At 66.5% G+C, this 112,254-nt stretch carries 106 protein-coding genes and 1 tRNA gene (1 of these 107 cut by a window edge); 61 read left to right on the top strand and 46 right to left on the bottom strand.

Features of this window, described 5'->3' with window-relative positions:
- Nucleotides 1-164: 164 nt before the first annotated feature.
- Both E8M01_RS34960 and E8M01_RS03700 read left to right on the top strand, forming a co-directional pair.
- A complete protein-coding gene (locus E8M01_RS34960; protein WP_170181764.1) occupies nt 165-2,189 on the top strand; it encodes a methyl-accepting chemotaxis protein in 2,025 nt (674 codons plus the stop codon).
- A 168-nt stretch (nt 2,190-2,357) separates the two neighbouring features.
- A complete protein-coding gene (locus E8M01_RS03700) occupies nt 2,358-3,947 on the top strand; it encodes an ABC transporter substrate-binding protein (RefSeq protein ID WP_136958877.1) in 1,590 nt (529 codons plus the stop codon).
- A 415-nt stretch (nt 3,948-4,362) separates the two neighbouring features.
- On the opposite strand, the gene E8M01_RS03695 is transcribed toward E8M01_RS03700, so the two are convergent.
- Complete coding sequence (locus E8M01_RS03695) at nt 4,363-4,992, bottom strand: FMN-dependent NADH-azoreductase (protein WP_136958876.1); 630 nt, start codon at nt 4,990-4,992, stop codon at nt 4,363-4,365.
- A gap of 138 nt (nt 4,993-5,130) precedes the next feature.
- Here E8M01_RS03695 and E8M01_RS03690 point away from each other — a divergent pair, with 138 nt between their 5' ends.
- From E8M01_RS03690 to rpoD, 4 genes are all read left to right on the top strand, one after another.
- Nucleotides 5,131-6,063, top strand: a complete 933-nt coding sequence (locus E8M01_RS03690; RefSeq protein ID WP_170181763.1) for a LysR family transcriptional regulator — start codon at nt 5,131-5,133, stop codon at nt 6,061-6,063.
- A 383-nt stretch (nt 6,064-6,446) separates the two neighbouring features.
- Nucleotides 6,447-7,121, top strand: a complete 675-nt coding sequence (locus tag E8M01_RS03685; protein WP_246088585.1) for a DUF2189 domain-containing protein — start codon at nt 6,447-6,449, stop codon at nt 7,119-7,121.
- Nucleotides 7,122-7,204: 83 nt separating this feature from the next.
- Entirely contained in the window at nt 7,205-9,145 is a 1,941-nt protein-coding gene (gene dnaG / locus E8M01_RS03680; protein ID WP_136958873.1) for a DNA primase, read from the top strand.
- A gap of 221 nt (nt 9,146-9,366) precedes the next feature.
- Nucleotides 9,367-11,364: an RNA polymerase sigma factor RpoD gene (gene rpoD, locus E8M01_RS03675; protein ID WP_136958872.1), complete on the top strand. Its 1,998-nt coding sequence runs from the start codon at nt 9,367-9,369 to the stop codon at nt 11,362-11,364.
- An 87-nt stretch (nt 11,365-11,451) separates the two neighbouring features.
- On the opposite strand, the gene E8M01_RS03670 is transcribed toward rpoD, so the two are convergent.
- Both E8M01_RS03670 and E8M01_RS03665 read right to left on the bottom strand, forming a co-directional pair.
- Entirely contained in the window at nt 11,452-12,747 is a 1,296-nt protein-coding gene (locus E8M01_RS03670) for an isoprenylcysteine carboxylmethyltransferase family protein (protein ID WP_170181762.1), read from the bottom strand.
- A gap of 79 nt (nt 12,748-12,826) precedes the next feature.
- Nucleotides 12,827-13,612 (bottom strand): IclR family transcriptional regulator, encoded by a 786-nt coding sequence (locus E8M01_RS03665; RefSeq protein ID WP_136958870.1) that lies wholly within the window; start codon nt 13,610-13,612, stop codon nt 12,827-12,829.
- 126 nt (nt 13,613-13,738) lie between these two features.
- Between E8M01_RS03665 and E8M01_RS03660 the strand changes: the two genes are divergently transcribed.
- From E8M01_RS03660 to E8M01_RS03645, 4 genes are all read left to right on the top strand, one after another.
- Nucleotides 13,739-15,118 (top strand): aspartate aminotransferase family protein, encoded by a 1,380-nt coding sequence (locus E8M01_RS03660; RefSeq protein ID WP_136958869.1) that lies wholly within the window; start codon nt 13,739-13,741, stop codon nt 15,116-15,118.
- Nucleotides 15,119-15,179: 61 nt separating this feature from the next.
- Complete coding sequence (locus tag E8M01_RS03655) at nt 15,180-16,766, top strand: ABC transporter substrate-binding protein (protein ID WP_136958868.1); 1,587 nt, start codon at nt 15,180-15,182, stop codon at nt 16,764-16,766.
- Nucleotides 16,767-16,830: 64 nt separating this feature from the next.
- Complete coding sequence (locus E8M01_RS03650) at nt 16,831-18,492, top strand: amidohydrolase (protein WP_136958867.1); 1,662 nt, start codon at nt 16,831-16,833, stop codon at nt 18,490-18,492.
- Nucleotides 18,493-18,621: 129 nt separating this feature from the next.
- On the top strand, nt 18,622-19,008 hold the full coding sequence (locus tag E8M01_RS03645; RefSeq protein ID WP_246088584.1) for a ribosomal maturation YjgA family protein: 387 nt from the start codon (nt 18,622-18,624) through the stop codon (nt 19,006-19,008).
- Nucleotides 19,009-19,059: 51 nt separating this feature from the next.
- Here E8M01_RS03645 and E8M01_RS03640 read toward each other — a convergent pair whose 3' ends face one another.
- On the bottom strand, nt 19,060-19,752 hold the full coding sequence (locus tag E8M01_RS03640) for an SH3 domain-containing protein (RefSeq protein WP_170181761.1): 693 nt from the start codon (nt 19,750-19,752) through the stop codon (nt 19,060-19,062).
- 540 nt (nt 19,753-20,292) lie between these two features.
- Between E8M01_RS03640 and E8M01_RS03635 the strand changes: the two genes are divergently transcribed.
- On the top strand, nt 20,293-20,937 hold the full coding sequence (locus E8M01_RS03635) for a PilZ domain-containing protein (protein ID WP_136958864.1): 645 nt from the start codon (nt 20,293-20,295) through the stop codon (nt 20,935-20,937).
- Between the two features lie 43 nt (nt 20,938-20,980).
- Here the strand turns inward: E8M01_RS03635 and E8M01_RS03630 are convergent, their stop codons facing one another.
- From E8M01_RS03630 to E8M01_RS03590, 9 genes are all read right to left on the bottom strand, one after another.
- Nucleotides 20,981-22,822: an ABC transporter ATP-binding protein gene (locus E8M01_RS03630; RefSeq protein WP_136958863.1), complete on the bottom strand. Its 1,842-nt coding sequence runs from the start codon at nt 22,820-22,822 to the stop codon at nt 20,981-20,983.
- Nucleotides 22,823-23,340: 518 nt separating this feature from the next.
- Nucleotides 23,341-24,654, bottom strand: a complete 1,314-nt coding sequence (locus E8M01_RS03625; RefSeq protein ID WP_170181760.1) for a patatin-like phospholipase family protein — start codon at nt 24,652-24,654, stop codon at nt 23,341-23,343.
- A gap of 168 nt (nt 24,655-24,822) precedes the next feature.
- Nucleotides 24,823-25,119, bottom strand: a complete 297-nt coding sequence (locus E8M01_RS03620; RefSeq protein ID WP_136958861.1) for a putative quinol monooxygenase — start codon at nt 25,117-25,119, stop codon at nt 24,823-24,825.
- A gap of 158 nt (nt 25,120-25,277) precedes the next feature.
- Nucleotides 25,278-25,922, bottom strand: coding sequence for a hydrolase (locus tag E8M01_RS03615; RefSeq protein ID WP_136958860.1), 645 nt, complete (start codon nt 25,920-25,922; stop codon nt 25,278-25,280).
- 108 nt (nt 25,923-26,030) lie between these two features.
- Nucleotides 26,031-26,750, bottom strand: coding sequence for an ABC transporter ATP-binding protein (locus E8M01_RS03610; protein ID WP_136958859.1), 720 nt, complete (start codon nt 26,748-26,750; stop codon nt 26,031-26,033).
- A gap of 10 nt (nt 26,751-26,760) precedes the next feature.
- Nucleotides 26,761-27,552 carry an ABC transporter ATP-binding protein gene (locus E8M01_RS03605; protein ID WP_136958858.1) on the bottom strand — a complete coding sequence of 264 codons (792 nt, stop codon included), beginning with the start codon at nt 27,550-27,552 and terminating at the stop codon, nt 26,761-26,763.
- Nucleotides 27,542-28,528, bottom strand: a complete 987-nt coding sequence (locus tag E8M01_RS03600) for a branched-chain amino acid ABC transporter permease (protein WP_215908854.1) — start codon at nt 28,526-28,528, stop codon at nt 27,542-27,544. The genes E8M01_RS03605 and E8M01_RS03600 overlap by 11 nt, the downstream gene beginning before the upstream one ends.
- Nucleotide 28,529: 1 nt before the next feature.
- Entirely contained in the window at nt 28,530-29,417 is an 888-nt protein-coding gene (locus E8M01_RS03595) for a branched-chain amino acid ABC transporter permease (RefSeq protein WP_136958857.1), read from the bottom strand.
- Between the two features lie 18 nt (nt 29,418-29,435).
- Nucleotides 29,436-30,569, bottom strand: a complete 1,134-nt coding sequence (locus E8M01_RS03590; RefSeq protein ID WP_136964431.1) for an ABC transporter substrate-binding protein — start codon at nt 30,567-30,569, stop codon at nt 29,436-29,438.
- A gap of 179 nt (nt 30,570-30,748) precedes the next feature.
- Between E8M01_RS03590 and E8M01_RS03585 the strand changes: the two genes are divergently transcribed.
- The 5 genes from E8M01_RS03585 to E8M01_RS03565 all read left to right on the top strand — a co-directional run bounded on the left by E8M01_RS03585 (nt 30,749) and on the right by E8M01_RS03565 (nt 34,609).
- On the top strand, nt 30,749-31,462 hold the full coding sequence (locus tag E8M01_RS03585; protein WP_136958856.1) for an FCD domain-containing protein: 714 nt from the start codon (nt 30,749-30,751) through the stop codon (nt 31,460-31,462).
- A gap of 67 nt (nt 31,463-31,529) precedes the next feature.
- Nucleotides 31,530-32,405 carry a fumarylacetoacetate hydrolase family protein gene (locus tag E8M01_RS03580; RefSeq protein ID WP_136958855.1) on the top strand — a complete coding sequence of 292 codons (876 nt, stop codon included), beginning with the start codon at nt 31,530-31,532 and terminating at the stop codon, nt 32,403-32,405.
- Between the two features lie 69 nt (nt 32,406-32,474).
- Nucleotides 32,475-33,407 (top strand): VOC family protein, encoded by a 933-nt coding sequence (locus E8M01_RS03575; RefSeq protein WP_136958854.1) that lies wholly within the window; start codon nt 32,475-32,477, stop codon nt 33,405-33,407.
- Between the two features lie 40 nt (nt 33,408-33,447).
- Nucleotides 33,448-34,191, top strand: a complete 744-nt coding sequence (locus E8M01_RS03570) for an SDR family NAD(P)-dependent oxidoreductase (protein WP_170181759.1) — start codon at nt 33,448-33,450, stop codon at nt 34,189-34,191.
- Between the two features lie 25 nt (nt 34,192-34,216).
- Nucleotides 34,217-34,609 (top strand): nuclear transport factor 2 family protein, encoded by a 393-nt coding sequence (locus E8M01_RS03565; protein WP_136958852.1) that lies wholly within the window; start codon nt 34,217-34,219, stop codon nt 34,607-34,609.
- Nucleotides 34,610-34,627: 18 nt separating this feature from the next.
- Here E8M01_RS03565 and E8M01_RS03560 read toward each other — a convergent pair whose 3' ends face one another.
- Nucleotides 34,628-35,236, bottom strand: a complete 609-nt coding sequence (locus E8M01_RS03560) for a gamma carbonic anhydrase family protein (protein WP_136958851.1) — start codon at nt 35,234-35,236, stop codon at nt 34,628-34,630.
- 65 nt (nt 35,237-35,301) lie between these two features.
- Here E8M01_RS03560 and E8M01_RS35860 point away from each other — a divergent pair, with 65 nt between their 5' ends.
- From E8M01_RS35860 to E8M01_RS03540, 4 genes are all read left to right on the top strand, one after another.
- On the top strand, nt 35,302-35,775 hold the full coding sequence (locus E8M01_RS35860; protein WP_342778670.1) for an HlyU family transcriptional regulator: 474 nt from the start codon (nt 35,302-35,304) through the stop codon (nt 35,773-35,775).
- Nucleotides 35,776-35,975: 200 nt separating this feature from the next.
- Nucleotides 35,976-36,587, top strand: a complete 612-nt coding sequence (locus E8M01_RS03550; protein ID WP_215908853.1) for a hypothetical protein — start codon at nt 35,976-35,978, stop codon at nt 36,585-36,587.
- A 165-nt stretch (nt 36,588-36,752) separates the two neighbouring features.
- Nucleotides 36,753-37,160, top strand: coding sequence for an acyl-CoA thioesterase (locus tag E8M01_RS03545; RefSeq protein ID WP_136958850.1), 408 nt, complete (start codon nt 36,753-36,755; stop codon nt 37,158-37,160).
- Between the two features lie 5 nt (nt 37,161-37,165).
- Nucleotides 37,166-37,519: a hypothetical protein gene (locus E8M01_RS03540; RefSeq protein ID WP_136958849.1), complete on the top strand. Its 354-nt coding sequence runs from the start codon at nt 37,166-37,168 to the stop codon at nt 37,517-37,519.
- A 6-nt stretch (nt 37,520-37,525) separates the two neighbouring features.
- Here the strand turns inward: E8M01_RS03540 and E8M01_RS03535 are convergent, their stop codons facing one another.
- The gene (locus E8M01_RS03535) at nt 37,526-37,987 is read right to left on the bottom strand and encodes a GNAT family N-acetyltransferase (RefSeq protein WP_136958848.1); all 462 of its coding nucleotides are present in this window, start codon (nt 37,985-37,987) and stop codon (nt 37,526-37,528) included.
- Between the two features lie 153 nt (nt 37,988-38,140).
- Here E8M01_RS03535 and E8M01_RS03530 point away from each other — a divergent pair, with 153 nt between their 5' ends.
- Nucleotides 38,141-38,734: a TetR family transcriptional regulator C-terminal domain-containing protein gene (locus E8M01_RS03530; protein ID WP_170181758.1), complete on the top strand. Its 594-nt coding sequence runs from the start codon at nt 38,141-38,143 to the stop codon at nt 38,732-38,734.
- Nucleotides 38,735-38,762: 28 nt separating this feature from the next.
- Here the strand turns inward: E8M01_RS03530 and E8M01_RS03525 are convergent, their stop codons facing one another.
- Nucleotides 38,763-39,377 carry a TIGR02466 family protein gene (locus E8M01_RS03525; protein WP_136958846.1) on the bottom strand — a complete coding sequence of 205 codons (615 nt, stop codon included), beginning with the start codon at nt 39,375-39,377 and terminating at the stop codon, nt 38,763-38,765.
- A gap of 250 nt (nt 39,378-39,627) precedes the next feature.
- Here E8M01_RS03525 and E8M01_RS03520 point away from each other — a divergent pair, with 250 nt between their 5' ends.
- Nucleotides 39,628-41,391 (top strand): ABC transporter ATP-binding protein, encoded by a 1,764-nt coding sequence (locus E8M01_RS03520; RefSeq protein WP_136958845.1) that lies wholly within the window; start codon nt 39,628-39,630, stop codon nt 41,389-41,391.
- A gap of 22 nt (nt 41,392-41,413) precedes the next feature.
- Here the strand turns inward: E8M01_RS03520 and E8M01_RS03515 are convergent, their stop codons facing one another.
- Nucleotides 41,414-42,142 carry an SIMPL domain-containing protein gene (locus tag E8M01_RS03515; RefSeq protein ID WP_170181757.1) on the bottom strand — a complete coding sequence of 243 codons (729 nt, stop codon included), beginning with the start codon at nt 42,140-42,142 and terminating at the stop codon, nt 41,414-41,416.
- A gap of 298 nt (nt 42,143-42,440) precedes the next feature.
- Between E8M01_RS03515 and E8M01_RS03510 the strand changes: the two genes are divergently transcribed.
- Nucleotides 42,441-43,214 carry an outer membrane protein gene (locus tag E8M01_RS03510; RefSeq protein ID WP_136958843.1) on the top strand — a complete coding sequence of 258 codons (774 nt, stop codon included), beginning with the start codon at nt 42,441-42,443 and terminating at the stop codon, nt 43,212-43,214.
- Nucleotides 43,215-43,487: 273 nt separating this feature from the next.
- Nucleotides 43,488-43,563: transfer RNA gene (locus tag E8M01_RS03505), tRNA-Ile, on the top strand.
- Between the two features lie 38 nt (nt 43,564-43,601).
- Here E8M01_RS03505 and E8M01_RS03500 read toward each other — a convergent pair.
- Nucleotides 43,602-44,237 carry an alpha/beta fold hydrolase gene (locus E8M01_RS03500; protein ID WP_170181756.1) on the bottom strand — a complete coding sequence of 212 codons (636 nt, stop codon included), beginning with the start codon at nt 44,235-44,237 and terminating at the stop codon, nt 43,602-43,604.
- Nucleotides 44,238-44,400: 163 nt separating this feature from the next.
- Between E8M01_RS03500 and E8M01_RS03495 the strand changes: the two genes are divergently transcribed.
- From E8M01_RS03495 to E8M01_RS03460, 8 genes are all read left to right on the top strand, one after another.
- The gene (locus E8M01_RS03495) at nt 44,401-45,012 is read left to right on the top strand and encodes a TetR family transcriptional regulator (RefSeq protein ID WP_136958841.1); all 612 of its coding nucleotides are present in this window, start codon (nt 44,401-44,403) and stop codon (nt 45,010-45,012) included.
- 137 nt (nt 45,013-45,149) lie between these two features.
- A complete protein-coding gene (locus tag E8M01_RS03490) occupies nt 45,150-45,416 on the top strand; it encodes a hypothetical protein (protein ID WP_136958840.1) in 267 nt (88 codons plus the stop codon).
- Between the two features lie 596 nt (nt 45,417-46,012).
- Nucleotides 46,013-48,418, top strand: a complete 2,406-nt coding sequence (locus tag E8M01_RS03485) for an autotransporter outer membrane beta-barrel domain-containing protein (RefSeq protein WP_170181755.1) — start codon at nt 46,013-46,015, stop codon at nt 48,416-48,418.
- Nucleotides 48,419-48,673: 255 nt separating this feature from the next.
- On the top strand, nt 48,674-50,662 hold the full coding sequence (locus E8M01_RS03480; RefSeq protein ID WP_136958838.1) for a peroxidase family protein: 1,989 nt from the start codon (nt 48,674-48,676) through the stop codon (nt 50,660-50,662).
- 152 nt (nt 50,663-50,814) lie between these two features.
- Nucleotides 50,815-52,395, top strand: a complete 1,581-nt coding sequence (gene pehA, locus E8M01_RS03475; RefSeq protein ID WP_136958837.1) for a phosphoric/sulfuric ester hydrolase PehA — start codon at nt 50,815-50,817, stop codon at nt 52,393-52,395.
- A 61-nt stretch (nt 52,396-52,456) separates the two neighbouring features.
- The gene (locus E8M01_RS03470; RefSeq protein WP_136958836.1) at nt 52,457-54,100 is read left to right on the top strand and encodes an ABC transporter substrate-binding protein; all 1,644 of its coding nucleotides are present in this window, start codon (nt 52,457-52,459) and stop codon (nt 54,098-54,100) included.
- Nucleotides 54,101-54,650: 550 nt separating this feature from the next.
- Nucleotides 54,651-55,706, top strand: coding sequence for an HWE histidine kinase domain-containing protein (locus E8M01_RS03465; RefSeq protein ID WP_136958835.1), 1,056 nt, complete (start codon nt 54,651-54,653; stop codon nt 55,704-55,706).
- Nucleotides 55,699-56,094 carry a response regulator gene (locus E8M01_RS03460; RefSeq protein WP_136958834.1) on the top strand — a complete coding sequence of 132 codons (396 nt, stop codon included), beginning with the start codon at nt 55,699-55,701 and terminating at the stop codon, nt 56,092-56,094. Before E8M01_RS03465 ends, E8M01_RS03460 begins: the two co-directional genes overlap by 8 nt.
- Before the next feature lie 118 nt (nt 56,095-56,212).
- Here E8M01_RS03460 and E8M01_RS03455 read toward each other — a convergent pair whose 3' ends face one another.
- A complete protein-coding gene (locus E8M01_RS03455) occupies nt 56,213-57,985 on the bottom strand; it encodes an ABC transporter ATP-binding protein (RefSeq protein WP_136958833.1) in 1,773 nt (590 codons plus the stop codon).
- A 206-nt stretch (nt 57,986-58,191) separates the two neighbouring features.
- Between E8M01_RS03455 and E8M01_RS03450 the strand changes: the two genes are divergently transcribed.
- Nucleotides 58,192-59,247 (top strand): glycosyltransferase family 4 protein, encoded by a 1,056-nt coding sequence (locus tag E8M01_RS03450; protein ID WP_170182204.1) that lies wholly within the window; start codon nt 58,192-58,194, stop codon nt 59,245-59,247.
- A gap of 130 nt (nt 59,248-59,377) precedes the next feature.
- On the top strand, nt 59,378-60,394 hold the full coding sequence (locus E8M01_RS03445) for a magnesium and cobalt transport protein CorA (protein ID WP_136958831.1): 1,017 nt from the start codon (nt 59,378-59,380) through the stop codon (nt 60,392-60,394).
- A 25-nt stretch (nt 60,395-60,419) separates the two neighbouring features.
- Here the strand turns inward: E8M01_RS03445 and E8M01_RS03440 are convergent, their stop codons facing one another.
- From E8M01_RS03440 to E8M01_RS03425, 4 genes are all read right to left on the bottom strand, one after another.
- Nucleotides 60,420-61,214: an enoyl-CoA hydratase/isomerase family protein gene (locus E8M01_RS03440; protein ID WP_136958830.1), complete on the bottom strand. Its 795-nt coding sequence runs from the start codon at nt 61,212-61,214 to the stop codon at nt 60,420-60,422.
- Between the two features lie 102 nt (nt 61,215-61,316).
- Complete coding sequence (locus tag E8M01_RS03435) at nt 61,317-62,429, bottom strand: sensor histidine kinase (RefSeq protein WP_136958829.1); 1,113 nt, start codon at nt 62,427-62,429, stop codon at nt 61,317-61,319.
- A gap of 218 nt (nt 62,430-62,647) precedes the next feature.
- Entirely contained in the window at nt 62,648-62,950 is a 303-nt protein-coding gene (locus E8M01_RS03430) for a GlsB/YeaQ/YmgE family stress response membrane protein (RefSeq protein ID WP_136958828.1), read from the bottom strand.
- Nucleotides 62,951-63,103: 153 nt separating this feature from the next.
- Nucleotides 63,104-63,802 carry a Crp/Fnr family transcriptional regulator gene (locus E8M01_RS03425; protein ID WP_136958827.1) on the bottom strand — a complete coding sequence of 233 codons (699 nt, stop codon included), beginning with the start codon at nt 63,800-63,802 and terminating at the stop codon, nt 63,104-63,106.
- A gap of 251 nt (nt 63,803-64,053) precedes the next feature.
- On the opposite strand from E8M01_RS03425, the gene E8M01_RS03420 reads away from it, so the two are divergent.
- The gene (locus tag E8M01_RS03420; RefSeq protein WP_136958826.1) at nt 64,054-65,082 is read left to right on the top strand and encodes a fatty acid desaturase; all 1,029 of its coding nucleotides are present in this window, start codon (nt 64,054-64,056) and stop codon (nt 65,080-65,082) included.
- A 37-nt stretch (nt 65,083-65,119) separates the two neighbouring features.
- Here E8M01_RS03420 and E8M01_RS03415 read toward each other — a convergent pair whose 3' ends face one another.
- On the bottom strand, nt 65,120-65,707 hold the full coding sequence (locus E8M01_RS03415) for a helix-turn-helix domain-containing protein (RefSeq protein WP_342778669.1): 588 nt from the start codon (nt 65,705-65,707) through the stop codon (nt 65,120-65,122).
- 129 nt (nt 65,708-65,836) lie between these two features.
- Here E8M01_RS03415 and E8M01_RS03410 point away from each other — a divergent pair, with 129 nt between their 5' ends.
- The 6 genes from E8M01_RS03410 (at nt 65,837) to E8M01_RS03385 (ending at nt 70,302) form a co-directional block, all read left to right on the top strand.
- Nucleotides 65,837-66,595 carry an ABC transporter substrate-binding protein gene (locus E8M01_RS03410; protein ID WP_136958824.1) on the top strand — a complete coding sequence of 253 codons (759 nt, stop codon included), beginning with the start codon at nt 65,837-65,839 and terminating at the stop codon, nt 66,593-66,595.
- Nucleotides 66,596-66,713: 118 nt separating this feature from the next.
- Complete coding sequence (locus E8M01_RS03405; RefSeq protein WP_136958823.1) at nt 66,714-67,367, top strand: amino acid ABC transporter permease; 654 nt, start codon at nt 66,714-66,716, stop codon at nt 67,365-67,367.
- A gap of 10 nt (nt 67,368-67,377) precedes the next feature.
- The gene (locus E8M01_RS03400) at nt 67,378-68,109 is read left to right on the top strand and encodes an amino acid ABC transporter ATP-binding protein (RefSeq protein WP_136964428.1); all 732 of its coding nucleotides are present in this window, start codon (nt 67,378-67,380) and stop codon (nt 68,107-68,109) included.
- Between the two features lie 12 nt (nt 68,110-68,121).
- The gene (locus tag E8M01_RS03395) at nt 68,122-69,420 is read left to right on the top strand and encodes an NAD(P)/FAD-dependent oxidoreductase (protein ID WP_136958822.1); all 1,299 of its coding nucleotides are present in this window, start codon (nt 68,122-68,124) and stop codon (nt 69,418-69,420) included.
- A 158-nt stretch (nt 69,421-69,578) separates the two neighbouring features.
- On the top strand, nt 69,579-69,923 hold the full coding sequence (locus tag E8M01_RS03390; protein ID WP_136958821.1) for a hypothetical protein: 345 nt from the start codon (nt 69,579-69,581) through the stop codon (nt 69,921-69,923).
- Between the two features lie 136 nt (nt 69,924-70,059).
- Nucleotides 70,060-70,302 carry a hypothetical protein gene (locus tag E8M01_RS03385; RefSeq protein WP_136958820.1) on the top strand — a complete coding sequence of 81 codons (243 nt, stop codon included), beginning with the start codon at nt 70,060-70,062 and terminating at the stop codon, nt 70,300-70,302.
- A 15-nt stretch (nt 70,303-70,317) separates the two neighbouring features.
- Here E8M01_RS03385 and E8M01_RS03380 read toward each other — a convergent pair whose 3' ends face one another.
- From E8M01_RS03380 to groL, 4 genes are all read right to left on the bottom strand, one after another.
- On the bottom strand, nt 70,318-71,052 hold the full coding sequence (locus E8M01_RS03380; protein WP_136958819.1) for a hypothetical protein: 735 nt from the start codon (nt 71,050-71,052) through the stop codon (nt 70,318-70,320).
- 149 nt (nt 71,053-71,201) lie between these two features.
- Nucleotides 71,202-72,065, bottom strand: coding sequence for a transglutaminase-like domain-containing protein (locus tag E8M01_RS03375; protein WP_136958818.1), 864 nt, complete (start codon nt 72,063-72,065; stop codon nt 71,202-71,204).
- Nucleotides 72,066-72,116: 51 nt separating this feature from the next.
- Nucleotides 72,117-72,398 (bottom strand): hypothetical protein, encoded by a 282-nt coding sequence (locus tag E8M01_RS03370; RefSeq protein ID WP_136958817.1) that lies wholly within the window; start codon nt 72,396-72,398, stop codon nt 72,117-72,119.
- A 114-nt stretch (nt 72,399-72,512) separates the two neighbouring features.
- On the bottom strand, nt 72,513-74,135 hold the full coding sequence (gene groL, locus E8M01_RS03365) for a chaperonin GroEL (RefSeq protein WP_136958816.1): 1,623 nt from the start codon (nt 74,133-74,135) through the stop codon (nt 72,513-72,515).
- 705 nt (nt 74,136-74,840) lie between these two features.
- Here groL and E8M01_RS03360 point away from each other — a divergent pair.
- Together E8M01_RS03360 and E8M01_RS03355 are read left to right on the top strand one after the other, a co-directional pair.
- Nucleotides 74,841-75,167: a hypothetical protein gene (locus E8M01_RS03360; protein ID WP_136958815.1), complete on the top strand. Its 327-nt coding sequence runs from the start codon at nt 74,841-74,843 to the stop codon at nt 75,165-75,167.
- A 73-nt stretch (nt 75,168-75,240) separates the two neighbouring features.
- A complete protein-coding gene (locus E8M01_RS03355; protein ID WP_246088583.1) occupies nt 75,241-75,510 on the top strand; it encodes a hypothetical protein in 270 nt (89 codons plus the stop codon).
- A 54-nt stretch (nt 75,511-75,564) separates the two neighbouring features.
- On the opposite strand, the gene E8M01_RS34955 is transcribed toward E8M01_RS03355, so the two are convergent.
- From E8M01_RS34955 to E8M01_RS03305, 11 genes are all read right to left on the bottom strand, one after another.
- Nucleotides 75,565-75,702, bottom strand: a complete 138-nt coding sequence (locus tag E8M01_RS34955) for a hypothetical protein (RefSeq protein WP_170181754.1) — start codon at nt 75,700-75,702, stop codon at nt 75,565-75,567.
- Nucleotides 75,703-75,726: 24 nt separating this feature from the next.
- Entirely contained in the window at nt 75,727-75,990 is a 264-nt protein-coding gene (locus E8M01_RS03350) for a DUF1488 family protein (protein WP_136958814.1), read from the bottom strand.
- A 41-nt stretch (nt 75,991-76,031) separates the two neighbouring features.
- Nucleotides 76,032-76,298 carry a hypothetical protein gene (locus E8M01_RS03345; RefSeq protein ID WP_136958813.1) on the bottom strand — a complete coding sequence of 89 codons (267 nt, stop codon included), beginning with the start codon at nt 76,296-76,298 and terminating at the stop codon, nt 76,032-76,034.
- Between the two features lie 307 nt (nt 76,299-76,605).
- Nucleotides 76,606-78,222: a coiled-coil domain-containing protein gene (locus E8M01_RS03340; protein ID WP_136958812.1), complete on the bottom strand. Its 1,617-nt coding sequence runs from the start codon at nt 78,220-78,222 to the stop codon at nt 76,606-76,608.
- Between the two features lie 9 nt (nt 78,223-78,231).
- Nucleotides 78,232-78,609, bottom strand: coding sequence for a DUF6384 family protein (locus E8M01_RS03335; RefSeq protein ID WP_136958811.1), 378 nt, complete (start codon nt 78,607-78,609; stop codon nt 78,232-78,234).
- A 159-nt stretch (nt 78,610-78,768) separates the two neighbouring features.
- A complete protein-coding gene (locus E8M01_RS03330) occupies nt 78,769-79,470 on the bottom strand; it encodes a nitroreductase (RefSeq protein ID WP_136958810.1) in 702 nt (233 codons plus the stop codon).
- Between the two features lie 92 nt (nt 79,471-79,562).
- A complete protein-coding gene (locus tag E8M01_RS03325; protein WP_136958809.1) occupies nt 79,563-80,783 on the bottom strand; it encodes an ABC transporter substrate-binding protein in 1,221 nt (406 codons plus the stop codon).
- 77 nt (nt 80,784-80,860) lie between these two features.
- The gene (locus E8M01_RS03320; protein WP_136958808.1) at nt 80,861-82,093 is read right to left on the bottom strand and encodes an ABC transporter substrate-binding protein; all 1,233 of its coding nucleotides are present in this window, start codon (nt 82,091-82,093) and stop codon (nt 80,861-80,863) included.
- Nucleotides 82,094-82,121: 28 nt separating this feature from the next.
- Nucleotides 82,122-83,369, bottom strand: coding sequence for an ABC transporter substrate-binding protein (locus E8M01_RS03315; protein ID WP_136958807.1), 1,248 nt, complete (start codon nt 83,367-83,369; stop codon nt 82,122-82,124).
- Nucleotides 83,370-83,397: 28 nt separating this feature from the next.
- Entirely contained in the window at nt 83,398-84,639 is a 1,242-nt protein-coding gene (locus tag E8M01_RS03310) for an ABC transporter substrate-binding protein (protein WP_136958806.1), read from the bottom strand.
- A 45-nt stretch (nt 84,640-84,684) separates the two neighbouring features.
- Nucleotides 84,685-85,470: an enoyl-CoA hydratase/isomerase family protein gene (locus E8M01_RS03305; protein ID WP_136958805.1), complete on the bottom strand. Its 786-nt coding sequence runs from the start codon at nt 85,468-85,470 to the stop codon at nt 84,685-84,687.
- Between the two features lie 156 nt (nt 85,471-85,626).
- On the opposite strand from E8M01_RS03305, the gene E8M01_RS03300 reads away from it, so the two are divergent.
- The 4 genes from E8M01_RS03300 to E8M01_RS03285 all read left to right on the top strand — a co-directional run bounded on the left by E8M01_RS03300 (nt 85,627) and on the right by E8M01_RS03285 (nt 90,957).
- Nucleotides 85,627-87,183 (top strand): long-chain-fatty-acid--CoA ligase, encoded by a 1,557-nt coding sequence (locus E8M01_RS03300; RefSeq protein WP_136958804.1) that lies wholly within the window; start codon nt 85,627-85,629, stop codon nt 87,181-87,183.
- A gap of 16 nt (nt 87,184-87,199) precedes the next feature.
- The gene (locus E8M01_RS03295) at nt 87,200-88,735 is read left to right on the top strand and encodes an acyl-CoA synthetase (protein WP_136958803.1); all 1,536 of its coding nucleotides are present in this window, start codon (nt 87,200-87,202) and stop codon (nt 88,733-88,735) included.
- Nucleotides 88,736-89,167: 432 nt separating this feature from the next.
- Entirely contained in the window at nt 89,168-90,367 is a 1,200-nt protein-coding gene (locus E8M01_RS03290) for an IS4 family transposase (protein ID WP_136958598.1), read from the top strand.
- Nucleotides 90,368-90,603: 236 nt separating this feature from the next.
- Nucleotides 90,604-90,957: a DUF1428 domain-containing protein gene (locus E8M01_RS03285; protein WP_136958802.1), complete on the top strand. Its 354-nt coding sequence runs from the start codon at nt 90,604-90,606 to the stop codon at nt 90,955-90,957.
- Between the two features lie 67 nt (nt 90,958-91,024).
- On the opposite strand, the gene E8M01_RS03280 is transcribed toward E8M01_RS03285, so the two are convergent.
- Nucleotides 91,025-92,038 (bottom strand): NADP-dependent oxidoreductase, encoded by a 1,014-nt coding sequence (locus tag E8M01_RS03280; RefSeq protein WP_136958801.1) that lies wholly within the window; start codon nt 92,036-92,038, stop codon nt 91,025-91,027.
- A gap of 105 nt (nt 92,039-92,143) precedes the next feature.
- Here E8M01_RS03280 and E8M01_RS03275 point away from each other — a divergent pair, with 105 nt between their 5' ends.
- The gene (locus E8M01_RS03275) at nt 92,144-93,094 is read left to right on the top strand and encodes a LysR family transcriptional regulator (RefSeq protein WP_136958800.1); all 951 of its coding nucleotides are present in this window, start codon (nt 92,144-92,146) and stop codon (nt 93,092-93,094) included.
- A 45-nt stretch (nt 93,095-93,139) separates the two neighbouring features.
- On the opposite strand, the gene E8M01_RS03270 is transcribed toward E8M01_RS03275, so the two are convergent.
- A complete protein-coding gene (locus E8M01_RS03270; protein ID WP_215908851.1) occupies nt 93,140-94,195 on the bottom strand; it encodes an IclR family transcriptional regulator in 1,056 nt (351 codons plus the stop codon).
- A 291-nt stretch (nt 94,196-94,486) separates the two neighbouring features.
- On the opposite strand from E8M01_RS03270, the gene E8M01_RS03265 reads away from it, so the two are divergent.
- Nucleotides 94,487-95,347: a MaoC/PaaZ C-terminal domain-containing protein gene (locus E8M01_RS03265; RefSeq protein ID WP_136958799.1), complete on the top strand. Its 861-nt coding sequence runs from the start codon at nt 94,487-94,489 to the stop codon at nt 95,345-95,347.
- A gap of 157 nt (nt 95,348-95,504) precedes the next feature.
- On the opposite strand, the gene E8M01_RS03260 is transcribed toward E8M01_RS03265, so the two are convergent.
- Complete coding sequence (locus E8M01_RS03260; RefSeq protein ID WP_136958798.1) at nt 95,505-96,110, bottom strand: class I SAM-dependent DNA methyltransferase; 606 nt, start codon at nt 96,108-96,110, stop codon at nt 95,505-95,507.
- Between the two features lie 167 nt (nt 96,111-96,277).
- Here E8M01_RS03260 and E8M01_RS03255 point away from each other — a divergent pair, with 167 nt between their 5' ends.
- Nucleotides 96,278-96,781, top strand: coding sequence for a GNAT family N-acetyltransferase (locus E8M01_RS03255; protein ID WP_136958797.1), 504 nt, complete (start codon nt 96,278-96,280; stop codon nt 96,779-96,781).
- Between the two features lie 5 nt (nt 96,782-96,786).
- On the opposite strand, the gene E8M01_RS03250 is transcribed toward E8M01_RS03255, so the two are convergent.
- Complete coding sequence (locus E8M01_RS03250; RefSeq protein ID WP_136958796.1) at nt 96,787-98,193, bottom strand: hypothetical protein; 1,407 nt, start codon at nt 98,191-98,193, stop codon at nt 96,787-96,789.
- Nucleotides 98,194-98,420: 227 nt separating this feature from the next.
- On the opposite strand from E8M01_RS03250, the gene E8M01_RS03245 reads away from it, so the two are divergent.
- From E8M01_RS03245 to E8M01_RS03210, 8 genes are all read left to right on the top strand, one after another.
- On the top strand, nt 98,421-99,533 hold the full coding sequence (locus tag E8M01_RS03245; RefSeq protein WP_215908850.1) for a CaiB/BaiF CoA transferase family protein: 1,113 nt from the start codon (nt 98,421-98,423) through the stop codon (nt 99,531-99,533).
- Between the two features lie 23 nt (nt 99,534-99,556).
- A complete protein-coding gene (locus E8M01_RS03240; protein WP_136958794.1) occupies nt 99,557-100,813 on the top strand; it encodes an ABC transporter substrate-binding protein in 1,257 nt (418 codons plus the stop codon).
- 64 nt (nt 100,814-100,877) lie between these two features.
- Nucleotides 100,878-101,597, top strand: coding sequence for an ABC transporter ATP-binding protein (locus E8M01_RS03235; RefSeq protein WP_136958793.1), 720 nt, complete (start codon nt 100,878-100,880; stop codon nt 101,595-101,597).
- Nucleotides 101,590-102,294: an ABC transporter ATP-binding protein gene (locus E8M01_RS03230; RefSeq protein WP_136958792.1), complete on the top strand. Its 705-nt coding sequence runs from the start codon at nt 101,590-101,592 to the stop codon at nt 102,292-102,294. The genes E8M01_RS03235 and E8M01_RS03230 overlap by 8 nt, the downstream gene beginning before the upstream one ends.
- Before the next feature lie 14 nt (nt 102,295-102,308).
- The gene (locus E8M01_RS03225) at nt 102,309-103,175 is read left to right on the top strand and encodes a branched-chain amino acid ABC transporter permease (RefSeq protein WP_136958791.1); all 867 of its coding nucleotides are present in this window, start codon (nt 102,309-102,311) and stop codon (nt 103,173-103,175) included.
- A gap of 1 nt (nt 103,176) precedes the next feature.
- Nucleotides 103,177-104,214 carry a branched-chain amino acid ABC transporter permease gene (locus tag E8M01_RS03220; protein WP_136958790.1) on the top strand — a complete coding sequence of 346 codons (1,038 nt, stop codon included), beginning with the start codon at nt 103,177-103,179 and terminating at the stop codon, nt 104,212-104,214.
- A gap of 174 nt (nt 104,215-104,388) precedes the next feature.
- On the top strand, nt 104,389-105,075 hold the full coding sequence (locus E8M01_RS03215; RefSeq protein WP_136964425.1) for a glutathione S-transferase N-terminal domain-containing protein: 687 nt from the start codon (nt 104,389-104,391) through the stop codon (nt 105,073-105,075).
- On the top strand, nt 105,072-105,698 hold the full coding sequence (locus E8M01_RS03210; RefSeq protein ID WP_136958789.1) for a 2-hydroxychromene-2-carboxylate isomerase: 627 nt from the start codon (nt 105,072-105,074) through the stop codon (nt 105,696-105,698). Before E8M01_RS03215 ends, E8M01_RS03210 begins: the two co-directional genes overlap by 4 nt.
- 26 nt (nt 105,699-105,724) lie before the next feature.
- Here E8M01_RS03210 and E8M01_RS03205 read toward each other — a convergent pair whose 3' ends face one another.
- Nucleotides 105,725-106,321 (bottom strand): class I SAM-dependent methyltransferase, encoded by a 597-nt coding sequence (locus E8M01_RS03205; RefSeq protein ID WP_136958788.1) that lies wholly within the window; start codon nt 106,319-106,321, stop codon nt 105,725-105,727.
- A gap of 164 nt (nt 106,322-106,485) precedes the next feature.
- On the opposite strand from E8M01_RS03205, the gene E8M01_RS03200 reads away from it, so the two are divergent.
- Nucleotides 106,486-107,160, top strand: coding sequence for a TetR/AcrR family transcriptional regulator (locus E8M01_RS03200; RefSeq protein WP_136958787.1), 675 nt, complete (start codon nt 106,486-106,488; stop codon nt 107,158-107,160).
- 191 nt (nt 107,161-107,351) lie between these two features.
- Here E8M01_RS03200 and E8M01_RS03195 read toward each other — a convergent pair whose 3' ends face one another.
- Nucleotides 107,352-108,512, bottom strand: coding sequence for an acyl-CoA dehydrogenase family protein (locus tag E8M01_RS03195; RefSeq protein WP_136958786.1), 1,161 nt, complete (start codon nt 108,510-108,512; stop codon nt 107,352-107,354).
- Between the two features lie 129 nt (nt 108,513-108,641).
- Nucleotides 108,642-109,778 carry an acyl-CoA dehydrogenase family protein gene (locus E8M01_RS03190; RefSeq protein WP_136958785.1) on the bottom strand — a complete coding sequence of 379 codons (1,137 nt, stop codon included), beginning with the start codon at nt 109,776-109,778 and terminating at the stop codon, nt 108,642-108,644.
- A gap of 152 nt (nt 109,779-109,930) precedes the next feature.
- Here E8M01_RS03190 and E8M01_RS03185 point away from each other — a divergent pair, with 152 nt between their 5' ends.
- Both E8M01_RS03185 and E8M01_RS03180 read left to right on the top strand, forming a co-directional pair.
- A complete protein-coding gene (locus tag E8M01_RS03185; RefSeq protein ID WP_136958784.1) occupies nt 109,931-110,851 on the top strand; it encodes an SDR family NAD(P)-dependent oxidoreductase in 921 nt (306 codons plus the stop codon).
- Between the two features lie 10 nt (nt 110,852-110,861).
- Nucleotides 110,862-112,254, top strand: partial view of a hydroxymethylglutaryl-CoA synthase family protein gene (locus E8M01_RS03180; protein ID WP_136958783.1) — the 5' portion only. It continues 68 nt past the right edge of the window; 1,393 of the gene's 1,461 nt are visible here — the first part of the coding sequence; the start codon lies at nt 110,862-110,864; its stop codon lies beyond the right edge, outside the window.

Genomic DNA, 112,254 nt, shown 5'->3' with positions numbered 1-112,254 from the left:
GCTGCAAAAAGTCGCAATGCTGGATCCGGATACCTGCCGCGCGAGGTAATTGCGCTGCGGCGCTGCGATGTTAGCGAAATATTCACGCTGGCAACCAAGTCTGCGGTTCAAATGGCCCAGTACTCTCGCGGGCCGCCACATCCCGCCGGCCGAGATTCCCAGACATGATGAAATTCCGCATTGGTACCAAGCTGATGGCCTTGTCGGCCTTGGGCGTGCTTCTGGTCGGCGGCCTGATCCTGAACCAGCGGATCAGCGACAGTGGCACCGCGGTCATGCAGGCGGCCGCCGACAAGCAACAGTCGCTCGCCATCGCGGCGCTGGCCATCGACGGCAATATCCGGCGCTCGGCACTGGCCGAGCGGGATGTCCGGCTGAGCCGTTCGGTCGAGGAATTCGACGTCGCGGTGCAGAAACTCGAGGCCGCGCTGACCGAAAGCCAGGCCGGCATCGACACGACGCTTGCCGCCGCCGACACCGCCGAGAGCCGCGAGGCCTTCACCGGACTGAAGACCGCGTTCGGCACCTATGTCGCGGCGGTGCGCGACATGCTGGTGCTGCAAAAGGAAAATCTCGCCCAGATCGCGCTGCGCAACCAGGGCACGGCAACCTGGCAGCGGACCTATGACAGGCTCCTGGCCTCGCCCGCCTTCACCGCGATGACCGAGAGTTCGGAAGCGGAAATCGACCTGCGCGCGGCGAACGCAGCCTTCGATGCGGCGCGGGCGGCATCCTGGCGCTTCATCGCGACCGGCGAGGTGGCGCAGCAGATGGCCATGACGCGCGCTTCGCTGCGCATCGTCGCGTCGGCGCGCGAGGCCCGCAACCGGGCGAGCGTGCCCCCGGTCGTCGAAGCGGTCGACGCCCTGATCGCCGCCGCCAACCATTTCATCACCCATACCAAGGCCGCGACCACCGCGGAGGATGCCAAGACCAAGATCATCGTCGAGCGGATGGTGCCGGCCGGCATCGCGGCGACCGAGCTCGTCGCCAAGACGGTCGGGGTTCTGCAGCAATCGGCGGCGGAAGCCCAACAGCAGGCCGAGGCGCAGGTGGCCCAGGCCGCGGCGGTCGGCCTCGGCCTCGGGCTGTTCGTGGTCTTCGTGCTCGTCGGCTCCGCGGTGTTTTCGTCGCTCGGGGTGATCAAGCCGATCAACGGCATGACCGGTGCCATGGAGACGCTGGCCGAAGGCGACACCTCGGTCGAGGTGCCGGGCGTCGGCCGGGTCGACGAGATCGGCCGCATGGCCTCGGCGGTGCAGGTGTTCAAGGACAATGCGCTCGCCAAACAGGCGCTCGAGCAGGAGCAGGACGCCGCCAAGGCGCGTAGCGAAGCGGACAAGTCGGCGATGATGACCGCCATGGCCGATAGTTTCGAAGCGGCGGTGGGCGGCATCGTCACGGCGGTCTCGTCGGCGGCGACGCAGTTGCAGTCGGCGGCGCAGACCATGTCGGCCGCGGCGGAAGAAACCTCCAATCAGTCGGTGGTCGTGGCGAATGCCTCGGAAGAAGCCTCCACCAACGTTCAATCGGTGTCGGCGGCGACCGATCAATTGTCCGGCTCGGTCGAGGAGATCAGCCGGCAGGTGTCGAATTCGGCGCGCATCGCGGCGGAGGCCGAGGCGAGCGCCAGCGCGACCACCGCCAAGGTCGAGCGGCTGGCGCAGGCGGCGACCAAGATCGGCGCCATCGTCGAACTGATCAGCAGCATTGCCGGCCAGACCAATCTTCTGGCGCTGAATGCCACCATCGAGGCGGCGCGCGCGGGCGAGGCCGGCCGCGGCTTCGCGGTGGTCGCGGCCGAGGTCAAGAACCTGGCCGAGCAGACCGCCAAGGCGACCAGCGAGATCGGTGCCCAGATCACCGAGATCCAGACCTCGACCAGCGAGTCCGCCTCGGCGATCGCCGAGATCGCCGGCATCGTCCAGCGGCTGAACGCGATTGCCTCGGGCATCGCCGCGGCGGTCGAGGAACAGGGCGCGGCGACCCGGGAGATCGCCCGCAACGTCCAGCAGGCGGCCCATGGCACGCAGGAGGTCTCGTCCAACATCGCCGGCGTGACGCGGGCTGCCGAGGAGTCGAGCGCAGCGTCGACCGAGGTGCTCGGATCGGCCGGCGAACTCTCCCGGCAGAGCGAGATCCTGCGCGGCGAGGTCGACAAGTTCCTGGCCAACGTGCGCGCCGCCTGAGGCGCGGGCCCTTCTGCGAAAGGTCCGGGCCAGGTCCTGGCATTGCATGGATCACCTGCGGGGCGGCGACGGCTTGCCGCCTTTACAAGCTGGCCTTGGCCGAACCACTGTTGGCGACGTCCGTTCTTGGCGACGTCTGTCGAAACCGGTTGCGAGGGGACCGCACCCATGGCCAGCAAAGCTTTCAACCGCCGTCATTTCCTGGGGGGCGCGGCGGCCGTCCTCGCCGCCCCGTCGGTTGGTCTGGCCCAGGGCGCCAATGTCCTGAAATTCGTGCCGCAGACCGATGTCGCGGTGCTCGATCCGGTCTGGACCACGACCTATCCGACCCGCGACCACGGTTTCCTGGTGTTCGACACGCTGTTCGGCATGGACGGCCAGTATCGCATGTCGCCGCAGATGCTGGACGGGGCGCTGACCGGCGACGACGGCAAGCTGTGGACGCTGACGCTGCGCGACGGTTTGAAGTTCCATGACGGGTCGAGGGTGCTGGCGCGTGACTGCGTGGCCAGCATCAGGCGCTGGGGCGCCCGCGACGCCTTCGGCCAGGCGCTGATGGCGGCGACCGACGACCTGTCGGCGCCCGACGACAAGACCATCCGCTTCCGGCTGAAATATCCGTTTCCCCTGCTGCCCGACGCGCTCGGCAAGTCGTCGCCCAGCATGTGCGCGATCATGCCGGAGCGGCTGGCCCAGACCGCGCCGACCGAGCGCATCACCGAAATGGTCGGCTCCGGCCCGTACAAGTTCCTGGTCGCCGATCGCGTGCCCGGCGCGCTGATGGCCTATCAGCGTTTCGCCGACTACGTGCCGCGCGCCAGCGGCACGCCGGACTGGTCGGCGGGCCCGAAGGTGGCCCATTTCGAACGGGTCGAATGGCGCATCATGCCGGATGCCAACACCGTGCTCGGGGCCATCCGCAACGGCGAGATCGACTGGTGGTACACGCCGGACGCCGATCTTCTGCCGGCGGTCAGGCGGCTGCGCGACGTGACCACCAAGGTCATCGACCCGACCGGCTGGATCTCGACCATGCGGCTCAACCATCTGGTGCCGCCGTTCGACAATCCGGCGCTACGCCGGGCGGTGCTGAGCTTCGTCTCGCAATCCGAATTCATGCAGGCGCAGACCAACGAACCCGAACTCTGGAAGGACGGCGTCGGCATTTTCTGCCCTGGCACGCCGCTCGCCAATGACGCCGGCATGGAGGCGCTGACCAAGCCGCGCGACATCGGCGCCGCCAAGGAGGCCATCGCGGCCGCCGGCTACAAGGGCGAGAAAGTCGTCGTGCTCGGCGCTTCCGATATCGCGGCCTCGCGGGCGCTGTCGGATATTGGCGCGGACCTCTTGAAGAAGATGGGCTTCAACGTCGACTACCAGCTGAGCGACTGGGGCACGCTGGTCCAGCGCCGCGCCAAGACCGAGCCGGTCGAGCAGGGCGGCTGGAACGTCTATCACACGTTCTGGAGCGGCACCGACATGTTCACCCCGGCAGGCCACGCCTTCCTGCGCGCCAATGGCCGCTCGGCAGGTCCTGGCTGGCCGACCATTCCGGGCCTCGAAACGCTGCGCGACGACTGGTTCAAGGCCCCGGACCTCGCCGCGCAGAAGGAGATCGCGCGACGGATCCAGACGCTGGCCTTCCAGGACGTGCCTTATGTGCCGCTCGGCCAGCGCTTCTTCCCGACATCCTATCGCAACAATCTGACCGGCGTGCTGAACGGCAATCCGGTGTTCTGGAACGTCAGGCGCGGCTGAGGCGGTCCTGGTACCGCAGCACAGTGATTATGACCCTTTGGCTGGATAGGCGCCGCGCTGATGGAGACAACGGCGCAATGGCGGCTTGGCACCACTTCCTCATGCTGGCACCACGTCGTCTTGCCCGGGCTTGTCCCGGGCATCCACGCATTCATCCGCTCGCGGCAATCAATTCGTGGATGGCCGGGACAAGCCCGGCCAAGACGAGAATTGTCCTTGGAGCAGCGGGCGCTGCATCGACCGGGCGCAGGATCCGCGCCGTGGTCCAGCACACTGTGACGTCAACACATCGTCGTGCCCAGGCTTGTCCCGGGCATCCACGCATTCATCCGCTCGCGGCAATCAACCCGTCATAACCACTGTGCAGCGGTCCTGGGCGGCGCGGCACGAGGCCGCCCCGTCCATGGTCATCCGGTCAGGCGGCTTTCGGCAGCGCGATCGGGCGCTCGGCGATCTCGCGCTCGGCGGCGGTGATCGCCTCCTGCTTCTTCTCCGGGCTGATATTGACGCCCTCGGCGCGGACGAATTCGAGGTCGGTGACGCCGAAGAAGCCGAAGATCGTGCGCAGATAGTTCTCCTGGTGATCCAGGCCAGCGGCCGGCGAGCCGGCGCTGTAGATGCCGCCGCGCGACGAGGCGACGATGATCTTCTTGGCGCCGGCGAGGCCCTCGGGGCCCTTTTCGGTATAGCGGAAGGTCTTGCCGGAGACGGCGACGCGGTCCAGCCAGGCCTTCAATTGCGAGGGAATGGCGAAGTTGTACATGGGCGCGCCGACCACGACGATGTCGGCGGCGAGGAACTCCTCGAGCGCGCGGCCGCCGGCCGCCAGGTCCTTCTGCAGGTCGGCGCCGTGCTGGCTCGGGTCGGCGGACTGGGCCGACAGATAGGCGCCCGACAGGTGAGCGATCGGATCGGCGGCGAGATCGCGATAGGTGACCTCGAGGCCGGGATGTTCGGTCTTGAGGCGCTCGACCAGCGCCGCCGTCAGGCGGCGCGACACGGAATAGTCGCCGAGAATGCCGGAATCGATGTGCAGGAGTTTCATGGCAGGTGTCCTTGTGGCGTTGCGAGACTGGACACCCGATATAGATTGAGAACGAAAAGGCTGAAGTCGGCAAAAATCGAACTGATCGTTTCGATTTGGAAACGCTGCAAGGCGCTCGCAAGGGCAGGAGTGAAGCCGGTGCAAGACCTGAACGACCTCTATCTGTTTGCCGCGGTTGTCCAGCACAAGGGCTTTTCGCCGGCCGGCCGGGCGCTCGACATCCCCAAATCCAAATTGAGCAAACATGTCGCCAGGCTCGAGCAGCGCCTTGGCGTCAGGCTGATCGAGCGCTCGACACGGCGGTTCCGGGTGACCGATATCGGCCAGGAATTCTACCAGCAATGCCAGTCGGTGCTGGCTGGCGTCGAGGTTGCCGAGGCGCTGGTCGCCAAGGCCCGCGCCGAGCCGCGCGGCATCGTCCGGCTGGCTTGCCCGCCCGATATCGCGCAGAGCCTGATGGCGCGGATCCTGCCGGCCTTCCTGAAACGCTTTGCCGAGGTCAAGGTGCAGATGCTGGTCGCCAACCGGCCGGTCGACCTGATCGAAGAGCGCGTCGACGTCGCCTTGAGGGTCAGAACCCGGCTCGACACCGATCCGAACCTGACCATGCGGATCCTCGGCCAGAGCCGGCAGGTGCTGGTGGCAAGCCCTGATTTCATCGCCCGCCATGGCGGCCATATCGGCGTCGAGACGCTTGGCCTGGTGCCGACGCTGTCGTCCACCGAACAGTTCGTCCAGGACACCTGGCACCTGACCGATCCGGACGGGCGCAAGGTCGAGGTCGCCCATGAACCGCGGCTGAGCGGCAGCAGCTTCGCCATGTTGAAACAGGCGGCGATCGAGGGGCTGGGCGTCGCGCTGCTGCCCGAGCAGGTGGCCGATGACGCGATCGACGCCGGCGCGCTGGTCCTGGTCCTGCCCGGCTGGACCGCGCCGATGGGTACGATCCACCTGGTCTTCACCACACGGCAGGGCCTGCTGCCGGCGGTGCGGGCGCTGATCGATCACATCGTCAAGGAGTATCCGCGCATGATGAAAGAATGCACGGAGGCGCTGCGCGCGGTTCCGTGAGGTCTTGGCGAGGGGGCCTAAGACTTCGGCCCAAGACTTCGGCCCAAGACTTCGGCCCGGCCCCGCCGCATCGTGTGCTCTCCTGACGCGACAAGCCTTTCGTCCCGGTGTACAAGCGGTGATACCGAGTTCAGGCTCGACGCTGGCGGCAGCGGAAGTGAATGTCCGCATTGCCGCAGTGCAAGAACGGCCTGAACGGCCTCCAAGTCGGGTGAAACGACATGGCAAAAGCACGTGCAGCTTCTCCGAAATCCTTGCGCGCCCGCGCCGATGGTGGGCCTGCGCCGGTTGCTCCGGTCAGTGTCGCGCCGCCGACGATCCGACGGATCGTCCCGGCGGATCTGAAGGACGCTTTGGCGAAAGGCCTCGATGACTTCTGGGCCATGCCCAGCCATCTCCTGTTCCTTTGCCTGATCTATCCGATCGCCGGTCTCTATCTTGGCCGGCTCGCCGTCGGTTTCGACGTGCTGCCGATGCTGTTTCCGCTGGCCGCGGGTTTCGCCTTGATCGGGCCCTTCGCGGCGATCGGGCTCTATGAGATCAGCCGGCGGCGCGAGCAGGGGCTCGACACCTCCTGGCGCCATGCCTTCGACGTGCTGCATTCGCCCTCGCGCGCGGCCATCGCCGAACTCGGCGGCGTGCTGATGGTGCTGTTCCTGTGCTGGCTCGGGGTGGCGCTGATCCTCTATCGCAGCATGTTCGGCGACGACGTGCCGCGCGATCCGATCGATTTCTTCCGCGAGATCTTCACCAGCCGGGCCGGCTGGACGCTGATTCTCGTCGGCAATGCCATTGGCTTCGTCTTTGCCGTGGTCACCTTGATGATCGGCGTGGTCTCGTTCCCGCTGCTGCTCGACCGCAATGTCGACGCCACGACGGCGATCAAGACCTCGCTCCAGGCGGTCAAGGCCAATCCGGCCACCATGGCGTTGTGGGGCCTGATCGTCGCCGCCCTCCTGGTGCTGGGCTCGATCCCGGCGCTGGTCGGGCTTGCCATCGTCATGCCGGTGCTGGGCCACGCGACCTGGCATCTCTATCGCAAGCTGATCGAGCGTTAACCGGCTTGTGCCACCAGTGCCGAAGCGGCTGGTTTCCCACAGGCCGCTTCGTTCCCAGGCGCCGGAAGTGCTAAGACGGGTTCATGCGCTTTCCGCCGTCATTCCTGGACGAGATCCGGCAACGCCTCCCCGTGTCGGAGGTGGTGGGAAAACGCGTCAAATTGAAGAAGCAGGGCCGCGAGTGGCGCGGCCTGTCGCCGTTCAACGCCGAGAAGACGCCGTCCTTTTATGTCAATGACCAGAAGGGCTTCTATCATTGCTTCTCGTCGGGCAAGCACGGCGACCAGTTCAGTTTCGTGATCGAGACCGAGGGGCTGTCGTTCCCCGAGGCGGTTGAACAACTGGCCTCGCTTGCCGGCGTGCCGATGCCCAAGGTGACGGCGGAAGAGGTTCAGCGCGCCGAGAAGGCCAAGAGCCTCTACGAGGTGTTGGAGCTTGCGGCGAAATTCTTCGAGGCGCAGCTGCAGGATCGCCAGGGCGCGAAGGCGCGCGGCTATCTCGCCGGGCGGGCGCTGGGGCCGCAGACCCAGGTGAAGTTCCGCATTGGCTATTCACCGGCCGAGCGCTTCGCCTTGAAGGAACATCTCGGTGCCAAGGGCGTGCCGGTCGGCGACATGGTGGCGGCGGGCCTGCTGGTTCATGGCGACGGCATTCCGGTTCCTTATGACCGGTTCCGCGACCGGGTGATGTTCCCGATCACCGACCTGCGCGGCCGGGTGGTGGCCTTTGGCGGCCGCGCCCTGGAAAAGGACGTGCCGGCGAAATATCTGAACTCGCCGGAGACCGAGCTCTTCCACAAGGGTTCGCTGCTCTACAACGCCTTCGGCGCCCGCGAACCCAGCCACAAGACCAGCCGGGTCATCGCGGTCGAGGGTTATGTCGACGTCATCGCCATGGTCATGGCCGGCTTTGGCGAGACGGTGGCGCCGCTCGGCACCGCGCTGACCGAAGGCCAGCTCGAACTCTTGTGGCGCATGGCGCCGGACCCGATCCTGCTGTTCGACGGCGACAAGGCCGGCCGGCGCGCCGCCTATCGCGCCGTCGATATCGCGCTGCCGCACCTGAAGCCCGGCCGCAGCCTGATGTTCGCCAGCCTGCCCGAGGGCCAGGACCCCGACGACCTGATCCGCTCCTCCGGCCGGGAGGCCATCGATGCCGTGCTGGAACGGGCCCAGCCGCTCGCTTCCATGCTGTGGCAGCGCGAGACCGAGGCTGGTGTCTTCGGCACCCCGGAAAAGCGTGCCGCGCTGGAAGCGCGTTTTACCGAGGTGGTCGCCACCATTGGCGACGAGAACGTCCGGCGGCACTATCGCGACGACGTGTTCGGCCGGCTGTCCGATCTGTTCCGGCCGCAGCAGCGCGACCGGCGCTCAGCCGGCAAGGGCGGGCCGCAAGGCGGCTTTCGCGGGCAGGGCGGCTTTCGCGGCCAGGGCGGGTTCGGCCAGGGCGGCTTCGCGGTTCCCGATCACCGGCCGTCGCCGTCCTTGTCCAATTCCGCGCTGGTGCGCGGCCCGCGCGCCTCGATGCCGCTGCGCGAGGCGCTGATTCTCACGGCCCTGCTCAATCACCCCTGGCTGATCGATGGCGCCGAGGAAGATCTCGCGGCGCTGGATTTTCGCCATCCACAGGCGGAAAGCCTCAAAGTTGCCTTGTTGGAAGTGCATGCGCACGGCGTCGAGGGAGAGCAGGTTGCCTATGCATCGGCTCTCATGGCCCATGGGCATGGTGCGCTAATCCAGCAAATCCGCGCTATTGCGACCTCCAGCGCGGTCTGGGGGGCCATGCCGGGCGCGGCGAGAATCGACGTCGAAGTCACCTTCGGCCAACTCCTGACCTTGCATCGCAAGAAGCAAGCGCTAATTAAGGAAATCAGGGATGCCGAGCGTGCCTTCGGCGATGACCCCACGGAAGCGAATGAGCACTGGCTGATCGACGTCAAACGTCGCGAAGCGGAGCTGACTGGTACCGAAGCCCTGATCGAGGGGTTCGGTCATTCGTCCGGGCGGGGGAGTCGGTCCGGATGAGCAGGCCTGGAACGACGGACGGGCAGGACCGCGCAGCGGAGACGAGGCGGCGGGTCATGGTTCATGAGGGCTTAAGGACAGAGGCCTTAAGGGTAGCGAATCACTAGCGGTCGGGGCGCGCTCCAAGCGAGCGCCGCCCCTTTTTTGGCGTTGCGGCGGGCCTTGAACCCACCCCGACGCGCCATGCGGGGTCAGCACCCCGGCGAGCGATGGACGACGAAATGGCAACGAAGGCAACCGAGAAAACGGAAGGCGCGGATCAGGAGACCGAGGCTCCCGACAGCCCGCTCCTGGACCTCTCCGATGCCGGTGTCCGTGCGATGATCAAGCGCGCCAAGAAGCGCGGCTATGTGACCATCGACGAGATCAATGCGGTCATGCCTGCGGCCTCGTTCACCTCGGACCAGATCGAAGACATGAATGCGATGCTCAGTGAAATGGGCATCAATGTCGTCGACAATGAGGATACGGCGGAAGAAGGCGAGGGTGAGGCGCCGGCGGCCGACGAGGCCGACGAAGCCGATACCGAGATGACCGAAGCCTCGTCGCGGGCGGTGGTCAAATCCGAACGGGCATCCGAGCCGCTCGACCGCACCGACGACCCGGTGCGCATGTATCTGCGCGAAATGGGCTCGGTGGAGCTCTTGTCGCGCGAGGGCGAAATCGCCATCGCCAAGCGCATCGAGGCCGGCCGCGAGGCAATGATCGCGGGTCTCTGCGAGAGCCCGCTGACCTTCCAGGCCATCATCATCTGGCGCGACGAGCTGAACGAAGGAAAAATCTACCTTCGCGACATCATCGATCTCGAAGCGACCTATGCCGGCCCGGACGCCAAAAATGCCCCCGTGGTGACCGAGGGCGAGGCCCCGATCGCGCCGGAAGGTGACGGCGAGGGCCTGCCGCCCGGCGTCACCGAGGCGGATCTCGAAGACGAAGACGACATGGAAAATGCCGTGTCGCTGGCGGCCATGGAAGCCGAGCTGAAGCCGAAGGTCCTCGAGATCTTCGACATGATCGCCGACGAGTACAAGAAGCTGCGCCGGCTGCAGGACCAGAATGTCGAGAACCGGCTGAACGACACCAAGCTGTCGCCGAGCCAGGAACGCCGGGCCAAGAAGCTCTCGGAAGACCTGGTGCTGCACGTCAAGTCGCTGTCGCTGAACCAGGCGCGCATCGATGCGCTGGTCGAGCAGCTCTACGACATCAACAAGCGCCTCGTCGGTTATGAGGGCCGGCTCCTGCGCCTGGCCGAAAGCTATGGCGTCGACCGCCTGTCGTTCATCAAGGAATATCAGGGTTCCGAACTCGACCCGAACTGGATCCGCCGCGTCGCCTCGCTCGGCGCGCGCGGCTGGAAGGATTTCGTCGCCTCCGAAAAGGATACGGTGAAGGAGATCCGCGCCGAGATTCAGGCGTTGGCCACCGAAACCGCGCTGGAGATCGGCGAATTCCGCAAGATCGTCCAGATGGTGCAGAAGGGCGAGCGCGAGGCGCGCCAGGCCAAGAAGGAAATGGTCGAGGCCAACCTGCGCCTGGTCATCTCGATCGCCAAGAAATACACCAATCGCGGCCTGCAGTTCCTGGATCTGATCCAGGAGGGCAATATCGGCCTGATGAAGGCGGTCGATAAGTTCGAATATCGCCGCGGCTACAAGTTCTCGACCTATGCCACCTGGTGGATCCGGCAGGCGATCACCCGTTCGATCGCCGACCAGGCCCGCACCATCCGCATCCCGGTGCACATGATCGAGACGATCAACAAGATCGTCCGCACCTCGCGCCAGATGCTGCACGAGATCGGCCGCGAGCCGACCCCGGAAGAGCTGGCCGAGAAGCTCGGCATGCCCTTGGAAAAGGTGCGCAAGGTCCTGAAGATCGCCAAGGAGCCGATCAGCCTGGAAACGCCGATCGGCGACGAGGAGGATTCGCATCTCGGCGATTTCATCGAGGACAAGAATGCCATCCTGCCGATCGACGCGGCGATCCAGTCGAACCTGCGCGAGACCACCACGCGGGTTCTGGCCTCGCTGACGCCGCGCGAGGAGCGCGTGCTGCGCATGCGCTTCGGCATCGGCATGAACACCGACCACACGCTGGAAGAGGTTGGCCAGCAGTTCTCGGTGACCCGCGAGCGCATCCGTCAGATCGAGGCCAAGGCGCTCCGCAAGCTGAAGCACCCGTCGCGGTCGCGCAAGCTCCGGTCGTTCCTCGACAACTGACCGGTCCTATCGCCCGCCGGGCCTGGTCCGGCGGTTCGTCCGTTCTCACGATGCCCGGCCTCGCGCCGGGCATTTTTTTGTCTCGAGTCAAAGGGGCCGCGGCGCGGTCCAGCGCATCTGCCTGCCGAAACGCATGGCCCGGGCGACCAGGCCATGCTCGGCGATCCAGGCGGCATAAGCGACATAGGTCGGATCACGCGACAGGTGCCGCTCCTCGGTCTTGGCACGGCAATAATAGATCAGGTTGACGCCGGCGAGCAGCAGGCTGTGCCGGAGCGCCTCGGCGCCGCTGGCCTCGGTGACGAAGGGCACCGAGATCAGCCACCATGACAGGTTCTTGCTGAGATAGGCCGGGTGCTTGGTCAGGCGGTAGGGGCCGTTGGTCAGGATGCCGCGGTGGGTCAGGTTGGAAAAGCGGACGCCGAATGAAATCGTCGCCCAGGCATAGACCGCGAGCAGGGCGATGATGGCCAAGGCCCAGCACTGCTTCACCTGCGGCATGTCGGCAAGCCAGATGCCCCAGGTCGTGCCGGTCTCATAGGCGAAATAGTTGCGCGACATCATCGACCAGATCGGCGCGTAGCACAGCACGCAGACGAGCCAGCCCGCGGTCGTCGGCTCGGTCGAGCGGATATGGCTGTCGAACAGGCGAAAGGTGAGGAAATAGCCGGCCCCGGCCCAGAGAACCTCGACGAAATAGAGCGACCGGTAGGCGATCTCGTACCAGCCGAAGGCATGGGCCCGAAACGCCGCGCCGAGGTCGACTGTCAGGAACCATGTGAGGTCATGATGCGCGGCCTCGACCATGATCGGCAGGAAAAAGGCCTTGACCAGCCAGCCCAGCGCATATTGGCGGACCATGGTGCGGTCGACCTCCGGCCAGCGGCCGAGCACCGCGAGGCCGGCCATGTAGCAGCCATCGCGCGGTTCGCCCTGACGCGTGTCGGTGAGCCAGACGTAGAAGGGCGTGATCACCGCGACCGGCACGGCAAGGTGACGGACGAGCGCCAGCAGAACATCGGCCTGGCCGTCACGATAGACCGGCAGCATCCAGTAGAGCGTGGCGATGGCGGCATAGGTCGCGCCAAGGCCGGTGAGCTTGATCGCGATGCGGGCCGGCTGCTGTCCGGCATCGGCCGGCAGCGCCGGTGGGGCCTCCGGCACCCGCGTCCACCATTCGAGCGCGATGATCGGCAGGGCGATGGCTCCAACCAGCAGGAGCATGGCGGTGATGCCATCCTGCCAGGCGACGGCCTTGAGCAGGCTCAACACGCCGACGAGCACGACCAGGCCGGACAGGCTGATCCACTGCCGCGTCGCCGAGGGCGGCAGGACCGGCGCTGCAAGCGCCTTGGCCACGGGGTGCGGACCGGGGGCGAACATCGGCGAGGCGATCTCCCGAGAACGGGCTGGGTACTGATGGTTGTACGATCGCCTTGCGCCATTGGATGAGAAATGCCGGTCAGCCCGGCCTGAGGCCAATACGGGCCTGGGTTCCCGCGCCGTTGAGCCCGGCCCATTCCGCGGTGACGGCATTGGCCACCCGCAGCGCCGCGGCGGCGATCTCGGGCAATGTCTCGACCGACAGGCGTTGCGCCGGTCCGGCCACGGCGATCGATCCGGCGATGCGCTGTTTCGGGTCCAGCACGGGTGCCGCGGCGCTCAGCACGCCCTCGATATAGCTGTCCTGGGCCCAGGCGAAACCGCGCCGGCGGATCTCGTCGAGGGTCGTCCGCAACATGTCGCGTTCGGTGATCGTCCGCGCCGTGAAGCGCGTCAGGCCAGCCGCGCAATAGGCCTCGAAGGCATCATCCGCCATGTGGGCGAGCAATGCCTGGCCGCCGGCCGACCCATGCAGCGGGATGCGCTCGCCGACATCATAACCCACCCGCACGGAATGGCGGCTTTCGACCACCGCGATGCAGACGGCATCGCTTCGGTCCGGCACCAGCAGGGCCACCGTCTCGCCGGTCTCGTCGCGCAGACGATCGAGATAGGGCAGGGCGATCGGCAGGAGGCCGTGCTGGCTGATCCGGACCGCCGCCAGGTCGAGAACGCCGAGCCCGAGCCGGTAAAGCCGCGTCTGCGGATCCTGCTCGACGAAGTTCTCCGCCACCAGGGTCTGCAGAATGCGATGGACGCCCGACCGGTCCATGTCGAGGCGACGGGCAAGGTCACTGACTCCGAGGTCGGGTTCTTGCGCGGTGAACTGCCGCAACAGCCGGATCGTCTTGTGGGCGGTCTTCATGCGACGTCCTTCATTCTGGTCTATGTGTTGCTATATAAACAACACGTGAAAGTCAATTTCATATTTGACAACAGATGACCAGCGCTTCCATCCTCCTGATCAGGATGGCTCAAGCGGTGACGGTCGATGTCAGCTGATCTCAACTCTCCCTTCGCACGCGACATTGCCCATCACATCCACCCGCAGACCAATCTCCGGCGGCACGAGGCGGAAGGGCCGCTGCTGATCGAACGCGGCGACGGCGTCTATGTGGTCGACGCCGACGGCAAGCGGCTGCTCGAGGGCATGGCGGGCCTGTGGTGCGCCTCGCTCGGTTTCAGCGAAACGCGGCTGGTCGACGCGGCGACGCGGCAAATGCGCCGGCTGCCTTATATGCAGACCTTCGCTCACCGCTCGTTCGATCCGGTGGTGGAACTGTCGGCCGAACTGGTCGGCATGGCACCGGCGCCCATGTCGAAGGCCTTGTTCGCCTGTTCCGGTTCGGAAGCCAATGACACGGCGATGAAGCTCGTCTGGTATTACCACCATGCGATCGGCCGGCCGGAGAAGCGCAAGATCATCTCCCGCCGCCGCAGCTATCACGGCACGACGATCGCCTCGGCGAGCCTGACCGGACTCGCCAACATGCATCAGGACTTCAACCTGCCGCTGGCCGGCGTCGTCCACGTGACCTGTCCGCACCATTATCGCGAGGGCCTGGCCGGCGAGACCGAGGAGGATTTCGCGGCCCGGCTGGCAGCCGAACTCGAGGAGGTCATCGAGCGGGAAGGGCCGGAGACGATCGGCGCCTTCATCGCCGAGCCGGTGATGGGCACGGGCGGCGTGGTGGTGCCGCCGCGAACCTATTTCGAGCGCGTGCAGGCGGTCCTGCGACGCCACGATATCCTCATCATCGCCGACGAGGTGATCTGCGGTTTCGGCCGCACCGGCAACATGTGGGGCAGCCAGACCTATGGCATCAAGCCCGACATCGTCACTTGCGCCAAGGGGCTGTCGGCGGCCTATTTCCCCATCTCGGCCACGCTGGTGTCGCAGGCGATCTACGACGCCATGCTGGCGGAGAGCGACAAGCTGGGCAATTTCTCGCACGGCTTCACTTATGGCGGACATCCCGTCGGCGCAGCCGTCGCGCGCGAAACGCTCGCCATCTATCGCGAGCGCGACATTGTCGGCCACGTGCGCCGCGTCGCGCCGCGCCTGCAGGACGGGCTCCGCCGATTGTCGGATCATCGCCTGGTGGGCGAGGTTCGCGGCGTCGGGCTGATGGCGGCGATCGAACTGACCATGGACAAGGCGGCGCGCAAGCCATTCCCGGCCGAGCGCAAGGTCGCGGGCCATCTCGCCGGCGCGATTCACCGGCGTGGGGTTCTGCTGCGCGGGCTCGGCGACGCGCTGATGCTGTCGCCGCCTTTGATCATCGAGGACGCGGAGATCGACGTCATTCTCAGCGCGGTCGCCGAGAGCCTGGACGAGACCCAGGCCTGGGTTGCCGGCGGTTTCGGCTGAGCCAGGGACGGAGAGCCAGACGCGTCCCGTCACGATCGTGGATCAACAAGAGGGGGCTTCCATGCCGAACAGGCGACATGTCTTGCAGGGCATTGGCGGCGGACTGGCAAGCCTGGCCGCGCCCCGTCTCGGTGCGGCGCAGGCGGTCCGGACCTTGCGTTTCATTCCCAATGCCGACCTGGCGATCCTCGATCCGGTCTGGACGCTGGCCTATGTGACCCGCAACCATGCTTGCATGGTCTTCGACACGCTCTACGGGATCGACGATCAGTTCCAGCCGCAGCCGCAAATGGTGGCGGGCCATCAGGTCACCGATGACGGCACACGCTGGCAGCTGACGCTGCGCGACGGCCTGGTGTTCCATGACGGCAGCCCGGTGCTGGCGCGCGACTGCGTCGCCAGCATCCGCCGATGGGGCCAGACCGATTCCGTTGGCCGCACATTGATGGCGCTGACCGACGCGGTCTCCGCGCCATCCGACACGCTGATCGAGTTCCGGCTCAAGCGGCCGTTTCCGCTGCTGCCGATGGCGCTCGGCAAGGCCAGTCCGAACATGCTCTGCATTATGCCCGAGCGGCTCGCCGAGACGCCGCCGCAGAAGCAGGTGACAGACATGGTCGGCAGCGGACCGTTCCGGTTCCTCGCCGGCGAGCGTGTCGCCGGCTCGTCCGCGGCCTATGCCAGGTTCGACAAATATGTCCCCGCGCCGGGGCCGTCGCGGTTCCTCGCCGGCGGCAAACATGTCCATTTCGACCGTGTCGAATGGCGCACCGTCCCCGATGCGGGAACGGCGGCCGCCGCGTTGCAGGCGGGCGAGGTCGACTGGTGGGAAGCCCCGAGCTCCGATCTCCTGCCTTTGCTGGCACGCAACAGGAACATTGCGCTGGAGACCATCGATTCGACCGGTTCGATCGGGGTCATCCGCATCAACCACGCGAACCCGCCGTTCGACAATCCGGCCATCCTGCGCGCGGTTCTCGGCGCCGTCGACCAGTCGGAATATATGATGGCAGTGGCGGGCGACGATCGCGCGCTGTGGAACGACAAGGTCGGCCTGTTCACCCCCGGTACGCCCATGGCGGCCGACACCGGCATGGAGGTGCTGAGCGGGCCGCGCGATCCCGAACGGGTCAAGCGCGCGCTTGCCGCCGCCGGCTACAAGGGCGAACGCATCGTGCTGATGGGGGCGTCCGACATCCCCGCCATCAATGCGATGAGCCAAGTGGCCCAGGCCATGTTCAGCCGCATCGGCATGAATGTCGACTATATCTCCACCGACTGGGGCACGGTCATGCAGCGCCGCGCCAGCAACCAGCCGGTGGACCGCGGCGGCTGGAGCGCCTTCGTCGGCACCTGGTCGGGCTACGACATGCTGAATCCGGCGGTCAGCGTGACGCTGCGCGGCGACGGCAATGCGGCTGGTGGCTGGCTGAAGGATGCCGAGATCGAGCGGCTGCGGACCGCCTGGTTCGACGCCCCTGACCTGGCCGGCCAGCAAAGCGTCTGCCGCGCCTTGCAGGAACAGGCCTGGCGCAGCGTGCCCTATATCCCGCTCGGCCAGTTCCGCACGCGCACCGCCATCCGGCGCAACATTGTCGATCTGCCCAAGGGAATCCCGGCGTTCTGGGGTCTGCGCCGGCGCGTCTGACAGCGGCCGACGCCGGGGCCTACGCCGGTTGCCCGGCCTATCGTCCGGCAGGGATGGGGAAGCCATGACCGCTGAAATGTCGAAGGCCAGCCAGCTGCTGCATGGTGGTCGGATCCACACGCTCGATCCCGCTCACCCCGAGGTCGAGGCGATCGCCATCGGCGGCGGCCGGATCCTGGCGCTCGGCGCGCTGCCGGATGTCATGCAGTGGTCCGGGCGGGGCACGCGAATGATCGACCTGCAGGGTCGAATGGTCATGCCCGGCCTGATCGACTTCCACATCCATCTGTTCTCCGGCGCCATTGGCCGGCTGTTCGAGTTGCGGTTGCCGCCGGGCTGCCCTTTCGCCGCGATACTTGACCTGGTCGGCAGCGCCGCGGCGAAACCCGACGCGCGGCCATGGATCATTGCCGGTCCGTTCAGCCGGGTGGCCGAGGCCGGAATGCGAGATCTCACCGCCCTGCGGCAGCTCGACGGGGTGAGCAACGGCCATCCGGTCGTGCTGACCCATCTCAGCGGCCATGCGCGTTTCGCCAATTCGCGCGCACTGGAACTGGCGGGAATCGGGGCCGCTACGCCCGATCCGCCGCATGGCGAGATCGTCCGCGATGCCCGCACCGGCCAGCCGACCGGTTACCTCTTGGAGGCCGCCTCGACGCTGGTCCGGCAAGCCATTCCCGCGCTCACCGCCGATGAGGAGGTCGCCGCCGCCCGGCATGGGGTCGCGCTGCTGAACCGCTTCGGCATCACCGGTTTCCTCGACGCCATGGCCTCGCCGGAGATGATGCGGGCCTTCAAGACCCTCGACGATGCCAGCGGGCTCGACGCCTGGGCCGGCTTCTGCCTGCCGGCGGTCGCCAATATCGTCGGCAGCGCCTGGCCGGACCCACTGATCGACCGGCGCGCCGACCTTTGCGGCCGGCACATGCGCGCCGATTTCGGCAAAATCTTCCTGGACGGGGTGCCGTCGCTGCGCACCGCCGCGATGATCGATCCTTATGCGCCGGCCGGCGCCGGCGAGGCGGCGCCGGAGCGCGGCGAAACGCTGTTATGCCTCGACGAACTGACGGCCGGCATCGCCGCCTTCGACCGCCGCGGCATGAGCGTCAAGGTTCACGCCATCGGTGATCGCGCGATCCAGATGATGCTCGATGCGGTCGAGCGCGTGCGGCGGCTGAGTGGAACGCGCGGGACGGCGCACCAGCTCTCGCATGGCAATTACATCCGCGCCGAAGACATTGCCCGGCTGTCGAGGCTCAATGTCATCGCCGATCTCAATCCGCCGTTGTGGTTTCCAAGCGCGACCAATCTCGTCCACGAGCGGGCGGTCGGGCCGGCGCGCTTCGCCAGGGCCTGGCCGATCCGCGACATCGTGCGATCCGGCGCATTGGCGGCGACCGGGACGGACTGGCCGGCGGTCGCCGAGGAGCCGGACCCGTGGGTCAGCCTTTCCGGAATAGTGACGCGCCGCGATGCCTCGGGCCGGCATCCCGGCGCCTGCGGGCCCGACCAGGCGCTCGATCTCAAGGCCGCGCTGCCGCTCTATACCCGCAATCCGGCCCGCGCCATGGGGCTCGGCGCCGAGACGGGCATGCTGGCACCAGGGCATTCCGCCGATCTCGTCGTCCTCGATCGCGACCTGTTCGCCATACCGGGTGAAGAGATCGCGGCGACGCGGGTGCTGGCGACCCTGTTCGAAGGGCGGGTGGTTCACGGCGAGATATGATTGGCGAGATGTGCCGGGTGCCGGATCCAAGCCTTGCCGCTTGATCGCCGGCATTTCAATCCAAGGCATTGACGCTGACCCGGATGTCGCCCACGGGCTTCGGCCTGCTGTCGTGACCCGGAGATGTCATTGCCTCGCTCGCCGCGCGTCCTCTACGCCACGCTGGCCATCGCGACGATCGCGGCCGGGCTCGCCTGCCGGTCTCCGATGCTCGGCCTGGCGCCGTTCTATGCGAAATATGCCGGCTCGATCCTGTGGGGCGGCATGGTCTATTGGCTCGTGGCCATGCTCACGCCGAAGTCGCATCCAGCCGTCGCGGCCGGACTGGCGGCGCTCGTTGCGATCGGCAGTGAATTCAGCCAGTTGATCCAGATCGGCTGGCTCGACCAGTTTCGCGCCACCCGGATCGGTGTGCTGCTGCTCGGGCGCTATTTTGCCTGGACCGACATCGCCGCCTATCTCGTCGGCATCGCGCCGGCGGCCGCGCTGGACCGACTTGTTCTGCGACGGACCTGAGAAAAAAGCGACGGCCGGGATTTGGGTCCCGGCCGCCGCGCATCGTCAATCTTACTGCGGCCTCTGGCCGGTGAAGGCGCCCGGCCTCGGCAGGCGCTGCCCACCGCCGCCCTGCGGCGGCTGCGGCCGGACCACCGGCGGCGGTCTCACCACGGGCGGCTGGACGACCGGTGGCGGACGTCCGCCACCGCCTGGCGGGCGTTCCCAGCCCGGCGGCCTGCCACCACCTGGCGGGCGTTCCCAGCCCGGCGGTCTGCCACCACCTGGCGGGCGCTCCCAGCCGGGCGGTCTGCCACCACCTGGCGGACGTTCCCAACCCGGCGGTCGGCCTGGCGGCCGCTCCCAGCCCGGCGGCCTGTGCGGCGGGCGGTCCCAACCCGGCGGCCGGTGCGGCGGCCGGTGCCAGTGCGGCGGCCGGCCGTAACCAGGTCCCGGGATATAGACCGGCGGCGGAATATAGACCGGCGGCGGCTCATAGACCGGCGGGGCAATCTCCGGCACCCCGTCCAGGCCCTGCAGATAGCTGCCCGAGACCCAGCCGACGATGCCGCGATAGACCACCCGGCACCAGCTGCCGTCGCAGCCTTGAACATCGACGCCGGCGCCCTCCGGAAGGGTGGCGACCCGGCCGAACTGGGTGCCCGGGCCGGCCCTCATATTGACATCCGCCGTGGTGACGGCTTCCGCCGCCCTGGCGGGGACCGGGAACAACAGTGCGGCGAACAATGCGCTGGCGACAACCATTCCAAGCTGTCGACATCTTGTCAGTCGCAATCGCATGGGCATGCTTCCTTATCATTGCCCGGCGCCGAGCAAGGGGCGCCGCTGACACACCTTATCGCCAACCTCTGTGTCAAACCATTGTTCCCGACGCGGCCATGGGGCGGACCGTCTGCATCGCAGCGCCTGCGGCGGCTCACCGCAACATCCGGCCGCCCCGGCGATCGGGCGAGAGATTTCATGTCTTCAATGTACGGTTGTATCTATTGAACCAGATGTTCCGTTGCGGCAGATGGTGTAAGTGACAAGACTTAGCTGTTGGCATTCCCGTAGCATATGGCTGTCATATCGGCTGTTCTATGAATTACCGAGCTTTCGCCGGCCAACTTGGCGGGTCGTCGCGGCCGGCCACGGTAAAAGCACGCTCGCCGGACACTCATCTGCTGGCAATCCGCCGATTTGATTAAAAAGCGACGCTCTTTCTTAGCCGGAACAAAAGTGATTCCAATTAGATGCGAATGCGTCCGATTGCGTGAATGCCGGCCGTCCCCCCGAGTCCGCCCGATGCCGTCCGTGTCCATGTTGCAGCGCCGATTTGCCGAGGTGGTCGATTTCGAGCGCCGGCGCGACGTTCGGGTCATCACCAATATTGCCGGACGCTATATGCTGGGGTCGAAGCGCGACGATCACGGCAATCGCCGCGAGTTCGCCTGCCGGGCGCTCAACATGTCGGCCCAGGGCATGATGCTGGCGGCACCGGTCAGCGGCCCGGTCGGCGAGCGGGTGATCGCCTATTTCGGCCAGTTCGGCAAACTCGAGGGCACGATCGCCCGGCTGATGGAGCGCGGCTTCGTCATGACCATTTCGGGCACCCCGGCCGAACGCGCCAGGCTGGCCGCCAAGCTCGCCTGGCTCGAGGATCACAAGAACCACGATATCCCGGATTCGCGGCGATATAAGCGGATCGTGCCGCGCAGGCCCTATTCGACCCTGACGCTGGTCGACGGCACCACGTCGACCTGCCTGGTCATCGACATGTCGATCTCGGGCGTCGCGGTTTCGGCCGACATGGTGCCCGATATCGGCACGCCGATCGCGATCGGCACGGTGGTCGGACGGGTTCGGCGCCGTTTCGCCGAGGGTTTCGCCATCGAGTTCGCCGAGACCCAGGATCTCGAAACCCTGCCGCATCGTCTGATGCGGCTGTGACAGTCCGGCCGGCAACCCGAGTCGCCGGCCGGCCTGCTTCACCTCACTCCGCCGCCTCGTCCTCGGTCCGCGCCACGGTCTCGCCCGGCTCGACACCGAACAGATCGGCGCCGGACTGGCGCTCGAACAGGCGGCGGTAGATGCCCTCCTCGCCGGCCAGCAGGCCGGCGTGGGTGCCCTGTTCGACGATGCGGCCATGGTCGAAGACCATGATCCGGTCGAGCGTGCGGACCGTCGACAGCCGGTGGGCGATGACGATGGCGGTTCGTCCGCGCATCAGCCGCTCCATGGCCTCCTGGATCAGCGCCTCCGATTCCGAATCGAGGCTGGAGGTCGCCTCGTCCAGGATCAGGATCGGCGCATCGGCCAGGAAGGCGCGCGCCAGCGCCACCCGCTGCCGCTCGCCGCCCGAGAGCTTGACGCCGCGCTCGCCGACCAGCGTCTGATAGCCGGCCGGCAGGCGCTCGATGAAGCCATGGGCATTGGCGAGCCGTGCCGCCCGTTCGATCGCCTCCATCGAGGCGCCCGGCCGGGCATAGGCAATGTTCTCCGCGAGCGTGCGGTGGAACAGCACCGGTTCCTGCTGGACGATGGCGATCTGCGAGCGGAGCGAAGCCTGCGTCACGCCGGCCAGATCCTGGCCGTCAACGGCGATGCGCCCGCCCTGCACGTCGTAAAGCCGCTGGATCAGCTTGACGAAGGTGGTCTTGCCCGAACCGGAATGACCGACCAGGCCAACCCGCTCGCCCGCCGCAATGGTCACCGAGAGGTGGTCATAGAGCGGGGTCGGATGGTTGCCATAGTGGAAGGTCACGGTGTCGAACCTGACCTCGCCGGCGCCGATGCGGATCGGCACGGCATCGGCCCGGTCGGCGACGCCGAGCGGCTGGGCGTGGATCGCGACCAGTTCCTCCATCTCGTTGACCGAGCGCTGCAGGTGATTGATGTGCATGCCGATGTCGCGCAGATAGCCGTGCACGACGAAGTAGGTGGTCAGCACATAGGTCACCTCGCCGGGCGTGGCATGGCCGTTCCACCACAGCCACAGCGCGAGCGCGGTGACGGTGGTGCGAATGACCAGCAGCGCCACCAGCTGCACCGTGCCGCTCACCGTGTAGCGGGTCCAGGTGCGGGTGGTGCGGCCACGCCATTTGTCGACCGCACGCGCCAGCCGCCGGTCCTCGCGCGCCTCGGCGCCGAAGGCCTTCACCACGGCATTGCAGGCGAGCGCATCGGCCAGCACGCCGCCGAGCCTGGTGTCCATGGCGTTGGAACGCTTGGCCGCCGGCGCGATATAGCGGGTCGAGAACATGATCGTCATGGCGATATAGGCGACCGTGCCGACCGCAATGACCAGCCCCAGCACGGGCCAGTGCAGGCCGAGCAGGATCATGGTGCCGACCAGCACGACGAGCGAGGGCAGCAGCGCCAGCAGCAGCGTGTCGTTGAGCGTGTCGAGCGCCCACATGCCGCGGGTGATCTGGCGCACGACCGAGCCGGCGAAGCTGTTGGCGTGCCAATCGGTCGACAGGCGCTGGACCCGGTGGAAGCCGTTCTGCACCAGCCGCGACATGACCCTGAGCGTCAGGGGAATGACCCAGCTCCAGGCAATGTGGCGCAAGGCCACCATGACGGCGCCGAGCCCTGCCATGGTGAGGAAGGCCGAGATCGCGGCGTCGCGCGCCGCCTCGCGGCTCAAGGCGGCATTGGACAGGGCGTCGATCAGCCGGCCGGCGAACAAGGGCAGGAACACGTCGGCAAGCGTTGCCAGCGTGATCATGCCGGCAATGCCGCCGACCAGCAGTTTTTCCTGGCCCCAATGGCGAAAGACGAAGGGCAAGACGGTCCGGAGTGCGTCCGGCCGACGGTTCGAATTGGCAGACATGCGGTGTTCCGGCGTCTTCGACGCCGGCTCCATGGATGAAAGGTGCGCGGGCCGAAGCCGAGCGCGCCGTTCGATCAGGGGAGGGGAGCCACGCTATGGGCGGCTCGGTTCACGAAGACCCTTTGAGGCCAGGCCGGTCCTGCGCGGACCGGCGGGTCGCCGACCTAACGCGATCGGGCCGGGTGACCAGGGATGAAAAGCAAAGGCATTGACGGCATGCAGATCTCCCTGGTTCGACGTGAAGAGGACGCCTAAATAACAGGCAATCGGGCCGCCTGCAACCGGCCCGAGTGCATGCGATGTCGCAGTGTGGCTTTTCGGTCAGCATGGGTCGTCCGGGCGGGCGGCGCGAGTGACACCCTTCGATGCCCGGATGCCGCCGGCCGCGCCTCCGGGTGCTGGGCGATCAGGCAAGCGGCAGCACAACCGCGAGATTGAGCGCGACGACCACCGTATCGCCCTCCGGCGGCCGTCTGTCCCGGCCATTGCCCGAGCGCCGAACGTGCCGTGCGAAGATTTCACTGGGCTTTGGCTGCAAGCCTTTGCAAGGCCTCGCGCACGACACCGAGGCGACCCAAAGACTGCCGACGGGTGGTCGACCGGGGGTCCGCCAGGACCGGTGTCGTCGGGGGCCCCACCATCCATGCGCCTGAACGTCCAGCGTCATGACCGACCTCGAACAGCCGGCGCATATAGGCCCTGTCGAATTCCGATGCCGGCCGGAGATTGAAGCCCGATGGAATGGCCGTGTAGACCAGTCTTGCGCGTCCAATTCGCGCGAGACGTTCCAGCCTGCTGAGATCGGCAATGCCCTGGTATTTGGTCAAGGTATCGATCGAACGGCGCGCAACCGCCATCGTGTTTTCCTGGGTTACGTCATAGGCCGGTTGCAGCCGGCCGTTGCGGATCACGTAGAGCGTCCTCGATCTGGTTTGGCCGAACGTCGCCTGCTCGTAATCGGCCAGGCGGATCTGCGGAGGCGCGAAAAAGACCTGTGCGACAACACCGCCATCGACGTGGAGCTCGTCATATCGCCGTCCGTCATTGGCCAGGACGGTGACGCGCACGGGCGGAAAGATCGCCGGGATGGCGGCCGAAGCGAGCAGGATGTTCACGACAAGATCGCGGCGATCCGGGCGGGCGCCGGCGCAGATCGCGGAGAGGTCCCAAATGACCGGCCGCTGGGCATCGATATTGGTCGTCTGGACAAGCAGGCGGCGGCCAAGGCGATATTCGACGGCAATGCGGTCAAGCACCGTCTCGGTCATGTAATGCCGGATGAGGCCGCGAAGCGGGGCCGGGTCGTAGAGCCCATTGCCGGCCAGTCCAAGCAGCCCGCGGTCATGGAAAATATCCCGGTCGCCATAGGCTGTATAGATCTGCGCGAGTTGCGGATCGTAATCCGGGCCAAGGAATGCGAACGGTGCGGCGAGCGCCCCGGTGCTGACCCCGGTGACAACCTCAAATGCCGGACGGTTGCCGCTTCTGCTCCATCCGGTGAGGAGCCCGGCGGCAAAGGCGCCGTCCGCGCCGCCCCCCGAAATGGCAAGGAAATCGGCCTTCCCGGTGGACCCGACGCGGGTGCCCGCGCGCGCGGCGTCCCGGACTTGCCGGTACTGTTCGGCAATCGCCAGCTGGATCTCCGGGGTCACTTCGTCACCCCAGAACCTGGCGCTCCGGACGGCCTCGACGCGTGCGGACGGCAGCAATCCTTCGGGTATCACGGCGCGATGGGCGGGGGTTATGCAGCCAGCCTGGAGCGCGGCGGCCGCAAGGCCCAAGGCCGCGCAGATCGCCCGGATCGTCGAGCCTCCGCCTCGGACATCGCGCATGCCGCCCTCCCGGTCGAGAGTTACAGCACCGGGTGGCAGGAGCCTTTTGGTCGCCCTGCCGCCGCCTGCAAGGACATATGTGTGGCCTTCGCCGAACCGTCCAGCCGGATGCGGCATCATGACGTCGCCGGTGACGCGCGCCGGCGACGACACCGAAGGCACAGGCGCTCAGGCGATGCGATCCAGCTTGTAGAAGATCTCGATCTTTTCCACGTTGGCGGCGCCGTTCTCCTGGAAATGGCGGATATGGTCGGTCTCGGAGTGGTGCCTGGCCTGCGCGGCCTGGTCGGCCCAGTGTTCGAAGAACACGAACCGGCCTGGATCATCCTGGTCGACGAATACCTCGTAGCGAAGGTTGCCTTCGTCGTTGCGCGACGGTTCGACGACGGCGACCAGGTCGCGGCGCAGCTCTTGCTCGCGACCGGCCTTGGCGTTCAGAACGACAATCACGAAGAGTTCGCTCATTGGCTCGATCCTCTGGAAATGGTCCGGCGACGGCGGCGCGGTCCGCATTGGACCGGGCCGCCGTATTCCCGGGCAGCATCAGCGGCAATCTGGTGCGGCGATCCGGCTGGCCCGCCGCGGATTGAGGCGTGGCGGCGTTTGGGCGCCGCCACGTTGGCTCAGGCTTCGGTCCGGTCGTAGGAGAACTGGATGCCGGCGGTGCCGCCGGTCTCGATGAACAGGTTGATGAAGGCCGGCACCGTTTCCTGGCGTTTCCAGTCGCGCTGCAACTCGCAGAAGAGCTGCGGCACGCTGATCATCTTTCCGCCCGCCTGCTCGATGCGGCGCAGCGCGGCCTCATGGGCTGCGAGCGAGGTTCCGCCGACGGCATCGGCCACGACATAGACCTCGTAGCCTTCGGCAAGCGCGTCGAGGGCCGGGAAGGTCAAGCAGGCTTCGGTCCACAGCGCCGTCATGACCAGCTTCTTGCGGCCGGTCTTCTCGACCGCCTGGCGGAATTCGACGTCCTCCCAGGAATTGATCGTCGTGCGATCATAGGTCGGGATCTTGTCGAGCGCCTTGCGGATCTGCGGGATCGGCGGCTTGTTCAGGCCGGTCTTGACGTTCACCGTCGAGTGGACGATCGGCAGGCCGTAGGCGACGGCTGCCTTGGATGCGCCGACGATGTTGTTGATCATCAACTGCCGGTCCATCGAAGCGATCGAATTCACCTGAACCGGCTGATAGTCGATGATGATGAAAGCTGAATTCTGCGGGGTCAGCAGGCGATCCTTGACGGGGTCGCGAATGGTTTCGCTGGTCATGGTGCGTTGCCTTTCTGGTCGGGCGCTCGCGCTTGCGTGTCGGGACAGGTGTTCCCGAAATCGGCACGGCGGCGAACCTGGGCCGTGCCGGATTGATGGCGGCTCTCGTCAGCCGCCGAGATAGGCGTTCACCAGCCGCTGGTCGGTCAGGAAATCCGGCCAGTCGCCGGTCTTGACCTCATGGACGATCCGGCCGAGCGCCATGACGTAGCCGCGGTCGGCGACATCGGCGATCAGCCGCACGTTCTGTTCGGCGACGAGGATGCCCATGCCGCGGCCTTTCAGCCGGTGCAGCACCTCGATCACGTGCTTGACGATCAGCGGGGCCAGGCCGGCGGAGGGCTCGTCCATGACCAGGAGACGTGGGCGAAGGAGCAGGGCGCGGGCAATGGCGACCATCTGCTGCTGGCCGCCGCTGAGCAATTGGACCGGGGCATGGTAGCGCTCCGCGGCGACCGGAAACAGTTCTAGAATTTCGTCCTGGCTGAACATGCCGTCCGGTCGGCCGAGGCGCCGCCCCCGGCGCTCGGCGAGCGCCAGGTTCTCCTTGACGGTGAGTTCGCCGAACAGTGCCCGGTTATCGAGCACGAACGCAATGCCGGCGCCGGCGCGCCGATGGCCCGCTTCCGCCGAGATATCCCGGCCGGCGAAGGTCATCTTGCCGGCGCTCGCGCGCAGCAGGCCGGCGAGCACGCGCACCAGCGTCGTCTTGCCGGCGCCATTGGCGCCGACGAGGCCGACGACCTCGTCGGCGCCGACGCCAAGGCTGACCTCGCGCAGGATCGACAGGGGGCCATAGCGGGCGGAAATGCGGTCCACCTGGAGCATGCGGTCCTCCTCAGGTTCCAAGATAGATCTGCCGGACCTTGGGGTCGGCCTGAACCGTCCGCATGTCGCCGGAGGCGATGATCTCGCCGAAATAGAGGACATGGGCGACGTCGACGATGCGCATGAACTCCATGTCGTGGGACACCACGAACACCGTCACCGCGTCATTGCCGAGCGACTTCAGCGCCTGGCCGAGCGCGTCGGCCTCGTCGCGGGTCAAGCCGGTCGACGGTTCGTCGAGCATCAGCAGCTTCGGCGCGCCGGCAAGCGCCCGGGCGATTTCCAGATTGCGCCTTTGACCGGCGGTCAGAAGTGCGGCCGGAGCATCGGCGAGCGCGGCGAGATTGAAGCGGGTCATCAGCGCGCTGGAGCGCTCGCGGATGTCGGCCATCTCGCGGCGCGACCTGGCCGAGCCGATCAGGCTCTCGACCACGCCGGCGCCGGTCTGCTTGTAGAAACCGAGCGCCACGTTGTCGCGCGTCGACAGACTCTCGAACACTTTCGGGGTCTGGAAGGTGCGCGTGATGCCGAGGCGCGAACGCGCTTGCACGTCGAGGCGGGTGATTTCCCGCCCATCGAAAGAGAGCGAGCCGGCGCCTGGCGTCAGGAAGCCGGAAATGATGTTGAACAGGGTGGTCTTGCCGGATCCGTTCGGGCCGAGCAGGCCGACGATGCGGCCGGCGCCGACGCCGATCGAGACGTCGCGCAGCACGCTGAAACCGCCGAAGCTGTGGGCGATGCCGCCGATGGCGAGAAGCGGCGCGCCGGCCGGCGCGACGGGATTTGCCGGGTCATGCCGCATGGTTCGGCTCCTTCGTCGACGCCTCGGCGGTCCTCGGCGCCGCGATCCTGGCGCGCAGGCCCTGCCACAGTCCGGCAATACCGTCCGGGCAGATGATGACCACCGCGACCAGCGCCAGCCCGAACAGCACGTGGTGGATCTCACCGAAATGACTGAGCAGTTCAGGCACCAGGGCGATGAAGATCGCGCCGACGGCCATGCCGACGAGCGAGCGGGCGCCGCCGACGACCGGGATGAGCAGGAACTGGATGGAGCGTTCGACACCGAAGCTCTGGACGCTGACGAAGCCGACATAATGGGCGAACAGCGAGCCGGCGACGGCGCCGAGCATGGCGCTGACGACGAACATCTTGGCTTTCAGCCGGTGCATGTCGATGCCGAGCACGGCGGCGGCGTCGGGCGCATCGCGCATCGCCTGCATGGCGAGGCCGTTGCGCGAGGCGATAAGGTTGCGCGCCAGGAACAGCGCCGCCAGGAAGACCGCCCAGGCAATGTAGTAGAAAGTCTCCGGCGTGTTGAACGGCAACCCGGCCAGGCGGATCGGCGGAATGCCGCCAATTCCGAAGGTGCCGCCGGTGAGCCAATCCCACTCGAAGAACAGTTCGTGGCCGGCAATGCCGAGCGCCAGCGTCGCGAGCGCCAGGAAATAGCCGTTCAGCCGGAGCGTCGGCCAGCCGATGGCGAAGGCCAGCGCGCCCGAGACCGCGAGGCCCGCGGCGAAGCCGGCGGCCGGCGGCCAGCCGAGTTCGACCGAGGCATAGGCGGTCGCATAGGCGCCGATGCCGTAGAACAACGCCTGCGCCAGGTTGAGGATGCCGCACTGGCCGAGCAGCAGCCCGACACCGAGCCCGGCTATGCCGTATATGGCGGCGAAGACCAGGCGGTCGACCAGCGGTAGCGGCGCGACGAAGGGCAGCGCAAGGCCGACGGCGAGGCAGGCGGCAAGCGCGAGCATGCGAAGGGAAGTGTGGGTCATGTCAGCCTCCCGCGCGCTTGGCCCGGCCGATGAGGCCATTGGGCAGAAGCAGCATGACCAGGATCAGCACCGACATCGCGAAGACGTTCTTGTAGCCGGACGCGATGAAGACGATGCCGAAGGACTCGACCAGCGCGATGCACAGGCCGCCGGCAACTGCTCCGAGCGGATTGGCGAGGCCGCCGAGCACCGCCGCGGCGAAGCCCTTGAGGGTCAGGGCAAGGCCCATCTGGTAATTCACCTCGGTCAGCGGCGCGACAAGGATGCCGGCCGTCGCGCCCAGCACGCCGCCGAGCACGAAGGTCGCCTGGCGCATGCGCTCGACATCGATGCCGATGACGGTGGCGCCATCGGGCTCCAGGGCGGCCGCCATCATCGACAGGCCGAGCGGTGTCCGGCGGAAGAACAGCGCGAGCGCGCCGACCAGGACGGCGCCGAAGCCGATCAGGAACAGGGCGTGGACGCGGACGACGGCGCCGCCGATATCGACCACCGCATTGCCGCCGACCGCCGGCAGCAGATAGGAGCCGCGCCCGGCGACGAACAGGACGGCGGCCGAGGTCGCCACCGCAAGCCCGATCGAGACCAGCAGCATGCCCTCCTCGCCCGCCCGGCGGCGGATCATCGGCCGGATGAAACAGGCCTCGATCGCGCCGCCCGCCAGGCCGCCGAAGGCGAGGCCGACGAACGCCGCGGCCGGGTAGGGCAGGCCGGCGAGCTCGATCAGCCCGACCGCGACCAGAGCGCCGATGACGACGAACTCGCCTTGTACGACATTGATGGTGCGGCTGCCCTTGAACACGGTGGCGATGCCAAGGCCAACCAGGGCGTAGACGAAGCCATTGGTCAGTCCGGCGAGAACCGCCTGGATGACGAGTGCGAGCGACATAGGACTATTTCCTCGGCGTCATTGCGGACGGAAGGCGAGGCGCTCGAACCGCCCGCCGCGAACCTGCGAATAGGTGAAGCTCGTGAGCTTGATGCCGGTCATGTCGGGAGCGGAGAAGTCGTAGCGCGCCAGCACGCCTTGAAAGGGCTTGCGCAAGGCCGTGCAGATCGCCGCATTGTCGGCATTGGCGCCGGCCTCGGCCATCACCTTGGCGATCAGGTTGACCGCGTCGAAGCCCGCCGCCTCGTAGTTCTTCGGCAGCCGGCCATAGGCGGCCTGGAAGCGCCGGACGAAATCGGCCTGATGCGGCAGGGGATCTTCCGCCACCAGGAACTCGGCGAAGACGACACCCTCGGCGGCTTCGCCCATGGCACGGACATATTCATAGGACGAAGAGGCGATGCTGGCGATGACCGGCACGCCCATGCGCAGGTCATGGACGTTGCGAAACGGCGTCGCCGAGGAGGCGACGACGATCACCGCCTGCGGCCCGGCGGCCTTGACCTTGGCGGCCTGGGCGCTGACATCGGTCGCGCCGATCTCGAATTTCTCGATCTGGACCAGCTCGATGCCATATTCAGCGGCCACCGCCTTGAGGCTGTTGGCGACTGCCTGACCGTAGCCGGAATCGTGCAGAACGCCGACGCGCTTCGCCGACAAGGCGTCGCGGGCATAGGTCAGCGCCGCCCGTGCGTTCAATTCCTGCGGTGCCAGGAGGTGCATCACGCAAGTGCGCCTTGCCTCCACCGCCGGCCCGATGCCGGACAGCGCCACATGCGGCAGACGGATCGGATCGGTCAGGCCGCCGATGGCGACGGTTGCGGCGAGATTGCTCGAGCCGATCAGGGCGCGGATGCGCGACACCCGGATCAGCCCATTGGCCTTGGAAACGGCGGTATCCGGGTTGGACGCGTCGTCCTCGATCTGCACCTTGAGCGGCCGGCCGGCAATGCCGCCGGCCTCGTTGACCGCGCGCTCGGCGAGCAGGACGCCGTCGCGCTCCGGCTGGCCGACGCCGGCGACGGGCCCGGTGATCGACAGGATGGCGCCGATGGTGATCGGCTCGCCGGTGGGCGCCTGGGCCCGGGCCGGCATGACGCCCGCCGTCGCACCGATCGTCATCAAGGCCGCACCGGCCAGAAGCTTCGCCATCACTACGCGCATCATCGTCTCCCTCGGCGTTTTTTGCAGGCCGTCCGAAACCGGCCTTGTGGTGTCCAAGGCTGACAATGATATTCGGTAATGTCAATGATCTTCGATAATCACGATTTTCCACGAAAACCGGATCATGCTATAGATGAAGGGCGCCGAGAGCGCACGGAGGGCATGATTTGACCGAGGCAATCCATGGCCGGGAGCGCGGGGCGGGCCAGTTGAAGGTGACGCGGACGCGAAGTGGCGGGGTCTATGAGGAGCTCAGGCGCGACATCGTCCGCTGCCATTGGAGGCCCGGCGCGCGGCTGCGCTTCGAGGAGCTGAAGACGGCCTATGATGTCGGTCTCAGCCCCTTGCGCGAGGCTCTGATGAAGCTCCAGGCCGGGGGGCTGGTGGAGCTCGAGGAGCACAAGGGGTTTCGTGTCGCCCCGGTGTCCAGGGCGGCGCTCCTGGATATCACCAACATGCGCAAGGAATTGGAAGCAATGGCTATTCGCCAGTCGATCGCCAATGGTGACGATCGCTGGGAGGCGGGCATCGTGGGGGCGCTGCACGAGCTTGCCAAGCGCAGCAAGATCGGCGCCGACGGCCTCGTCGACGACGAATGGGAGCAGCGCCACCACGCTTTTCACGATGCCCTTGCGGCCGCCTGCCGGTCGGAATGGCTGGTCCGGTTCCGTGACCAGCTCTATGACCAGGCCGACCGCTATCGGCGGCTCGCCGTCCAATATCTGCGGGCGCCACGTGACGATCTCGGCGAGCATCGGGAATTGGCTGCCGCGGTGATCGCCCGCGACACGGAATCAGCGACCTATCTGGCCCGCCGCCATCTCGACCGGACTTGCCAGATCCTCCTTTCGGGCGAGCCCAAGATGTTCGTTGATGCCTAGGATATTCGAAAATACTGTTGATCGTCTGACGTTCTGAGGCTATGGTCTCTGCCATCAGGAGGTGGCCATGAGGCTTGTGTCATATCGTCGACGGAACCAGGACGGGACGACCGGCAGTGCCGGGTTGGCGCTCAATCGGGACGGGGAGCTCACCGATCTCGGGCCGCTCGATCTCGGCGATCTCTTGCGGGCCGGGCGCGGAGCCCTTGCTGCGGCGGTCGGCCGCGGTGGCCCGGCGCTCGATCCCGCGGCGATCAGCTACCGGCCGCTCCTGCCGCAGCCCGGCAAGGTGCTGTGCATCGGCCTGAACTATGTCGATCACGCCGCCGAAAGCCCCTATGTGACGGTGCCCGACTATCCCGCGATCTTCCCGCGTTTCTCCTCCAGCCTGATCGGTCACGGCGAGGCGATCGTCCGCCCGGTGCTGTCCGATCAATTGGATTTCGAAGGCGAAGTCGCGGTCATCATCGGCACTGCCGGTCGCCACATCGCGAAGGACCGGGCACTCGCCCATGTCGCGGGCTATTCGGTGTTCAACGACGCGTCGATCCGCGACTACCAGTTCAAGTCGGCGCAATGGACCGTCGGCAAGAACTTCGACGATACCGGCGCCTTCGGCCCGGATTTCGTCAGCGCCGACGAGCTTCCCGCCGGTGCTCGTGGCCTGAAGCTGGAGACGCGGCTCAACGGCCAGACGGTGCAAAGCGGCAATACCGCCGACATGTGCTTCGATGTCGCGACCCTGATCAGCATCGCCAGCCAAGCGATGACGCTGCAGGTCGGCGACGTCATCGTGACGGGTACGCCGGCCGGTGTCGGCTTTGCCCGCAAGCCGCCCTTGTTCATGCGTGACGGTGATGTCTGCGAGGTGGAGATCGAGGGCATCGGCACCTTAAGGAACCCGATTCGCGACGAAATCCCGGCGGAAGTCCGGGCGGCCTGACCCGCCCGCTCAGCCCCTAGCACATGACGAGCCGCTTCAGCGGTCGCGCCCATCCAAGGAGGATAACCCATGGCATTGCCGACACCGACCCCGCTGGTCACTTGCCTCGGCCATGTGACGCTTGATGTCATCGATCTCGACGCGGCGATCGCCGACGCGACCGATATCGTCGGGCTGCGCCTGGTCGAACGCACGCAGGATCATGCGCTTCTGACCTCCAACAGACGGCGCGCCGAACTGGTGCTGCGGCGGGCCGGCGAGGACGCGGTGCGTGCCATCGGACTGGAGGCACCCGATGCGACGGCGGTCGCCGAGGTTGCCGCCCGCGTCCGCCGCACGGGCCTTGCACTCCTGACCGACCGGCCGTCGCTGCCCTTCATCGCCCATGCCGTGACGCTCGAGACGCCCGAAGGCCATGTGCTGGAGGTGCATACGCCGATCCCGGAGGATCAGGCCATCCGCCATGGCGGCCCGGGCATCCACCCGCGCCGGCTCTGCCACGTCAATCTCGCCTCTCCCGACCCGATGGCCTGCCAGGCGCTCCTGTCGGACGTTCTGGGCCTGAAGCTGTCCGAGCGGACCGAGGCTTGCGACCTGGCCTGGCTGCGCGCGGCCGACGGCCGTCACCACAGTGTCGGCGTCGCCCGCAGCGCCAGTCCCGGCCTGCATCATCTGGCGTGGGAATTCGCCCAGTTCAGCGATTTCATGCGGCTCGGCGATCTGCTCGACACCCAGGACCGCCTGATGGTCTGGGGGCCGGGGCGCCATGGCTGCGGCGACAACCTGTTCGCCTATTACGTCGATCGTTCCGGTTTCCTGGTGGAATGCTCGGCCGAAATGGAGGTCATTCTCGACGACCGGCCGCCGAGTGTCATCGCCTGCCCGCCGGATCTCTCGAACATCAAGGTGGTCAATCGCTGGGGCGCGCCGCCGCCGCGCGCCTGGATCGAGCATCTCTCGCGCTTCGCCGTCTGGCGCGAAACGGTCGCGCTGGCGAGCTGAGCGGTCGCGCGCTCATGGCCGACGCTCAAGGACAAGCAGCATGAACCTCTCAGGCAAGGTCGTCGTCGTCACCGGCGCGGAATCCGGCATCGGCAAAGCCGTGGCGCTCGCCGCGAGTGCTGCCGGCGCGGATGTGGTCATTGCCGGCATCGCTACCGAAAAGCTCGAGGACACCGCGGGAGAGATCACCCGCACCGGCGGCCGGGTGGTTGCCGTTGCGACCGATATCCGTGATGCGGTTGCGATCGCCAGGCTTTTTGACGCTGCTGAGGCGCGCTTCGGCCGGATCGACGCAGCAGTTGCCAATGCCGGCATCCTTGGCGCCCGCAAGCCGATCGGCGAGGTGACGCTCGCCGACTGGCAGGAGGTGCTGGCAGTCAATCTGACCGGCACGTTCAACACGGTCATGGAAGCGGCGCGGCGGCTCATCGCCCAGGGCGGCGGCGGCTCGATCATCGCCACCGGTTCGTCCAGCGCGCTGAAGCCGGTGACCGGCCTCTTGCCCTATGTCGCCAGCAAGGGCGGCGTCCACGCTCTGATGCATGCGCTGGCGCTCGAGCTGGCGCCCTGGCGTATCAGGGTCAACACTCTGGTGCCGGGCACCACGGCGACGGAAGCGACGCGCGCCATGCCGGGCTATCTCGACCAGGTGGCGCAGGCCCTGCCGCTCGGCCAGGTCGTCGAGCCCGAGGAACTGGCACGCTATGTGGTCTTCGCCTTGAGCGATGCGGTGCCGCATCTGACCGGCGCATTGTTGAAACTCGATTCCGGTCGCACGCTGTAACCACCCCATTTTTCAGGAGCATCGCATGACCGCCGAGACCGACATCACCAAGGAGATCCGCGACCTGGAGGCGCGCCGCTACCACGCCATGCTGTCGGCCGATGTCGCGGAACTCCGGGCGCTTCTGTCCGATGCCCTGGTCTATACCCATTCCAACGCCACGGTGGACGACAAGACGAGCTATATCGACAAGGTGGCGAACAAATATTTCGACTATCGCGAGATCACCCGTCCGGAGGAGCGCGTCGTCGTCGTGGGCGCGACGGCACTGGTCGTCGGGCGGATGGTCGCGCGCGTCGTCATGGAGGGCAAGACCGAGCGTCACCTGGACAACCGGTCGCTCGCGGTCTGGGCGCGCGAAGGCGACGGCCGCTGGCGCTTCGTCGCCTACCAGCCGACACCGATCCCGAAGCCCTGACCAGCGGCCGAGCCTATCTCAGCGCGGCTTCACCTCGCTGTCGTCGGCATGGGCGCCGAGCTGGTCGGACAGGCCCTTGGTGATCTGGATCATCACGTCGGGCGTGGTGCGGTCGACACCATAGACCCAGCTTGGAAAGTCGAGCGGCGCCTGGGCCGCCCAGATCGCGTCGTGCTGGTCGGGCGGCAGGATGCGCGCAGGGTCGCCGACGGCGATCCAGCCGATCGGCACGGTCGCGCCGGCTTCGAGCCGGGTGCGGATGTGGACGGTGGCGTGAATGCGCACCTCCGTGCCGCGCGCCAGGTAGGAGCCGTGAAACACCGCGGCGCCGGTGGCGATGAACACCTGGTCTTCCAGCTGCGCGCCGGCGACATGGGCGCTGGGGCCGATCAGGCAATGGTCGCCAATGGTGCAGGGGTGGCGGTGGCTGGCGCGTATGACCGCATTCTCCATGACGATGGTGTTGCAGCCGATCCGGATGACGCCGCCGGCCTCGCCGATCAGGCGGGCGCCGTGCATGATCCGGCTGCCCGGACCGACCACCACGTCGCCGCAGACGGTGGCGTCCGGGGCGACAAAGGCCGCCGGGTCGATCTGCGGGGTCTTCCCGGCATGGGCGATCAGCATGGTCGTCGTTCTCCAGGTGCGGGTCTCGAGGTGCGGGTCTCGGCGGAACAGGACACTAGCCCGAAATGCCGGTCGACATCATTCACATGGTGTCGAAAGGACGCGAAACCGCCGCCCGGCCGGCATCGGGATCTTGCGTGCTTCCGGTTTCACTGTTTCGATTTCGCGGTTTCGATTTCGTTTGGGCACCGACCGCGCTATTTTGCGCGGCATTCGTCGCTGTCGACGCCATCATTGCGGGTGCTGCCATGTCCTTCCTCAAATCCCTGTTCGGCCGCCGCGCCGCGAGCGAAGAGGCCAAGGCGCCGGATCCCGCCCACGCGCTGGAATATAAGGGCTTCGTGATCCGCGCGACGCCGTTCAAGAACGAGGGCCAGTTCCAGACCGCCGGCTCGATCGAAAAGGAGATCGACGGGGTCCGGCAGGAACACAAGTTCCTGCGCGCCGACCGCCACGCCAGCTTCGAGGACGCGGTGACCTTCTCGCTCAGCAAGGGCCGCCAGATCATCGACGAGCAGGGCGACCGGGTGTTCCGTTGAGCGGCGAGGGGCGAGCGGCGAGTAGCGAATAGGGGCGGCGAGGGCCGCGCATGAACCCTCTCCCGCGTCTTCGTGGGAAAGGGTTGCGCGCGACACGGTCGCGGCCATGGCCACTCGCCACTCGCTCACGCGCTCGTGTCCGACGGCGGCGGCGATGTCGGGATAGGTTTCGCTCCCCGACATTCCGCGAGGTCTTGGCCATGATGCTCGACAGGCGCACTGTTCTGCTGGCCCTGACGGCCGTGGCCGCGGCGCCGGCGGCGCTCGCCCAGGCCGCGCCGCCGATGCGCATCCGCGGCAAGATCGTCGGATTCGACGGCCAGATGCTGACGGTCGCCGCGCGTGACGGCGCCCGGCTCGAGATCCGGTTTGCCGATAGCGCGACCGTCGGCGCGCTCCGCCGCATGGACCTGTCGGCGATCACGCCCGGCAGCTTCATCGGCACGGCCGCCGAGCCCGGCCCCGACGGCCAGTTGCGGGCGCTGGAAGTGCTGGTCTTCCCCGAGGCGATGCGCGGCACGGGCGAGGGGCATTACCCCTGGGACCTCGCCCCCAACAGCACCATGACCAATGCCACCGTCGAGGCGGTGGTGACCAAGACCGCCGGCCGCGAGCTCAACCTGGTGTTCCAGGGCCGTTCGGTGGCCGTCCACGTGCCGCCGGCGACCCCGATCGTCACGCCGATCCCGGCGACGCGCGCCGACCTGGTCGCCGGCGCCCAGGTGTTCCTGTCGGCGACACGCGATAGCGAAGGCAAGCTCACCGCCGCCCGCGTCACGGTCGAAAAGGACGGCGTCGCGCCGCCGATGTGAGGCCGGGGCCGGCAATGCGGCCGGGCGCGTCGAAGCCGCGTTCGATGGCCGCTTGCCCGGTCGGCGCGCGGTTCATGTGCGTGACGTCCCGGTCCGAATTGCCAAGCCGGCGATTCCCTGCCTCACTGGCGGGCCATCCTCGCGCCGCCGGAACCCCTGAAACCGATGCCCCATCCGATCCTGACCAGCGAAGGCCAGCCGCGCGGCGAACTCACGGTGCGGATCAGCACCATGCCGGCCGATACCAATGCCAATGGCGACATCTTCGGCGGCTGGGTGATGGCGCGCATGGACCAGGCCGGCGGCATGGCCGGGGTCGATCGCGCCCAGGGCCGGGTCGTCACCATCGCGGTGGAGGCGATGACCTTCATCCGGCCCATGCGGGTCGGCGACATCCTGGAGGTCTATACCGAGGTGTTCCATGTCGGCCGCACCTCGATGAAGATCCATATCGAAGCCTGGGCGCAACGCTTCCGCACCAATATCCGTGAAAAGGTGACCGAAGCGACCTTCGCTTTCGTCGCCATCGACGAAGACGGCCGGCCGCGGCCGGTGCCGCCGCTACCGGATTGAGGTCGATGTATTTCGAGCGCCGCCATCAGCCGCTGGCCCCACGCCGCGTTTTCCTGTCGCGGGTGATGCGCGCGGTGCTTGCGGCACTGGCGCTTGTCCTGGGCATGCTGCTGATCGGGATGGCCGGCTACGCCTATTTCGAGGGCATGGACACGGTCGACGCCTTCGTCAATGCCGCCATGATCCTGTCCGGCATGGGGCCGATGGACGAACTCGAGAACACCGGCGCGAAGATCTTCGCCGGCTGCTACGCGCTCACCTCGGGCCTTGTCGTGGTGACCGCGCTCGGCTTCGTGCTCTTGCCGCTCTACCATCGCTGGCTGCACGTCTTTCATATCGACGAGAGCAAGCGCAAGTGAGGCCTTTCAGGGCTTTTGCCTGAAGGCATCGGCGCCCGGGTCTCGCCGCATGTCGACGACCGCCAGGGGCCGGCCCTCGTCGTCCTGCGCCTTCCGCGTCGTTTCGACAAAGCCACAGCGGCGATAGAAGGCCAGAGCCTGGCCGTTGTCGGCATAGACGCTGACGGTCAGCGGTCCCAGTCGGGCGCCGGCATGGTCGACCAGCGCCCGGCCGAGCCCGGATCCATGCGCCTGCGGATCGACGAACAGGCCGCCGATGAAGCCGTCGAGCAGGCCGATGAAGGCTTCCACCCGTCCGTCGATCTCGGCGACCCAATTGTCCGCCAGCGGCAGATAGGTGTCGCGAACCAGCGCCTGCTGCTCGCGCAGCGTGGCCTCGCCGAGGAAGGCATGGCCGACACGCGACGCCTCGAGCCAGATGTCGAGAAGGCGGTCCCGGTCGGCGGGCTGATAGGGGCGGATCTGCAAGGCAAGTCTCCAAGAGGCGTCAGGTATCAGGCGTCAGGCGTCGGCGCGCGAAGGGAATGGTCGGGGCCGCCGGCTGCGGTCAAATTGAGCGTCAGCTCAAATTGGACATATGCTCAGAACTATGATTGGTCAAGCCGAGTTAGAGGAGGGGCCATGGCCTATCTGAGCCGTGCCGATCGGCACGCCGCGATCCTGCAGGCGGCCATCGCCGTGATGCTGCGCGACGGCTTCGCGCAACTGACCACGCGCGCGGTCGCGGCCGAGCTCGGCGCGGCCAATGGCATCATCCACCACCACTTCGCGTCCGCCCGGGCATTGCTCCGAGACGCTTTCGCGCGCTTCTATGCCACCGAATGCGCCGAGTTCGATCGCCGTTGCCAAGACCTGCCCGCGGCGGAGGCCTTGCGGCTGTTTCTCGCAGCCCCGCTCACCGATACCGAAAAGCGCATGCGCTTGTGGGTGGGCGCCTGGAACGAGGCGCAGCGCGACGCCGAGTTCGCGCTTGTCTATGCGGCGGCCTTGCGCGACAGCCACCGTCGGCTGGCCGAGCTGATCCGGACCTGGGCGGCGGCCGGCGAAGCGGCGGCTCCGGCAGACGCCGGTTCGGTGGCCTGGCGCCTGCAGGCGATCGGCCTCGGGCTTGCCTGCATTGCCGCGACGCCGGCCGGGCTGCTCACGCCGGAAGCGTGCCGCAAGCTGCTGGCCGATGCGGTGCGCAGCGAACTCGGGTTCGAACTCGCGCCGTGACCCTCGGCTCCGTCGCGCCGGGCCGCCGTCAGCCCCAGTTGTAATTGAAGCTGATGCTGATCCGCTCGTCCTCGGCGCGGTTCACCGGCACTTCGTGGCGCAGGAAGCTCTCCCACAGCAGCACCGTGCCGGGTTGCGGTTCGACCGAGACGAAGGCCTGCAATTCGCGCGGCGCCGATTTCTTGCGTGGCGGCGCGGCCATCATCATGGCGTGGCGCGGGTCTTCAAGCTTCAGGGCGGCGGCGCCCTTGGGCATGGTGACGTAATATGTCCCCGAAATGACGCTGTGCGGATGGATATGGGCGGCATGGAAGCCGCCCTCGGGCAGCACGTTCACCCACAGGCTGTCGAGCGTCAGCTTCTTGCCGGAGAGATCGAAGGCCAGATCCTTGGCAAACACCTGGACATGGCGGTCGAGCTGTTTCGCCAGCGCCTTGAACACCGGAAAGCGCCAGGGCAGGTCGTTCAGCGAGGCGTAGCTGGTGTAACCGGGATAGTCATGCTTGGCGCACCAGCGGATGCCGGCGGCATCGTCCTCGGCGAGCGACCGGCAGGCCTGTTCGAGCTCGAGGGCGAAGCCATCGGGGGCTTCGATCTCGGCGCGGTACAGTTTGGTGACGAAAAGCGTTTCGAGCGTCGGCATGGCCGGGTTGTGGCATCGAGCGCCGATTGCCGCAAGCGGGTCTGCCATGCCGGCTGACTTACAACCGCCATGACGATCACGCGGAAATGACCCGGCAAAGCCCTTTCATCGGCATTTCGCTGCTCCAGATACATTTGGAAAAGCGCGCCGACCTTGGTGTTGTCGGACAAACCTGTTATTCGCGCACAAACGTCGCCACATAGTCATAGCAAGTGAGTCCGGCCCCGCGATGAGGCTTTCAAGCCTGTTCATGAAGTCCGATGCCCAGCGCGGGGAGACGTTGAAGCGTCTCGTCGCGGAGAGCCTTCACGCCTATGCCTGGCGTTATGCCCTGGCGTTCATCGCCATGGCGGTGGTGGCGGCCTGCACGGCGCTGTCCGCCTGGATCATGCGCGACCTGATCAACGGGGTGTTCCAGAACCGCGATTTCGGCCTGGCCGTCTGGTTCGGCATCACCGTGTTCTCGGTGTTCCTGATCAAGGGCGTGGCGGCCTATGCCTCGAACGTCATCTTGTCGCGCATCGGCAATGCCATCGTCGCGGCCCAGCAGACCCGGATCTTCCGCCACCTGCTCGGCCAGGGGGTCGATTTCTACCACCAGCACGCTTCCGCCGATCTGGTCACCCGCGTCACCCACAACGCCCAGGCCGCCCGGGACGTGCTGCAGAACATCGTGACCACCGTCGGTCGCGACCTGTTGACGGTCATTGGCCTGATCGGCGTGATGCTCTGGTCCGACCCGCTGATGTTCGTCGTGTCCGGCCTGGTCATGCCGTTCGCGGTGCTCGGCGTGAACCGGCTGCGCCGGCGGGTCCGGCGGCTCGCCAATAGCGAGTTCGCCTCGCTCTCCTCGATGGTCGGCGTGGTCCAGGAGACCGTGCAGGGCGTGCGCATCGTCAAGTCTTTCGGCATGGAAGACCGGATGCAGAGCCGCATGGACGCGACCATCGACGCGGTGCGCCAGCGCGCCGACAAGATCGCCACCCTCGGCGCGCGCACCGCGCCGCTGATGGAGACGCTCGGCGGCCTCGCCATCGCCGCGGCCATCGTCTACGGCGCCTGGCGGGTGATCCATCAAGGCGTCGATGCTGGTTCCTTCTTCGCCTTCATCACCGCGCTGCTGCTGGCCTATGATCCGGCCAAGCGTCTCGCCCGCCTCGGCGTCGAGGTCGAGAAGGGGCTGGTCGGCGTCCGCCTGATGTACGAACTGCTCGATACCGAGCCGACGCTGAAGGAAAAACCCGATGCCGGCGCGCTCGACATCAAGACCGGAACGGTCGCCTTCGAGGCGGTGACCTTCGGTTACCGCGACAATGATCCGGTGCTGAAGGACCTGTCCTTCATCGCGCCCGGCGGCAAGATGACCGCGCTGGTCGGCCCGTCGGGCGGCGGCAAATCCACCATCATCGCCTTGGTGCAGCGCTTCTTCGATGTGCGCGAAGGCCGGGTCGCGGTCGACGGCCAGGACGTGCGCGACGTCACCTTTGCGTCGCTGCGCGGCCACATGGCCTTTGTCAGCCAGGACGTCTTCCTGTTCCAGGGCACGGTGCGCGAGAACATCGTGGTCGGCCGGCCGGGCGCCAGCGAAGAGGATATCGTCGCGGCGGCCAAGGCGGCGCATGCCCACGACTTCATCCTGGATCTGCCGGAAGGTTACCAGACGCTGGTCGGCGAGCACGGCCAGGGCCTGTCCGGCGGCCAGCGCCAGCGTGTCGCCATTGCCCGCGCCATCCTGAAGAACGCGCCGATCATGCTGCTCGACGAAGCCACTTCGGCGCTCGATTCGGAGAGCGAATACGAGGTCCAGCGGGCGCTCGACGAATTGATGGCCGGGCGCACCTCGCTGGTCATCGCGCACCGACTGTCGACGGTCATGCGGGCCGACAAGATCCTGGTGGTCGATGCCGGCCGGGTGGTCGAGACCGGCAGCCATGCCGAACTGATCGCCCGCAACGGGCTTTATGCCCACTACGTCTCGATCCAGTTCGGCGACCGCAGCGCCGCGGCCGAATAGGCCACGGCGCCGGTCCTCGGGCTCAGTCGACCAGTTCCCAGGTCACCGTCACCGACATCCGGAAGTTCTGGTCGCCGGTGGCGACCGGCACCGCGTCGGCGCGGGCGGCCTGGGCGGTCGCCATGCGCGGCATCGGCCGCGGCGGCGCCGCACCCTGTTCCTCGATCCGCATGACCCGGCCAATGCGGGCGCCGGCGGCGGCCGCCAGGATGGAGGCCTTGCGCTTGGCATCGGCGATCGCCGCGGCGCGGGCCTCGTCGACCTTTTTCGACCAGTCCGAGACGGTCAGCTGCAGGCCGTCGACCTGGTTGGCGCCGGCGGTGACCATGCGATCGAGCACGTCGCCGAGCTTGGCGAGGTCGCGCACGCGGATGGTCAGCTGGTGCCCGGCCGAATAGCCGACGACCCGCGGCCGGTTGGTGTTCTGCTGATATTCGATGGTCGGCTGCAGCGACAGGGCCGAGGTCGAGATGTCGCGCTCCTCGACGCCAACCTCGCGCAGCGCCTGCTGGACGGCACGCATGATGCGCGAATTGCCCTCCATGGCGTCGCGCGCGGTGCGGGCCTGAATCTGGGTGCCGCCGGTGACCACGGCAAGATCGGGATTGGCCGCCGCCTGGCCTTCACCCTGCATGGTGATCAAGCGCGGCTCGGCGACCGGCGCCGGTTGGGCGAGCGCTGGCTGGGCGAGCGTCACCAGGCCGCTCAAGGAGATCGCGAGGGCGCGGCCGGCGCGGGAGGGAAGCGACATGAAACGTGTTCCTTGTTCCTGGACGTCGTTCCTGGACGTCATGGGGTGGCGACGGCAGGCCAAAGGCCTGTCGGCGCCGGGACAGGCGATATCATCCTGCACCATGCCAGCGTCGCGGCTGATTTGCAGCGATTTCACGGCATAGGTGTGGGGTGGTGCGTTTGACGACTGTTGCGCGATTGCCACAGCTGTTGCTTCGGCTGCGCTACCGTGTCGCGCGTGCCACAATTCAGAAACATACGGGCCCTCCTGTTACGTCAGCTGGTTCAGGCCGATCAGATCTGGGGGAGAGTTCCTTATGAAGCGCATCGTTCTCGCAGCAACCGCATCACTCGTGCTCGCCTCGGCTGCCCATTCGGCCGATCTCGGCGTGCAGCGTGTCGCGGTGCCCGCCGCGATCATTGCCCAATCCTATGATTGGACCGGATTTTATATCGGCGCCCATGCCGGATATGGCTGGGGCCGGTCGAGTTACGGGTTCAATACCAACGGGCACTATAACCACCTGCCCGGCGACCGCTTCAGCCACTCGACCGGCGGGTTTGTCGGCGGCGGACAGCTCGGCTACAACTGGCAGTCGGGCAACTTCGTCTTCGGTCTCGAAGGCTCGCTGACCTGGTCCGACGTTCGCCGCGCCAATGTCATCAGCCCGTTCTTCCCGACCTCCGACACCTTCACCAGCAGCGTCGGCTGGTTCGGAACAGTGACGCCGCGCATCGGCTTCGCGGCCAGCAACTGGCTGCTCTACGCCAAGGGCGGCCTCGCCTTCGGTCAGGTCCGGACGCGCATTCAGGACACCAACGACTTCACGGCGGCCTCCTCGACCCGGCTCGGCTGGACGGTGGGTCTCGGCGCCGAATACGCGATCAATCAGAACTGGAGCGTCGGTCTGGAAGCCAATTATTACGATTTCGGCTCGCTCCGGGTGAACCAGGAATCGTCACTGCTGGTCGGCGGCGGGCCGGCTGGCGTGTTCAGCGACCACAACGTCAAGACGACCATGTGGTCGGCACTGGCCCGCGTGAACTATCGCTTCTCGACCGGCGGCGGCGCGGTTTCCGCACGCTACTGACGTCGCCACTGATCGCATGCAATGGCAGGTCGCCGAGAGGCGGCCTGTTTTGCGTCCGGCCCCGAAGGACGAGCATCGGAACGGCGACGGGCTGCAGTGGCGGCCAGGTTGTCAACAAGCGACGTCCCCGGGCGGATCGGCGGTGACAGCCTGTTGTCGGGCCTTGATGGCTCGGCTATTGCTGTGGCGCCTGCCGATCCCCGTCAATTGCCTTGGCGATCCGGGATCGGCCGGCATCCGGGAAAGGCGCAAGCTCTTCGCTGAAAACCGGAAGGGCCTGTAGCTCAATGGTTAGAGCCGACCGCTCATAACGGTCTGGTTGCAGGTTCGAGTCCTGCCGGGCCCACCAACACGCCGTCGCGCCGTCTCGACATTCCTCACCGGCCGTCACCCGGCAGACCGCGGGCCTCGCGTGCGGCGGTCACGAACCGCATCGGATCGCTGAAAATCCGCGAGAAGCGCGGCCAGTTCGACCGGCTTGTCCCTGGCGATAAGGTGTCCGGCGCCTGCGACCGAGGCGACCTGCGCCTGCGGCGCCAGTTCGAGGAACCGGTCGGCATCGCTATCCCTGATGCCTGCGCTTGCGCCGGCGCGGATGGCGAGAATGGGCAGCGAGAGCCTTCTCGTGATCTGCCTCAGCTGATCCCGCCTGCCCAGGATGTCCGCGACGAGGGGCGATGTGTCCATGCCGAGCGGCGCGAGGAAACGCAAGGTGCGCCGCGGGTCGGGATCGGGCAGGACGTCGACCAGGACAAGTCCCGCCACATTGGCCTCGGTCGCCGCATCGGCCAGCGCGAGCAGAGCCGCAAAGCCGCCCAGCGATGCGCCAACGACGACCGGCATGGTCAATCGCGCGATCATGTCGATCGTGTCCTCGCCATAGGCCGGCAATGCAAAGGCGCGTCCCTTGATGCTGTCGCCGTGTCCGCGCTGATCATAGGCGATTGCGCGGCAGCCATGCCGCGCGAGGTGCTCCATCACCGGATGCCAGACCCGCCGCCGCTCGCCGCCGGCATGCAGCAAGAGCATGTCGGGACCGGTGCCGAGCCTGTCGAAGCAAAGCCTGCCGTCTGGCCTCGCCAATGAACCGGTGATCATCCCAGTCTCCATATACCTTGAGATATCAAGGTATAATTTTCCCTTGAGATGTCAAGGTAAAGCGGGATATCCAGGTCGCGGAGGTCCGATGCCAGCCACCCCGACGAGACGGCGGCGCAGTTCCGAAATGGCCCGCGCGACAATCCTCGCCGCGGCCGAGCAATTGCTCGTCGAGGGCGGCGTGAACGCCGTTCAGGTTCGTGCGGTGGCGCGCAAGGCGAACATGACGGACGCTGGCGTGACGCATCATTTCGGCGATCTGCAGGGCTTGCTGACCGCCCTGATCGAGGCTGCCGGGCAGCGGGCCCGGGCGATGATCGACAGGGTTGTCGAAGAGTGGCTCGCCGGCGAGGTCGACGTCGAACCTCTGCTGAGAGCGCTCGCGACGCCCTATCGGAAGGGCTATGCGGAGCTTGCCGTGGCGCTGCATGCGGCCGGGTGGCGCGATCGCGGCGAGCCGGTCTTCGGAAAGGTGGTTCAGGCCATCCACGACGTCCGGGTCGCCCGCTCCAGGGGGGCGGCACCCGATCTTCTCGACACACGGCTGGCCGTGGCCGCGTTTCATCAGGCGATCGCCACCGATCCACTGTTCGGGGAAGAATTTCGTCGAAGCGCCGGCCTGAAGAGTTCAGCCGGGAAGGGGGCCGAACAACAGCTCGACTGGTGGATCCGGGCCGTCCGGAGGACGCTGGATCTGTGATGGGGGCCAGGTCGTGTACTCATCTTTCCCGACCCGCAGGAAAAAGCCGCCTCGGCTCCTGAACCTTTTTTCTGTTGGCCGCGACCCATGGAGGACCGGGGCGCTGGAGCCCCTCGCGGAACCGATGGGAGATCACCATGACCCGCTTCAAGACCCTCGCTCTCGCTGCCCTCGCCGTCTCCGCCCTGACCTTCGCCACCGCTCCCCAGGCCGAAGCCCGCGGCCGCGGCATCGGTTTCGGCCTCGGCGCTCTCGCCGCCGGTGTCGTGGTCGGTGGCGCTGCTCTCGCCATCGCCAATTCGAACGCCTATGCGGCGCCGGCCTATGGCGACTGCTACATGACCCGCCAGTGGGTCGACACGCCCTACGGCCCGGTGCGCCGCACGGTCCGCGTCTGCGACTGACCTTGAAGCCTTATCCATCGCTTCTCCTGATATGCCTGGAACCCCGGCCTCGGCCAGGGTTCTTGGCATTTTGGGCGCGAGCGTTTCGGGATCTTGACCCGGTCAACCTGCGGGTCGCGGCGAGGAGCTGGCCGCTATGCCGGATCGGGGTGGGTTGAGGGCGCTTATGCGATTAACTCATTACATTTTGATATCAATGAATTTGACACATGATCACGCGCCTTGTCATCACGGTACGGGGATTGTGAATCGCGAGCCACCAAGGCGCGCGGCTTGGCAATGACCGGAGACGGAAGCTGCCTCGCCGGATTCACGGCGACGCGGCGAGTGCAGGCAGGGGTGGAGGCGGCGGATCGCGGCCTCCGAGGGCATTGATCAGCATGACCATGAACTGGATATCGGACCGGCGGAGCGACGCGAAGCGCGCTCCGTCCACGCTGCGTTTGAAGGCCCTTACCGGCTGTTCGCTACTGGCCCTCGGCCTGATGACAAGCGGCCCGGCCGCGGCCCAGAGCGTCTCCGCCACCGGCGATGTCACTCCTCCCCCTCCGGGCGGGGCCACGACATGGACGAACCCCGGCGTAGTCAATATCGGCTTGTTCGCTACCGGCGCGCTGACCATCACCGGCGGCGGCACGGCAACCACCGGTGGCGCTCAGCTCGGCACGATGCCAGGGGGCAACGGAACGGCGACGGTCGATGGCGCCGGCTCCCGGTGGTCTACCGGGTTCCTCTATGTCGGCTCGTCAGGTATCGGCCGTCTCGATATTTCGGGCGGCGCCACCGTCGAAACCACCATCGCGAGCGCCATCGGCAGTGCTGCGGGTGGGTCTGGCACGGTGAATGTCAGTGGGCCAAGCTCGACCTGGAACAACCTCACGGGCATCACGGTCGGCTGGACCGGGAACGGCGTCCTCAACATCACCGACGGCGCGACGGTGAACAGCCTCTTCGGCCACATCTCGGACACGGCTCCATTCGGCACGGGCAAAGTGACGGTCAGCGGGCCCGGCTCGACCTGGAACACCGGCGAAATCAGGATCGGCAGCGGAGGCGCGGGCTCGCTCACCATTGCCGATGGCGGCCATGTCTCGGTTACCGCGGGTTCGTCCGTCACGGTCGGCGGTGCTCCCGGCACCGGCAGCCTGATCATCGGTTCCGAACCCTATTCCGGAATGGTCGGCGCCGGAACACTGGCAGCGGACCAGGTCGTTCTCAATGGTTCCGGAAAGCTCGTCTTCAGTCACTGGACCTGGGCGGACTACCGGTTCGAACCCGTGATCGCGGGCGCCGGCAAGATCGAGCACTATGCTGGCGCGACGATCCTGACGGCCGACAGTTCGGGCTTCACCGGCACCACGCGCGTCAATGGTGGCGCGCTCATCGTCAATGGAGCGCTTGGCGGCACGACCGAGGTCGCCATGGGCGTGATTGCCGGTACCGGCACGCTGGCGACCCTGAACGCCAACGGCGTCGTCGCTCCCGGCGCCTTCTACACCTGGACCGCGGTAGCGGGCGGCAATGAGATCGGCACCTTGAACGTGTCGGGCAATGCCACCTTCTCGAGCAGGGGATCATTGTACATCAATGTGTCGGCCACCGGTGCCGACCGTCTCGCCGTCGGCGGCACGGCGACGCTCGCGGGCAACCTCGCCCTCATCCCCGTCGGCACGGGATTCCAGTTCGGCACCCGCTATACCATCCTGACGGCAGCCGGCGGAATTACCGGCACCTTCGACAGGATGTCGTCATGGGGCTCGTTCGGTGCGGTCCGCACCACCCTGGCCTATGGCACCAACGAGGTGACGCTGACGCTCGACCCGAACATGATCAGCCCGCTCCTGCCGACCGGTGCATCCCGCAACACGCGCAATGTCGCGGGGGCCATGGACCGCGCGGTCATGGGCGGTGCCAATGGCTCGGCGTTCCTGCCGCTCTATCTGCAATCCCAGGCGGGCATGGTCACGGGCCTCAACGGGCTCTCCGGCGAAGCCGCGACCGGCACCCAGACCGCCGCCTTCGGCGCCGCCAGCCTGTTCCTCAACATGATGCTCGATCCGATGGCCGGCGCCCGCGGCGCCACGGCCGGCGGCACCGCGCCCTCGCTGATCCAGATGGCCGATCTTTCGCACGGCCGGCCCCGGCCGGTGGCGGCGGACCAGGGCTGGAGCGTCTGGACCAAAGCTTTCGCCCAATCCAACAAGATCGGCGGCGATGGCGCGACTGGATCGGCCGCGACATCAGGCGGTCTGTTCGGTCTTGCGGCCGGTGCCGACAAGCGCCTGACCCCGGATACCATGGTCGGCTTCGCACTCGCCGGCGGCGGCACCAATTTCGGGCTGGGCACCGCGCGCGGCTCCGGCACCGGTGATCTGTTCCAGGCCGGCCTCTATGGTTCGACGCGGATCGGCGACGGTTACGTCTCGGCGGCCCTGGCCTATGGCTGGAACAGCTTCGACGTGACCCGCAGCGTCGCCATGGCGACCGCAGAGACCTATGCCTCGCGTGTCACCGCCCAGACCTATGGCGGCCGGGTCGAGGCCGGCTGGCGCTTCAAGGCGGCGGCCTTCGGCTGGACGCCCTATGCCGCGCTGGAGGCCATCGGCTATTCGGCGCCGCGCTACGGCGAGACCACCCAGGCCGGCGGCGGCGCCTTCGCGCTGAACTATGCTGCGAAGACCGCCACCACCGTGCGCACCGAGCTCGGCATGCGCCTCGACGGCCACACGCGGCTCGAGGCGGGCGACCTCCACACCTATGGCCGGCTCGCCTGGGCCTATCAGGCGACGGCCGACAGGTCGGTCGGAGCCCAGTTCCAGACGCTGGCCAATTCGGCCTTCACGGTGTTCGGCGCCAGGCCCTCGACGCACACCGCGCTCGCGACCATCGGCGCCGAGCTGAGGCTCTCCGGCGGCGTTCGCCTGACGACCAGCATCGATGGCGAACTCGGCACGCGCCACCAGGCGATCCGCGCCAATGCGGGACTGCGCTACTCCTGGTGAGATCGGCACCGTCGCCAGGCGGCGGCAGGAGCGCTCTTGCCTCCTGACCGCTCCCGCTGACCGAACGAAGAAAGCCCGCCGGCCGCCCGGCGGGCTTTTGCATGGGCTTCACCGCGGCCGACCAAGACGGCGGCAAGCTGCATGGCGCCGACTTCGACGCAGCGGCCGTTGCGGGGCTGACTTCCTTATTGCAAATGCGTCGCATTGGTGAAAGTAATTGCAAATAGGTCGCAATTGCAAAACAAGGACCCTCCAATGCGTCAGTTCAAGTGGACCTGGGGACACAAGGACCGCGACCAGGACGATTTCGACTTCGGCGATTTTGCCGACCACTTCTTTTTCGCGCACCAATCGCCGCACTGTCCGCCGTGGCAACCGGGGCCGCAGCCGGGAAAAATGGAATACCGAAGCTTCGACGGTTCGCAGAACAATCGATCCGACGCCGATCTCAACGCCGCCGGCACCGAATTCGCGCGGCTTGGCCCGGCGCATTTCGCCGACGGCATTTCGGCGCCGCTCGGCGGCAACAATGCCCGCACCATCAGCAATCTCGTGGTCGGCGCCGGCGACCCTGACGTGGCGAACCCGGAAGGGGTTTCCGCCTTCATGTATGCCTGGGGCCAGTTCATCGATCACGACTTGACGCTGACCCGGACCGACGGCGTCAACGACATCAGCGTCGTGGTTCCCGCCGGCGATCCGGTGTTTGCCCCCGGCACGATCATTCCGATCACCCGCGCGGTCATCGATCCGGCCACCGGCGCGGGCACATCCCGTCCGGCCATGGCGATCAATTCCAACAGCGCCTGGCTCGATGCCTCGATGGTCTATGGGTCGAACGCCGCGACCGCCGCCAGCCTGCGCACCGCCGACGGCCATATGGCGACGTCGCCGGGCAACAATCTGCCCATCGTCAACGGCATGGTGGTCGCCGGCGATGGCCGCGCCGCGGAAAATCCGGCGCTCACCGCGCTGCAGACGCTGTTCGTGCGCGAACACAATTATCAGGTCGACAGGCTGCACCGCGAGCATCCGGCCTGGAGCGGCGACAAGCTCTACGACCATGCCCGCGCGATCGTGTCGGCGGAAATCGCCAACATCACCTATTCGGAATTCCTGCCGAACCTGCTCGGCAAGAACGCGCTCACGCCCTATGCGGGTTATGACGCAACTGTCGATCCGCATCTGTCGCTGGAATTTGTCGCCGCGGCGTTCCGTTTCGGCCATTCGATCGTGTCGGGCGAGACCGAAGGCCTTGCGGAAAACGGCCAGGTCATCGCCGGCTCCGAGGAAGACCTGAAAGACGTGTTCTTCCAGCCGGCGGCAAATTTCATCGACAATGGCGGCGCCGACGGACAATTGCGCCATCTGGCCGCCGATCCGTCACAGGCGCTCGATGCGCGTATCGTCGACGACCTGCGCAATTTTCTCGCCGATCCGCCGGTGTCCCTGGATCTCGCGGCGATCAATATCCAGCGTGCGCGCGACCTTGGCCTCGGCACGCTGAACCAGACCCGTGAAGCGCTCGGCCTCGCCCGCTATACCGATTTCGCCCAGATCACCAGCGACCCGGAGACGCTGGCCGGACTGAAAGCGGCTTATGGCCATGTCAACAATGTCGGCCTGTGGACCGGCGGCCTTTCGGAAAATCACGTGGCCGGCGCGCTGGTCGGCGAAACCTTCCGGACCATCATGACGCTGCAGTTCGAGGCGCTGCGCGACGGCGACCGGCTGTGGTTCGAGAATCAGGGGTTCGATTCCAGGACCTTGTCGGCGATCAAGGACACGACGCTGGCCGATATCATTCTGCGCAATACCGACACCAAACATATCCAGGACGATGTCTTCGTCACCTATGTGCGGCACACCGGCCTTGCCGGCGGCGTGGCGTCCGAAGATCCCGAAGCCCGCCAGATCGTCATCGGCTCCAATGGCAACGACACGTTGATCGGCGGCCCGCAGGGCGACTACCTGTTCGCCGGAACCGGCAGGCAGACGATGACCGGCCATGACGGCGCGGATCGCTTCGTGTTCGACCTCGGCGCCACCAAGGCCCGGATCACCGATTTCGATCCCGGCATCGACATGCTGGTGTTTGAAAATGCCGGCCGCCTGGACTTTCGCCACGTGAAGATCTGGGGCGACCATGGCAACACGATGGTGCAGGTCGGCGACGACCGGATCGAACTCACCGGCGTGCGGCCTTATGAGCTCACCCGGCACGATTTCCTGTTCGACACCTGACGCGGGTGCGCCGCACGGCTTCGGTCGATCGGGCTGACCGTCGGAGGATTTGTCTTCCGGGCATTCCTGTGGACCTCGCATCGATGCCACCGGCCTGTCATCCGCCCGTTGCGAAGACCCCATAGCTGAACGGCTTCAGCTTGGAGGCGGTCTTGGCGCGACGGAACGTATTGCTCATCGTTGTCGATCAATGGCGGGCGGATTTCATCCCCGAACTGATGCGCCGCAAGGGCAAGGATCCGTTCCTGCGCACGCCCAACCTCGATCGCCTGTGCCGGGAAGGCGTGACCTTCGAGAATCACGTGACGACCGCGGTTCCCTGCGGCCCGGCACGCGCCAGCCTCCTGACCGGCCTCTACCTGATGAACCACCGGGCGGTGCAGAACACCGTGCCGCTGGATGCCCGGCACTTCAACCTCGGCAAGGCGCTGCGTGAGCTCGGTTATGATCCGGCCCTGATCGGCTACACCACCACCGCGCCGGACCCGCGCACGACCTCGCCGAACGATCCGCGCTTCCTGGTGCTCGGCGACCTGATGGACGGCTTTCGCTCGGTTGGCGCGTTCGAGCCGAACATGGACGGCTATTTCGGCTGGATCGAGCAGCAGGGTTTCAAGCTGCCGCCGCGGCGCGAAGAGATCTGGCTGCCGGAAGGCGAAGATGCCGTGCCGGGGGCGACCGAGCGCCCGTCGCGGCTGCCCAAGGAATATTCCGACTCGTCGTTTTTCACCGAGCGCGCGCTGACCTATCTGAAGGGGCGGAACGGCAAGCCGTTCTTCCTGCATCTCGGCTATTACCGGCCGCATCCGCCGTTCGTCGCGCCCGCGCCCTATCACGCCATGTACCGGCCGGAAGACATGCCGGCGCCGGTGCGCGCCAAACATTGGGATGACGAAGCAGCCCAGCATCCGCTGCTGAAATTCTACATCGACACCATCGCCAAGGGCTCGTTCTTCGAGGGCGCCGAGGGCCATGGCCATACGCTGAGCGAGGCCGAGCTGCGCCAGATGCGGGCGACCTATTGCGGCCTGATCACCGAGATCGACGATTGTCTCGGCCGGGTCTTCGCCTTTCTCGACGAGACCGGCCAATGGGACGACACGCTGGTCATCTTCACCAGCGACCATGGCGAGCAGCTCGGCGACCACCACCTGCTCGGCAAGATCGGCTTCTACGACGAGAGCTTCCGCATTCCCCTCGTCGTCAAGGCGCCTGATATCGCCGGCACGCGCGGGCAGGCCGAAAGCGCCTTCACCGAAAGCGTCGACGTGATGCCGACGATCATCGACTGGCTCGGCGGTGAGCCGCCGCGCGCCTGCGATGGCCGCTCGGTGCTGCCGCTGGTGCGCGGCGAACGTCCGGCGAACTGGCGCACCGAACTGCACTACGAATATGACTTTCGCGATGTGCACTATTCGGCGGCGCAGACGAGCGCCGAGCTGCACATGGACGAAGCCAGCCTCTGCGTCGTGCAGGATGCCGACTACAAATACGTGCACTTCGCCGCGCTGCCGCCGCTGTTCTTCGATCTCAAGGCCGATCCGGACGAGTTCAACAATCTCGCCGAGGACCCGGCCTATTCCGACCTCGTCCGCCGCTTCGCGCAGAAGATGTTGTCGTGGCGAATGATCCACGCCGACAAGACGCTCACCCATTACCGCTCGACACCTCACGGCCTGGAGCGGCGCGATCCGCAATCGGGCGCCGCGGTGCGCCTGCGGACGGTCACCTGACGCCATTGCATAAGCGGCGGCATCGCCCGCCGGCAGCCTTCCAGCCCTCTTGGAGATCACCATGACGCGCATCACCCGCCGCACAGCCCTTGGTTACGCCGCCGGCAGCGCCGGCACTCTGCTGCTTCCGCGCTTTGCGATCGGCCAGGCCGACAACAGGCCGTCGATCACCATCGCGGTTCAGAAGGTCTCGAATTCCAACACGCTCGACGTGCTGCGCGAGCAATCCAATGTCGGCGAGCGGATCTTCTTCTCGTCCTTGTGGGAAGGCCTGATCGGCCGCAACTGGACCGGCAAGCTCGAGGCCGTTCCGTCGCTGGCGACCGACTGGAAGCGGATCGACGACAAGACCATCGAGCTGAATCTCCGCCGCGGCGTCAAATTCCACAATGGCGACGAGATGACCGCCGAGGATGTCGCCTTCTCCTTCGGCAAGGAGCGCATGTTCGGCGAGAGCCAGCCTTCGGCGGGAACCACCATCTCGATTACCGAGCAGGCGCCGAACAGCCGGTCGGGCAAGGATTTGCCGCCGGAGATCCCGGCGGTCGCGCGGCGCGGCTGGCCGGCTCTCCTCGGCGTGCAGATCGTCGACAAATATACCGTCCGCTTCGTCAACGGCACGCCGGATGTGACGCTGGAGGGGCGCATCTCGCGTTATGGCAGCCAGATCATGAGCCGGCGCGATTGGGCCGAGTCGCAGTCCTATCTCGACTGGGCGCGCAAGCCGGTCACCACCGGGCCCTATCGGGTGGTGGAGTTCAAGGCCGACAATGTGCTGCTGCTCGAGGCGCATGACGACTATTGGGGCGGCCGGCCGCCGCTGAAGCGCATTCGCTTCCTGGAAATCCCGGAGGTCGCATCGCGCATCAACGGCCTGTTGTCCGGCGAGTTTCAGTTCGCCTGCGACATTCCGCCCGATCAGATCGAGCACATCGAAAAGAACCGCGCCTTCGAGGTTCAGGGCGGCACCATCCTCAATCACCGCCTCACCGTTTTCGACAAGAACCATCCGCAGCTGGCCAATCCGCTGATCCGCCGCGCGATGACCCATGCGATCGATCGCGAGGCGATCGTCGCCGCCCTGTGGTCGGGCCGCACCGTCGTGCCGCGCGGCCTGCAGTGGGACTATTACGCCGACATGCTGGTCGCCGACTGGAAGGTGCCGGACTTCGATGTCAAGCTGGCCCGCGATCTGGTCAAGCAAGCCGGCTACAAGGGCGATCCGATCCCCTATCGGCTGCTCAACAACTATTATACCAATCAATCGGCGACGGCCCAGGTGCTGGTCGAGATGTGGCGCGAAGCCGGCCTCAACATCGAGATCCAGATGAAGGAAAACTGGGCGCAGATTCTCGAAAAGACCCCGACGCGCGCGGTCCGCGACTGGTCGAATTCGGCGCCGTTCAACGATCCCGTCTCATCGCTTGTGGCGCAGCATGGCCCCAACGGCCAGCAGCAGCAGGTTGGCGAGTGGACCAATGCCGAGATGAACGGGCTGTCGGTCAGGCTCGAGTCGAGCATGGACCGGGCCGAGCGCAAGCAGATGTTCCGGCGGATGCTGGAAATCTGCGAGCGTGAAGATCCCGCCTATACCGTGCTGCATCAGAACGCGACGTTCACCGGCAAGCCGAAGTCGCTCCAGTGGAAGGCCTCGCCGGCCTTCGCGATGGACTTCACCAACGGCAATTGGGGCGGGCGGAGCTGAACCCGCAGGCGACCGTGACATGCCTTAGAGCCCGGTCCGGGAAATTCGCATGGCGCCAGAACTGTTTGGACACGGGCCCCCTGGCGGGGCCCGTGAGCCGCCTCTTTTTCTGATGTCTTGAGGAAATAATATATAAAATCAATCGATTAGACCGTGCCTTGGCCGCACGGAGATGCAATCGGGTCACTCCATTGGAACCAAACGCGGCGTTCGACGTTGTTTGCGCTGAGCGTGCGATCTCGAAGAGGCAGGTCGCTCCGGAGGCACTCCATGGATACCACCACACTCCTCATCATCATTCTTGCCATTGTTCTGCTGGGCGGCGGCTGGTTCGGCCGTGGGCGCTGGTACTGATCCGCGGTCCGACGATCGGCCGGTCGGTGATTGCAGGCGTTCGTCGGACAACATCGGCAGGCCATGAGAGGCGACCGGTCGGGGGCGGTCGCTGTCCGGAAAACATGGAATATTCGCGTCACTGGCATAAGGCTTCCCGCAGCCTGCCGCGCTGCTGAGCAGCCGCGGCCGCCAGACAACCGGACAAAGCCAAGGCATGCCCGAAATCGTCATCAAGTCCGAAGGTCAAAAAGTCGCTGAAGCAGGCGTCGAGAGCTTTCGCAAAGACCTTGGTCCGTTCGTCGTCGCGGCCGAAACGACACGCATGGCGATGCTTTTTACGGATGCGGGCGTGACCGGCAATCCGATCATTTTTGCCAATGATGCCTTTCTCGATCTGACCGGCTACGCCCGCCAGGAAGTGCTCGGCCAGAGCTTCAACTTCCTGATGGCGCGTGGCACCGATCCCGATTCACTGGGGCGCATCGAAGCCGCCTTCGCGGGCAACCGGGTCGGCGGTTCGGAAATTTCCTATCGCCGCAAGGATGGCAGCCTGTTCTGGTCGGCGATCCTGATCAGCCCGGTTCGGGACGAAAGCGGTGACGTCGTTCAGCATTTCGCCTCCTTCGTCGACCTGACCGATCACAAGCGGGAGCAGGCCCAGTCCAAGATGCTCATCGACGAATTGAACCATCGCGTGAAGAATACCCTTGCGACGGTTCAGTCGATCGTCTCGCAGGCCTTGCGGAATACCTCGGATCCGGCCGTGATCCGGGAAGCCATCGAGTCGCGCCTCTTCGCGCTCTCCCGGTCGCACGATCTGTTGACCCGCGAGAACTGGGAAGGTGCGGGACTGCTCGACCTGGTCAAGGCGGCCCTTGAGCCGTTCGGGGTGGCCAATGGCCGGTCGGAGCGCTTTGTCATCACCGGCAGGAATATCCGCGTCACGCCGAAGGTTGCGCTTGCTCTCGGGATCGCGTTCCACGAGCTCGCCACCAATGCGGTGAAATACGGCGCGTTCTCCAACAAGGCCGGGTCGGTCCTGATCTCATGGAAGACCAAGCCGTCGCCGGAGGGCGACCGGCTTGTCCTGCGCTGGCAGGAGAAGGATGGCCCGCCTGTGGCGCTGCCGTCCCGGAAAGGGTTCGGTTCGCGGGTGATCGAGCGCGGTCTGGTTCACGAACTGGAGGGCACGGTTGATCTCGCCTACCGGACGGACGGCGCCGTCTGCACGATCGACTTTCCCGCACCGATCGGCGCGCGTCATGGATAAGGTGCTCGCCGGTCGGCGTGTCCTCGTCGTCGAGGACGAGATGCTGGTCCTCATCATGATCGAAGACATGCTGGCCGACCTTGGATGTGAGTCGGTGCTGGCTGCCGCTTCGGTTCACCAGGCCCTTGCCTTGATCGATGCGCACACGTTCGACGTCGCCATGCTGGATATGAACCTGAGCGGCGACAAGACCTATGCCGTGGCCGACGCGCTGGCCGCGCATGGCGTGCCGTTCGTTTTCTCGACCGGCTACAGCCAGCACGGCATGAGAGACGGCTACCGCGACCGGCCGCTTCTGACCAAGCCATTCATGGAGAAGGAACTGGGCGACATCCTGGCCCGTCTGCTCGCTCCGGGATCGACCGGTCACGTCCGGTCCGCCTCGTGACGGAGCTGCGGATCGAGGCCATCGATCCAGGCTCGGCGATCGATCCGGGCGAAGGCGACGTCGCCCGGAATTGTCTTGATCATGCCGGTCTCCCCCGGCCGATCGCCGATGCTCCCGGCTAGGCCGCCGCCTGCTCGGAGAGCCGGTCGAGCTCGCGGCTGACCAGACCATAATATGGGCCCTGATTGCGCATCAGGGTTTCCGGCGCGCCGTCCTCGATCAGCTTGCCGCCTTGCAGCACCAGGATCCTGTCGAAATTGCGCAAGGTCGACAGGCGATGCGCGATGGTGATCACGGTGCGGCCCGCCATCAGGCTTTCCAGGGCCTCGCGGATCGCTTCTTCCGCCTCGCTGTCGAGCGCCGAGGTGGCCTCGTCGAGAATGAGCAGAGGCGCGTTTTTCAGGAAGGCCCGGGCAATGGCGATCCGCTGGCGCTGGCCACCCGACAGCTTGACGCCGCGGTCTCCCACCATCGTGTCGAGGCCCTGCGGCAGGTTCTCGATGAAGGGCCGGCAGCGCGCCGCGACCGCCGCCTGCCAGACCTCCTCGTCGGTTGCGTCCGGCCGGCCGTAGCGGATGTTTTCCAACAGGGTGCGATTGAGCAGCGTCGTGTCCTGCGGCACGATGGCGATGGCATTGCGCAGGCTTGTCTCGGTTGCCCGCGCGATATCGTGCCCGTCGATCAGCACGCGCCCGTCCTGGACGCGATAAAAGTGCTGCAGCAGGGCAACGAGCGTCGACTTGCCGCCGCCGGAACGGCCGACAAGGCCGACACGCTGGCCGGGCGCGATATCGACGCTGAAACCGTCGAAGACCTGTTTGCCGCTCGGATAGCGGAACGAGACGTTTTCGAAGGTGACGCGCGCGCCATTGGGCACCAGCGTCGAGGCCTCGGGATGATCGCCCAATTCGTGAGGTGACAGCAGGGTCGCGAGCGCTTCCGACAGGCGCGCCATATGCTGGGTGACGTCGACCAGGGCGACCGCGAGATCGCGGGTGGCGCTGAGCACCGACAGGCCAAGCGTGCAGACCAGCACGACGTCGCCGGCGGTTGCCTGCTTTGACTGCCAGAGCAGGATCGCCCAGGCGAGCAGGCCGAGCATCATGGCGACGACGACCAGCGCATGGGTCAGCCTGAGCTTCTCCAGATAGAGCAGGCTGCGCCGGCGCGCGCTCATTTCCCGGGCCACCGTCGTATCGAAACGGGAATGTTCCCGGGCGATGCCGCCGAACGCCCGGACCAGCGCCATATTGCCGATCACGTCGACCATTTCGCCGTCGACCGCGGCCGCCTTCCTGGCAAAGTCATGATGCAGCGGGCGCCCGGCCGCCGCGATGCGCACCATGACGATCATCATGACGGCGGCGATGACGACGAGCACCGCCGCCATGGTGACATTGACCATGGCGAGAAAGGCGATCGAGCCGATGGTCGCGACGCAGGGTGGCAGGACGTTCCAGACGAACATGTTCTCGATCTGGAAGACCGCATTGGAGGTCGCGGTGATGCGGCTGGTCAGCACGCCCGGCAGGCGTTCGAGAAAATAGCCCGGCGCATGGCCGGTGAGATGGCGGAACAGTTCCGACCTGACGTCGCCGGTGACGTTGACGAAGGTCGAGCTGGCGACCCAGCTGGCGACCCGCCACAGCAGATTGTCGGCGGCGACGAAGCTGACGAGGATGACGAAGGCGAGCCAGGGGCCGCTGCCTTGTCCCGGCGCCTGGGACAGCGTGTCGACCAGAAGTTTGACACCGTATTGGGTGCTGACCGAACAGGCGACCGCGCCGAGCACGGCCACCAGGATGACGCCGTGGGCCAGCGGGCGGCGCGCGATATAGCGCGCGAGAAGCGCCAGCGGCCGGTCTCGGTAACGCGAAAAATCCTGGTTCAATGGTCAATGCACCTTCTGTCCCGAACGATGGGTCTCGGATCGTCCCCCTGATGCGCGCGGGACAGTTTGCGAAGAAATTCGCGTGGCAGCAGCGTCCATAACACCGTCGCAATGTGATGCATTTTGGGCGGGCCTCGATCGGGCAGTCATGCCTTCGGGATATGGCCCGGCCGAGGCCTGGCCCCCGAACGAGGAGATGTCGTTTGATCAGGATTGCGCAAATCGCTCCGCTGACCGAAGCCGTTCCGCCGACCCTTTATGGTGGCACCGAACGGGTCATTTCCTGGCTGACCGAAGAATTGGTCGCGCTCGGGCAGGACGTCACGCTGTTCGCCAGCGGAGATTCGATCACCTCGGCCAAGCTCGAACCGATCTGGCCGCGCGCCCTGCGTCTCGACGGCACCGTGCGCGATCCGAACGCCCTGCATATGATGATGATCGAACAGGTCTGCCGGCGGTCCCACGAATTCGACCTGCTGCATTTTCACCTCGACTATTATCCCTTTTCGCTGGCATCGCGGCAGCCGACGCCGTTCATCACGACGCTGCATGGGCGGCTCGACCTGCCCGAGCATCAACCGGTCTTCGCGACCTATTCCGCCATTCCCCTCGTCTCGATTTCGAATGCGCAGCGCCGGCCGATCCCCCGGGCCAACTGGGTCGCGACGACCCATCACGGACTGCCCGCGGATCTGTTGCGACCGCAACCGGTACGCCCGTCCTATCTCGCCTTTCTCGGCCGGATCTCGCCGGAGAAGCGTGTCGACCGGGCGATCCGCATCGCCCGGCGCTGCGGCATCCCGCTGAAGATCGCCGCCAAGGTCGACCGTGCCGACCAGGACTATTTCGACGAGACGATCCGCCCGCTGCTTGCCGGGGCCGAGGTGGAGTTCATCGGCGAAATCGGCGATGGCCAGAAGTCGGAATTCCTGAGCGGCGCGATCGCCCTGCTCATGCCGATCGACTGGCCCGAGCCGTTCGGCCTGGTGATGATCGAGGCCATGGCCTGCGGCACGCCGGTGGTCGCCTTCAACCGCGGATCCGTGCCGGAAATCATCGAAGACGGCGTCACCGGCTTCGTGGTGGAGGACGAAGCCAGTGCCGCCGGCGCGGTCCATGCCGCGGCGGCGCTGTCACGCGGCACGGTCCGCCGGCGCTTCGAGGAGCGGTTCACCGCGCGCCGCATGGCGCAGGATTATCTGCAGGTCTATCACGGCCTGATCGACCACCGGCGCAGCCAGCCGCGCCTGGTGAAGGCCTAGGCCTGCGCTGGCCCCCAGCCACCGACCGGCGCGCAGCAACCACATTTGACGCGCTTCCTTGCGGTGCTAGCCTTGCCGGCGAAGCTTGATCGCGCCGCCACCCACGGCGCTCACCACAAGGACGCAAGCCATGAATGTTGCGTCATCGACAATCGTCCCGACCGAGGCGGTGTCCTCCGAAGGCGTCGTCGCGGCTGGTGTCTATGTCGATGGCCGGCGTGTCGCCAGCATTGCCATAGACGAGGCGAGCAGCTGGCGCGGCCGGCCGGGCCATGTCGTCTGGATCGGGCTGCACGAGCCGAGCCTGGCGGTGCTGACCAGCGTGCAGCGGCAGTTCCATCTGCACGACCTGGCGATCGAGGATGCCGATCACGCCCACCAGCGGCCGAAGATCGAGCAATATGGCGACGGCCTGTTCATCGTGGCGCGGACCGCCCAATTGGTTGGTGGCAGCATCGCCTTCGGCGAAACCCATCTGTTCGTCGGCGAGGGTTACCTGGTCTCGGTGCGCCACGGCGCCTCGACCTCCTATGCGCCGGTGCGCGAGCGCTGCGAAAGCTGCCCGCGGGCGCTGGCGCGCGGCGAGGACTACATCCTCTACGCGATCCTCGATTTCATCGTCGACAACTACTCGCCGGTGCTCGAGACCATCCAGGAGGAGGTCGAGACGATGGAGGCGCTGGTGCTGGCCAACGGCATGGGACGGGCCCAGATCGAACGGCTCTATCTGCTCAGGCGCGACCTCTTGCGCCTGCGCAATGCCGTCGGCCCGCTGGTCGAGGTCTGCCGCCGGCTCGAGCACGACAACCTGGCCATGGTGCGCGCGTCCATGCAGCCGCTGTTTCGCGACGTCACCGATCACGTCAAGACGATCCAGGAACAGATCGATTCGCTGCGCGAGGTGCTGGCTTTCGCCTTCGAGGCGAGCCTGCTGGTCGGCCAGGCGCAGGAAACCGCGGTCTCCAAGAAGCTCGCCTCCTGGCTCGCCATCATCGCCGTGCCGACCGCCATCGCCGGGATTTACGGCATGAACTTCAAGCACATGCCGGAGCTGCACTGGGAGTACGGCTACTACATGGTGGTCGGTATCATCGCCACCACCTGCTCGGTGCTGTTCTGGCGCTTCCGCCGCGCCGGCTGGCTGTAAGGGCAGGGTGCGTCTCGGCGCGGTATCACCGCCCGGTCCAGTGCGCCTCGCGCTTGTCCAGGAAGGACGCGACCCCTTCGGCATAGTCCTCGCCGGTCATGGCGAGCAGATATTGGTCGCGGTCGAGGCCGCTCGCCGCCTGCGCCAGGGCATTGGCATAGAGGTCGATACCCTGTTTGCACATGCGCACCGAGACCGGCGGCAGGCTTGCCGCGCGTGTGGCGAAGGAGGTCGCGACGGCGACCGCCTGGCCGTCATCGGCGATCTCGTCGGCCAGGCCCCATGATACCGCGCGTTCGGCATCGATGCGTTCGGCCAGGACGGCGATGCGCTTGGCCTTTGCCGGGCCGACCAGGTTGACCAGCCGCGGCAGCGAGCCCCAGCTCATGTTCATGCCGCGCTCGATCTCCGGCACATAGAGGGTGGCGCCGCGGCCGACCACGCGCAGGTCGAGCGAGACGGCGAGCGCCACACCGCCGCCGACGCACCAGCCCTCGATCGCCGCGACGGTGAAAGCTTCGATCTCGGCCCAGGCGCGGCACATGCGCGGGCCGATCGAGATGAGCTCGCGCCGCTCGGCAAGGCCGACATCGAGCCGGCCGCCGGCGGCCTTCAGATCGAAGCCGAGCGAGAACCGGTCGGCCCGCCCGCCGAGCACGATCGCCGTCACGTCGCGGTCCCGCTGCAGCCCGGCCGCGCAGTCGTGCAGCGCCTGCATGACCTCGATCGACAGGGCATTGGCCGGCGTTCCCGTGTCGAACACGACATGGGCCAGGCGGCCGTTGCCGGACCTGGTCACGGCGACAGGATTGTCTCCCATGGATGGCGTTCTCCCGATCGAAATGGTCGGTGCCGATGAGAGGCCGTCGGGGCGATGAACGCAAGCGCGGGCCATCGCAGGCCTGGTCGCCGCCTGGCGCGGTCAGACCGCGGTCGGCGAGGGCGACGCGAACGTGGCGTGGGTGATCGAGACCGTCGTACCCTGCGGGTCCATCAGGACACCGACGCCGGCGCCGAGCTGGCGCGCCAGCGCTTCGATGATGCTGGTGCCCAGCCCGGGACTGGTCTTGTCCGGATGGCCGATCGGCCGGCCAATGCCATTGTCGGATACCGACAGCCGCCAGTTCGGTTCGGCCGAATCGTAAGCGACGACCACGCGGCCGTCGACCTGTTCGCTCGGAAAGGCATGTTTCAGCGCATTGATCACCAGTTCGGTGACGATCAGGCCGAGGCTGACGGCCTGGCTGGACGAGGCGGTGCCACGCTCGACCTGCACCTTCAGCGCGATGGTGCGGGTGTCGCCGATCATCGACGCGGCGAGGGTTTCGCACAGCCGGGTCAGATAGGGGCCGAGCTCGATCAGGTCGCCGGTCTTCGATTGCTGGAGCTGCTGCTGCATGGTCGCGACCGACATGACCCGCTGATGGGCATCCTGCAGATGCCGTCGCGTCTCCTCCGATTGCACCGTCCGCGCCTTGAGCAACAGGATGCTGGCGATGATCTGCAGGCTGTTGGCGACGCGGTGCTGCATCTCTTCCAGCAGCGTCTCCTTCTGTTGCAGAAGGTCGATCATTTCCCGCTCGGCCGCGCGCCGTTCGGTGACATCCTCGAAGGCGAGCAGGATCGTCGTGTGGGTGTTGTCCCGGTAGAACAGCTTGCGGGCGTTCAGCAGCATGGTCCGCCGCCCGATCGCGGAAAAGTCCCGGGTGACCTCATAGGCCTCCATCACGGTGTGCTGGCGGATGATGCTGTCCAGCAGCGCCCGAAGCTCGGGAATGTCCCACTGGCCGTCGCCCAGCGCATGGACCGGCCGGCCCTGGACGTCCTGCCGGTTGACCCGGAAGATCTTGTAGAAGGACCGGCTGGCGAGCACGACGCGCAGGTCCCTGTCGAGCACCAGCAAGGGTTCGCGGATCGTATCGACGATGGCCTGGGCCAGCGCCCGGCCTTCGTCGATTTCGACGAGTGACTGATCGATCGGCGCGGCCAGCGATGCCTCGGGCCACGGGTGGCCGGTGAACGGTTCAAGTGACATGGCGCTTCCCTTTTGGGGGCACCGGGAAACAAGCCTGCGGTTGGCGCTATCGCCGGGGGCTTTGAGCCGGGCACAAGGCGCATGGATGCGCCTGCCTGGCACTCGTCAGGCTAGCCGCCAGACCGGCTCCGAGTCTGTATAAAATTGCTCACCTTTGCCGGCCTGCGGCACCAGCAGCGCCCGTCGTTCCGGTGCCAATCCGCCGTTCGGGCCAGGCGTTACCAGCCCCGGCCCCAGCGGCCGCCCCAGCCGCGGCGCCATCCGCCGCCGCCGCCACGAATGAGCTTGATCGCCACCAGCAGCAGCAAGGCGCCGACGGTGGCGTTGACGATCGCGGCGACGAGCCCGACGCCAAGGTGGATGCCGAGGCGGGGCAGAACCCAGCTGCCGATGAGCGCGCCGACGACGCCAATGAGCAGGTCGCCGACAATGCCGAAACCGGTGCCTTGCACGATCTGGCCGGCCAGCCAGCCGGCGATAATGCCGACCACGATGATGATGAGCAGACTTTCACCCGACATGGCACCCTCCCTCAGATCTCGACGGAACGGGACACGCCCATGGAGCGCCGACAGCATAGCTCCGCCGGCCGCGCGCGGTCTGTGCACTATTGCTCACCCGATCGGTCAAATTCGATCCATGGGCGAGCTAACCGCACCGGCAGTCTGCGCCTGTCAGCGCGGCTCCTGGTCCGTGTCCGGTCCGCTCTTGATCTGCGGCTGGTCGTGCAGGATCACGTTCAACAGCGAACTGTGCACCTCGATGCCGCCATTATATTCGATGAAGCCGAGCTTGCGGAACTTGTTCATGAAAAAGCTGACGCGCGAGCGCGTCGTGCCGATCATCTCGGCGAGCGTTTCCTGGCTGATCTTGGCGATCACCGGCTCGGGCTTGCCTTCCTTGCCGAAATTCGCCAGCAGCAGAAGCAGCCGCGCCAGGCGCTTCTCGCTCGAATTGAACAGCTGATCGATCAGGTCCTCTTCGACCCGGATGGTGCGGGTCAGGAGATGCGCGATGAACAGTTCGGAGAAGGCGGGCTCGTCGTGAAGCACCCGGATGATCGCGGCCTTCTCCAGCCGCACGATGACACATTCGGCCAGCGCCGCGACGGTGGCGATGCGCCGCGTCTGGCCGGCCAGGCAACCCTCGCCGACAAAATCACTCGTCCCCAGCATGGCGACGACCGCTTCCTTGCCTTGCTCGGAAATGACGGTGACCTTGACCTTGCCCTTCTGGATGTAGAACACGGAGTCGGCCGGGTCGCCTTGGGTGAAGACGACCTGATCCTTGTGATATTTGCCAATGCTGCGCCCCTCGCCGACCTTGGCGAGAAAAGCTTTTGCGTCGAATGGCGGCTTGGCTTTGATCGCTATGGGACGACGTCCTTCATCGACACCTGGAGACGCCGGTTCGGCTGCTCCAGGACAGGTGCGATCTTATCACAAGGCGGCGCGGCGATCGTCAACGAACACATCGCCTGCGTGAGCCAAACGGCGTGCCCTCGATCAGGATCGCGGCCCGCGATCTACCGCTCTTCCGGCCGCGCGGTCTGGTCAATATTGCACAGACCGCGCGGATCAATCGTGCCTAGATTCGTGACATCGCGGCGTCGCCGGGGTGTCCGATGTCTGAGCCAGAGCCTGATGGTCGGCTGACGGTCGATCCGCGTCAGTGGTCGCGCCTGCTGACCCGCTATCGCGAGCCGAGCAGCCTGCGCAGCGTTATCGAGATCGCCATCACGGCGGTGCCGCTGGTCGTCCTCTGGGTGCTCATGTGGGCCGCGCTCGGCGACGGCTATTGGCTTGGCTTCGCGCTCGCCGTGCCGGCCGCCGGCTTCCTCGTCCGGCTGTTCATGATCCAGCACGACTGCAGCCACGGATCCTTCTTCCGCCAGCGCCTCGCCAATGACTGGGTCGGACGCGTCATCGGCGTCATCACCCTGACGCCTTATGGCTTCTGGCGGCGCACCCATACGCTGCACCACGCGAGTTCGGGCAATCTCGATCATCGCGGCATCGGCGATGTCGCGACCCTGACGGTGGCCGAATTCCAGACCCTGCCGCCATGGCGCCGGCTCGGCTACCGGCTGTACCGGCACCCCCTTGTCATGTTCGGCATCGGTCCGGCCTATCTGTTCATCCTGCAGCACCGGCTGCCGGTCGGCCTGATGGCGCGTGGCTGGCAGCCCTGGCTCAGCACGATGGGGACCAACCTCGCCATTGCGCTGGTGGTGGCGGCGATGATCCGGCTGATCGGCCTTGGTCCGTTCCTGCTGGTGCAACTGCCGATCACGCTGATCGCGGCATCGATCGGCGTCTGGCTGTTCTATGTCCAGCACCAGTTCGAGGACACGTTCTGGGCCCATGATGCCGGCTGGAGTTTTCACGAGGCGGCGCTGCACGGCAGCTCGCATTACGACCTGCCGGCGGTGCTGCGCTGGTTCACCGCCAATATCGGCATGCATCATGTCCATCATCTCTGCAGCCGGATCCCCTACTACCGGCTGCCGCAGGTGCTGCGCGATTATCCGCAACTGGTCGCGGTCGGCCGGCTGACCCTGCCGCAAAGCCTGCGCTGCGTGCGCATGGTGCTGTGGGACGAGCAGGCGCGGCGGCTCATCGCCTTTGGCGACATGCCGATGGCGGGCCGGTGAGGTTTGGTCCGGTCCATGCGGATGGCTCGTTTCGCCCTCACGTCCTGGCATTGACCCAGACGACCCGGGCCTCGCCCTGGCCGGCATTGGCGAAGCGGTGCGGCCGCGAGCTTTCGAACCGGAAGCTGTCGCCGGTCTTGAGTGTCCAGCTGCGCGCGTCGACGGTCAGCGTGATCGCGCCTTCCAGCACCAGGCCAGCCTCTTCGCCGAGATGGCTGTAGGGCTCCGTGCCGGTCGAGGCGCCGGGCGCCAGGATGATCAGAAAGACGTTCAGCGCGGCGTCGGGGCCGTCAGGGGTCAGCAATTGCTTGACGATGCCCGAGCGCCAGAGCTGCAGGACGCTGCGCTGGTCGGCATGGACGACGATGGTGCCGGCCTCCTCGGAGGGCGCGCGTGCTTCGAACAGGCCGGCGATCGGCAATCCCAGCGCGTCGGCGAGCGAGGCCAGCGCCTTCAGCGAGGGTGACGACAGGCCACGCTCGATCTGGCTGACGAAGCCGATCGACAGGTTGGCCGCGGTTGCCACCGTCTCCAGCGACAGGCCCTTGGCCTGGCGCAGCGCGCGGATGCGCGCGCCCACCTCGCGGTCGACCGTCGCTGGCAGGGGCAGGACCGAACTTGGCATGACGGGCATTCCGAGGACTGTGCTGTTCTATTTCATATTGGTGAAATCAGCTTGCAAGCAAGCCCGGATCGTGCACAGATTTTCATGACAATGAAAATTCCGGCAGAAGCCGTCTCAAGGGGAAGAGCCATGAAACGTCGCACATTCCTGACCGCAGCCGGCGCCGGTCTCGCCGCCGCCGCCATTCGCCCGTCCTATGCGCAGACCCAGACCCTGCGTGTCGGTTCGACGCCGACAGGCATTCCTTTCACCTTCCTCGACACCGCGACCAATACCATCCAGGGCATCATGGTCGACCTGATCACCGAGGTCGGCAAGGACGCGGGCTTCAACGTCAATGTCGAGCCGATGCAGTTCTCGGCGCTGATCGGCGCGCTGACCTCCAACCGCATCGACATCATCTCGGCCGCCATGTTCGCCACCGCCGCGCGCAAGGAGGTCATCGACTTTTCCGACACCGTCTACACCTATGGCGAAGGCCTGCTGGTGCCGAAATCCGACAGCACCAATTATACCGGGCTGGCCGAGCTCAAGGGCAAGGTCGCCGGCGTCCAGGTCGGCACCGCCTTCGTCGAGCCGTTGAAGGCCGCGGGCGTGTTCTCGGAAGTCCGCATCTACGAGACCATCCCCGACATCATGCGCGACGTGAACAATGGCCGGCTCGGCGCCGGCTTCGCCGACTTCCCGATCGCCGCCTATAATCTGCAGCTCGGCCGCTTCCCCGAAGTGCGGCTGGTGCGCAGCTACAAGCCGACCATTCCGGGCTCGGTCGCCTTCGGCGTGCGCAAGACCGACGGCGAGCTGCTCAAGCGGCTGAACACGTCGCTCGGCAAGCTGCAGGCCAACGGCACGGTCAAGCGCGTGCTGGCGAAATGGGGCCAGGAATAAGCTTTAGCCGCCGAGGTTGAACATGCGGGGGCCGGCGTCGCGGTCCCTGCCTTCACCATGGCCATGACGGCGGGGCGACAAGCGCCGCCTCGTTTCCGCCTTGCGACCAGGGTCGTCCATGCAGAGCTTCATCCGGCAAGCCACGGAATTCCTGCCGATCCTCGCCCAGGGCGTCTGGATGACCATTGTCGTCACGGCCGGCTCGCTCGTGCTGTCGACCCTGCTCGGCCTGGTCTGGGCGCTGATGCGGGTGTCGGGCATCAGGCCGCTGGCAATGACCGCAGCCGCCATCGTCAACGTCATCCGCGGCATTCCGATCATCGTGCAGCTGTTCTGGATCTATTTCGTGCTGCCGGATCTCGGCATCACGCTGACCGCGCTGCAGGCGGCGATCATCGGGCTTGGCGTCGCCTATTCGGCCTATCACTCGGAGAATTTCCGCGCCGGCATCGAGGCGGTCGACCCCGGCCAGGTCGAGGCGGCGCAGACCATCGGCATGGGCTGGTGGATGACCATGCGCCGGGTGGTGCTGCCGCAGGCGTTCAAGATCATCCTGCCGCCCTACGGCAACATCATGGTGATGATGCTGAAGGATTCCTCGCAGGCCTCGACCATCACGGTGGCCGAACTCGCCCAGCAGGGCCGGCTGATCGCCGCCTCGACCTTCCAGAACAGCACGGTCTTCACGCTGGTCGCCATGCTCTACCTGGTGATGTGCCTGCCGCTCATCGGCCTGGTGTCCTGGCTCGAGAAGCGGTTCGGACGGAAATAGCGCCATGTCCATGATCGAACTGATCGACGTCCAGAAAAGCTTTGGGCAGAACCATGTGGTGCGGGGTTTCACGGCGCGCGTCGACAAGGGCGAGGTGGTCTGCATTATCGGCCCGTCGGGCTCGGGCAAATCGACCATCCTGCGCTGCATGAACGGGCTGGAGAGCTATGACGCCGGCACCATCACGGTGGAGGGCCTGACGGTCGATCGGACCAAGCGCACGATCCAGGCGATCCGCCAGCAGGTCTCCATGGTGTTCCAGCGCTTCAACCTGTTTCCGCACCGCACCGCGCTGGAAAACGTCATCGAGGGACCGATCTTCGTCAAGGGCGAGGCGCCGCAGGCGGCGGCCGAACGGGGCAGGGCGCTGCTCGCCCGCGTCGGGCTCGCCGACAAGGAGGCGGCCTATCCGGCCCAGCTCTCGGGTGGCCAGCAGCAGCGGGTGGCGATCGCCCGCGCACTCGCCATGCAACCCAAGGCGATCCTGTTCGACGAGCCGACCTCGGCGCTCGATCCCGAACTGGTCGGCGAGGTCTTGAGCGTGATGCGCAGCCTCGCCGACGAGGGGCTGACCATGGTGGTGGTCACCCATGAGATGGGCTTTGCCCGCGAGGTCGCCGATCGCGTCATCTTCATCGACGGCGGCGTGATCGTCGAACAGGGCCCGGCCGAGGACGTGCTCGGCAGCCCGAAGGAAGCGCGCACGCAGGACTTTCTGCGCCGCGTGCTGCGTCCGATCTGAAGGAACATCCATTTGGCCGTACCGTTTCCGCTTGCTCCGTCACTCTGGGCCACGACCGCGCCGGCGGCAGCCCCGACACCACCGCTCGACCAGTCGATCGAGACCGGGATCTGCATCATCGGCGGCGGTTACGCGGGATTGTCGACGGCGCTCAGGCTGGCCGAGCGCGGCATCGGCGCGGTCGTGCTGGAATCGCGCGAGCCGGGCTGGGGCGCCTCGGGCCGCAATGGCGGCCAGGTCATTCCCGGCATCAAATATGACCCGAGCGAGCTGATCGCCAAATATGGCGCGACCGCCGGCGAGGCGCTGATCCGTTTCGTCGGGTCGACCGCCGACCGGGTGTTCGAGCTGATCGCCCGCCACCAGATGGATGTGCCGTTTGTCCGCGCCGGCTGGATCCAGGGTGCGCACACGCCGGCCATGGTCGAGACGGTGAAGCGGCGGGCCGGCGAATGGGCCGAGCGCGGCGTTGCCGCCCGGCTGCTCGATCGCGACGCCATGCAGGAGGCGGTCGGCGCCCGGCAATATCTCGGCGGCTGGCAGGACGATCGCGCCGGCGCCATCCAGCCGCTCGCTTATGCCCGCGGCCTGGTCCGCGCCGCCTTGAAGGCGGGCGCCCAGGTCTATGGCGAGACCCGGGTCACCGGCATCATCAGGCGCGGTGAAGTGTTCGAGATCCGGACCACCCAGGGGCCGACCGTGACGGCACGCCGCGTCGTCGTCGCCACCGGCGGTTATGACGACGGCCTGATCCCGAAACTGCGCCAGACGGTGATCGCGCCGAATTCTTTCATCGCCGCCACCGAACCGCTCGGCGACAATATCGCCAGCACCATCCTGCCCGGCGGACAGGTGATTTCCGACACGCGTCAATTGCTGCTCTACTTCCGGCGCGACCACACCAACCGTTTCCTGATGGGCGGCCGCGGTCCGTTCCGGGAACCGAAATCGGACGCCGACTGGGGCCATCTGGAACGCGCCGCGGCCAGGATCTTCCCCCAGCTCGAAGGCGTGAGATTCGATCACCGCTGGTGCGGGCGGGTTGCGCTGACCCGTGATTTCCTGCCGCATATCCACGAGCCGGAGCCGGGACTGGTGGTCGATATCGGCTGCATGGGGCGCGGCGTCGGGCTGCAGACCGCCATGGGCGAGGCGCTGGCCGACTATGTCGCGACCGGCGACAAGGCGGCGCTGCCGTTTCCGGTGGTGCCGATCCAGCCGCTGCCGTTCCATGCGCTGCACAAGCTTTACGTTTCGGCGATCATCAACTGGTACCGCATGACCGATGGCGGACTGAAGACGTCTCAGTAATCAAGACGCAGGCGTGATGATATTTGATTGAATTTTGGACCTTTTCCCTTTCGGGAATGCCGGGTTTCGAGAAGAATAAATGAGCGGTTTTTCTGAGTTTGTGTTATGTTTATGACTTATCGAGATCGATTTTGATTTTGATATCCGAGGATTTCACGATGAAAACCCCCGATTGGTTGAAGCCGGGACTTTATGGCGCGGTTTGTGGTGCCGCAGCTCTGGCGATTGTCGGGTTCTCATGGGGTGGCTGGATGACCAAGGGCGGCGCCAGGCAGAACGCCTTCGACCGGTCGCAGACCGAGGTCGTCTCGGCGCTCGCGTCGATCTGCGCCGACCAGGCCAAGCGCGATCCGAAAAACGTCGAGCGGGTTGCGGCGCTCAAGGCGGCGTCGTCCTGGACCCGCGGCGACTTGGTCGTGCAGAACGGTTGGGCCACGATGCCCGGCAAGACCGAGGCGGATCGCATGGTGGCCAATGCCTGCGCGGATATCGTCGCCATCTGAGGCGCCGGATCGCCTCAGCCTGTTTGAATGTCGAGGGCGCGCGGCCCGGCGGCGGAAGCTGCCGGCCGCGGCGCTTTGCGTCGGCTCGGCCCGCCGTCGGCGCGCTTCCGTCCGTTTGCTGTAAAGGAACTGTCTGATGGCCACCGAAACCCGGCACGCGAGAAATCTGCTCGATCTGCGCGAGCGCTATGTCGAGAACCGCCGCCAGACCATCAGGGACATGCTGGCGGCTTTCGACGACCGGTCGCGCCGGTCGTCGCTGCAGGACAATCTCAAGCTGGTCGATGACCAGATCCGCATCATCGACGTGGCGGTCGCCGACGAGCGCAGGCTCGGCGAATTGCCGGTGGAGCTGGCGCCCTCGCTCGCCGGCGAGTGACAATCGCCGGCGACGTCAGCGATAGACGCTGGCGTCGTAGACGAGGCCGACGGTGCGGTCGCGCGGATCGGTCGCCGAAAGCGCGGTCCAGTCCTCGTCGGCCTCGAAGCCGACGTCGATGCCCTCGTTCCGATGCAGCGCGGTGACACGATAGGCGCCGCTGGCGGCCGAGCAGCCATTGGTCCGCAGGGCGGCGGTGAGTGCCGCCTGCTGGCGCGCCACGGGAGCGGAGCGACGCTTGGCCTCGGCGATGGCGGCAACCACTTTCATGGCGGCGGCAGGATCCGGGCAGACATGGCCGCGCCGGTCGCGGGCGGCAATCGTCAGCGCGCCATTGGGCGCATTGACCGCCAGCCAGCGGGCAAAGGGCGTGCGCGGATGCTGGTTGTTGCCTTGTTCGTTGACGAGGCCGGTGACCGCCTGGCCGTCCCGCGTGGTGCCGCGATAGAGCATATAGGTCGTCGGCTTGCCGAACTCGTCGATCGCGTGCCGCTCGACCACCTGGACGATCCGGATCGGCCCGGTGGGCTCGAGCCGGGCGCGGCAGCCGGTGGCGCGATAACCCGCCTCCATCCGGTTGTGCTTGAGATAATCGACCAGCATCTGGCGGGCGGCGGCTTCGGTCGGGCAGAGATAGGTGGCGTAGTCCTCGGCGATCTCGGCCTGCCGGGGCAGGCCCTGGGTCTGCCCGAGCGCCGGCGCGGCGAGCCACAGGGTCAGAAGGCCGAAGGCCGCCGCGAGAGATTTCATCGTCCGGTCCGATCCATGGCGTGTCGGTAGGCATGTGCCGGGCGAAGCGGGCGAAATCTGGGCGACCCTGGGGAAGGGGGCGGTGGCGCGCGCGGCCGAGGTGCTGCTCGAAAGGCGGCGGGCCGGACCGCGGCGACGCGCCGAAGGCATCAGGGCAGGGCGGCCGCCGTCGAACCCGGCTGCGGCGCGAGCGAACCGTCGGCCGGCAGGCCGGTGACGTCATAGGCCCAGACCCGGAAGGCTTTCAGGATGTGCGGGCCGAACGAATTGATCAGCGGGATGTCGGCGGCGTCGCGGCCGCGCGCGACCACGATCCGGCCGATGCGCGGAACGTTGTTGCGCGGGTCGAAGGTGACCCAGCCGCCGTCGAGGAAGACCTCGATCCAGGCGCTGAAATCCATCGGGTCGACGATCGGCACGCCAATATCGCCCAGGTAGCCGTTGACGTAGCGCGCCGGAATATTCATGCAGCGGCAGAGCGTGATGGCGAGATGGGCGTAGTCGCGGCAGACGCCGATGCGCTCGCCATAAGCCTCGAAAGCCGTGCGGGTCGAGCGCGCGTCGAGATAGCCGAACTTGATATGGCCGTGGACGAAATCGCAGATCGCCTGCACGCGCGTCCAGCCGGGTTTGACCCCACCGAACAGGTCCCAGGCGATCTGGCTGAGCTTGTCGGTCTCGCAATAGCGGCTGCCGAGAAGATAGACGAGGCAATCGTCCGGCAGCGCCGCGATCGCCACCTCCATGGCGGCCGGGTGGAGCGGGTCGTGGGCGCCGGACACTTCGATCGTGCCATCGCCCCACAGCGCCAGATCGCCGGCCGGCGCGACGAAGCGGCGGCAGCGGTTGCCGAACAGATCATGATAGACCGTGCTCGGTATCGGCGGCGTCGTGACCAGGGCTTCGGGCTTGCGGATATCCGCGGCCCGGTCGTCGTGGACGATCAGGAGACTAACCATCGGGGTCGGTTCGGCGCAGGTGACGGTGATGTCGTAGCCGTATCGGATCAGCATGACCGTACCACCCTCGTTCCAAGCGCCTGATCTCGACGATTCCGCTGCGGATCAGGCTGCGACGACCTTGGCCTTGGCCTTGCGTGCTGCCTTGGCCTTGTCGGCGCCGGCAGCCTTCTTGGCCGCGGCCTGTTCGATCGCCAATTGAGCGTCGACCGCTTCCTTGGCTTCGCGCAGGGCCTTCAGCCGCTGCATCTTGGCGCCGACCGCATCGCGGGTCGCCTGCTGGGCGGCAACGGTCTTGGCGGCGTCGCGCTTGCGCTGCTCGACGGTGTCGAAGCTCGATTGCGCCTTCTGCTTGATCTCGTCGACGGAGAGGCCTCGAAATACCATGGGTTCGGCTCCTGGCTGTTGTGACGCGGCGGTTGTTCCGCCTGCTGGATGAAGGACATGAAAGCGAGGGCCGCTGAGGTTGCGGCCCTCGCTGATAATGGTGGGCTCAGGCGCTCAGTAGCCCATGCCGGCCGGCGGACCGGCGGGCGCATCCTTGCCCGGCAGTTCGGCGATCATGGCGCCGGTGGTGATCAGCAGGCCGGCCACCGAGCCCGCGTCCTGCAGGGCGGTGCGCACCACCTTGGCCGGATCGATGATGCCGGCTTCGATCATGTTGACGTAGCGCTCGGTCTGGGCATCGAAACCGGCATTGGGATCATTGGCTTCGAGGAGCTTGCCGACCACGATCGACCCTTCGACGCCGGCATTCTCGACGATCTGGCGGATCGGCGCTTCGAGCGCACGCAGCACGATGGAAATGCCGGCCTGGGCGTCGGCATTTTCCCCCTTGAGCTTCGCGAGCGCGGCCTTGGCACGCAACAGCGCGACGCCGCCGCCGGGGACGATGCCTTCCTGGACCGCGGCGCGCGTCGCATTCAGCGCGTCGTCGATCCGGTCCTTCTTCTCCTTGACCTCGATCTCGGTCGCACCGCCGACGCGGATGACGGCGACGCCGCCGGACAGCTTGGCGAGGCGCTCCTGCAGCTTTTCCTTGTCATAGTCCGAGGTGGTCTCCTCGATCTGCGACTTGATCTGGCCGATGCGGGCGTCGATGTCTTTCTTCTTGCCGGCGCCGTCGACGATGGTGGTGGTTTCCTTGTCGATCATCACGCGCTTGGCCCGGCCGAGCATGTCGAGCGTGACATTCTCGAGCTTGATGCCGAGGTCTTCCGAGATGACCTGGCCGCCGGTCAGCGCCGCGATGTCCTCGAGCATCGCCTTGCGGCGATCGCCGAAGCCCGGCGCCTTGACGGCCGCCACCTTCAGGCCGCCGCGCAGCTTGTTGACCACCAGGGTGGCGATGGCCTCGCCTTCGACATCCTCGGAAATGATCAGCAGCGCCTTGCCGGACTGCACCACCGCTTCGAGCACCGGCAGCAGCGGCTGCAGGCCGGTCAGCTTCTTCTCGTGGATCAGCAGGTAGGGATCGTCGAGATCCACCGACATCTTCTCGGCATTGGTGATGAAATAGGGCGAGAGATAACCGCGGTCGAACTGCATGCCCTCGACGACGTCGAGCTCGGTCTCGGCGCTCTTGGCCTCCTCGACCGTGATGACGCCCTCGTTGCCGACCTTCTTCATCGCCTTGGCGATCATGTCGCCGACGCTCTTGTCGCCATTGGCGGCGATGGTGCCGACCTGGGCGATCTCCTGCGACGACTGAACCTTCTTGGCGCGCCCTTCGATATCCTTGACCACGGCCAGGACGGCCTGGTCGACGCCACGCTTCAGGTCCATCGGGTTCATGCCGGCGGCCACCAGCTTGGTGCCCTCGCGGATGATCGAGGCGGCGAGAACGGTGGCGGTGGTGGTGCCATCGCCGGCCAGGTCATTGGTCTTCGAGGCCACTTCGCGCACCATCTGCGCGCCCATGTTCTCGAAGCGGTCGGCGAGCTCGATCTCCTTGGCGACGGTGACGCCGTCCTTGGTGATGCGCGGCGCGCCATAGGAGCGCTCGATGATGACGTTGCGGCCCTTCGGACCGAGCGTGACCTTGACGGCGTTGTTGAGGATCTCGACGCCGCGCAACATGCGGTCGGTCGCGTCGTTTGAGAATTTAACGTCCTTGGCGGCCACGGTTCGGTACTCCAGATTATCTGTTCAAATGGGCGGTAAAAACGAGGGATCGGAAAGGCTTGAGCTGATCAGCGGATGCCTTGGCCTGTTTCGGGTTGGCATGGCCTGGACATCTGTCCGGCTCATGAAACGAAAAGGCGTCGGCGCCCGGTCCGGACTTAAGGTTCGACTATTCGCTTGGGGCAGCGCGACATCGCCGGCTTGCGATGGCGCGCGCCGCGGTCGCCCAGGATGCCGGGTCCGGCCATGATCGAGGGCGCCCGTACATCTCCTTCTCCGCACCCGGGATGGCAATCCCACCCCTGGATCCGGACGCTGCTGTCGCGGCGTGGAAACGATCGGGGCTGATGCGGGCGGAATATCGCGCCGGTTCTTTCTGGTTGGGCACGAGAACCTGTTGGCTCAATATACAGGCTTTGGCACTCTAATGATAGGAGTGACAGAACATATTCCTTCACTGGTTTTTCCAGTTTCGGCAAAATTCGCGGCAAAGATGAGCCTTTCTTCGCAGAAATCATGATCTGATAAATTATTGAAGGTGCTGCGACATAAACCCGGTTTTGCTCGCGAAATACATTTCGCTGGGGCCGGTTTGACGATAATCTGGTGGTGGTTGCGATGCGCTTCGCGCGGCGGCCGGCGGTCACCGGGGAGTGGTCGGGGCAGGCCGTGCCGCATCGGCTCCGGACGGATGGCGGTTCTGCAATGGTTGAGAAGACCACGGATCTCGACGGGCGCCGCGGCATGGCGGCGCAGAAGGCCACCGAGCTGCGCCGGCTGCGCATCGAGGTCGAGAACGACCAGGCGGCCTTGCGCGCCCGTCAGGCTTCGCTGGAGAAATCGCTTGCCGCGGCACCCTCGGCCGGCTGGGCCGAGGCCGTGGAGAAGGCCCGCTATCTGATCGGCCTGTTCGCCGAAACGCTGGCCGCCGACGATCCCCGGCGCCAGCTTCTGATCAAGTCGCTGCTCGCCGATTTCGACCGGCTCCTGGCCGCGCAGGGCCCGGACAATGACGACCACGCGGGCGAATGAACGTCAGACCCGCAGCTTCTTTCAGGTGACCCGGTCGCGGCTCGGCCCGTAAGCCGCATGAGCGGCCGACACGATGTTTTCAGTCAGGATTTCCATGGCGCGCGAGACGATCTACGTCGTCCAGGCATATCACGCCGGCAAGCGGGGCGGCCTGAAGGCCGATACCCCGATCCCCTGCCGGTCGGCGGAGGCGGCGCGCAGAGCCGCCGAGCGGCTGGCGCCTTCGCGACTGGGGGTCGTCGCCTTCACCACGTCGGGCGATGCCGAGATGGGCGATTACGACGACGAGCCGAAGATCATCTTCAAGGCCGGCTCCTTGCCGCCGCCATTCGACGACGCCTGACGGCGCGGCCCCCTAGCGGCGCCGCAGCACGGCTGCGGCCCGCCGGGTCTCAGGCTATTTCTTTTTGGCGTTGGCGGCTTCCATCGCCTTCTTCTGAACCGCGGCGAAGCTGCTCACCGCCACCGGCTCCGGGGCTTTCGCCTTTTTCGGTTTCTTGGCTTCGCGATTGCCTTTTTTGTCGCCTCTGGCCATGGCCATTCTCCGTTTTGGGTGAAGTCAGATGTCTGAGGCGGCGAGACGGTAGGAGCTCTGCCGGCCGCGGCCATAAGCGACGCCGGCGGCGGCCTGGATGCGGCCGCGGTTCGCGTCGAACACGCCGAGCAGCGAGGATTCATCGCCACGGATATCCGGGTTGAGCCTGCGCAGGGCGTCCTCGCCAATATGGAAGGTGAATTCGAAAGTGGAATCATAACCCCAGAACGACACGCTGCGACGCGCCGCATCGAAGCTGCGACTGGCATTCGGGAAAGAGATGGACATCGGTGATCCCTTCATACGGTGGTGGCCGTGACGGGCGGCGGTCAGATGGCTGCGTCGATATCCTGCACCAGCGCCCGGTCGAAATCGGCGCGATCGATCGCAACATGTTGCGTGATCGCCTGGGATGCCGCGATCGCGGGGAGGTGCAAACGGGTGGCGACGCGCCGATAGGCGAGCCGCGATATGCCTTCGATCAATTCTTCATCCGTGTCGACGATATACTGACCAGAGGGCTGGATCTCGTCAATATTGCTCAATTTGAACGGTTTTGTAAAAGTGAAAGTCTCACTTGTCGTTCGGATCGTCACGGTATTACACCCCGGATGAACCACGTGGATTCGTCTCTTATATGGCGTTCTCAAGCCAAAATATTAGTCCAAAGTTGCGTTTTATTTTTGACGGACAAGAAAAAGCGCAGGCTGCGCGACGTATCGAGGCGTTGCGAAGGACAAGGGTCTTTGTGAGCCTGGCATCGACGCCAAAGGGCCAAAAGCACAGGTGAATCAACCCTCTCCCAAAGGCAGAGGGTGCCGGCGTAGCCGGCGGGTGAGGGGTCGTCCATGTCCGGATGCGGTGGCCCGGCCGGTGCGCAAGCCGTTGACCGGGGCGGTCTCGTCAATCACCGCCGCCGCCGCCATCACCTCCTCCGTCACCGCCGCCGCCAGATGACGAACTGCCGGACGAATCGCCGCCAAACCAGCCACTGGTCCAAAAACCACCTGAGCTGCCGCTGCCAAAGCCGCCGCTGGTCTGAAAGCCGTCCGCGCTGCCGCTGCCGAACCCGCCGCTGGTCTGAAAGCCGTCCAAGCTGCCGCTGCCGAAACTGCCGCTCGTCGAGACGTCCGCATTGCCAGGGGCGCCCGTTGCCTCGGAGCCGCGCCTGGTCGACGGCGGACCTTCGCAGGGGTGCCAGGTCCACCAGTAATCGCTCCAGTCCGGCCCAGTCCTTCGATCCCGCGTTTGATCGGCCGGCCGGTCGAGCCGGAGGCTCTCGATCGCCACGACCAGCGTCGTATCGTCGATGTCTCCCGCTATGAATTCATCGACCTTGTCGGCGGCAAATGGATCGTAGATCGAGCTCGACGTGTGCAAGCCACGCTCGATGATCTTGGCGCGACCGGCGCGCAGCCGGTCGGTCTGCTGCTCGACTTTGGCCATTTCGGCGCGGGCGGCGGCAATGTCCTGCGCCAGGGTCTTGGCGGCAGTGCGCGCCTCAGCGACATCGCGGGCGGCCTGTGCGCGACCCGGGTCGCTGGCTTCGGCGCCGAACGCGTCCAGCGTCGCCCGGGGATAAAGCGCCATCTGCGCGGCGATGAGGCTGCCGATTTCGCTGGCGACCTTGCCCAGCCTGGCCTGGGCGGCGGCGAGCTGGCGCCGTTCGGCAGCGAAATCCGATCGGACCAGATTCAACTCGCAAACCTTTGCGGTCAGCTTCGCCTTGCACTCGGCCGCGTCGCGGTCGGCCATCTTCACGGGCGGCATGAAGGCGTGCCAACGCCCATTTTCGGCGGCCACGGCGGCTTCGAGCAGGCGCTTGGCCGCCACCTCCCTGCCGGCGAGATCGTCGCCAGAGGCGGTGATCCGGTCGTACTGCGCCTTCATCGCGCGGTAGCCGATGCGGCGCGCGACCCATGCGTCGAACCGGCGGGTCAACCACCAGCCTTTTGCTGCCGGCGTGTCGTAGCCGCGCCGCTTCAGATAGCTGAACAACCGCTCATCCCGGTGGAACGGACCGAGCAGGCTTTCACGACGGTCTTCATGCCACTGCCGCTCCGCACGCGCTGCCTCGAAGGCCTGGCCGGCCTGAGCCACGTGGCGTTTGAGTTCGATCATTGCGGCGTCGAGCCCGATCTCGGCCTCGATGTCCGCTCTTGTTCGCAAGGCCGTCGCCCTGGCGCTCTGGTAACGCGTCTCCAGGGCGAGCTTCTCGCCGAACAACGCGCGCTCGCGTGTCGTCAGCCGGTCGATCGATGCCGTGGCCTCCTCGACCTCCCGCGCCCGGTTCTTTCGGGTTTCGGCGTCGATCTCCGCGATCCGCGCCAGGCCGCCGGCGCGCGACCTGTCGCTGGCCGCGGCGGAAGCGAGAGATCGCAACGCGCGGGCTTGCTTGTTGTCCTGTCGGCGCAGATCCGCCTCGAGCCGGGCGCGCTTCTTTGAGGATTCACTGATACCGAGATCGAGCTCGAGGAAGGCGATTTCGATCTTGCGGGTGAGGTCGCGCCCCGTGGTCATAATCTGGTCCTAGCGGCCGGATTCTGGGGGTGGAAAGACAATGGTGCCATCGGGCTCGACCCCGGCGCGCCATTGGGTGGTCAACCTGCCGGCGACCTTGGTGCCGATCACGCGGTTCTGGATTGTGCGGCTTGTGCGGTATTCGGCCTGGATCTGATCATGGGGCGCGCGGTTGACGCGCCGGGCGTGCCGCGAGGCAAGGACGGTCCTGCCGGTTTCTCTGCCGGTCAACGAGATCGCCCGGCTCCGGCCGTCCGGGCCGATCGCGTCGACGACGAGATAGGCGACGAGGCGCTCGCGCAGGGGAACATGTTGAGGGAGGTTTTCGAAGCGCAACAGGATCGCCCCTGGGTGATCCGCGGATGCCTCGTCTGAAAGACTGGGCACTGACGTCATCGACAGTCGACCCGCTCCCTTTCGCCTCGATCATGCTGTTCGCATGACGCGCGCATAAAGAGATAGATCAATCCGGGGGCCGCGCAAGGGTTGCAGGCGGAGGCCGTTGGATCCGCTGGCGCCTTGTCGATGCGTGGCTTCGAAGGCGCGCTATTCCTCGACGAAGGTCGCGGCTTCGTCCGCCGAGGCCCGGCCGGTGCGGAAGCGGTTGACCGGGGCGGTCTCGTCGGCGAAACCGAAAGAAATGCCGCAGACCACCAGGCGATCGTCGGTGATGCCGAAATGGCCGCGCAGGAACGCCGAATGATGGGCGAGCGCCGCCTGTGCGATGGCGCCGACGCCGCAAGCGTGGGCAGCCGAGAGGAAATTGGCGACATAGGCGCCGCAGTCCAGCGCGCCATAGGTCCCGAGCGCTTCGTCCGAGGTGATCAGGGCCAGATGCGGTGCGCCGAACAGCCGGAAATTCTCGAGGGTCTGCAGGCGCCGTGCCTCGGTATCGCCGCGGCCGATGCCGAGCGCCTCATAGAGCGCGAAGCCGGTCTCCCGGCGACGCGCCAGGTAGATGCCGCGATATTCGCGCGGCCAGGGCAGGTCGGAGGTGCCGGCGATGCCCTGGGCGGCCCGCTCGTAGAGCGCGGCCCGCAGGCGATCGGTCGCCTCCGGCATGGTCACGGTCACCTGCCAGGGCTGGGTATTGCACCAGGTGGCCGTGCGCTGGGCGATCGCGAGAATGCGCCGGATGGTGTCCCGTGGCACCGGCGCGGGCCGGAAGGCGCGACAGCTGTAGCGTCCCGCCAGCAGCCGTTCGAGCACTTGGTCGGGCGCTTCTCCGGTCACCGTCTCGCCGCTCATCACCAGCCTCCATCGATCATATCCACCCTAGGCCGCCGGCGCGGCCTTGATCATAGGGCTTAGGACATAGGGCCTTGGCCAGATGGCCGCTGTCACGGGGCTTTGGCGAAGGCCTCGGGATAGACCACCTGGAGTGTCGCATCAGGCGTCCATTGGACCATCAGCGCGGAGGAATCCCGGGTCAACCGGTCCTCGGCGAAGGCGAAGCCGTTCTGCCGCGGCATGATCATCGCGGCGTGGCCATAGGGCAGGTTGATGCCCTGGATCGCCGCCGCGATCCGTTCGCGATCGGTGGAACCGGCGACTTCCAGCGCCTCCTTGATGACCAGGGCGGATTGCGCGGCGAACATCGAGAACTGGCCGAAGGAACGCTTCAGCTGGGCATTGCGCACGACGTCGTCGATGAAGCCGTTGGTCGGGCCGGGCAGGCCGGGCGCGAACAGCGCCAGGCTGTAATAGTCGCGGGTCAGCACGTCGGAGGCGATGTCGCGGCCGAGCTCGTGCCAGAGCGAGGGGTCGGCGGCGCCGGTGCTGCCGATGAAGACGGCGCCGCGATAGCGGGTGTCGTAGCGCGCCCGGTGCAGCTTGACGATGTCGCCCTGGGTGTTGAAGCCGATGACCGCATCGGGCTTCAGCGAGCGGATCTTCAGCATGGCGGCGGTGTGGTCCTGCGCCCTGGTGTCGAGCGGCACGTCGCCGGCAATGGTATAACCGGCCGCCTTCAGCCGCTCGGTGGCGAGCCGGGTGAATTTCTGGCCGGCCTCGTAGTTTGACGAAGCGGTGACGATGCTGCCGAGCTTGCTGCCGCGCTTGTTGCCGAGGAAATCGATGAAACCCTTCATCGACTGGACGTAACCGCGGTCATTGTGCAGGCCGAGCGAGAACAAGTAGGGCGATGCGCTTTCCGAGGCCATGAAGGTCAGCATCGGGCATTTGTGAGCGTCCAGGACCGGGCCGATGGCGAGCGCCTCGGAGGTCAGCACGAAGCCGGTCAGCAGCGAGACGTTTTCCTGGGTGATCAGTCTGAGCGCCTCGGCCGCGGCCCGCGCCGGCTGGCCGGTCGAATCCGCCAGCACGATCTCGATCTTGGCGCCGCCGAGGCTCTTGATGCCGCCCGACGCATTGATCTTCTGGACCAGGTATTCGATGACCGGCCGGGTTTCCTGACCATAAGCCGATGTCGGGCCCGACAAGGGCTGGATGACGCCGATCCTGATCACCTGGGGTGTCTGGGCCGCGCCTGAGCGCAGTGACGCCAGGCCCCCGAGCGCGCCGGAAATCAGCGCTGTGGCCTGTCTGCGGTTGGGGTTCATCACGGTGGTCTTTCTTCTGGCAGAGACTTGAAAGGGCAGGTCGCGCGGGCGCGTTGCCACGCTGCGCGGAGGCGCTGTTAAGTCGTTCGGGCCCGGGCTTCGGCGCCGGCGAAGTCGGTGGGGTAGACGACGTCCTGGCCCTTGTCTGTCCGCCACTGGGCGATCACGCCATAGCTCTGGGTCAGCATCCGGTCCTCGCCGAAGCGCATGCCGTCGGGACAGGCGAGGTAGAGATTGGCGTCGCCGCGCGGCAAATGGAACCTGGCGAGCGCCTGGTAGATGGCGGCGGGCTCCGGTGCTTCCGCGGTCTCCAGCACGGCTTCCAGCACCCGGCCGGCCTGGGCGGTCTGGAGCGCGGCGGTGCTCAGATGCAGGTTGGGCTGGCGCTCGATGTCGGCAATGAGGCGCCTCAGCGCCGGCAGCCAGGCGCCGGTGGAGACGCCGACCAGGGCGAACAGGTTGCGGGTCAGCACGGTGTCGCCAATGGCGCTGCCGAGATCGTGCCAGAAGCTGATGTCGCCATAACCCGGCGACAGGAAGACCGGCTCGTGGACGGCCAGGCTGTGGCGGGCCTGCTGCAGCAGCACGCCGTCGCGGGGCAGGATCAGTCCGGCGACGAGGTCGGGCTTGCGCGAGCGGATACGCACCATGGCGGGGGTGAGGTCCTGGGCGCGGGTGTCGAGCGGCACCTCGTCGATCACCTCGATGCCATGCGCCTTCAGCCGCGGTTTCAGGAAATTATTGACCTGCTGGCCGGCCTCGTAATTGGAGAAGGCCATCACCGCGGTCTTGATCTTGTAGTTGCGCTCGCGGTTCAGATAGGCGGCGAAATCGGCGATCGGCTGGGCATAACCGCGGTCGAAGGCGAGGCCGAGGGAATAGAGGTAATTGGCGCGCGCCGTGCCGGCCCAGATGGCGATGGTCGGCATTTTCAGTTCGTCGATGACCGGCGCGAGCGCCAGGCTCAGCGGCGTGGTGATCGTGCCCATCAGGGCGGCGACGCGCTCCTGGGTGATCAGCCGGCGCGCTTCGGTTGCGCTGCGTCCGGGCTGGCTCGCGTCATCGGCCAGCACGAGCTCGATCGGCGCGCCGCCGAACTTCTTGATGCCGCCGCCGGCATTGATCAGCTTGACCACATAGTCGAGCGCCGGCTGGCCCTGCAGGCCGTAATTGGACAGGGCGCCGCTCATCGGCTGGATCATGCCGATGCGGATCGGCCGCGGCTGGCCGCGCACGGCCGGCGCGGCCAATGCCGCGGCGGTGGCGCCCGTCGCGGTCTTCAGAAGCAGGCGGCGGGTCAGGATGGTCATGACGGATCTCCGCGAAGTGGCTGTCGGGTCAACGTGCCGTGCGTGGTCTGGGCGTCGCGCCGGCGAAGGCTGCGGGGTAGACGACGTCCTGGCCCTGGTCGCTGCGCCATTGAGCCATGACGCCATAAGGCGTGGTCATCATCCGATCCGGCCCGAAGCGGATGCCGTCAGGGCTCGCCAGATAGAGATTGGGGTCGCCGGGGGGCAGGTGGATACGCCCGAGCGCCTGATGGATCGCCAGCGGCTCCGGTGCGTCGGCCGCCTCGAGCGCTGCCTGGATGACCCGGGCCGCCTGCGCGGTGAGCAGCGATACCGAGGTGATCTGAACCTGCGCCCGGCTGCCGAGATCGGCGACCAGCGCCTGCAGCGCCGGGATCCTGGCAGCGGGGCTGACACTGACCAGCGCGAACAGGTTGCGGGTCAGCACGGCTTCGCCGACCGCCGGGCTGAGGTCGTGCCAGAAGCTGATGTCGCCATAACCGGGCGAGAAGAAGATCGGCTCGTGATAGGCGAGGCTGTGGCGGGCCTGCTGCAGCAAGACGCCGTCACGCGGCAGGATCAGGCCGATCACCAGGTCCGGGCGCTTGGCCCGGATGCGCAACATGGCCGGGGTATGGTCCTGGGCGCGGGTGTCGAGGGCAATGTCGTCGAGAATGTCGATGCCGATCGCCTGCAGTCGCGGCTTCAGCAAAGTGTTGATCTGCTGGCCGGCCTCGTAATTGGAAAAGGCCATGACCGCGGTCCGCAGGGCGAAACCGCGCTCCTTGTTCAGGTAGTCGATGAAGTCGACGCTCGGCTGGGCGAAGCCGCGCTCGAACGGCAGGCCGAGCGAGAACTGATAATTCGACTTGGCGATACCGGCGCCGATCGACAGGGCCGGGACCTTCAGTTCGTCGATGACCGGGGCGAGGGCGAGGCTCGCCGGCGTGGTCAGCATTCCCGCCAACATGACCACGCGTTCCTGGGTGATCAGGCGCCGGGCTTCGGCCGCGGTGCGTCCGGGCTGGGTGGCATCGTCGGCCAGCACCACCTCGATGGGCGCGCCACCGAACCTGGCGATGCCGCCCGCGCCGTTGATCAGCTTGACGATATGCTCGAAGGCCGGCTGGCCCTGGCGGCCGTAACTGGACAGGCCGCCGCTCATCGGCTGGACCATGCCGATGCGGATCGGCCGCGGCTGGGCGCGGACGGCGGGTGCGGCGACCACCGCCAGGGCCATGGCGGTGCCACGCAGCAGCGACCGGCGCGTCGGGTTGGGTTTGGCGTTGGCCTTCATGGCGCAGGCTCCCCGGGCGGTGCCGCGATCAGCGCGTCGTGATGACCGGTGGACGCGTGGCGAATTGCGCGGGGTGAACCACCTGCAAGGTCTTGTCGGCATCCCATTGCACGATCAGGGTCGAGGCATCGCGCGCCAGGCGATCCTCGGCGAAGGCGACGCCGCCGGCACGCGGCAGGATCATCGAGGGATGGCCGAGCGGCAGTTCCAGCCGGCCGAGCTCCTCGGTCAGCTTTTGCGGGTCGACGGAGGCCGCCTTTTCCAGGGTCTCCTTGATGACCAGCAGGGCCTGGGCGGCGAAGATCGAGAACTGGCCGAGGCCGTGGCGCAGGCGTGGCAGCTGCTTGGCCTGGGCGGCGATGGCGGTCAGCGCGTCGATCTTCAGGCTCGGCGCATAAAGCGCCAGGCCGAAGGCGTTGCGGGTCAGCACCTTGGCCGCGATCTCCGGGCCGAGATCGGTCCAGACCGAGGGATCGGAGATGCCGAGATTGCTGACGAAAATACCGTCGAAATATTGCAGGTCGAAGCGGGCGCGCTGCAGCAGCAGCAGTTCGCGCTGGGTCTGCAGGCCGACCACCACGTCGGGACGGAGCGAGCGGATCTTCAGCATGGCGGCGCCGAGATCCTGCGCCTTGGTGTCGAGCGGCACGTCGCCGACCAGCTCGAAACCGCGGGCTTTCAGCTTCGCCGTCAGGAAGCCGGTGATCTGCTGGCCGGCCTCGTAGTTCGAGCTCGCCGTGACCACCCGCTGCACCTTGGCGCCATGGTCTTTGCGCAGGGCCTCGAGGAACTGCACCATGGATTCGGCATAACCGCGGTCGTAAGGCAGGCCGAAGGAGAACAGGTAAGGCGAGCGGCTGGTGCCCGAGACGAAGGAGATCATCGGCACTTTGAGTTCGTCGAGCGCCGGGCCGACGGCAAGCGCCTCGTGGGTGATGATGGCGCCGGCCAGCATCGCCACTTTTTCCTGGGTGACCAGGCGGCGGGCTTCGTTGGCCGCGCGTGCCGGCGAACCGCTATTGTCGGCCAGCACGATCTCCAGCCTGGCGCCGCCGAGGCTCTTGATGCCGCCGGCCGCGTTGATATTGCCGGCGATCATCTCGACCACCGGCTGGGTCTCCTGGCCATAGGCCGAGAGCGGCCCGCTCATCGGCTGGATCAGGCCAATGCGTATGGCCGGCCCCTGGGCCTTGACCAGAGGGGCGGCGAGCGGCAGCAGGGCCGCGGCGGTGCCGGCTTTCAGCGCGGTTCGGCGGGTCAGTGCAGTCATGGATCGGTCCTCCCTTGGACGGCAGGGGCCTCTGCGGGCCCTCTGTCAGATCGCGGTGAAATTCGGCTTGCGCTTCTCCAGGAATGCCTTGACGCCCTCGGCGAATTCATCGCCGCCGAAGGCGATCGCCTGGGCCATGGCTTCCTTCTCCAGGAAGGCCGGAAAGGTCGGGCCGATCGCCTCGTTGAGCAGCATCTTGGTCAGGCCGAGCGACAGGGCCGGGCCTGCGGCGATCTGCTCGGCCATCGCCATGGCTTCGTCGAGCAGGCTTGCCGGCGGAACGCTGCGCAAGGCGAGGCCGAGCGTCACGGCCTCCGCAGCGGTGACGCGACGATTGGTCAGGAGCAGCTCGCGGGCGCGCTGCATGCCGATGAAGCGCGGCAAGGTGAAGGCGAGGCCGAGATCGGGCGCCGCGCCGATATTCGGGAAGCCGGCGCGAAACGAGGCTTCCTCGGACACCAGAACCAGGTCGCACAGCATGGCGAGCGAAAAGCCGGCGCCGGCGGCGGCGCCGTTGACCGCGGCGATGACCGGCGTCTTGCCGGTGACGAGATGTTCGACCCAGGCATAGCTCTGCTGCATCCGGGCAAAGACCGAAGGCGCCCGCCGGTCGGTCATGTTGCGCAGGTCGCCGCCGGCGCAGAAGGCATTGCCGGTGCCGGTGATGACGAGACAGCGCACCGCCGGATCGGCCGTCAGCGCCGGGATATGGGCGGTCAGGCCAGCCTTGATGTCGGGACTGATCGCATTCATCGTCTCGGGCTGATTGAGCCGGACGAGCGCCACCGCGCCGCGCTTTTCGACCACCACCGCGTCCACAGCAATCTCCATATGCAGAAATCGATTTTGCATCGTCACCGATGTCCGGCATGCTGTCCATCGGTCGAAAGGCCATTATTGCAAAATTCGATTTCGCATTGCGATACAAAGGGGGCTGTGAAATCATGCCCTCAATCAAAACAATCATGGCCGGGAGATGCGCCAATCATGGGTCTGACGCAGTGGCTAACGCATGGCGCACGGCAGCACGCCGATGAACTCGCCCTGGTTTTCGGTGACAAGCGCTACACCCGGGCCGAGTTCGAGGACCGGGTGAGCCGGCTCGCCGCGGTGCTGCGCGACTGCGGCGTCGGCACCGGCGACCGGGTGGCCATGCTCGCCAATAGCAGCCATCGCTACATCGAATATTATTATGCCTCGCTCTGGGCCGGCGGCATCATGGTGCCCCTCAACACCCGCCTGGCTTTGCCCGAGATCGTCGAGCAGGCGCGCGACGCCGAACCGGTCGTGCTGATCGTCGACGAGAGTTTTTCAGGCCAGGCCGAGCCCCTGATGCAGGCGGCGCCGTCATTCCGCCATGTCATTTTCGCCGGTGACGGTGCGGCGCCATCAGGCATGATCTCTTATGAGGCGGCGCTCGCCGCGGCCATGCCCATGGCCGATGCCGGGCGCGACGGCGACGATGTCGCCTGCCTGTTCTACACCGGCGGCACCACCGGCCGGGCCAAGGGCGTCATGCTCAGCCATGGCAACCTGATCGCCAATGCCCGGAACACCCTGGCGCTGACCGGTTTCGACCGGACGCTGGTGCATCTCCATGCCGGCCCCCTGTTCCATCTCGCCGCCGGCGGCCGGGTCTTCGCCACCACCATTGCCGGCGGCCGGCATGTGGTGGCGCCACGCTTCACGCCGGAAGACGCGCTCGAGATCATCCAGCGCGAGCGCATCACCACCGCGACCTTCGTGCCGACCATGCTCGGCATGATCCTGCAGATGCCGAACTTCTCGTCCTACGATCTGTCGAGCCTCACCCGCATCACCTATGGCGCCTCGCCCATGCCGGAAGCGCTGCTGCGCGAGGGCCTCGAACGGTTTCCGGGCGTCGCCTTCGCCCAGTCCTACGGGATGACCGAATTGTCGCCCATGGCGACCTTCCTGCCGCCGGAGGAACATCGGCTCGACGGCGACACCAGGCGGCTGCGCTCGGCCGGGCGCGCCGTGCCAGGAGTCGAGGTCAGGGTGGTCGACGAAGACGACAGTCCCTTGCCGGTCGGCAAGGTCGGCGAGATCGTGGCGCGCGGGCCGACCGTCATGAAGGGCTATTGGCGCCAGCCGGAATTGACCGCCACCGCGCTGCGCGGCGGCTGGATGCATACCGGCGACGCCGGCTATTTCGACGAGGACGGCTTTCTCTATGTCGTCGACCGCACCAAGGACATGATCGTCTCGGGCGGCGAGAACGTCTATTCGACCGAGGTCGAGAATGCCATCTGCCGGCATCCGGCGGTGGCGCAATGCGCGGTTATCGGCATTCCCGATCCGAAATGGGGCGAGGCGGTCCATGCCATCGTCGTGCCGCGCGCCGGCAGAGAGCTGGATGCGGCCTCGGTGATCAGCCACTGCCGTGAACTGATCGCGGCTTACAAATGTCCACGCAGCGTCGACGTGCATCCGGAGCCTCTGCCGCTGTCGAGCGTCAACAAGATCAACAAGGCCGTGTTGCGCCAGCCGTTCTGGGCTGGCCGCGACCGGCAAGTGAACTGACCGGCAGGGGAGCGTCATGACACTGAGAACGGGTCTCGTCAGCGGTGACCGCCACCTGTCGAACGAACAAATGGACGAGCGGGTCCGGGGCGCGGCGGTCGGGCTGTCGAAGCTTGGCGTCGAGCCTGGCGCGACGGTGGCGCTGCTCCTGCGCAACGACTTCGCTTTCCTCGAGGCGACGCTGGCCGCGCAGCGGCTTGGCGCCTATGCCGTGCCGATCAATTGGCATTTCAAGGCCGAGGAGGTCGGCTACATCCTCGAGGACTCGGCCGCCAAGGTGCTGGTCGCCCATGCCGACCTGCTGGCCGACATCGCCCACGCGGTGCCGGCCGAGGTCACGGTTCTGGCGGTCGCGACCCCGCAGGACGTTCTTCAGGCCTATCGTATCGCCGCCGACAAGGGAGCCGTGCCGGCCGGCGTCGAGGACTGGGACGCCTGGATCCTGACCCATGATCCGGCACTCGCCGCGGCACCGCGCTCGAGCGACAGCATGATCTATACGTCGGGGACCACCGGGCGGCCGAAGGCGGTGCGCCGCCAGCCGCCGACACCGGAGCAGGCGGCCAAGGTCGTCGCCATGCGCACCATGGTCTATGGTTTCGAGCCGGGCATGCGCTCGGCGATGAGCGCGCCGATGTATCACTCGGCGCCGAACAGCTATTCGATCAACGCGGCGCGCCAGAACGGCTTCCTGATGCTGCTGCCGCGCTTCGATCCGGAAGTCCTGCTGCAGACGATCGAGCAGGAAAAGCTGACCCATCTGTTCATGGTGCCGACCATGTTCGTCAGGCTGACCAAGCTGCCGGCCGAGGTGAGGGCGCGCTATGACGTCTCGTCCATGCGCTTCATCATCCATGCCGGCGCGCCGTGCCCGCCTGACGTCAAGGAGGCGATGATCGACTGGTTCGGGCCGATCATCCACGAGTTCTACGGCGGCACCGAGTCCGGGCCGGCGCTCTATTGCACGGCCGAGGAATGGCTTGCCCATCGCGGCACGGTCGGGCGGGTGATCGACGAGACGACCGTCCAGGTGATCACCGATGACGGACGCGTGGCGAAGACCGGGGAAACCGGCGAGATCTTCATGCGCATCCACTATTATCCCGACTTCACCTATCACAACCAGGATGAGAAGCGCCGCGAGATCGATCGCGACGGGCTGATCACCTGCGGCGATGTCGGCTATTTCGACGCGGACGGCTATCTCTATATTTGCGACCGCAAGCGCGACATGGTCATCGTCGGCGGCGTCAACATCTACCCGGCCGAGATCGAGGCGGCGCTGGCCGCCATGCCGGGCGTGCGCGACTGCGCGGTGTTCGGCATTCCCGATGCCGAATATGGCGAGGCGCTGATCGCGCTGGTGCAGCCGCTCGAGGCCGGCACGGTGACGGCGGAGGCGGTCCGCGCCTATCTCAAGACCCGCATCGCCGACTACAAGGTGCCGCGGCAGATCGAATTCCGCGCCGAACTGCCGCGCGAGGATTCCGGCAAGATCTTCAAGCGGGTGCTGCGCGAGCCCTATTGGCGCGACGCCAAGCGGGCGGTGTGAGGGGCAACGGTTGGCCGGACGGCAACGTCTCGGATTTCCGTCAGCCTGCGATGAAGAAAAGCGCCGACAAATCAACCCTCTCCCAAAGGGAGAGGGTGCCGGCGGAGCCGGCGGGTGAGGGGCGTGAACTCGACGAACTGACGCTGTCGCGCGCGCTGCCCTCTCCGGAAATGGACGACCCCTCACCCGGCGCCTGACGGCGCCACCCTCTCCCTCTGGGCTACGACATTCACACATCGTGGGTTGCGAGGAGGATGCGGCTCTGATTCCTTGATCCGCAGCTAGCGGGAGGAAGCAGATGCAGGAGCATGGGCTGGGGCGGTTTGGCGACCGCCGGCTGGAAAAAGGGGGGTCTTTTTGCACCGCCGGCTGGTCGAGTGGGGTGGTCGTGGCATTCGGATTCGGCCGCTGGGCGGCAACCGGCGAGGCGAGATGCGCCTGACCCGTTTGCTGCGCAATCCGGCGGTGACGGTCGAAGAGATGGCGGCGACGGCGCAAGAGCGCACGGCGGAACGGTGTATCGGCCGGCCGGTGCTGGCGATCCAGGACACCACCAGCATCAAGTCGAGCGGCGGCGGTGGGCTTATGTTGCATGCGATGATCGCGGTGGATGCCGAGGACGGCGCCATCCTGGGGTTGGCGCATGCTCAATTCATGAGCCGCGACAAAGGCTTGCGTGGGGAGCGGAAATCCCGCCCATTGGCGGCGAAAGAGAGCCGGCGCTGGCTGGAAGGGGGCGAAGACGCGGCCAGGATCGGGGCGCTGGCTCGTAGCGTGACGGTGATCGCCGATCGCGAGGGCGATATCTTCGAGGCCTTTGCACGACGCCCGAAGGACATCGAGCTTCTGGTCAGGGCGGCCCAAGATCGCAGCCTCGGCGATGGCGGTCGGCTGTTTGCCACCGTGGATGCCTTGCCTGAGGCCGGCCGGACCCTGCTGGACCTGCCGGCCAAGCCCGGCCGCAAGGCGCGCCAGGCGCGACTGGCGGTCCGCTTCATGGCGGCGCAATTGGCACGTCCCAAGGCCGGCACACCAGGACTTGAGGCCCTGCCGGCGAGCGTCGGCATGACGCTGGTCGATATCCGCGAAGTCGATCCACCGGCGGGCGAGCCGGCGGTTCACTGGCGGCTCTTGATCTCGCGCGCGGTCCGCGACATCACCGAAGCCCTGGCGGTGGCCGAGCTCTACCGGCGTCGTTGGGCCATCGAGCAGTTGTTCCGCACCCTGAAGACCCAGGGCTACGACATCGAAGGCCTGCGCATCGCCGAGGATGTGCCCCGTCTCAAGCTGGTCATGGCAGCGCTGGTGGCCGCGGTCAGCGTCCAGCAACTCGTCCATGCTCGTGACGGCGCATCGCCTCAGACCCCGCTCAGGCCGCTCACCGATGCCTTCCAGCCGGAAGATCAGCCCTTGCTCGAGGCGCTCTCGGCCAAGCTGGAGGGCAAGACCCAGCGGCAGAAGAATCCACACCCCAAGGGCTCGCTCGCCTTTGCCGCCTGGGTTTGCGCAAGGCTCGGTGGCTGGACCGGATATTACGGCAAGCCTGGCCCGATGGTCATGCTACAGGGCTGGCTATCCTTCTACGATGCCAAGCAGGGATGGGACGCTCTCGCCCAGGCAAAAGATGTGTGAATCTAGTAGCCCTCTGGGAGAGGGTTGGCTCGCGTGTGTTTTCCGGCGGTGGCGTTCTCAGGCCCGATCATCGCACATCGCTCAAGGAACGCCTCCGTCAGCGCGGCGTTCGACTGACGACGCGACAGGTTCGCTGCGTGGCAAAAACCAAGCGCTTGAAAAAAAATTCGAGGACGATGTCGTCTCGGCGTTTCCCCGTTCGTCCTTGGGTTAGCCCAAACGAAAAGGAGGCTTGCATGTCCTATGTCGATGGTTTCGTACTCGCAGTGCCCAAGGACAAGATCGACGCCTACAAGGAAATCTCGCGCAAGGCCGGTGCGGTCTGGAAGGAATATGGCGCGCTCGACTATGTCGAATGCGTCGCCGACGACGTGCCTTACGGCGAACTGACCTCGTTTCCGCGCGCCGTGCAGGCGAAGGACGACGAGACCGTGGTGTTCTCCTGGATCCTCTATGAATCGCGCGAACAGCGCGATGCGGTCAACGCCAAGGTCATGGCCGATCCGCGCATCAAGGAGACGATGTCGGACATGCCGTTCGACGGCAAGCGCATGATCTTCGGCGGGTTCAAGACCCTGCTGCGGCTCTAGGCGGCCTTCGCGACCAACCGGGCGCAGGTCGCTGCGTCCGGTCGGTCGCGGTTGACCGGGCCGGCGGCTATTTCGCGCCGAGCCTGACCAGCATCTTGCCGAAATTCTCGCCCCTGAAGAGGCCGAGAAAGGCGTCGGGCGCATTCTCCAGGCCCTCGACCACGGTCTCGCGCCACTTCACCCGGTCTGCGGCGATCCATTGGCTCATCTCGCCGAGGAAGTCCGGCATCAGGTCGAAATGGCTGCCAATGATGAAGCCCTGCAGCTTCAGGCTTCTGGACACCGCCAGGAAGATGTTGCGCGGGCCCGGCGGCGGCGTCTCGGCATTGTATTGCGCGATCATGCCGCAGAGCACGAAACGGGCGAAGCCCTTGGCCGATGCCAGCGCCGCGTCCAGGTGGTCGCCGCCGACATTGTCGAAATAGACGTCGATGCCCTCGGGCGCCGCTTCGGCCAGCGCCTTGGTCAGGTCGCCGCTGGTCTTGTAGTTGATCACCGCATCGACGCCGATCGCGTCGCGCAGCCAGCCGGCTTTTTCCTCCGAGCCGACCGAGCCGATGACGCGGGCGCCCCTGATCTTGGCGATCTGCGCCGCCACGCTGCCGACCGCGCCGGCGGCGGCCGAGACGAAGACGGTCTCGCCGGCCTTCAATTCGGCAATGCGCATGAGACCGACATAGGCCGTCAGCCCGGGGATACCCAAGGGGCCGAGATAGGCCTGTGCCGGTATCTTGCGGTCGTCGATCCTGGTCGCGCCGGCCGCCGCGACCAGGGCATGGTCGCGCCAGCCGGCGAAATGGCTCACCATGTCGCCTTCCTTGAAACCGGCATCGCCGGACTGCACGACGACGCCGACCGCGCTGCCCTCCAGCGCCGCGCCGATCTGAAACGGCGGGATGTAGCTTTTGCGATCGATCATCCGGCCGCGCATATAGGGATCGACCGACATCCAGAGGTTCCTGACCAGGATCTGACCGGCCGCCGGCGTCTCGAGCGGGCGGGTCACGAGTTCGAAATTGGCCGCATCCGGCAGGCCGGACGGACGGCTCTTCAGGCGGATTTCGCGGGCGGTGACAGGCATTTTCGCTCCTGGCGGGGTGTTGGTCGTTGTGATGAGAGTATCGGCGCTGGATAATTTCGATAAAAAGGGGAATGTTTCGGCTGAATCAATCGAATGGATCGATCAATGGCGCCGCCTCGCATATCCCTGGAGCAATGGCGGGCGCTGGCCGCGGTGGTCGAGGCCGGCGGTTACGCGCAGGCCGCGGTCCGGCTCAACAAGACCCAGTCGACCATCAGCTATGCGGTCAGGCAGATCGAACAGCGGCTTGGCGTCACGGTGTTCGAGATCGCCGGCCGGCGGGCCGTGCTGAGCGCCTCCGGCCAGGTGCTCTACCGGCGCGGCCGGGCGCTGATCGACGAGGCGGAGCGGGTCGAAAAGACCGCCGACAATCTCGCCAGGGGCCAGGAGGCCGAGCTCAACCTGGCGGTCGAGATCCTGTTCCCGACTTGGCTTCTGCTGCGCTGCCTGGAGTGCTTCGCCGCCGAGCAGCCGGAGACCCGCATCGAGCTGCATGAATCGATGCTCGGCGGCACCGACGAACTGCTGGCGGAAAGACGGGTCGATCTGGCGGTCTGTACCGAAGTGCCGCCCGGCTTCACCGGCGACCGGCTGGCGCCGGTCCGGTTCATCGCGGCAGCCGCGCCGTTTCATCCGCTGCACCAGCTCGGCCGGCCGCTGACCATGAACGACCTGCGCGATCACCGGCACCTGGTGATCCGCGACAGCGGCATCAGGCGCACCCGCCCGGCCGCCTGGCTGGTCACCGAACGGCGCCTGACGGTCAGCCACAAGGCCACCTCGATCCGCGCCGCCTGCATGGGGCTGGGATTTGCCTGGTATGCCGAGAGCATCATCAAGGAAGAGCTCGAATGCGGCGCGCTCAAAGCCCTGCCGCTGGTCGAGGGCGCCGAGCGCTGGGGCGCGCTGTTCCTGGTCTATGCCGATCCGGATGCCGCGAGCCCGGGCGTCCGCCGGCTCGGCCGGATCATCTCCGACGCGGTCGGCGGTATGATCGTGGCGACGCCGACCCGCGGCCCGGACCCGGGCCAGGGGCCTGGCGCCGCGCCGGCGTGACCAGCGCTGCGCCGGTTATTTGCGCGCCGGTTATTTGCGCGCCGGTTATTTGCGCGCCGGTCTTGCCGGCATGTCGCCGCCGAGCAGCGCGATGACCTTGCGTGCCGCTTCGGCGACCATCGGGCCGACTTCGGTCGCGACATAGTCGGGCGAAGCGAGATAGGCCGGGCCGCCGATGCTCAGGGCATAGAAGCCGCGACCATCGGGGATCGGGATCGCCGCGGCGGCGCCGTTGATGTCCTTCTGGCCGCCGATCGAGACGCAGAAGCCCTGTTCCTCGATATCCTTGATGCTGCGCTCGATCGAGCGGCGCATGCTCGGCCATTCATCGCCGAACTGGCCGCGCAAGTCGTTGAGGATGGTGGTGCGTTCGGCCTCGCTCACCACGGCGAGATAGGCCCGGCCCATGGCTGTCGTGGCGATCGGCATGCGCGAGCCGGGTGACAGCCTCAAGCCGACCAGCGCCTGGCCCTCGCAGGTCTCGATGTTGAGCATCATCAGCTTGTCGCGCAGCGCCAGGGCAACCGTCAGGTTGGTCGCGTTGGCGAGCTCCTGCATGAACGGGCGGGCGATGCGCCGGACGTCGAGATTGGAGAGTGCGGCATAACCGAGCGACAGGGTGGCGCCGCCGAGTTCGTATTGGCTGAGCCGCTGGTTGTAATTGAGATAGCCGAGCTGGGTCAGCGTGTGGGTGATGCGCGAAATGGTCGGTTTCGGCAGGCCGGTGCGTTCCGCCAGCTCCTGGTTGCCGAGGCGGCCTTCGCCGCGCCGGAACGCGGCCAATACATCGAGGCCACGGGCGAGCGCCGTGACGAACTGGCGGTCGCCGGTTTCCGGCCCCTCCATGTCGTCCTCGGCGCGGGCGCGGGGCCGCCTGGTGGCATGGCGCGAGGCGGCGCGCGGCGCCGCGACCTCCTTCAGCGTGGGCACGGCCTGGACGGCCTTGGCATTGGCGCCGACGCTTGGCTTGGCTGCCTGAGCGACACGGGCTGGCGGCTTTTTCTTGGTGGGAGTCTTGGTCTTCACCTGATCCTTGGCCGGCGCCTTGGCCAGAGCTTTGGCCGGAGATGAGGAGCGCGGCTTGGAGCTTGGGCGCGGCATCTCAGTTGTTCCTCGTGTTGGCGCGGTGCCTGGGCGTCCGGATGGTCATGCGAAGTCTCATTTCACCACAAGCGAAATTGCGATGGATCGACTGCAAGACCATCGTTTCAGGCAGATCTCGTCGCGTGATCTATTGACTTCCATGCGATGCCACAAGTCCGCCCAATGTCTCATTGGACACACTCGCATTTCGTATTGCAGAAATCAATTCCGCATGTCTTAGCTTGGTGAAGGACGCGGCCGGTCGAACCGGCCAGACGTCGGTGCCAATCACACGACAAGGGAGTGCGCATGCCGATCGATCGCGAACAGCTGCTGAACTGGCCGTTCAAGGAGGTCGAACAGACCTATAGCGAACGAGACACGATGCTTTACGCCCTGGGTGTCGGGCTCGGCGCCGACCCGCTCGACGAGGCGCAACTGCCCTTCGTCTACGAGGGCGGGCTGAAGGCCCTGCCGACCATGTCGGTGGTGCTCGGTTATCCCGGCTTCTGGCTGAGCGATCCGGCGACCGGCGTCGACTGGAAAAGGCTGCTGCACGGCGAGCAGGAGCTGGAGGTGTTCAAGCCGCTGCCGGCCTCGGGCACGGTGATCGGCCGCACCCGCGTGGTCGACGTCATCGACAAGGGCAAGGACAAGGGCGCGCTGGTGATCAGCGAGCGCGACATCGTCGACAAGGCCAGCGGCAAGCTGTTGACGCGCCTGTCGTCGACCTCGTTCCTGCGTGGCGACGGCGGTTTCGGCGGGCCTTCCGGGCCGGTGACCGCGCCGCATGTCCTGCCCGAGCGGGCCCCCGACCTGACCGTCAGCCTCGCGACCTTGCCGCAGGCGGCGCTGATCTACCGCCTGTCGGGCGACTACAATCCGCTGCATGCCGATCCGAAAGTGGCGCGCGCCGGCGGTTTCGATCGGCCGATCCTGCACGGCCTCTGCACCTTTGGCGTCGCCGGCCACGCGCTGCTCAAGGCGGTCGGCAACTACCAGACGGATGCGATCCGCAAGCTCAGGGTGCGGTTCACCGCGCCGGTCTATCCGGGCGAGACGATCCGCACCGAGATCTGGCGTGACGGCCCGGTCGTGTCGTTCCGCTGCCTGGTGGAGGAACGCAATCTGGTGGTGCTGAGCAACGGCCGCGCCGACCTCGCGGTCTGAACGAAGCGGTCGCCGGACGGCTGAACCGGTCCGGGAACCTTCGCGCTCAGGCCGCCGCGGCGCGAAGGTCCGATGCTGGGCTTGCGTCGGCGCAGCGCCGGTATCGACGGCGCGGGTTCGGGGCCACGCGCCCCGTCGATTGAACGCGATGCCGGCCCTATCGGAGCCGCGCGAGCCAGATCGTATGGCCGCCGCAGGCCGGATCCTCGACGATATGGGACAGGACGTTGAAGCCGTTGTCGTCGAGCAATTGCCGGTATTCGGACGGGTCCAGGCTGCCGTGATAGAGCGGCTTGTCCTGGAACGAGCCGATGGCCTCGCCCTGCGCCGGGCCGCTGGTGAACATCAGCGCGGCGTTTTCGGCGGCGTGGGCCCGGAAGATCGGAAACATCCGGCGTTGGTCGTCATGGCCCAAATGAAAGAAGCTGTCCCAGGCCAGCAAGCCATGGAAATGGCGACCGAGCGACATGGCGCGCATATCCGAGGTCAGCCAGTCATGATCCGGGAAGCGGCTCCTGCAGATGTCGATCAGGGATGGCGATGCGTCGACGCCGGTGACGCGGTGGCCTTTCTCGATGCAATAGCGCGCCATGGGTTCGGCTGAACCGCAGCCGATGTCGAGGATCGCGGCCGGCGTTTCGGGCAAGGCGCCGAGGAAACGATCCAGCCAATCGGCTTCGAACAGGCCGCGTCCGCGGCTGAGGTCCCAATCCCGCGCATGCTGTTCGTAGAGAGCGATGATCTGGTCGGCAGGTGAGGACATGAAAGAGCTCCGAATCCGAACCAGTGGCGGCTTGCACGCCGGGCATCGAAACAGTCATCTGCGGGGGCCGGCTTGTAGAGCGCCGTGATCGATTTTGCCATGGTGTTCGTTCAAGGACGGCGATGGTGTGGCGGCGCGCCTCGCCGTCGCGACGGGAGAGATGACCCATGCCGCTTGCCGTGACAGTTCATCCGATCGATCCGGATTTCGACCGCTGGGACGACCTGCTGGCGCTCATTCGCGAGGCTTTCGCCTTCATGGAGGGTGTCGTCGACCCGCCCTCATCGGCGCAGCAACTGACCGTCGAGGGACTGCGGGACAAGGCGCTGGCCGAAACCGGATTGGTCGTGTTCGACGGGCCCCGGATCATCGGCTGCGCTTTCCTCGCCGAGCGGCAAGATCATGTCTATCTCGGCAAGCTGGCGGTGGCGAAAGACTATCAGGGCCAGGGGATCGGCCGGGCGCTGGTGCGCCATGCCGAAGGCCTCGCCGTCAGGGCCGGCAAGCCGGCGATCGTGCTTCAGACACGCATCGAACTGACGGGCAATCACGCTGCATTCGGCCGCCTGGGTTTCATCAAGACCGCCGAAACGGCTCATCCCGGATATGACCGGCCGACCTCGATCACCATGCGCAAGACGCTCGCCGCCGGTGCCGGCCCGACAGGCTGAGACCATCACGACACGGCGAGCCCGAGGCTCAGCAGGCCGAGCGCGATCACGCTATAGACGCCGTTCCAGCGCGGCCCGACCTCCATGGGCGAGCGGTCGATCAAGGGCGCGATCATCAGCACCGAATTGCTCAAGGGCGCGACGCCGACCGACAGGGCCCAGCCGCCGGCGAGCGCCACCGCGACACGGACCGGGTCGACGCCGGGCAGCACCGCCTGGCCAAGGGCCGAGGCAAACAGCGCCACCGTCACCATGGGTGTCAGGCCGATCAGCGCGAGACCGACGACCAGCCAGAGCAGCACGACCAGGAACAGGCCGGAATGACCGGCGAACTGGCCGATCAGCCAGGGCGCCGCGCCGGCCGGAATCAGGTCTGGCGCCGCCGCGCTGATCAGGCCTGACGCGGCGAACAGCACGGTCTCGTTGCGTGCCGCCGGGAAGCTGCGGCGGGCAGCGCCCGCGATGTGCCTGACCGCCCCGGCCATGGCGTCGAGCCCATGCAGGCCGCGGTCCCGCCACTGCACCGAAGCCCAGGCGACGGTGTAGACCGGGATGACCAGCATGGTGGCGAGCTGCAGGCTGGTTCCGGTCAGCCAGGCCGTGGTGACGCACAGCGCGGTCAGCACCAGGATCAGCAGGCCGAGGCCGCCGACCGCCGTCCAAGGCCCCGGATCGGCCTCCACCGGCAGCGCGGTGCGCGGCCTGAACTGCAGGCGGTCGACGATCCAGCCGAGCATGATGAAACCCGAAGCCAGCGCCAGGCCGACCGGCGCCACATCGATCCAGTGCAGGGCGGGGTTCGACTGCAGGATGGCGATCAGCGCGATCGAGGTTGGCGACCACAAGGGCATGGTGATGAAGCCGCGCATGACCGCCGTCACCATGCGGCGCTCGCGGATATCGTGCACGCGCGCATCGGTCGTGGTGTTCGACTGCTTGATCATGGTGGTCAGCAGGGTCAGGGCGCCGAAGCTCAGCAGCAGTCCGATGAGATGGCCGCCCCAGGTCAGCGCCCAATAGCGCCGGCCAGGCGGTTGGTTGACCAGGTAGCGGCTCGACCGCAGCATCAAGGGCGAGGTCACGGCTGCCTCGCGCAGCAGCGCCATGGCGACCGGGAAAGCGGCGAAAAAGGCGGCGCGGCCGACTGCCTCGACGGCCGGCTGGGCATTGCCCCGGCTGACCATGGCCGCGGCCACCACGATGATGCCGATGCCGAGCAGCAGGCGCGGTGCGGCCCGAATGCCGGGCCATTCCCAGATCGCATAGAGCGCCAGCGCCAGACCGGCCGGAGCCAGCCAGAGCGTCAGGCCGGTCATGCCCTGCGCGACCACCGCGACCAGCACCAGGGTGAGCGCCATGGCAGGCACCGCGCTCGGCAGGGCAGGCGCGGTCGGCGGGGTGACGGCCGTCATGATGCCATCTCTGGGCCAGGATTTCTGTCAGGCATTCGCCGGTCCCGCCTCAACCGAGGATCCGCGACCGGCGACCGGCGCGACATTGCGTCGCTGCCGCGGGTGCGTCAAGTTTGCGAAATTGCGTTTCGCATATTCCCAACGGCCTATTGCGGCGCCCCAGGCGGCTCTGTAGCATCGGTAGAAATAACGACAGCGAAAAGCCGTTTCGCGCTTTGGAGGAAATGATGCAGTCACCGCTCGCCGACGTGCGCGTCGTCGATCTGTCCGAGCTTTTGCCGGGTCCCTATGCAACCCAGTTGCTGGGCGATCTCGGCGCGACCGTGATCAAGGTCGAGCGGCCGGCGGGCGACAATGCGCGGGCCATGCTTCCTGGCCTGTTCGCGGCGGTCAATCGCGGCAAGGAGAGCGTCGTCATCGACCTGAAATCGGAGGACGGCCGCCGGCGGTTCCGCGACCTGGTCGCCGATGCCGACGTGATGGTCGAGGGCTTCCGGCCGGGCGTCGCCGAGCGCCTCGGCGTCGACTATGCGACGCTGTCGAAGATCAATCCGCGGCTGGTCTATGTCTCCCTCACCGGTTATGGCCAGCAGGGCGCCATGGCCGACCAGCCGGGCCACGACCTCAACTATCTCGCCGCCAGCGGCGTGCTCGGCCTGATGCCGCCACCGGAACCCGGGCGCCCGCACGGCCTCGGCCTGCCGGTCGGCGACCTCGCCGGCAGCATGTTCGCGGTGGTCTCGGTGCTGGCCGCCCTGATGCAGCGCCAGCATAGCGGCCGCGGCCAATATCTCGACGTGTCGATCACCGATGCGCTCAGCCACTGGATGACGCCGAGGCTCGGCATGATCCTGCGTGACGGCGCCGGCCAGATGCACCAGCGGCCGGGCTACGGCTTTTTCCAATGCGCCGACGGCCGCATGCTGGTGCTGGCGGCGATGGAAGATCATTTCTGGACACGGCTGGTCGATCTGCTCGATCTCGCCGAATTCGCCGGCCCGGCCTTTGCCACCTATCGGCAGCGGCAGGCGGCCTTCGAGGCGATCAAGGCGCGGCTCGACCAGGAGTTCCGCGCCCAGCCGCTCGCCGCCTGGCTGAAGCAGCTGCAAGCCCACGACATTCCGGCCAATGGCCTGGCGACGCCCGAGGAAACCCTCGACGACCCGGAAGGCCGGGTGATCGGGCGCGACGGCAAGGACCTGATCGCGCGCTTTCCGGTGCCGATGCATGCCTTGCCGCCGGCGGCCAGGCACGCGCCGGCGCTCGGCGCCCATACGCCGGATCCCGGCGCGAATATCCTGTTGCGGGCCGGAACGGCCGAAGTCGAGGCGCGGTCATGACGCGCCGGGGTGGAGAGATCGAGATGAGCGGTTCCAAGCCGAGCAACGTGCAGCGCCGGACTTTCCTGGCCGGAACGGCGGCGGCCGCCGTCTCCCTGTCGATGCCGGCGATCGTCCGCGCCCAGGGCACGCCGACCATCAAGGTCGGCATGATCCAGCCGATGAGCGGCAATCTCGCGGCCTATGCCACCGAAGGCCAGCCGGTGTTCGAATACGTCATCCGGAAGATCAATGCCGAAGGCGGCATCAAGAGCATGGGCGGCGCAAAGATCGAGATCGTGCTGGCCGACGATGCCAGCCAGCCGGCGCGCACGGCGGCCGAGGCGCGGCGCCTGGTCACCGAGCGGCAGGTGTCGATGCTGGTCGGCAGCATCCTGTCGGCGCAGATGCTGGCGCTGACCCCGGTTGTCGACGAATTGCAGATCCCGACCTTGTCGATCTGGGCTGGCGCCGCCCGCTCGAACCACATGTTCTCGCTCGGTTTCCCCTATGACAAGGGTTATGCCGAGACGCTCGCCGGCTTCATCCGGCAATTGGCCAAGGAGCCGGCCTTCCGGGTCAAGACCGCGGTCATGGCCTATTCGAATTACGAGGCCGGCCAGCAGGTCAACAATTTCCTCAAGCCCAAGCTCCTGGCCGCCGGCCTGCAGGTGATCGGCGACGTGCCGCTCGACACCAAGGCGCAGGACCAGACCGCCGCCATGGTGCGCATCCGCTCGTTCAAACCGGATGTGGTCACCGGCCTGGTGACACCGCGCGACGGCATCCTGCTGCACCAGGCCCGCTTCAACCTGAACTATCACGACAGCCTGTTCGTCGGCGGCACCGGCGGTTATTCCGACTTCTCGTTGTGGAAGGAGCTCGGCCAGGACATCGGCGCCTCCGTGCTGACCCGCAACACGTTCGGCATGACCGGCTTCAGCCCGGGCGCCAAGCTCGACTCGATGCAGCAGATCGTCCGCGAGCTCAGGGCGGCCGAGCTGAAGGTCGAGATCGGCCAGTCGGCGATCCAGGCGGCGCAGGCCGCCCGCGTGCTGCAGCATGCGCTGGAGGCCGCCGGCGGCCTCGACAAAGCCGCGCTGATCAAGGGTCTGAAAGCGGTCGACATCCCCTTCGGCCACAAGGACCTCTATCTCGCGCGGCCGCAGGGGCTGAAATTCGGCGAGGACCGGATGCCGGCCGACAGCACGGCCCTGATGATCCAGTGGCTCGCCAACCAGCAACAGCAGGTGGTGTTCCCGGCGCAGTTCGGCGACGTCGCACCGCGCGCCCGCGCCTGACCGGAGCGCGCGCGGCCCGATCCGAGGGCCGGCGCGCCACCCCTCTCCAGCAACAGGTTTCCTCGTGGCTATCCTTGAAGTTGACAATGTCAGCAAGCGTTTCGGCGGCCTGAAGGCCGTCTCGGATGTCAGCTTTTCCGTCGAGCCGGCGGAGATCCTTGGCATTATCGGGCCGAATGGCGCCGGCAAGACCACATTGTTCGGCCTGATCTCGGGCTTCCTGCCGCCGAGCGCCGGCGACGTGCGCTTCAAGGGACAATCGATCGTCGGCCTGCCGCCGCATCGGGTGGCCCAGCTCGGCCTGTCGCGCAGCTTCCAGATCGTCCAGGTCTTCGCCGCGATGAGCGTGCTCGACGTGGTCACCACCGCTGCGCTGCTGCGCCATCCGATGCGCGAGGCGATCAAGCGGGCCACCGCCGTGCTCGAGCGGGTCGGCCTGGAATCGAAGGCCGAGGAGATCCCCGGATCGCTGTCGCTGCAGGACAAGAAACTGCTCGAGCTGGCCAAGTGCCTGGCCACCGAACCACAGATGATCCTGCTCGACGAGGTCATGGCCGGGCTGACCCTGGGCGAAGCCCAGGTGCCGCTCGCCATCATCAGGGACCTTCGGTCGTCGGGCATCACCTTCGTCATGGTCGAGCATGTCATGCCGGTCATCATGAACACCGCCGACCGGCTGGTGGTGCTGAATTTCGGCGAGCAGGTGGCGGCCGGAACCCCCGACGAGATCGTCGCCAATGACCGTGTCCGTGAGGCCTATTTCGGTGACGATTCCCATGCTTGAGGTCCGCTCGATCACCGCCGGTTACGACGGCAGCACCGCGCTCGACGATGTCTCGATCGAGATCAGGAGCGGCGAGCTGGTCGGCCTGCTCGGCGCCAACAATGCCGGCAAGAGCACGCTGATCAACTGCCTGTCCGGCATCGTCAAGCCGCGCTCCGGCTCGATCCATTTCGAAGGCGAGGACATTTCCGGCCTCGATCCCCACGAGGTGGTCGAGCGCGGCATCATCCAGGTGCCCGAGGGACGCCTGGTGTTCCCGCAGATGAGCGTGCGCGAAAACCTCCTGATGGGCGGCATCGGCCGCCAGGCGCGCGCGCTGAGAAGCGAGCGGATGGACAAGGTGCTGGTGACCTTTCCGCGCCTGCAGGAGCGGCTGACCCAGGATGCCGGCACGCTGTCCGGCGGCGAACAGCAGATGCTGGCGATCGGCCGTGGCATGATGGCCGGCGCCAGGGTTCTGATGCTCGACGAACCCTCGCTCGGCCTGTCGCCCCTGTTCGTCCAATATATCTTCGAGACGATCCGCAGCCTGCACGAGAGCGGGCTGACCATCCTGCTGGTCGAGCAGAACTCCAACCTGACATTCCGCCACGCCTCGCGCTGCTACGTCCTGGAGCGCGGCCGGGTCGCCATCCATGGCCCGAGCAGCGTGGTCAAGGACGATCCCGCCACCCGCAAGGCTTATCTCGGTCTCTGAACGGAAACTGCACCATGGATACGGATATTCTTCTGCAAGCCGTCGTTCAGGGCCTGTTGATCGGCAGCACCTATGGCACCGTCGCCCTGGGGCTCGGCCTGATCTACAGCGTGTCGGGCGTGGTCAACTTCTCGCATGGCGACTTCCTCTCGCTCGCCATGTTCATCAGCTACGCGCTTTATGCCGCCTTCGCGCTCGACCCTTACGCCTCGGTCTTCATCACCTTTCCGGTGCTGGCGATCGCGGGCGGGGCGGTCTACTGGACGCTGATCCGGCCGGTCATCTCGGGCCATCTCCTGATGATCATCCAGCTCACCCTCGGCCTCAACCTGATCCTGCAGAACGGCATGCTGATGGTCTTCGGCGGCCAGCCCTTGCGCGTGCCCTCGATCATGGAGACCAAGCTCCTGATCATGGGCGACGTGATCATGCGCTGGCCGCTGGTCATCGCCTTCTGTGCTTCCATCGTGCTCGCCGGCCTGTTGTTCCTGATGCTGAGCCGCACCGATTTCGGCCGCAGCATCCGCGCCGTGCACCAGAACCCCAAGGCCGCCGCGCTGATGGGGGTCAATGTGGCGCGCGTGCGCATCCTGGTCTTCGCGCTCGGCATCGGGCTCTTGGCGATCGCCGGCGCGCTGCTGCTGCCGGGCACGCCGCTGCATCCCAGCATGGGCCTGCGCTACACCGTCATCACGCTTCTGACCCTGGTGCTCGGCGGCATGACCAATTTCGTCGGCATCCTGCTCGGCGGCCTGGTCATCGGGCTCTCCGAGGCGATCGGCACGATCTACGTGTCGGGCATCCTCGGCATGATCCTGCCCTACCTGATCCTGGTGCTCATCCTTCTGTTCCGCCCTGCCGGCCTGCTCGGGAAAGCCTGACATGCGACCGAATTTCTACCATGTCGTCTTCTCGCCCATCTGGTGGATCGCGATTGCCGCGCTGGCAACCCTGCCGCTCTGGCTGCCGAGCTATTACCTGCACATCGCGACGCTCGCGCTGATCTATGCGGGCCTCGCGGCGGCCTGGAACATTGTCGGCGGGTTGACCGGCCAGATCTCGCTGGCCCATTCGATCTTCGTCGGCATGGGCGCGGTGTTCGCCAGTGCGCTCTTGCTGCAGCTCGGCATCAATCTCTGGGTCGCCGCGGGCATCGCCGCGGTGCTCTCGGGGGCGATGGGCGCGGCGATCGCCTGGATCGACCATCGCTTCCGCCTCGGCCACCTGTCCTTTGCCCTGATCACGCTCGCCTTCGCCGAAATGGCCGAGCTCGTGGTGCTCGGCTGGGACTTCCTCGGCGGCGCCTCGGGCCAGTCCCTGCCGCGCGACGAGGGCCGGTTCCTGTTGTTCCAGTTCGGCGGCTCGCATGGCTATTTCTGGCTGGTCATGGCCCTGGCGACGCTGGCGCTGGTGGTCAATCTCGCCATCATCAACGCGCCGCTCGGCTATTTCCTGCGCGCCATCCGCGACAACGAAAACGCCGCCCAGGCGCTGGGGGTCGGGCTGTTGCGCAACAAGATGATCGCCATGGCGATCAGCGCGGTGCTGACCTCGATGATCGGCACGGCCTATGCCCGCTATTCGACCTTCATCGACCCGCACCTGTTCGCATCCCCCGTGCTGACCATCGAGATCGTGCTGTTCGCCACCATTGGCGGCCTCGGCACCGCCTTCGGGCCGATCGTCGGCGCCATCCTGCTGGTGCCGCTCGGCGAGATCCTGCGCGGCCAGCTCGGCGGCGTGCTGCCCGGCCTGCATTATTTCATCTACGGCACCATCGTCGTGGTGGTCATCCTGGCGCTGCCGCAGGGCATCGGCCCGGCGATCGCCCGCATGGTTCGCGGCTTTCGCGGCGCAAAGCCGGTGGCCAAGGCCGCCGCGCCGAGCGCCAAGACCGCGGCCGAAGCGCAGGGTGGTTGAGGCGATTTTGGGACGCAGCGCGTCTTCCGGTAATTGCGCCTGAACCACCGCCTTCACCTTTCCCCGGCGGGGAGAGGTGAAGGCGATGCTGGTTCACACCAGAGCTTTGACGGGTGACAAGCCGGCGGTGGAAAGCACAGGATGCTTCAGGCAGACCCTGACGAGGACCCCCGCATGATCGACCTCTATTACTGGCCGACGCCGAATGGCTGGAAGATCTCCATCATGCTGGAGGAATGCGGGCTGCCCTACCGGGTCATACCGGTGAATATCGGTGCGGGTGACCAGTTCAAGCCGGACTTCCTCGCGATCAGCCCGAACAACCGCATGCCCGCCATCGTCGATCACGAGCCGCCCGGCGGCGATCCGGTCAGCATTTTCGAGAGCGGCGCGATCCTGCTCTATCTCGCTGAAAAGACCGGCCGGTTCCTGCCGACCGATCTGCGCGGCCGGGTCCAGGCGACGGAATGGCTGATGTGGCAAATGGGCGGGCTCGGGCCGATGCTCGGCCAGAGCGGCCATTTCAAGCTCTATGCGCCCGAGAAGATCGCTTATGCCATCGAGCGCTATGGCCGCGAGGCCATCAGGCTCTACGGCGTGCTCGACGCACAACTGGCGAGGACCGGCGCTTGCGTCGCCGGCGACTATTCGATCGCCGACATGGCGATCTTCCCCTGGGTGGTGACGCATAAGCGCCAGGAGATTCCGATGGAGAATTTCCCGAACGTGCAACGCTGGTTCGCGGCCTCGCGCGAGCGGCCAGGGGTCAAGGCCGGCATGGCGGTCCGGCGCGACCTCGTGTCCAATGCGGCGGTCGACGATGAGAACGCCCGCAAGATCCTGTTCGGGAGGCCGTCATGAGCCAAGTGGAATTTTTCTTCGACCTGTCCAGCCCCTGGACCTATCTCGGTTTCACCAATGTCCAACCGATCGTCGAACGGATCGGAGCCAGCATCACCTGGCGGCCGATCCTGGTCGGCGGCGTGTTCAACGCGGTCAATCAGGAACTCTACAAGGCGCGCGAGAACATGGACACGCCGCGCATGCGCCATGGCGCCAAGGTGCTGAAGGACTGGGCCCGATTCACCGGCGTGACGATGAATTTCCCGTCCGTCCACCACCCGGCGAAAAGCATTCACGCCATGCGCATGGCCTGTGCGCTGGAGGCCGACCAACCGGCGCTCCAGACCTTCGCCAAGGCTGCCTTCGAGGCCTATTTCGGCCGGGCCGAAAATCTCGACGATCCCGAGGTTCTGGTCGCCGCGGCGAAGGGCGCCGGTCTCGACGGCGAGGCGATCCGCGCGCTGTCGGTCACCGATGAGATCAAGGCGCGGCTCAGGACCAATACCGACGAGCTGATCGCCCGCGGCGGCTTCGGTTCGCCGACCTTGTTCATCAACAGCACCGACATGTATTTCGGCAATGACCAATTGCCGCTGGTCGAGTTCGCGCTCACCGGCAAGCGACGCGACGAGGGCCGCTGAGCCGGCCAAAACCCGCCGCCGCGCCATCACGCCGACGTGGCCAGAAGCCGTAACGGCGGCCGCCGCGAGATGCGGTAGACCGCGGCCGGCGGCACGTTCAACAGCGCCCGGCCGGTGCGTGTCGCCTTGAGGCCGAGCCGGTCGAGAATGCGGCGCGGCACCGGGCAATTCGGCCCGTAGGTGAATTGGTAGAAGGAACCGCCCTGACGCAGGCTGGCGAAGGCGCCGGAGAGGATGGCCATGACTTTCCTGGGCGGCATGGACAGCAGCGGCAATCCGCTGATCACGGTGCCGGCAGGTGCGTCGTCGAACAGGCCGGCCGGCGCGAGCTGGGCCGCGTCCATCCAGCGGACACGCGCGGCGGGGAACCGATGACTGAGCAGACGGGCGAAGTCGGACCCGTATTCGACCAGGGTCAGGTCGCATTCGCGCACCCCACGCGCCAGCAGCGCACGGGTGAAGGCGCCGGTGCCCGGTCCGAGTTCGAGCACAGGCCCGCTGTCCGGCGTGATGTCGCGGGTCATCAGTTCGGCGAGCGCCGCGCCCGACGGCGCGACGGCGGCCACCTGCAGGGGGTTGGCGATCCAGGCGCGGAAGAAGGGCAGGATGTCGGCTGTCGTCATGACACGGTCTCTCTCAGGTTCGAGACATCGGGCGCACCCGTCTTGTCGATCCAGTGCTCCGGACGAGCCGTTCCACGCCGCGCAAGCAGCACTTCAAGGCTCATCTGAACAATGTTAAGTTCGACCATGGCAGCAAATTTGAACACTGTAAAGATGGGTCGGGCATGACCGCCGGAAAAGCCTCGCCGAGGCCCGCCCGGCGCGGCGGACGGCAGAGCTATCACCACGGCATGCTGCGCGACGCGCTGATCCGCGCGGCGGTCGAGATCCTGTCCGAGCGCGGTGCCGAGGGGTTCACGCTCAGGGAGGCGGCGCGTCGCGCCGGGGTTTCAGCCGGCGCACCGGCGCATCATTTCGGCAGTGCCGCCGGGCTCCTGACGGAGGTGGTGATCGCCGGCTTCGAAGACCTGACGCAGGCGCTGCGCGCGGCGGCCGGGACAGCGGCCTCGCCGGCTGCCCGGCTGAGGGCGCAGGGCATGAGCTATGTGCGCTTCGCGCTGGCCCATCCCGGGCGCTTTCAGCTGATGTTCCGGCACGACCTTCTGCTCGCCGGCGATGAAAGGCTGGGCCATGCCGGCAAGGCCGCCAAGGCCGAGCTCGAGGCCACCATCCGGGCCTACATCACCGATCGCGACGGACCCGGCGCCGACGAGCGCTCGGTGCGTGCAGCCCTGCTCGGGGCCTGGTCGGCGGTCCACGGCTTCGCCCATCTGGCGCTCGACGGCAAGTTCACCGCCATGGCTCAGCCGCGATCGATTTCGGGTTTCGTATCGGACGAACTGCCGGACGTGCTCCTGGCGTTCTGGCCGGACAGGGAGGATGAGGCAACGGGTCGGTAGATGGTTCGATCACCCGCGGTGCGTCGGATGGCGACCGGTCAGGGATGTTGCGACGCCGTCAAGTCAGAACCCACGCGCGGCCATGAAAAGCGCAGCAAAATCAACCCCCTCCCAATGGGAGAGGGTTGATTCAGTCGTGGTTTTTGTTCGACCCGATCGGGGTCAATAAACGGGCCCGGCCCTGTCCCCGCTCACGCCCGCTGGTTGAAGCGCCGGCCGACCAGGGCGGAGGCGATGTTGATCTTCTGGATGTCGATGGCGCCGCCGGCGATGCCCCAGCCCCAGGCGTCGCGCATGCGGCGCTCCATGCCGTATTCGCAGGCATAACCATAACCGCCCATCAGCTGCATGGCGTCGCCGCAGACGCCGCGCACCATCTCGTTGGCGAAACATTTGGCCATCGAGGCCTCGCGTGAGGAGGGCAGGCCGTCGGAGGCATTGGCGACGGCGCGGTGGATCAGGAGGCGCGAGGCCTCGACCCGGATCGCCATGTCGGCGAGCTTGATCTGCACCGCCTGGAAATCGACGATCGCCTTGCCGAACTGGCGCCGGTCCTGGACATAGGCCAGCGCCTGGTCGAGTGCGCTCTGGGCGAGCGCGAGGCTCATCGTGGCATTGCCGCAGCGCTCCAGGTCGAAGGCGGTCATCAGTTTGGCAAAGCCGCCCGCCGGCGCGACGATGTTGCCTGAGGGCACCGTGACATTGTCGAGGAAGATGTCGGCGCTGGTGACGCCGCGAAAGCCCATCAGCCGCTCGCGCTTGCCGAAGCTCAGGCCCGGGGTGTCCTTGTCAACATAGACGGCGCCGATGCCGCGCGCGCCCGGCTCGTCGGACAGCCGGCAATAGACGACATAACCGTCGGCATGGCCGGCGCCGGAGCACCAGCGCTTCTGGCCGTTCAGCACGAGTTGATCGCCCTGGCGCACGGCGCGGGTCTTGAGGTCGGTCAGCGCCGTGCCGGCATCCGGTTCCGACATGCTGGCGGCGATGATCATGTCGCCCGAGCAAACCTTGGGCACCAGCCGCTGCTTCAAGGCATCGGAGGCAAAATGCTGGATGGTCAGCACCGGGCCGAAGCAGGATTCGAAGATCGGGAAGGCAACCGAGGGCGAGATCTTGGCGATCTCCTCGAGCACCAGCACGGCTTCGACATGGCTGGCGCCGCCACCGCCCAGCGCCGGATCCAGATTGATGCCGAGATAACCGAGCTCGGCGAAACGCTTGACCAGGGCATGGGACGGCGGCTGGTCATTGTCCTCGATCTCGCGCGCCGGCTGGGTGAGTTCGCGTGTGGCGAACTGGCGGGCGCTGTGCTGCAAGGCGAGCTGTTCTTCGTTGAGCGTGAAATTCATCGTTGGGCGCTTTCGGACAAGCCGGGTCGAGCGTGGCCAGCGTGGCGGCCGCGCGGTCCGGGATCGATGCGGGGGAAGGTCCGGATGGTTGGAAGGCGGGGCAGGGGCCCGCCTTCCACCGCCGGGCTGTTAGAGATTGCGGGCGATCAGCTCGCGCATGATCTCATTGGCGCCGCCGAAGATGCGGCGCACGCGGGCATCGGCATAAGCCCGCGCGATCGGATATTCGGTCATGTAGCCATAACCGCCATGCATCTGCAGGCACTGGTCGACGACCCGGCCCTCGAGCTCGGTGATCCAGTATTTGCACATGGCGGCGGTCTCGACATCGAGCTTGCCGTCCAGGTGCAGTTCCAGGCAGCGGTCGACAAAGGTCCGGCCAATGGTGATCTCGGTCTTCATCTCCGCCAGCTTGAAGCGGTTGTGCTGGAAGTCGGCGATGGCCTGGCCGAAGGCCTTGCGGTTCTTGGTATAGTCGAGCGTGACCTCGAGCGCGCCCTCGGCGCCGGCCATGGAGGACATGGCGACGAGCAGGCGCTCCTGCGGCAGTTCCGACATCAGGTAGCGGAAGCCGCGGCCTTCTTCGCCCAGAATATTGGACACCGGCACGCGCACGTCATCGAAGAACAGCTCCGAGGTGTCCTGCGCCTTCATGCCGAGCTTGTCGAGATTGCGGCCGCGGCGGAAGCCGGGACGGTTGGCCTCGACCAGGAGCAGGCTGACGCCCTTGGCGCCCTCGCGCGGATCGGTCTTGCAGGCGAGGATCACCACATCGGCGAGCTGGCCATTGGTGATGAAGGTCTTCGAGCCGTTGACGACATAGTGGTCGCCGTCGCGGATCGCCGTGGTGCGGATGCCCTGCAGGTCGCTGCCGGCGCCGGGCTCGGTCATCGCCAGCGCGAAGATGGCCTCGGCGGTCGCCATTTTCGGAAGCCATTTCCGCTTCTGCTCCTCGGTGCCCTGGTGCAGGATGTAGAAGGCGGCGATATCGGAATGCAGGCGGAAGCCGGGGCCGCTGAACAGGCGGCGCGCGAATTCCTCGGTCATGATCGCGCTGTGGCGGAAGTCGCCGTCGCCGCCGCCATATTCCGAGGGGATGGAGGTGCAGAGCAGTCCAAGCTCGCCGGCCTTTTGCCAGAGTTCGCGGCTGACCTGGCCGTCCTTCTCCCACTGGGCGTGGTGGGGCGCCACTTCGCGCTCGATGAACCGGCACACGCTGTCGCGGAACATCTCGTGCTCGGATGTGTAGATCGTCCTCGGCACCATGGCCATTTCCTCCAGCCGTCGGGTTTCTTCGCGGATGGCCTATTCCGTAAGGCGGAATTGATTTCCGCACAAGTTTGACTTTTGATAGACCCGTGTGCAGGTTCGCCGCGACAAAACGTGGCCGTTATTCGTGCCTTAGGAGAGGAAATCAGATGAGCCAGACAACAAGTCTCGACGGCAAGGTGGTGATCGTTACCGGCGCCGGCCGTGGCATCGGCCGCGAGATCGCGCTGCTGGCGGCGGCCGAAGGCGCGCGCGTCGTGGTCAATGACCTCGGCGGCAGCCCGGAGGGCGAGGGCGCCAGTGCCGCACCGGCCGAAGAGGTGGTCGAAGAGATCCGCAAGCGCGGCGGCACCGCGGTCGCCAATTTCGACAGCGTCGCGGAGCCGGCCGAAGCCAACAACATCGTCAAGACCGCGCTCGACACCTATGGCCAGCTCGACGGCATCGTGAACAATGCCGGCATCCTGCGCGATGCGATCTTCCACAAGATGAGCGTCGCCGACTTCGAACTGGTGATCAAAGTCCACCTGCTCGGCAGCTTCTATGTCTCGCATGCCGCCGCCCGGCTGTTCCGCGACCAGGGCAGCGGTTCGATGGTGCACTTCACCTCGACCTCCGGCCTCATCGGCAATTTCGGCCAGGCCAATTATGCCGCCGCCAAGCTCGGCATCGTCGGCATGTCCAAGTCGATCGCCCTCGACATGGCGCGTTTCAACGTCCGTTCGAATTGCGTGTCGCCCTTCGCCTGGAGCCGGCTGATCGGCACCATTCCGACCGAAACCGAGGCGCAGAAAGCGCGCGTCGCCAAGATCCAGGCCATGGGCCCGGAAAAGATCGCACCCTTGTCGGTGTTCCTGCTCGGCGATGCCGCCAAGGACGTCACCGGCCAGATCTTCGCGGTCCGGATGAACGAGATCTTCCTGATGGGCCAGTCGCGCCCGGTCCGCTCGATCCACCGCTCCGAAGGCTGGACCTGCCAGTCGCTTGCCGAGCACGGAATTCCGGCGCTGAAATCGTCGTTCTTCCCGCTCGAACGGTCGGGCGAGGTCTTTTCCTGGGACCCGATCTGAGGAGCGCCCGATGTCGATTGGAATTTTAGCCTATGGCGCGCATGTGCCGCGCCTGCGCCTGCAGCGCCGGGCGGCGGCGGAAGCCAATGCCTGGTTCAACCCCGGGCTGAAGGCCCAGGGCAAGGGCGAAAGGTCGATGGCCGGCTGGGACGAGGACCCGATCACCATGGCGGTGGAAGCGGCGCGCGATTGCCTCGCCGACCTGCCGCGCGAGGCGATCCAGGCCGTGCATCTGGCGTCCACCACCTTGCCTTTCGCCGACCGCTCGAACAGCGCGGTGGTGGCGACCGCGCTGAACCTGCCGCAGGCGATCCGCACCCTCGACCTGTCCGGCTCGCGCCGGGCGGCGACCTCGGGGCTCATCGCGGCCGTGCAGGCGGTCGCCGGCGGCGCCGGCCAGACGCTGCTCGCGGCCGCCGACAAGCGCAAGGCCAAGGCCGGCAGCCCGCAGGAAATGCATTATGGCGACGGCGCGGCAGCCCTGCTCATCGGCGAGGGCCAGCCGATCGCCCGGCTGATCGTCGCGCATACCGAGACGGTCGATTTCGTCGACCAGTTCCGTGCCTTCGACCGGGCCTTCGACTATGGCTGGGAAGAGCGCTGGATCCGCGAGGAAGGCTATCTGAAGATCGTGCCGCCGGCGGTCAAGGCGGCGCTCGGCAAGGCCGGCGTCGCTGCTGACGGCGTCAGCCATTTCTGCATGCCCGGCACCCTGCCGCGCATCGCAGCCCTGGTGGCGCAGAAATGCGGGCTGCCGGAGGCGGCCGTCCGCGACAATCTCGCCGGCGTCTGCGGCGATACCGGTGCGGCGCATGCCATCGTCATGCTGGTGCATGCGCTGGAGCGCGCCAAGGCCGGCGAGCGCATCGTGGTGGCCGGTTTCGGCCAGGGCTGCGACGTGCTGGTGCTGGAGGTGACCGAGGCGATCGCCACCTTGCCGCCGCGTCGCGGCGTCACCGGCAGCCTGGCGCGCCGGCGCGAGGAGACGAGTTATGCCAAGTTCCTCGCCTTCAACGACCTGATCCCGCTCGATCGCGGCATGCGGGCGGAGCTCGACAAGGCCACCGCCATGACCGCGCTCTACCGCAACAACGAGATGGTCCACGGCCTGGTCGGCGGCCGCTGCACCGAATGCGGCACGCTGCAGTTCCCGAAGAGCAAGATCTGCGTCGGGCCGAACTGCCACAAGTTCCATACCCAGGTCGACCATCCCTTCGCCGAAATGGTCGGCAACGTCATGTCCTATACCGCCGACATGCTGACCTACAGCCCGGAACCGCCGCAGCATTTCGGCATGGTGCAGTTTCGCGACGGCGGCCGCATGATGATGGACTTTACCGATGTCGATGTCGGCAAGGTCGAAGTCGGCATGCCGATGCGCATGGTGTTCCGCATCAAGGACC

This window comes from Phreatobacter stygius, from assembly GCF_005144885.1.
GTDB classification, from domain to species: domain Bacteria; phylum Pseudomonadota; class Alphaproteobacteria; order Rhizobiales; family Phreatobacteraceae; genus Phreatobacter; species Phreatobacter stygius.
The sequence above is the reverse complement of the archived record's forward strand: the minus strand, read 5'-3'. Positions and strand labels throughout refer to the sequence as shown.

Coding starts and splice junctions, on each gene's coding strand:
- E8M01_RS34960 (WP_170181764.1), top strand. CDS start 165: ATGATGAAATTCCGCATTGGTACCAAGCTGATGGCCTTGTCGGCCTTG.
- E8M01_RS03700 (WP_136958877.1), top strand. CDS start 2,358: ATGGCCAGCAAAGCTTTCAACCGCCGTCATTTCCTGGGGGGCGCGGCG.
- E8M01_RS03695 (WP_136958876.1), bottom strand. CDS start 4,992: ATGAAACTCCTGCACATCGATTCCGGCATTCTCGGCGACTATTCCGTG.
- E8M01_RS03685 (WP_246088585.1), top strand. CDS start 6,447: ATGCCCAGCCATCTCCTGTTCCTTTGCCTGATCTATCCGATCGCCGGT.
- dnaG (WP_136958873.1), top strand. CDS start 7,205: ATGCGCTTTCCGCCGTCATTCCTGGACGAGATCCGGCAACGCCTCCCC.
- rpoD (WP_136958872.1), top strand. CDS start 9,367: ATGGCAACGAAGGCAACCGAGAAAACGGAAGGCGCGGATCAGGAGACC.
- E8M01_RS03670 (WP_170181762.1), bottom strand. CDS start 12,747: ATGTTCGCCCCCGGTCCGCACCCCGTGGCCAAGGCGCTTGCAGCGCCG.
- E8M01_RS03665 (WP_136958870.1), bottom strand. CDS start 13,612: ATGAAGACCGCCCACAAGACGATCCGGCTGTTGCGGCAGTTCACCGCG.
- E8M01_RS03660 (WP_136958869.1), top strand. CDS start 13,739: ATGTCAGCTGATCTCAACTCTCCCTTCGCACGCGACATTGCCCATCAC.
- E8M01_RS03655 (WP_136958868.1), top strand. CDS start 15,180: ATGCCGAACAGGCGACATGTCTTGCAGGGCATTGGCGGCGGACTGGCA.
- E8M01_RS03650 (WP_136958867.1), top strand. CDS start 16,831: ATGACCGCTGAAATGTCGAAGGCCAGCCAGCTGCTGCATGGTGGTCGG.
- E8M01_RS03640 (WP_170181761.1), bottom strand. CDS start 19,752: ATGGTTGTCGCCAGCGCATTGTTCGCCGCACTGTTGTTCCCGGTCCCC.
- E8M01_RS03635 (WP_136958864.1), top strand. CDS start 20,293: ATGCCGTCCGTGTCCATGTTGCAGCGCCGATTTGCCGAGGTGGTCGAT.
- E8M01_RS03630 (WP_136958863.1), bottom strand. CDS start 22,822: ATGTCTGCCAATTCGAACCGTCGGCCGGACGCACTCCGGACCGTCTTG.
- E8M01_RS03625 (WP_170181760.1), bottom strand. CDS start 24,654: ATGCGCGATGTCCGAGGCGGAGGCTCGACGATCCGGGCGATCTGCGCG.
- E8M01_RS03620 (WP_136958861.1), bottom strand. CDS start 25,119: ATGAGCGAACTCTTCGTGATTGTCGTTCTGAACGCCAAGGCCGGTCGC.
- E8M01_RS03615 (WP_136958860.1), bottom strand. CDS start 25,922: ATGACCAGCGAAACCATTCGCGACCCCGTCAAGGATCGCCTGCTGACC.
- E8M01_RS03610 (WP_136958859.1), bottom strand. CDS start 26,750: ATGCTCCAGGTGGACCGCATTTCCGCCCGCTATGGCCCCCTGTCGATC.
- E8M01_RS03605 (WP_136958858.1), bottom strand. CDS start 27,552: ATGCGGCATGACCCGGCAAATCCCGTCGCGCCGGCCGGCGCGCCGCTT.
- E8M01_RS03600 (WP_215908854.1), bottom strand. CDS start 28,528: ATGACCCACACTTCCCTTCGCATGCTCGCGCTTGCCGCCTGCCTCGCC.
- E8M01_RS03595 (WP_136958857.1), bottom strand. CDS start 29,417: ATGTCGCTCGCACTCGTCATCCAGGCGGTTCTCGCCGGACTGACCAAT.
- E8M01_RS03590 (WP_136964431.1), bottom strand. CDS start 30,569: ATGGCGAAGCTTCTGGCCGGTGCGGCCTTGATGACGATCGGTGCGACG.
- E8M01_RS03580 (WP_136958855.1), top strand. CDS start 31,530: ATGAGGCTTGTGTCATATCGTCGACGGAACCAGGACGGGACGACCGGC.
- E8M01_RS03575 (WP_136958854.1), top strand. CDS start 32,475: ATGGCATTGCCGACACCGACCCCGCTGGTCACTTGCCTCGGCCATGTG.
- E8M01_RS03570 (WP_170181759.1), top strand. CDS start 33,448: ATGAACCTCTCAGGCAAGGTCGTCGTCGTCACCGGCGCGGAATCCGGC.
- E8M01_RS03565 (WP_136958852.1), top strand. CDS start 34,217: ATGACCGCCGAGACCGACATCACCAAGGAGATCCGCGACCTGGAGGCG.
- E8M01_RS03560 (WP_136958851.1), bottom strand. CDS start 35,236: ATGCTGATCGCCCATGCCGGGAAGACCCCGCAGATCGACCCGGCGGCC.
- E8M01_RS35860 (WP_342778670.1), top strand. CDS start 35,302: ATGCCGGTCGACATCATTCACATGGTGTCGAAAGGACGCGAAACCGCC.
- E8M01_RS03550 (WP_215908853.1), top strand. CDS start 35,976: ATGATGCTCGACAGGCGCACTGTTCTGCTGGCCCTGACGGCCGTGGCC.
- E8M01_RS03545 (WP_136958850.1), top strand. CDS start 36,753: ATGCCCCATCCGATCCTGACCAGCGAAGGCCAGCCGCGCGGCGAACTC.
- E8M01_RS03540 (WP_136958849.1), top strand. CDS start 37,166: ATGTATTTCGAGCGCCGCCATCAGCCGCTGGCCCCACGCCGCGTTTTC.
- E8M01_RS03530 (WP_170181758.1), top strand. CDS start 38,141: ATGGCCTATCTGAGCCGTGCCGATCGGCACGCCGCGATCCTGCAGGCG.
- E8M01_RS03525 (WP_136958846.1), bottom strand. CDS start 39,377: ATGCCGACGCTCGAAACGCTTTTCGTCACCAAACTGTACCGCGCCGAG.
- E8M01_RS03520 (WP_136958845.1), top strand. CDS start 39,628: ATGAAGTCCGATGCCCAGCGCGGGGAGACGTTGAAGCGTCTCGTCGCG.
- E8M01_RS03515 (WP_170181757.1), bottom strand. CDS start 42,142: ATGTCGCTTCCCTCCCGCGCCGGCCGCGCCCTCGCGATCTCCTTGAGC.
- E8M01_RS03510 (WP_136958843.1), top strand. CDS start 42,441: ATGAAGCGCATCGTTCTCGCAGCAACCGCATCACTCGTGCTCGCCTCG.
- E8M01_RS03495 (WP_136958841.1), top strand. CDS start 44,401: ATGCCAGCCACCCCGACGAGACGGCGGCGCAGTTCCGAAATGGCCCGC.
- E8M01_RS03490 (WP_136958840.1), top strand. CDS start 45,150: ATGACCCGCTTCAAGACCCTCGCTCTCGCTGCCCTCGCCGTCTCCGCC.
- E8M01_RS03480 (WP_136958838.1), top strand. CDS start 48,674: ATGCGTCAGTTCAAGTGGACCTGGGGACACAAGGACCGCGACCAGGAC.
- E8M01_RS03470 (WP_136958836.1), top strand. CDS start 52,457: ATGACGCGCATCACCCGCCGCACAGCCCTTGGTTACGCCGCCGGCAGC.
- E8M01_RS03465 (WP_136958835.1), top strand. CDS start 54,651: ATGCCCGAAATCGTCATCAAGTCCGAAGGTCAAAAAGTCGCTGAAGCA.
- E8M01_RS03460 (WP_136958834.1), top strand. CDS start 55,699: ATGGATAAGGTGCTCGCCGGTCGGCGTGTCCTCGTCGTCGAGGACGAG.
- E8M01_RS03445 (WP_136958831.1), top strand. CDS start 59,378: ATGAATGTTGCGTCATCGACAATCGTCCCGACCGAGGCGGTGTCCTCC.
- E8M01_RS03440 (WP_136958830.1), bottom strand. CDS start 61,214: ATGGGAGACAATCCTGTCGCCGTGACCAGGTCCGGCAACGGCCGCCTG.
- E8M01_RS03435 (WP_136958829.1), bottom strand. CDS start 62,429: ATGTCACTTGAACCGTTCACCGGCCACCCGTGGCCCGAGGCATCGCTG.
- E8M01_RS03430 (WP_136958828.1), bottom strand. CDS start 62,950: ATGTCGGGTGAAAGTCTGCTCATCATCATCGTGGTCGGCATTATCGCC.
- E8M01_RS03420 (WP_136958826.1), top strand. CDS start 64,054: ATGTCTGAGCCAGAGCCTGATGGTCGGCTGACGGTCGATCCGCGTCAG.
- E8M01_RS03415 (WP_342778669.1), bottom strand. CDS start 65,707: ATGCCAAGTTCGGTCCTGCCCCTGCCAGCGACGGTCGACCGCGAGGTG.
- E8M01_RS03410 (WP_136958824.1), top strand. CDS start 65,837: ATGAAACGTCGCACATTCCTGACCGCAGCCGGCGCCGGTCTCGCCGCC.
- E8M01_RS03405 (WP_136958823.1), top strand. CDS start 66,714: ATGCAGAGCTTCATCCGGCAAGCCACGGAATTCCTGCCGATCCTCGCC.
- E8M01_RS03400 (WP_136964428.1), top strand. CDS start 67,378: ATGATCGAACTGATCGACGTCCAGAAAAGCTTTGGGCAGAACCATGTG.
- E8M01_RS03390 (WP_136958821.1), top strand. CDS start 69,579: ATGAAAACCCCCGATTGGTTGAAGCCGGGACTTTATGGCGCGGTTTGT.
- E8M01_RS03385 (WP_136958820.1), top strand. CDS start 70,060: ATGGCCACCGAAACCCGGCACGCGAGAAATCTGCTCGATCTGCGCGAG.
- E8M01_RS03380 (WP_136958819.1), bottom strand. CDS start 71,052: ATGAAATCTCTCGCGGCGGCCTTCGGCCTTCTGACCCTGTGGCTCGCC.
- E8M01_RS03375 (WP_136958818.1), bottom strand. CDS start 72,065: ATGCTGATCCGATACGGCTACGACATCACCGTCACCTGCGCCGAACCG.
- E8M01_RS03370 (WP_136958817.1), bottom strand. CDS start 72,398: ATGGTATTTCGAGGCCTCTCCGTCGACGAGATCAAGCAGAAGGCGCAA.
- E8M01_RS03360 (WP_136958815.1), top strand. CDS start 74,841: ATGGTTGAGAAGACCACGGATCTCGACGGGCGCCGCGGCATGGCGGCG.
- E8M01_RS03355 (WP_246088583.1), top strand. CDS start 75,241: ATGTTTTCAGTCAGGATTTCCATGGCGCGCGAGACGATCTACGTCGTC.
- E8M01_RS34955 (WP_170181754.1), bottom strand. CDS start 75,702: ATGGCCAGAGGCGACAAAAAAGGCAATCGCGAAGCCAAGAAACCGAAA.
- E8M01_RS03350 (WP_136958814.1), bottom strand. CDS start 75,990: ATGTCCATCTCTTTCCCGAATGCCAGTCGCAGCTTCGATGCGGCGCGT.
- E8M01_RS03340 (WP_136958812.1), bottom strand. CDS start 78,222: ATGACCACGGGGCGCGACCTCACCCGCAAGATCGAAATCGCCTTCCTC.
- E8M01_RS03330 (WP_136958810.1), bottom strand. CDS start 79,470: ATGAGCGGCGAGACGGTGACCGGAGAAGCGCCCGACCAAGTGCTCGAA.
- E8M01_RS03325 (WP_136958809.1), bottom strand. CDS start 80,783: ATGAACCCCAACCGCAGACAGGCCACAGCGCTGATTTCCGGCGCGCTC.
- E8M01_RS03320 (WP_136958808.1), bottom strand. CDS start 82,093: ATGACCATCCTGACCCGCCGCCTGCTTCTGAAGACCGCGACGGGCGCC.
- E8M01_RS03315 (WP_136958807.1), bottom strand. CDS start 83,369: ATGAAGGCCAACGCCAAACCCAACCCGACGCGCCGGTCGCTGCTGCGT.
- E8M01_RS03310 (WP_136958806.1), bottom strand. CDS start 84,639: ATGACTGCACTGACCCGCCGAACCGCGCTGAAAGCCGGCACCGCCGCG.
- E8M01_RS03305 (WP_136958805.1), bottom strand. CDS start 85,470: ATGGAGATTGCTGTGGACGCGGTGGTGGTCGAAAAGCGCGGCGCGGTG.
- E8M01_RS03300 (WP_136958804.1), top strand. CDS start 85,627: ATGGGTCTGACGCAGTGGCTAACGCATGGCGCACGGCAGCACGCCGAT.
- E8M01_RS03295 (WP_136958803.1), top strand. CDS start 87,200: ATGACACTGAGAACGGGTCTCGTCAGCGGTGACCGCCACCTGTCGAAC.
- E8M01_RS03290 (WP_136958598.1), top strand. CDS start 89,168: ATGCGCCTGACCCGTTTGCTGCGCAATCCGGCGGTGACGGTCGAAGAG.
- E8M01_RS03285 (WP_136958802.1), top strand. CDS start 90,604: ATGTCCTATGTCGATGGTTTCGTACTCGCAGTGCCCAAGGACAAGATC.
- E8M01_RS03280 (WP_136958801.1), bottom strand. CDS start 92,038: ATGCCTGTCACCGCCCGCGAAATCCGCCTGAAGAGCCGTCCGTCCGGC.
- E8M01_RS03275 (WP_136958800.1), top strand. CDS start 92,144: ATGGCGCCGCCTCGCATATCCCTGGAGCAATGGCGGGCGCTGGCCGCG.
- E8M01_RS03270 (WP_215908851.1), bottom strand. CDS start 94,195: ATGCCGCGCCCAAGCTCCAAGCCGCGCTCCTCATCTCCGGCCAAAGCT.
- E8M01_RS03265 (WP_136958799.1), top strand. CDS start 94,487: ATGCCGATCGATCGCGAACAGCTGCTGAACTGGCCGTTCAAGGAGGTC.
- E8M01_RS03260 (WP_136958798.1), bottom strand. CDS start 96,110: ATGTCCTCACCTGCCGACCAGATCATCGCTCTCTACGAACAGCATGCG.
- E8M01_RS03255 (WP_136958797.1), top strand. CDS start 96,278: ATGCCGCTTGCCGTGACAGTTCATCCGATCGATCCGGATTTCGACCGC.
- E8M01_RS03250 (WP_136958796.1), bottom strand. CDS start 98,193: ATGACGGCCGTCACCCCGCCGACCGCGCCTGCCCTGCCGAGCGCGGTG.
- E8M01_RS03245 (WP_215908850.1), top strand. CDS start 98,421: ATGCAGTCACCGCTCGCCGACGTGCGCGTCGTCGATCTGTCCGAGCTT.
- E8M01_RS03240 (WP_136958794.1), top strand. CDS start 99,557: ATGAGCGGTTCCAAGCCGAGCAACGTGCAGCGCCGGACTTTCCTGGCC.
- E8M01_RS03230 (WP_136958792.1), top strand. CDS start 101,590: ATGCTTGAGGTCCGCTCGATCACCGCCGGTTACGACGGCAGCACCGCG.
- E8M01_RS03225 (WP_136958791.1), top strand. CDS start 102,309: ATGGATACGGATATTCTTCTGCAAGCCGTCGTTCAGGGCCTGTTGATC.
- E8M01_RS03220 (WP_136958790.1), top strand. CDS start 103,177: ATGCGACCGAATTTCTACCATGTCGTCTTCTCGCCCATCTGGTGGATC.
- E8M01_RS03215 (WP_136964425.1), top strand. CDS start 104,389: ATGATCGACCTCTATTACTGGCCGACGCCGAATGGCTGGAAGATCTCC.
- E8M01_RS03210 (WP_136958789.1), top strand. CDS start 105,072: ATGAGCCAAGTGGAATTTTTCTTCGACCTGTCCAGCCCCTGGACCTAT.
- E8M01_RS03205 (WP_136958788.1), bottom strand. CDS start 106,321: ATGACGACAGCCGACATCCTGCCCTTCTTCCGCGCCTGGATCGCCAAC.
- E8M01_RS03200 (WP_136958787.1), top strand. CDS start 106,486: ATGACCGCCGGAAAAGCCTCGCCGAGGCCCGCCCGGCGCGGCGGACGG.
- E8M01_RS03195 (WP_136958786.1), bottom strand. CDS start 108,512: ATGAATTTCACGCTCAACGAAGAACAGCTCGCCTTGCAGCACAGCGCC.
- E8M01_RS03190 (WP_136958785.1), bottom strand. CDS start 109,778: ATGGTGCCGAGGACGATCTACACATCCGAGCACGAGATGTTCCGCGAC.
- E8M01_RS03185 (WP_136958784.1), top strand. CDS start 109,931: ATGAGCCAGACAACAAGTCTCGACGGCAAGGTGGTGATCGTTACCGGC.